Here is an 83,072-nt window from a genome sequence, read left to right as displayed (position 1 = left end):
CGCGGTAGGCATTGGAAAAGTGTGCAGCAGAAGAAAACCCGCAAGCAAGACTGACCTGCACCACCGACTTGCTGGTCCGCTGCAGCTGAGTCCTGGCCTTGAGCAATCTGAGATTGAGGTAATACTTGGAGGGCATCGCCCCGAGATACTGCCGAAAGAGCCGCTCCAACTGTCGGCGCGAAACGCCGACCAGCCCGGCGATCTCGTCGGTAGTCAGAGGATCCTCGATATTGGCCTCCATGAGCAGCAACGCATCGTTGAGCCGAGGATGCCGCTCGCCCGGCGCAGTCACGAAAGGAATCCGCTGCCGCTCCTCGCCGCTGCGCAGCGTGCCGGCGCCAAGCGCATCGGCAATCCGCTCCGCGAGATCGACGCCATGCTCCCGGCCGATCATGGCCAGCATGAAATCGACGGTGGCCTGCCCACCCGCACAGGTCGCCCGATCGCGATCGATCTCGAAGATCTGCTGCGTGACGATCGAGCGCTCGAACTGCTCGGCGAACTGCTGATACGTCTCCCAGTTCACGCTCACGCGATACCCGGAAAGCTGCCCGGCCATCGCGAGCCACCACACGCCATGGTGAATGCCGGTCACGACCGGCGTACGCTGCCCGACCCGCGCAAGACTCGCGAGAAACAACCGGTAATCGGCAAACTGCTGAAACCGCTCCGACACGACGATCAGCCAGTCGCACGCGATCGCATCGTTGAACGCCGCATCGGCATGCCACTGCGCACCGCCGGCGAGCGGCACCGGCCGCCCGTCCCACGAACACACCTGCCAGCGATACAGCAACCGCCCGTCGATCTCGTTCGCGAGATTCAACGCATCGACGATCGGACCCACACCCGACATCGACACGGGCGGCAATGCAACGATCGCCACCTGCGTCGTGCGGGTGGCGCCTGCGGGACGAGACACCGGTACCACGTATGAAACCCGCCCCGCGCGTTACTTGAGACTGCCCGACAGGAACTGCTGCAGACGCTCGCTCTGCGGACGCACCAGCACCTCCTTCGGATCGCCCTCTTCCTCGGTCCGCCCCTGATGCAGGAACATCACGTGGTTCGACACGTTGCGCGCAAAACCCATCTCGTGCGTCACGACGATCATCGTGCGACCTTCCTCGGCAAGCTTCTGCATCACCTTCAGCACTTCGCCGACGAGCTCCGGATCGAGCGCCGACGTCGGCTCGTCGAACAGCATCACATCCGGATGCATCGCAAGCGCACGCGCAATCGCGACACGCTGCTGCTGGCCACCCGACAGATGCGACGGATACTGCTTCTCGACGCGCGGCGCGAGGCCGACCTTCTCGAGATATTCGCGCGCGCGCTCCTCGGCCTCCTTCTTCGGGATGCCGAGCACATGCACCGGCGCTTCCATCACGTTCTCGAGCACGTTCATGTGCGCCCACAGATTGAAGTGCTGGAATACCATCGCAAGCTTCGTGCGGATGCGCTGCAACTGCTTGTGATCGGCAACCTCCAGCGCACCGGCACGGTCGGCCTTCGTGCGCACGGTCTCGCCGTCGACGACGATCTGCCCCGCATTCGGCCGCTCGAGAAAATTGATGCAGCGCAGGAACGTGCTCTTGCCCGACCCGCTCGCGCCGATGATGCTGATGACGTCGCCGGCCTTCGCGTTCAGCGACACGCCCTTGAGCACCTCGTTATCGCCATAGCGCTTGTGAATGTCGACCGCGGCAAGCTTGGTGGAAGCGGACGCGCTCGTTTGAGTGATCTCGGCCAACTGGCTCTCCTCGAAGTGAAATCAATGACGGCCGGCCGCGAGATACGCGAGCCAGTGGCGCTCCGCCCGGCGAAATGCCGCGACGAGTGCGAACGATACCGCAAGATAGATCAGCGCGGCGATCCCGAACGACTGGAACGCCATGTAGGTCGCGGAATTGGCGTCGCGCGCGACCTTCAGAATGTCGGGCACGGTCGCCGTGAACGCGACGGTGGTCGCGTGCAGCATCAGGATCACCTCGTTGCTGTACAGCGGCAGCGCACGGCGCAGCGCCGACGGCAGGATCACGCGGCGATACATCGTGAACGGCGACATCCCGTAGGCACGCGCCGCCTCGACCTCGCCGTGCGGAATCGCACGAATCGCGCCGGCGAAGATCTCGGTCGTGTACGCACAGGTGTTCAGCGCGAACGCGAGAATCGCACAGTTGAAACCGCTGCGGAAAAACGCGTCGAGCAGCGAGTGCGAGCGCACGAACTCGAGGCTGTACATGCCGGTATACATCAGCAGCAACTGCACGTAGAGCGGCGTGCCGCGGAACACGTACGTGTAGAGGCGCACCGGCATCGACACCCACTTCTTCTTCGAGACGCGCGCGACCGCGAGCGGCACCGCACACACGAAGCCGAGCGAAATCGACGCGACGAGCAGCCACAGCGTCACCGCAAGGCCGGAGAGGCGCTGGCCGTCCCAGTAAAGGAACGCCTGGCCGAATTCCTGGAGGATCTCGATCATAGTTCTGCGTGCCGCACGCCCATGGAGTAACGCTTCTCGAGCTGGATCAGCACGAGGTTGGAAACGGTGGTGATCGCAAGGTAGATCAGCGCCGCGATGAGGATGAAGAAGAACATGTTGAACGTGCTCTTGCCGGCATCCTGGGCGGCCTTCACGACGTCCGCGAGACCGATGATCGACACCAGCGCGGTCGCCTTCACGAGTACCTGCCAGTTGTTGCCGATGCCCGGCAGCGCGAAGCGCATCATCTGCGGGAACATGATCCGCACGAATACGCGCAACCCGCTCATCCCGTAAGCGGCGCCCGCCTCGAGCTGGCCGCGCGGCACGGACAGAAACGCGCCGCGGAACGTCTCGGTGAAGTACGCACCGTAGATGAAGCCGAGCGTCAGCACGCCGGCAACGAACGGATCGATGTCGATCTGGTCCCAGCCGACGAAGTCGGTGAACTGGTTCAGCCAGATCTGAATGCTGTAGAACAACAGCAGCATCAGGACGAGGTCGGGTACCGAGCGGATCAGCGTCGTATAGCCGGTCGCGATCGCTCGCAGCACCCGGTTGTGCGACAGCTTCGCCACCGCGCCGATCAGCCCCAGCGCCACCGCAGCGGCGAGCGACAGCACCGACAGCTCGATGGTCTGCACGGTGCCGGCCCATAGGACAGGACCAAAGCCGTAAAGGAACACGCGCGTCTCCAGTGTTGATTGGACACCGGCGCGGATAACCTGTCCCACGCCGGGCTGACGCGGATAGTCGCAAGCGAAATTGATTGCCTCAAATCACCGTGCGCACGATTGCTGCGTCGCAACAATTCGTCCCGTCATTTGCAGGCATCGCCTACATCGCTGTTTCGAAAGGAAAAAAGCCGCTTCCTGACAGTCCGATAACGGGCGGGGAAGCGGGCTTTTTGCAATTTTCCGGTCGCTTTTTCGATATAGCGACGAAGGCGGTATTTACCGCCCCTTCAGGATGTCGGAGCGCGAAGTCGTATAGACAAGTCCATCCGGGCCGAAATGGACATTGAAGAACGCGTCGGTGTTGACGCCGTCCTCGAGCCAGCGCCAGCTCCACACCGTCTCCGGTTTCAGCGGGTACTGCGCGATGTCGCCCGGCTTGCCGAGCAGGCGCCGCACCTCATCCTCGTTCATCCCGGGGCGCACCTTCGCGAAATTCTCGGCGGTCAGCACCTGCGTCGCGCCCGTGTAGCGCCCGTTCGCGTCGAGATCGACAAACCACGTCTGGTTGCCCATCGGGCCGCGCGGATACTCGAGACGCTTCGAGCCATCCGTGAATACGCGCTCGGTCTCGGGCTTGCCCATCGTGCCGCGCACGTCCTCTTCGGTCGATACGCCGACCTTCAGCCCCTTGAGCAGCAGCGGCGCCGGCTTGATCGCGGTGAAAAAATCCCTGATACGTTGCACGTCGAGATGGCCTTGCTTGTCGTCGCACCCGGTCAGCGCCAGCGCGGCGGCCAGCATCGTCACGGAAAACAGCCGGAAACGGAAAATCATCGGAGGAAATGCGCGTCGAGAAAACACGCGGCAAGGATACTCGCGCCACGCCAAAAGCGCGAGACGGGCGCGCGGCCCGTCTCGGTTTCAATGCGTCGTTTCGGTCCGGACCTCGGCCTCGCGGGCCGCCGGCTGCGGGGTGCGCGGCGGTGCCGAGAGCACCCCGATGCTGCGGCGCGTACGCACGAGTTCGGCAAGCTGCCACGAACCGAGCGCGAGGCAGCCGAACAGCACCTCGCGGCCGCGCTTGACCAGCGCGAGCGACAGCGCCGCCTCGCGGTCGACGCCGAACATCTGCGCGAGCAGCACGACGGTCGCCTCCTGCACGCCGAGGCCGCCCGGCACCATGAACGCCGCATGCCGCACGGCCTGCGTCATCGCTTCGATCGCGACGGCGCCGCCGATCGACACCGGATGACCGAGCAGCGCGAGCGCCCAGTAAATTTCGAGCGAGCCGAGCACGTAGCCGGCCAGTTGCCAGAAGAACGCGCTGAACAGCAGGCCCGTGCGCGACATCAGCGCATCGATGTCGCCATCGAGCCGCCGGCCGTCGACGCCCTGCAGCAACCGGTGCGAATCGCCGAGCAGGCGCCCCGCGAACCGCTCGATCGCATGGAACACGCCGCCGCGACGCATCAGCACGACGCCGAGCACCGGCAGCGGCAACGTGAGCAGCAGCGCGAGACCGATCGTGCCGCCGCCCATGTCGTGCGTGGTCGCCAGCAGCAGCACGAGGCCGAGCGAGGCGAACGCATACTGGACGACGATCGTCACCAGCACCTCGACGATCACCGACGCGGTCACGCGGCTCGCGTCGGGCACCTGCCAGCGCGCCATCCGGATTCCGACCAGCTCGCCGCCGATCCCGACCACGGGCAGCAGCCGGTTCACGGCCTCGCGCACGGTCGCGATCCACCACAGGAACGACAGCGACGCGCGACGATCGAGCAACTGATGCCACGCGTACGCATCGAGCAGCAGCGGCAGCGCGTGAAACGGCACGAGCCAGAGCAGCGCGTAACCCGCGCGCTCGAGCATCTGCGACACGTCGCCGATGCCCTCGTGCAGGCCCAGCGCGAGCAGGATCCCGATGCCGATCGGCCAGCCGAGCCATTTGATCCACTTGGTCATGACGGCTGCGCCCCCGGTTCGTGCGACGTACGCGCCCCGCGGTGCGCGGCCCCCTGGCCGAACACATCCGCAAACCCGCCGGTCGCGACGCCGGCCGTCTTCAGCGCGGCCGCGACGCGCGGCGACAGCAGCGCGTCGAGCTCGTCGACCGGACGGTAAGCGGCCATCGTCGGCGTGATCGGGCCGTCGCCGGCCTCGGCCGGATGGCAGTAGATCTCGCCGACACCGGGCGGCAGCGACGCGAGCGCGTCGAGCAGCACGGCCTCGTCCATCGCGCCCGTATGTTCGATCCCGACCACGTAGTCGTTGTGCGCGAGCCCGGCACGGTCGAGCCGCGCGCGCACGAGCGCGATCCACGGCTTGAGCAGCGCAGGCGCGCTCGTTTCGTACGGCAGGCGCACCGCACGCAGCCCGTAGTCGCGGCCGATCTCGACGATCATCGACAGCACGGTCGGATGCAGGTGGAAATGCTTGTGCGCATTCACGTGGTCGAGCGGCAAGCCGCTCGCCGCGAATGCGTCGAACTGCGCGCGGATTTCGCGGCGCAGCTGCGCACGCACGTGCGGCAGGAAGAAGAAGCGACAGCCGTCCTTCGCCATCGCATCGCCGAACCGCCCGTCGGGGCCGACGAGCGCGGGTATTTCATGCGCGGGCAGCGTGGCCGGGCCGTCCGCGAGCACCAGATGCAGGCCGACCGCGAGCGACGGCAGCCGCCGCGCGCGATCGATCGCATCCTGCGCGGCCGGCGCGCCGACCATCAGGCTCGCGGCGTTCAGCACGCCGTCGCGATGCGCGCGCTCGACCGCCGCGTTCACGCGCGGGTGCAGCCCGAAATCGTCCGCGGTGAAGATCAGCGACCGCGCTGCCCGCTGCGTCGTCACGAATCAGGCCTCGTGCGCGCGCAGGAAGCGGAAGAACTCGACACCTTCGCGCAGACGGCGCTTCATCATGTCCCAGCTCGTCAGCATCTCGCGAACGATTTCCCAGATCTTCGACGGACGGAAGTAGAACTGGCGATAGAACTGCTCGAGGTGGTGATAGATCTCGTCGCGCGACAGGTGCGCATAGCCGATCGCCGCGAGCTGCACGCCTTCCTTGCTCACCAGGTTGATGGTCTTGTTCTCTTCCATCCAGCCGTTTTCGACGGCCTGCTTGTACAGCGTCGTGCCCGGATACGGCGCGGCGAGCGACACCTGGATCGTGTGCGGATTGATTTCCTTCGCGTACTCGATCGTCTTCTTGATGGTTTCCTGCGTCTCGCCCGGCAGGCCGAGGATGAAGGTGCCGTGGATCTTGATGCCGAGCTTCTTGCAGTCCGCGCTGAAGCGGCGCGCGAAATCGGTGCGCACGCCCTTCTTGATGTTCACGAGGATCTGGTCGTCGCCGGATTCGAAGCCGACCAGCAGCAGGCGCAGGCCATTTTCCTTCATGACCTTCAGCGTCTTGTACGGCACATTCGCCTTCGCGTTGCACGACCACGTCATGCCGAGCTTGCCCAGGCCGATGGCGATGGCTTCGGCGCGCGGCAGGTCGTCGGTGAAGGTGTCGTCGTCGAACATCAGCTCCTTCACTTCCGGCATGTTGTCGCGGATCCACTTCGCTTCCGCGAGCACGTTCTCGACCGAGCGCGTGCGGTAGCGATGGCCGCTGACCGTCTGCGGCCACAGGCAGAAGGTGCAGCGCGACTTGCAGCCGCGGCCCGTGTAGATCGATACGTACGGATAGTTCAGGTAGCCGATGAAGTAATTGTCGATCTTCAGGTCGCGCTTGTAGACGGGCGCGACGAACGGCAGTTCATCCATGTTCTCGAGGATCGGCCGCGCTTCGTTGTGCTCGATCGAGCCGTCCTTCGCGCGCCAGCTCAAACCCTTGATCTGCGGGAACGGCTTGCCTTCGGCGATTTCCTTGCAGGTGTAGTCGAATTCCTCGCGGCACACGAAGTCGATTGCCTCGCTTGCCGTGAGCGAGTTGTGCGGATCGACCATCACCTTCGCGCCCACCATGCCGACCAGCATCGACGGCTTCATCTTCTTGAGATCCTGCGCGAACATCGCATCGGTCGGGAACGACGGCGTGCTCGTGTGGATGATCACGAGGTCGTAGTCGTTCGCGATCTTCAACGTCTCTTCGACCGACAGGCCGTCAGCCGGCGCGTCGACGACGCGGCTGCCCGGCACGAGCGCGGCCGGCTGCGCAAGCCACGTCGGGTACCAGAAGGAACGGATCTCGCGCTTCGCCTGGTAGCGCGAACCGGCTCCGCCGTCGAAGCCGTCATAAGAAGGGGCCTGCAAGAACAGCGTTTTCATGAATGCTCCGGTAGCCTGCATAGTTCGATTCGTTTCAACGATTCAGTCAATCACCCGCGGGCCGCCCTGCCGGCGCCCGCCTCTCTGTCATGTCGCGTCGCGCGGCGTGGCCGCGCGGCGCGTCTCGGCCTTCGGGCCGGATTCGGTGGGCAGCGGGTTCGCCGCTGCTCCCGGATGTCCTGCGCCGCTGACGTACGTCAGCGGCCGTCGCCGCCTTCCACGGCCGCCGTCGCGCGCTCGCCGCCGACGACCGTCATCCTCGCGCCGCGCCACACCACGTGCGTGCCGAACACGGCCGCGAGCCATTCGAGCGCGAGCAGCGTGTCGCGCACCGCGATGAGCGGCAGGTCGCGCCAGAACGCGCGCCAGCCGTCCTCGCCGCGCGCGTGCAGCACGAGCCGCCCGAACGCGCCCACGACGGCCGCCCCACCGGCCAGGGTGCCGGCGAAGGTGCCATCGAGTCGCAGCGCGAGCGCCGCGCCGATCGCAAGCCAAGGCGCGGTAAACGTGATGAACAGGAACGCGAAGCCGCCCGGGTTCAGCGAACGGATCGTGCGCAGCCAGCGCGTCTCGCGATGCCAGAGCGGCCCGAACGACGGCTCGATCACGTCGGTCGCGACGTCGACCTCCGACAGCACGGTGCGCCGCCCGAGGCGGCGCGGCAGCTCGGCAAGCCAGAAATCGTCGGCCAGCTCGTCCTTCAGTGCGAGAAAACCGCCGACGCGCTCGAGCGTGTCGCGCGTGAGCGCGAGCGTCGCACCGAAACCGAAGCGGCTGGAGCGGCCGAGGTGCGTGATTCGCACCGACGGCGCGAACCACGCGTCGACGAACTGCGCGCCGATGCGCGTCCAGAACCCGCCGACGCTGCGCGCATGATACAGGCACGTGACGACGCCGACCGACGCATCGGCGAGCGGCGCCGTCACGCGCTCGAGGTAGTCCGGCTGCACCGCGATGTCGCTGTCCGCGATCACGATGCGGTCGTATTTCGCGCGCTCGGCGAGATTGATCAGGTTGCTGACCTTCAGGTTCTTGCCGTGCACGCGCGCGTCGATCACGAGCGTGATGTCGCATTCCGGATAGTCCGTCCGTAACCGCTCGACCACCGCGATGGCCGGATCGGCTGCCGACGCGACGCCGAACAGCACCTCATGGCGCGGATGGCGCTGCTCGCAGAACGTCGCGAGGTTCTCGTACAGGTGCGGCTCCGCGCCGCACAGCGGCTTCAGCACGCTGACGGGCTCGAAACCGTCGCGCGCGGCGGTGCGCGGCGTACGCGGCCCCGGCGCGAATGCCGCGAGGAGCGCGTAGCCGGCCGCAGCAAGCGCAAACACGACGAGGAGCCAGTCGAGCAGTGTGACGGTCGGCGTCATGCGCGACGCCCCCCGCCAACCCGGGCGCCATGGCAGTCGATCGAACCTGATTGAACGTGATTGTGTATTCCGGCAGCAACGAACGCGGGCACGACCCGACTCCTTGTTCCAGCAGCGTCAATGTATTGGGGGTGGCACGCCCATTCCCCGAAAGCGGCCATGCCCGGCTTCGCGTGGCGCATCGTCGCGCCATCCGCGAACGGGATACGGGAAGACTCGAATGGCAGCGTCGGCACAACATGGACAGGGGCCGGATTTTAGCAGCCCGAGCCACCCCGCGCTTGGGCACCGCGCGAAACGGACTGGTGCAATTCCAGCAAAGCTGCGCGGCCGGCCGCCCCCTTCGGCACCCCCGCGTTCACATTAGCGTAAGCGCTTTGCAGGCGTATTGCAGCCTTGGAAATCAAACGATTCGTGCAAATTTGTACGTCGATGCGAAGACATGCCCAATCGCCGTAGAGATTGGTAATTATTTGGAGATTGGATCGATTTTTGCAACGATCACATCCATCTGCCTTGCACCCCTGAAAGGCGCATGGGTATCCGCGCATCGCCAGCGCGTTCCGGAACCCTTTGGCAAAATCGTCGGCATCTGTTGCGCACGCGCATCACCGCGCCCCTCCCTTTCGAAGGCCACCCGATGACTCCGTTTTCCGTACTCGATCTTGCCCCCATTCCCGACGGCGCCGATGCCGCGCAGGCTTTCCGCAACACCGTCGATCTCGCGCAGCACGCGGAGCGCCTCGGCTATCGGCGCTACTGGCTGGCCGAGCATCACAACATGCCCGGCATCGCCAGCGCGGCGACCGCCGTCGTGATCGGTCACGTCGCCGGCGCGACGAAGACGATCCGCGTCGGCTCGGGCGGGATCATGCTGCCGAACCACGCGCCGCTCGTGATCGCCGAGCAGTTCGGTACGCTCGCGTCGCTGTATCCGGGGCGCATCGACCTCGGCCTCGGCCGCGCACCCGGCACCGACCAGACGACGTCGCGCGCGCTGCGCCGCGACCTGATCGGCAGCGCCGACTCGTTTCCGGACGACGTCGCCGAGCTGCTGCGCTACTTTGCCGAGCCGGTGCCCGGCCAGCGCGTGCGCGCGGTGCCCGGCGCGGGGCTCGAGGTGCCCGTGTGGCTGCTGGGCTCGAGCCTCTTCAGCGCACAGCTTGCCGCGATGCTGGGGCTGCCGTTCGCGTTCGCGTCGCACTTCGCACCCGACTACCTGATGCGCGCACTCGAACTCTATCGCGCGCAATACCGGCCGTCGGCCGCGTGGCCGAAGCCGCATGCGATGGTCGGGGTCAACGTGTTCGCGGCCGACACCGACGACGAGGCGCGGCGCCTGTTCACGTCGCTGCAGCAGCAGTTCATCAACTTGCGTCGCGGCACACCCGGCAAGCTGCCGCCGCCCGTCGACGTGCTCGAGGCGAGCGAGTTCGAACTCGCGAACGTCGCGCATGCGCTGTCGTTCGCGGCCGTCGGCTCGCGCGACACGGTGCGCGACAAGCTGCGCGACCGGATCGCGCAGACGGGCGCGGACGAGTTGATCATCACCGCGCAGATCTTCGATCACGCCGCCCGCGTGCGTTCGTTCGAGCTGGCCGCGCAGATCCGCGACGAACTCGCGAACGAAACCCGCTGAGCGGCCAGGCGCGCCCGCCGCCGGTTCACTGCGGGTGCACTGCCTCCAGCCCGTCGAGCAGCGCCTTGTGGAACGCGTCCGGATCCTGGATCTGCGGCGCATGTCCGAGCGCCGGGAATTCGACGAGCTGCGCGCCGGGAATCGCCGCCTGCGTGCGCTTCGCGAGTTCCGGGTAGTGGCCGAGCTTCGCGTGCACGTCGGGCGGCGCAACGTCCTTGCCGATCGCGGTCGTGTCCTTGTCGCCGATCAGCAGCAGCGTCGGCACGCGAATCGCGCCGAGTTCGTAGACCACCGGCTGCGTGAAGATCATGTCGTAGATCAGCGCGGAATTCCACGCGACCGCGTCGCGGCCCGGGCCGCGATACATGCCGGCGAGCATCTGCACCCAGCGTTCGTACGCCGGCGACCACTTGCCCGCGTAATAGGTCGACTGCTCGTAGCGGCGGATGCCGTCCGCCGTCGTCTTCTGTTCGCGCGCATACCAGTAATCGACCGACAGCGGCGGCACGCCGAGGGCCTTCCAGTCCTCCAGGCCGATCGGATTCACCAGCACGAGCTGGTCGGTCGCCTTCGGATACATCAGCGCATAGCGAATCGCGAGCATCCCGCCCGTCGAATGGCCGACGATCGTCGCCGATTTCACGCCGATCGACTCGAGCAGCGCATGCGTGTTGCGCGCGAGCTGCTGGAAACTGTACTGGTAGCGGTCAGGCTTCGACGACTTGCAGAAGCCGATCTGGTCCGGCGCGACCACGCGATAGCCGGCGCGGCTCAGCACGCCGATCGTGTCCTGCCAGGTCCCCGCACAGAAGTTCTTCCCGTGCAGCAGCACGACGGTACGGCCGTTCGGATGGGCCGGCTGCACGTCCATGTACATCATCTCGAGGGTTTCGCGCTGCGATACGAACGCGTAGCGGTGCACCGGCTCCGGATACGTGAAGCCTTCCAGGCGCGAGCCGTATACGGGCCCGTCGTTGCCGACGCTCGCCGGGACGGTGGCCGCGACGGCGGTCGCGCATGCGGCGGCGACGCCCGCGCCGAGCGCGGCAGCGCGCCCCAGGGACAACATCTTGCAAATCGAAAGCATGGCGATCACTGTAAGGGGAAATGCACGCGGGCAGCCGGACGGCTCCGCGCCCAGCGATTCTACGCGGTCGGCTGACGACGGCGCGCAACACTCGATGGCCGGGCGACTTCCGCGTGCGCGATGAACTCGGGTATCGTGTGACGTGCCCCCTGAAACGCGTGTAGGCGAATACCCCATGAAAAACGTCCTCAGCATTCAGTCGCACGTCATCTACGGACACGCCGGCAACAGCGCGGCCGTGTTCCCGATGCAGCGCCTCGGCGTCAACGTCTGGCCGCTCAACACTGTCCAGCTGTCGAATCACATGCAGTACGGCCACTGGGCCGGCAGCGCGATCGACGCCGCGAAGATGGAACAGCTCGTCGACGGCGTCGCCGCGATCGGCGCGCTCAAGCGCTGCGACGCGGTGCTGTCCGGCTTCGTCGGCTCACCGGCGCAGGCGCGCGCAACGGTCGAAATCGTGCGCGCGGTGAAGGCGATGAATCCGAATGCGTGGTACTTCTGCGATCCGGCGATGGGCCAGACGGGCGGCATCCGGCCCGAGCCCGGCGTCGAGGAGTTCATCGTCCAGGAAATGCCGGCGCTCGCCGACGGCATGTCGCCCAATCACACCGAGCTGCAGAAGCTCGCCGGGCGGCGCATCGAGACCGTCGCGGAAGCCGTCGACGCGTGCCGCGCACTGATCCGCCGCGGCCCGAAGATCATCCTCGTCAAGCACCTGCACGATCGCAACAGCGCGGCCGACCGCTTCAACATGCTCGCCGTCACCGAAACCGAAGCGTGGATCGGCCAGCGTCCGCTGTATGCGTTTCCGCGGCATCCGGTCGGCGTCGGCGACCTCACCAGCGCGATCTTCGTCGCGCGCCGGCTGCGCGGCGACTCGGTGCGCGCCGCGTTCGAGCACACGCTGGCAGCCGTGCATGCGGTCGTGAAAGCGACCTACGACGCGCGCCGCTACGAGCTCGAACTCGTCGCCGCGCAGGATGAAATCGCGCGCCCGAGCGAATGGTTCGGCGCGTGGGTGACCGACGCCTGACGCGTCCGTTTCGTCCGTTTCACCGGCGTGCGACACGCGCCGCCCCGCCCCCTCACCACCTCCTCTCCCCAAGCAGGCTCGTCGGCGCAACACCGGCCGAAGCTCCTCCGGAACACGCATGCAAACGTTTCCGGGCTTCACATGAATGACACCGAATCCTCGCTATGCTCGCGGCGGCACGACCGGCGCAGCCGCATCCTGCGCCCCGGACGCGCTCACATTCTTCGCATGTCCCGCCAATCGGCTCCCTCCATTACCGCACGATAACGACCATGACCCGATCGAACCGTCGTGACTTCCTGCGCGTCGCCGCCGGCACCGCCGGCGCCGCCGCGCTGAACCTGTTCCCGCCCGTGATCCGCGATGCGCTCGCCATTCCCGCGAACCGCCGTACCGGCACGATCCGCGACATCGAACACATCGTGATCCTGATGCAGGAGAATCGCTCGTTCGACCATTACTTCGGCACGATGCGCGGTGTCCGCGGCTTCGGCGACCCGCGCCCGCTGCGTCTCGCGACCGGCAAGTCGGTGTTCCATCAGCCGGTCGGCCCGGCCGAACTCCTGCCGTTCCACCCGGGCGCGGACAAGCTCGGCCTGCAGTTCCTGCAGGACCTGCCGCACGGCTGGCAGGACATGCACGCCGCCTGGAACAAGGGCCGCTACGACCAGTGGGTGCCGAACAAGGGCACCACGACGATGGCGTACCTGAAGCGCGACGACATCCCGTTCCACTACCAGCTCGCCGACGCGTTCACGATCTGCGACGCGTACCACTGCGCGATCCCGAGCTCGACCGACCCGAACCGCTACTACATGTGGACCGGCTACGTCGGCAACGACGGCACGGGCGGCGGCCCGGTGCTCGGCAACGAGGAAAAGGGCTACGGCTGGACAACCTATCCGGAGGTGCTCGAACAGGCCGGCGTGTCGTGGAAGATCTACCAGGACGTCGGTACCGGGCTCGACGCGAACGGCTCGTGGGGCTGGACGCAAAACCCGTACATCGGCAACTACGGCGACAACTCGCTGCTGTACTTCAACCAGTACCGCAATGCGCTGCCCGGCACGCCGCTGTACGACAAGGCGCGCACCGGCACCAACATCAGCGCCGGCGGCACGCTGTTCGACGTGCTGCAGCAGGACGTGAAGAACGGCACGCTGCCGCAGGTGTCGTGGATCTGCGCGCCGGAGGCGTACTCGGAGCACCCGAACTGGCCGGCAAACTACGGCGCGTGGTACATCGAGCAGGTGCTGCAGGTGCTCGTGTCGAACCCGGACGTGTGGAGCAAGACCGCGCTCTTCATCACCTACGACGAGAACGACGGCTTCTTCGACCACGTGCCGCCGCCGTTCGCGCCGCAATCGCGCGACAACGGGCTGTCAACGGTCGCGACCACCAACGAGGTGTTCGCCGGCGACGCAACGCACATGGCCGGCCCGTACGGGCTCGGGCCGCGCGTACCGATGCTCGTCGTGTCGCCGTGGACCAAGGGCGGCTGGGTCTGCTCGCAGACGTTCGATCACACGTCGCTGCTGCAATTCATCGAGGCACGGTTCGGCGCGCAGTATCCGGTCACGGCCGCGAACGTGGCGCCGTGGCGCCGTGCGGTGTGCGGCGACCTGACGGCGGCATTCGACTTCGCGACGTCCGACGCCGCATGGCCGACGCTGCCCGACACGACCGGCTATGCGCCGCCCGACCGGGCACGCCACCCCGACTACATCCCGGTGCCGCCGGTGCTGCAGAAGCTGCCGAAACAGGAGGCCGGGCTGCGGCCGGCACGCGCGCTGCCGTACGAGTTGTTCGTGCACGGCCGCGTCGAAGCCGCGAACGGCCAGTTCCGGCTGACCTTCGCGAACACGGGCCGCGCGGGCGCGTCATTCCAGGTGCAGTCGCGCAACCGCCTCGACGGCCCGTGGACGTACACCGTCGAAGCCGGCAAGCGGATCGCCGACACGTGGAGCGCGGCCGCATCGCTCGGCCTGTACGACCTCGACGTGTACGGCCCGAACGGCTTCTACTGCCATTTCCGCGGCCCGTTCGCGACCGGCGTCGGCAGCGCGAGCGTGAACCCGGAGGTGATCTACGGCTACGACGTCGCGAACGGGAACGTCACGCTGCGCCTCATGAACCGCGGCCACAAGGCGGTTCGGCTCAAGGTGACGAACGCGTACGGCCACGGCGGCACGCGCACGTTCGACCTGGCGCCGGGCGCGCAGATCGACGACTACTGGGATCTGCGCGGCAGCCACGGCTGGTACGACCTGACGGTCAGCGACGGCCGGCTGCTCGGCTTCGTGCGCCGCTTCGCGGGCCACGTCGAGACCGGCCGCCCGAGCATGAGCGACCCGCTGATCCGCACGAACGCGTCGCACGACCACATCGAGGCAGCGTCGGACGCCCTGTCCGACTGACGACGGCGCGGACGCGGCGCGGCCCGTGGCGAGCCGCGCCGCCCGCACGCACGCCCCTGCCGTCCGTTCGTGACGGGAAACTCCCGATACCGGCCGCCCCCGCACGCGCGGAAGCTATGCGCAAATCCGCAGCGAATGCGCGGTAAATTGCCAAGACCTGCGCATATCGGCGACCTATATATCGAGGCGATCGGGGCTCCTCATGGAGCCTGACGGGAGATTCTTCCGGGAATTCATCATGCCGACCTCCCCGCCCGATTCAGAGAAGCGGTCGAACCGCCCGCCCGTCGCACGCGCCCGGCCCGCCGGATGCGTGCGGTACCCACCCGCTGGTGTAGAACAAGAGGAAAGAACATGAAATTCCGTCATTCCCTGCTGTCGGTGTCGGTCGTATCCGCGCTTACCCTCCTCTCGCAGCAAGTCGCCCAGGCCGCCGACACGACCGACGTGAAGGTCGGTTTCGCCGCGCCGCTCACCGGCGTGAACGCCGGCTACGGCAAGGATCTCCAGAACGGCGTGCAGCTTGCGCTCGACGATGCCGTCGCGCAGAAAGTGGCGATCGCCGGCAAGCCCGCGAAATTCAACCTCGTCGTGCAGGACGACCAGGCCGACCCGCGCATCGGCGTGCAGGCCGCGCAGGCGCTCGTCGACCAGAACGTATCGGTGGTGATCGGCCACTTCAACTCCGGCACGACGATTCCGGCGTCAGTGGTCTACGACAAGGCCGGCATCCCGGTGATCGACCCGGCCGCGACCAACCCGACGCTCACGTCGCGCGGGCTCGCGAACATGTTCATGGTGATCGCGACCGACGGGCAGAACGCGGGCAACGCGGGCAAGTACGCGGTCGACGTGACGAAGGCGAAGCGCATCGCGATCATCGACGACCGTACCGCATTCGGCCAGGGCGAAGCTGACGAGTTCGAAAAGGCCGTGAAGGCGGCGGGCGGCAACATCATCGACCGCGAGTTCACCAGCAACCAGGCGGTGGACTTCCGCGCGCAGATCACGAACCTGAAGGGGAAGAGTCCGGACCTGATCTTCTTCGGCGGCCTCGATTCGCTCGCCGCGAACTTCATCAAGCAGATGCGCCAGCTCGGGCTGAACGCGCAATTCGTCGGCGGCGGCGGCGTGAAGGACAACGAGTTCATCAAGATCGCTGGACCGGCGGCAGAAGGTGCGATGGCGTGGGAATATGGGCGTCCGCTCGACGAACTGCCGCAGGGCAAGGATTTCGAGCAGCGTTTCAGGAAGCGCTTCGGCGTCGACGTGCTGTCGTACGCGCAGTTCGGCTATGACGCGACCTGGGCCGCGATCAAGGCGATGCAGGCGGCAAATTCGACCGATCCGAAGGTCTACCGCCCGGCGCTGAAGAAGGTCGACTTCGAGGGCATCACAGGCCGCATCTCGTTCGCGAACGACGGCTCTCTGAAGAGCGGGATGTCGACGCTGTATCAGGTGAAGAACGGCACGTGGAAGACCATCGTGACGAAGGGGGGCTGATCGGGCCGACCCGGCGCATCGGGTAACCGGGGGCCGGCGGCGAGGAACGCCGGCCGGCCCTCTTCGCATGGGAGTCCCGAACAGACGACACACGTGCGGAACGATCGGTGCACGCGCACCGATCTCATATGACGACTGATGTTTTGGGTACTTGACCGCAGCCTGCCGACCGCGGCCACACGCGCATCGCGGGCCGCGCCGCCGTTGTCGGTCGCCGGTCAGCCGGCCTGCGTGTCGCGTTCCGCCTCGGCCGCTTCGTGCGCGCGGCGCAGCCGTTCGCGGCTGTTGGTCAGGTGCGTGCGCATCGCGGCGCGCGCGGCCTCCGGGTCGTGACGCGCGATCGCCTCGTAGATATCCTCGTGCTCGTGATTGAGCCGGCCGACATAGCGCTCGAGGTCATCGCCGGCGAAGCGCGCCGAATTCACACGCGTGCGCGGAATGATCGATGCGCCGAGCTGCGTCATGATGTCGACGAAATAGCGGTTGCCGGTGGACTGCGCGATCTGCAGATGGAACTGGAAGTCGAGCTGGGCCGTGTCGCGGCCGCCCCCCGCCCCCGATGCGATCGCGTCGAGCGCGCGCCGCAGCGCGGCGAGGTCGGTGTCGTTCGCGCGCTGCGCGGCGAGGCTCGCGCATTCGCTTTCGAGGCTGATGCGCAGCTCCAGCACGGCGAGCACGTCACGCAGCGTCGTGATGGTCGCGGGATCGATGCCGAGCGTCTGGCGACGCGACGGCTCGAGCACGAAGCTGCCGATGCCGTGGCGCGTCTCGATGAGGCAGCTCGCCTGCATCCGCGAGATTGCTTCGCGCACGACCGTGCGGCTGACGCCTTGCGCCGCCATGACTTCGGTCTCGGTCGGCAGCTTGTCACCGGGGCGCAGCGTGCCGTTTTCGATCTGCGCGGTCAGCGCGTCGACGACATCTTGTGCGAGGCTGCGTGCGCGACGGCGCGGCGCTGCGGGAAGCGTGGGCACGGACATGAGGCCGGTTCCTTTGAATATCGTAGTAATGTGAGCCGAGGGTTTACGCGGGGTTTGAGCGAACGCCGATGATTCATTATACTGCGTCACAAGTCATCCGACGACTGATGATCTCGACACGGATCTCCTGTGACCCAGGCCGGCGCAAGCACCAGCCGGATCCCGTGTTCACGATCGGCCAGCGTTCGCGCCCGTGCGCGTCTGCCGGCTCCCGGTGTCGCGGTCGATCGAAGCGCGCATTCGCGCCTGGCTCCGATCCGTCGCGCCGCCGGCATCGAGCGGGTCGCCCTCACCCTTTCGGGTTGCCGTCGACATGCGGGGCTTGCGCGCCGCGCACGTCGGTTGTCGAATGATCGCACCTCCCGCCGCGCGCGGCAAAGATTTTGCCGCACGGCATCGCCCACTCTTTTGCCATCGCCGCCATGAACGCCGTCAACGCCTCGACTTCCCATGACACGCCGCGCATCGTCGACCTGCAAGCCATCCCCGTCGCCGGTCACGACAGCATGCTGCTCAACCTGAGCGGCGCGCACGGCCCGTTCTTCACCCGCAACCTCGTGATCCTGAAGGACAGCGCGGGCCGGACCGGCGTCGGCGAGGTACCGGGCGGCGAAAGCATCCGCCGCACGCTCGATGATGCGCGCGCGCTCGTCGTCGGCCAGCCGGTCGGCAACTACCACGCGGTGCTCAACGAGGTACGGCGCACCTTTGCCGACCGCGACGCGAGCGGCCGCGGCCTGCAGACCTTCGACCTGCGCACCACGATCCACGCGGTCACCGCGCTCGAGGCCGCGCTGCTCGACCTGCTCGGCCAGCACCTCGGCGTGCCCGTCGCGGCGCTGCTCGGCGAGGGGCAACAGCGCGAGCACGTCGAAATGCTCGGCTACCTGTTCTACGTCGGCGACCGCACCAGGACCGCGCTGCCCTACCGCGACGGCCGCGGCGCGACCGACGACTGGACGCGCGTGCGCGACGAAGCCGCGCTCACGCCCGAGGAAGTCGTGCGTCTCGCCGAAGCCGCGCATGCACGCTACGGATTCAACGACTTCAAGCTGAAGGGCGGCGTGTTCGAAGGCGCTCGCGAGGTCGAAGCCGTGACGGCGCTGGCGGAGCGCTTCCCGCAAGCCCGCGTGACACTCGACCCGAACGGCGCATGGTCGCTCGACGAAGCCGTGCGGCTGTGCCGCGACCTGCACCACGTGCTCGCGTACGCGGAAGACCCGTGCGGTGCGGAAAACGGCTACTCGGGCCGCGAAGTGATGGCCGAATTCCGCCGCGCGACCGGACTGCCGACGGCCACCAACATGATCGCGACCGACTGGCGGCAGATGGGCCACGCAGTGCAGCTGCAGGCCGTCGACATCCCGCTCGCCGACCCGCACTTCTGGACGATGCAGGGTTCGGTGCGCGTCGCGCAGATGTGCCGCGACTGGGGTCTCACGTGGGGCTCGCACTCGAACAATCACTTCGACGTGTCGCTCGCGATGTTCACGCACGTCGCCGCCGCGGCGCCCGGTCAGGTCACCGCGATCGACACGCACTGGATCTGGCAGGACGGCGAAGGGCTCACGCGCGAGCCGCTGAAGATCGAGAACGGGCTGGTCGAAGTGCCGAAGCGGCCGGGCCTCGGCGTCGACCTCGACATGGATGCGGTCGCGCGCGCGCACGAGCTGTACAAGCAGCACGGGCTCGGCGCCCGCGACGACGCGGCGGCGATGCAGTATCTGATTCCGGGCTGGACGTTCAACAACAAGCGCCCCTGCCTCGTGCGCTGAGTGCGGGACGAACCGGGCGGCGGGTCCGCCCGGTCACGCATCGATGCGCGAATTCCCGCGCATATCGGCGGGCGTCGAATGAAAATGCCCGGAAAAAACGGAACCGGCAGGCTGCGGCCGACTTCGGATCCGGTCGGCAACGTCTATCCGCTCGGCCCTACCCGCCTGCTCCAATCCCCCGCGCCACCCCCGATGCGGCGAACACGATGATCATGATCAGCACGGCCTGCCAATGGCCGATGCGCACATAGGTCGGCGCGCGGCCGAGATCGGGCATCTGCCGCCGCCGAGCAGCGACGCGCCAGCGAATCAGTCCGAGCATCGGCACGATCTCGAGCAGCAGGATCAGCACGAGCGCGGTCATCTTGATGTGGAAAAGCGGCTCGTGAAGATAGTACGCGGCACCTTTCTCGAAGCCGCCGAATGCGCGCGTGAGCCCCGTCGCGATCAGCACCAGCGCGGACAATCCCCACACGGCATCGGCCTTGAATACGCCCGGCAGGTCGGCCGCCTGCACCGACGCGATGACCCGGCGCAGCGCACGGTTGCGCGCTGCGATCGCGGCGAACGCGACCCCGAACGCCATCAGATGAACGGCTGCCAGCAACCAACGGACGATCATTGCGCCTCCTTGTCGCCCGCGCGCCGCGCAGGCCGTGTCAGACGATCTGCTTGAGCGCCGCGTCGAGCGCGAGCACGGCGACGCGGTCGCCCTCGGTCGCGAGCGGCGTGCGCATCACGATCTGCCGGTTATGGCCGACGGCCGCCGGCGAATCCCACAGCAACTCGACCTTCGGCCGCCGAAACAGGCTGCCGCGACGCGGCGGCACGACCGCCGGCTGCGCCCCCTGCTCACCGGCGGCGGACACGGCCCGACCTGGCCAGCGCACCGACAGTTCGCGCGCGTCGTATTGGCCGACCTTGCGGCTTTCCATCCAGACGATCGCGGTGCGCGTGAGGGTGTCCAGCGAAATCGCATAGCGGCCGACCGCGAAGCGGCGCGCTGCCACGTTGGTACGCCACAGCGGCCGCGGACGGCACATCCACACGATCGCCGCATAGAGCGCCGGCGCGGCGACGAGCCAGCCGTTGGTCGCCGTCACCGCGTGCAGTGCACGCCGCCAGCCAGCCGCCCACGCGAACGCGCCGATCGACCACACGGCAAACAGGAAACCGATCAGCGCGAAGACGCGCAACGCCTGGCGCAGCCACTGCGGCAGCGGATGGAACGGCCGTTCGGCGCGCGCGGCGGCGCCCGGCAGCGCGAGCAGCAGGAAGATCAGCACGAGGTAGACGAACGCCCAGGGCGACGACACCATTGCGGACAGCGACGCACGATAGCCCATCTGGGACATCGAGAACAGCCAGCGCGCGAACAGCACGAGACCGATCGCGCGCAACGCGAAGATCACGCCGGCGCCGGGGGCCGGCGCTGCGCGCGTGGTTTTCGTTCTCGCCAAGACTGCTCTCCTCTCGATGTTCGTGCGGGGGGCCGGATTTCACGGCACGGCCATTATAGGGACATTACCGTCTGGACAGACGGCGGGATGGCGTGCAGGACCGCTTCCGGGGCCGTTCGTGGCGCCGGGCGCGGCGAGAATACAACAGATCCGCGCCGCAGATGTGACAACGCCCCGCCGGAAACCCGGACGGGGCGTCGGTGACGGCCGCGCACCTCCGCGGCCGGCAGTCCGGCATCAGCTTGCGTTGACTTCGCGCAGCACCGTGCGGCGCTTCTGGCGCAGCAGTTCTTCGTAGCCTTTCACGTAGTTCTGCGCCATCACCTTCGACGAGAAACGTGCTTCGAACGCAGCGCGAACCTTCTCGCGCGGCAGCATATCGAGGCGCTTGAGCGCCGCGACGGCCGACAGCTCGTCTTCGACGACGAAGCCCGACACGCCGTTGTCGATCACTTCCGGCACCGAGCCGCGCTTGAACGCGATCACCGGCGTGCCGCATGCCATCGCTTCGATCATCACCAGACCGAAAGGCTCCGGCCAGTCGATCGGGAACAGCAGCGCATGCGCATTTCCCAGGAATTCGGTCTTTTCCGACTCGCTGATTTCGCCGATGTACTCGACGTGCGGCAGCGCGAACAGCGGCTTGATCTTCTCTTCGTAGTACGCGCGGTCAGCCTTGTCGAGCTTCGCGGCGATCTTGATCGGCAGGCCGGCCTGCTCCGCGATGCGGATGGCCGTGTCGACGCGCTTTTCCGGCGAGATGCGGCCGAGGAACGCGAGGTAGCTCGGCTTCACGTTCGGGATCGGCGTCAGCAGGTTTTCCGGCAGGCCGTGATAGACGGTCGACAGCCAGTTCGCCTGCGGCAGCGGGATGCGCTGGTTGTCGGAGATCGACACGACCGGCACGTCGCTGAAAGCGTTGAAGATCGGCTGCAGTTCCGGCAGGTCGAGACGGCCGTGCATCGTCGTCAGATGCGGGACCGGCTGGCGCGAGAACAGCGAGAACGGGTAGTAGTCGATGTGGCAGTGCAGGACGTCGAACTCTTCCGCGCGGCGGCGCACCTGCTCGAGGAGCAGCATGTGCGGTGCCATCACGTCGCGGATCGTCGGGTCGAGGCGCAGTGCCTGCGGCCAGCACGCTTCGAGCTTCGCGGAAGTTTGCGAATCGCCGCTCGCGAAGAGCGTGACGTCATGCCCCATCTCGACAAGTGCTTCGGTCAGATAAGACACCACTCGCTCGGTACCACCGTACAGCTTCGGGGGAACCGCTTCGTGCAACGGAGCGATTTGGGCGATTCGCATGCGTAACTCCTAAAAAATCGGCTAAAAACCAGGTATGGGTCGGCAACCTGCCGGCAGTCCGGGCTGGATGCATTTCGTCCGACCATCAGACGAATCAGCCTGCCGGGAGCGTCGAAACCCGCGCTGCTCAAGGAGCGTCGGCGACGCGACAGGCATAGAACGTTTGAAACGAAGACCCGTTGACAGGGGTTCGTAAAAAACCTGGAATCGAACCCGGAGCCGATTATCTAGGGTTAATCCCGAGACGGCGCACAACATTTCAAACACTTTACTTTGTTACAAAGGTGCAACACTTTGCAACCCGCGGACTTGGGTGTCCGTTCTAGAGTGGAAGGCCCTTTTGGCGCTCCGAGTCATCTCGTCGCTGTCGGCATGCGATTCCGGCGTACACGGCAGGACGGATGCCGGATTTTATCTCAAAATTGATCGCACGCCCCTGACCAAGGCAAGATTCGCGCATGCGCAATGCACGGCCTTGTTTACAATGCCGGATTATTCAGTCCGGGCGATCGCCGGCTGCGATCCAGCCGCCACGCTCAATCACCGAATCACCGCACGCATATTTTGGAATCTCTCACCCCTGCCCAGCGCAACGCCCATAATGCGAAGCTGTCGAGCTACGCGCATCGGCCGATCGCGTTCCTGTTCCGCTACATCCGCCTGCATCCCGTCGCGCACCTCATCGTGCTCTGCAGCGTGCTGGCCGCCGTCGGCTGCGCGCTCGGCTCGCAATACGCGATCAAGCACCTGATCGACGTGCTCGCGGCCGGGCGCCATCATCCGGGCCCGCTGTGGAGCGCCTTCGCGCTGCTCGTCGGGCTGATCGCGGCCGACAATCTGTTGTGGCGCGTCGGCGGCTGGGTCGCCGCGCACACCTTCGTCGCGGTCACCGGCGACCTGCGGCGGGACCTGTTCCAGTACCTGAGCGGCCATTCGCCGACCTACTACTCGGAAAAGCAGCCGGGCACGCTCGCGAGCCGCATCACCGCCACGTCGAACGCCGTCTATACGTCCGAGAACACGATGGCGTGGAACGTGCTGCCACCGTGCATCGCGGTGATGGGAGCGATCCTGATGATCATCGTCGTGAACCCGTTGATGGCCGCCGGCCTGCTCGGCTGCTCGGCCGTGCTCGCCGTCGTGCTGTTCAAGCTCGCCGGGCGCGGCTCCGCACGCCATCACGCATTCGCGTCGAAGGCGGCCGCGGTCGACGGCGAGCTCGTCGACGTGATCGGCAACATGGGCCTCGTCCGCGCGTTCGGGATGACGCTGCGCGAACAGAAGCGTTTCGGCGCGACGGTCAAGGCCGAGATGGACGCGCGCCAGCAAAGCCTGCTCTATCTCGAGAAACTGCGCCTGCTGCACGCGGTGATCACCGCGATGCTGTCGGCCGGCCTGCTCGGCTGGGCGCTGTGGCTGTGGGACCAGGGCCGCGCGACCTCCGGCGACATCGTGCTCGTCAGCTCGCTCGGCTTCACGATCCTGCACGGCACGCGCGATCTCGCGGTCGCGCTGGTCGACGTCACGCAGCACGTGGCACGCCTGTCCGAAGCCGTGAAGACGCTGCTCGAGCCGCACGGAATGCCGGACCGCTCCGACGCGCAGCCGCTGGCGGCCAAGGGCGGGCGCGTCGATTTCGAACGCGTGACGTTCGCGTACCCGCACCGCCGCGCGATCCTCGATCACTTCGACCTGCATATCGAACCGGGCCAGCGCGTCGGCCTGATCGGCAAGTCGGGCGCCGGCAAGTCGACCGTGCTGGCACTGCTGCAACGCTTCTACGACACGCAGGACGGCGCCGTGAAGGTCGACGGGCAGGACGTGAAGGGCATCACGCAGGACAGCCTGCGCCACGCGATCGCGCTCGTGCCGCAGGATATCTCGCTGCTGCACCGGACGATCTACGACAACATCGCGTACGGCCGCCCCGAGGCGACCCGCGAGGAAGTGCTTGCCGCCGCGCGCGACGCGCGCTGCTCGGAGTTCATCGAGGCGATGCCGGAAGGCTACGACACGATCGTCGGCGACCGCGGCGTGAAGCTGTCGGGCGGCCAGCGCCAGCGCATCGCGATCGCGCGCGCGATCCTGAAAGACGCGCCGATCCTGCTGCTCGACGAAGCGACGTCGGCGCTCGACAGCGCGTCGGAAGAAGCGATCCAGGCCGCGCTCGACCGCCTGATGGTCGGCCGCACGGTGATCGCGATCGCGCACCGGCTGTCGACGCTGCGCAATTTCGACCGGATCATCGTCATGAGTAACGGCAAGGTGATCGACGACGGCAACCCCGACGTGCTGCGCAATCGTCCGGGCCTGTACCGCGACCTGCTCGCGAAGCAGCACGGCCGTCATCACGCCCCCGACGGCACCACTCCGACCGGCGAACGCGCGGCCTGACGTCGCGGCGTACATCCGATAAAAAAGCCGCCGTGCTCGACGCACGGCGGCTTTTTTCCTCCCGTCACGCAGCGTGCCGGCTACACGTGCTGCAGGTCGCGCAAGAAGTTGTCGCGCCACACCGACACGTTGTTCTCGCGCAACTGCGCGATCATGTCCGCGTAACGTGCCCGCCGCTCGGTGAGCGGCATCGTCAGCGCCTGCGACAACGCATCGGCCATCCCGCCGATATCGATCGGATTGACGATCAGCGCGCCCGTCAGCTCGCGCGCGGCACCCGCGAAGCGCGACAGCACGAGCACGCCCGGATCGTCCGGATTCTGCGCGGACACATACTCCTTCGCGACGAGGTTCATCCCGTCGCGCAACGGCGTGACGAACCCCACCCGCGCCAGCCGGTACAGCGCGGCAAGCACCTGCCGGTCGTACTGGCGGTGAATGTAGAGGATCGGCGCCCAGTCGAGCTCCGCATAGCGTCCGTTGATGCGGCCCGACTCCGCTTCGAGCTGCAGGCGGATGTCCTGGTACGCGCGCAGGTCGGCGCGCGTCGATGGCGCGATCTGCAGGAACGACACGCGGTTGCGAATCGACGTCTGGTGTTCCAGCAACTTTTCGAACGCGCGGAACCGCTCGACGAGCCCCTTCGAATAGTCGAGCCGGTCGACGCTCATGATCAGCTGGCGCCCGCGCAGCGACGTCGCCAGCGTGCGCACCGCCTTGCCATGCTCGCCCGCCTGCGCAAGCGACGCGATCTCGTCCGGATACACGCCGATCGGATAGGCTGCCGCCCGCAGCGTCTTGCCGAACGCGCTCACGCGCACCGTGCGCCCTTCGCGCGCCACTTCGCCCCCCGCCTCGAACTCGACGTAATCGCAGAATGCGCGCAGGTCGGGCTCGGTCTGAAAGCCGAGCAGGTCGAACGCGCACAGCGATTCGACGAGCTCGCGATGCGGCGGCACGTTGACGAGCACTTGCGCGGCCGGAAACGGGATATGCAGGAAAAAGCCGATGCGGTTCTTCACGCCGGCGGCCCGCAGCGCACGCGCGAACGGGATCAGGTGATAGTCGTGCACCCAGATCACGTCGTCGTCCTGCAGCAGCGGCACGAGCTGCTGCGCAAGCCAGACATTCACGCGGCTGTAGCCGTCGAATTCGTGGCGATCGTACTGGATCAGGTCCGCGCGATAGTGGAAGGCCGGCCACAGCGTCGCGTTCGAGAAGCCGCGGTAATACTGGTCGTAATCGCGGCGAGACAAACCGACGGTCGCGAACGTCACGGGCCCGCGCTCCTCGATGCGGATCTGGGGCGCCCCGGACGCGACCACCTCGCCGCTCCAGCCGAACCACATGCCGCCCGTCTCCTTCAGGGCGTCGTAGACGCCGATCGCGAGGCCGCCCGCCGCCGGTTCGCCTTCCGAAATCGGGGCGACGCGGTTTGAAACGATGATGAGTCGGCTCATGCGCCCGGCTGCTCCGCGTCGAGCCAGCGCGCGATCTGCGCGTGCAGCGCGTCGACCGAGTCGAGCCGCGTCCGGGCCGACGTCTCGCCCGCGCCGATCTTGATCGACAGGCCGCCGCGCGCGTTGACCACCGCGAAGCCTTTCTCGTCGGTCAGGTCGTCGCCCGCGAACAGCGGCACGCGACCCGCGAACGGCGGCTCGTCGAGAAAGGCGGCCAGCGCACGGCCCTTGTCGACGCCTTTCGGCTTGATCTCGAACACCATCTTGCCGGGCTGCAGCACGTACGCATCGGCATATTCGGCAACGAGGCGCTCGGCCGCTTCGCGTGCCACCGGCTCGCGCTCGGGCGCATTGCGGTAGTGCAGCGCGACGGCCGCCCCCTTGATTTCGAGCAGCATGCCCGGGTGACGGTCGACGACGGACGCCAGCTCGCGCTCGATGCGCAGCAGCCGTTCGTCGTTGAAGCCGATGCGCTGCGTGTCGCCGTTCGCGTCGCGCCGCTCGGCGCCGTGCAGGCCAGCGATCGGCAGGCCGGACATGTTCAGGAACGTGTCGAGGTTGTCGATACCGCGACCCGACACGATCGCGACCGCGCCGTGCGAGCGGCGCCGCAGTTCATCGAGCAGCGTCAGCAGTGACGGCGGCACATGGATGCTGTCGGGCGTCGGTGCCAGCTCGACGAGCGTGCCGTCGAAGTCGAAGAAGAACGCGGTATCGGTCAGGGACAGGGAAGCCGGAACGGATTGCATCGATTCGATAGTCTGAGGGACGACCAGCAAACGCCGGGCCGCCGCTGCGCGAATGAAATTGTGCGCATCTTACCGCGCCTGAGTACCGAGATGGGCGAAACCGCTGCACTGCCGGCCTTGCGCCGCTCGCCGCGTCAACTGCGACATATTGCCCCGCTTGCCCGCCCGTATGGGTTTCGAAAGGACGCAGGCGCGGGAATTGCGCTACAGTCGGCAACCGTCGGCCGGTGCGACGCATGGCGCTGCGCCGGCCGACGACCGTTCCATCCGATCGAGCCCCAGGATGTCGTCTGCCCGTTCCGCGCCGCCCCGGCGCTTCAACCGCTTCATCCGCACGGCCGCGGCGCTGGCCACCACCGTCGCGCTCGCCGCATGCACGCATGACGAGCCGAACTGGCACCTGACCAACGTCACCGGCCACCTGCCCGACCTGTCGTTCACGCTGACCGGCGGCGACGGTCGCCCGATCCACGCCGACGCATTTCGCGGCCGCGTCGCGCTCGTGTACTTCGGCTACACGCACTGTCCGGACGTCTGCCCCGAAACGATGGCGCGACTGATGGAAGTGCTCGCGAAACTCGGCCCGCAGGCCAACGACGTGCGCATCCTGTTTGTCTCGGTCGATCCGGCGCGCGACACGCCGCAGGCAATGCAGTCGTACGTCGCCGCATTCGACGCTGCACACGCACGCGGACTGACCGGCACCGACGGCCAGATCGAATCGCTCGCGAAGCGCTATCGCGTCGCATACCAGATGGAAAAGCGCGATCCGTCCGGCGGCTACGAAGTCACGCACAGCTCGGCCGTCTACATCTTCGACGCAAACGGCCGCGCGCGCCTGCTCGCGACCGGCCGCGATTCGCCCGACGCCATCGCCGCCGATGTGCGCCGGATCATCGACACTGCCTCCGCCACCTGAATTTCGACATGAAGACGACCCTCAAGACGTTCGCCCTCCTCGCCGCACTGTGTACCGGCGCGCACGCCTATGCCGCCGGCGGGATCACCGCGCAGAATGCATGGGTGCGCTGGCTGCCGAACCAGTTGCCTGCGGGCGGCTACGTGACGCTCGTCAACACGAGCGACAAGCCGGTCGATCTCGTCGACGTCGACAGCCCCGACTACGGGATGGCGATGCTGCACCAGACCGTGTCGAACGGCTCGACGCAGAAGATGGAAATGGTCGACAAGCTGACGATCCCCGCACGCGGCAAGGTCGACATCGCGCCGGGCGGCTATCACTTCATGCTCGAGGAACCGAAGCACACGATCAAGCCGGGCGACACCGTGCACCTGCGCCTGAAGTTCTCCGATGGCGAGACCGTCGACACGCCGTTCGCCGTGAAGTCGCCGGCCCAGGCGAAGTGATGCGCGCGCGATGAACGTCCTGTACTGGCTCGATCCGTGGGAACCGTCGCCGACCGTGGTCATCGCGGTGCTGACGGCCGCCGTGCTGTTCGCGCGCGGCGTGAAAAAAGCGAAAGTGACGCCGCTGCGGCAATTCTCATTCTGGTTCGGGCTGACGGCGCTCTACATCGCGCTGCATACGCGGCTCGATTATTTCTTCGAGCACGAATTCTTCATGCACCGCGCGCAGCACCTCGTGCTGCACCATCTCGGGCCGTTCTTCATCGCGCTCGCCTACCCTGGCGCGGCGATCCGCGCGGGCATTCCGTTTCGCTGGCGACAGCGCTTCGTGCGTCCCGCCCTCGCGTGGGCGCCCGTGCGCGCGACGCTCGACGTGGTGTTCCATCCGGTCGTAGCGGTCGTGCTGTTCGTCGGGCTGATCTATTTCTGGCTGCTGTCGCCGATCCACTTCGTCGCGATGCTCGACTGGCGTCTGTATCGCGTGATGAACTGGAGCATGGTGATCGACGGGCTGCTGTTCTGGTGGCTCGTCGTGGATCCGCGCCCCGCGCCGCCCGCGCGGCTGTCGCCGGGCCGCCGGATCCTGATCGTCGTCGCGGCCATCCCGCCGCAGATCGCGCTCGGCGCGCTGATCTTCTTCACGCCGCACGAGCTGTATCCGATCTACTCGATCTGCGGACGCGCGTTCACGTGGTTGAGCCCGCTGCGCGACCAGCAGATCGGCGGCCTGCTGCTCTGGATTCCCGGTTCGATGATGAGCGTGATCGGTGCGCTGATCGCGCTGCGACACTGGATGCGGCTGTCGGCACGCGGCCGTTTGATCGACGAGCAGGCTGCCGCGCGCCCGTCGGTGACGCGCACCGCCCACTGACGGCGCGGCGCGTCAGACTCGCGCGCTGGTCATCCACACGTGCGGAATGCCGTCCTCGTCGTGCACGTCCGAGTTCGGCGCAAAGCCGAATGCCCCGTAGAAACGCTGCAAATGGGCCTGCGCATGCAGGCTCACTTGCGTATCCGGCCATTGCGCACGGATGTGCTCGAGCGCGCGCGACAGCAGCGCGTTGCCGAGGCCCGCACCGCGAAACGGCGCGGTCGTCAGCACGCGGCCGATCCGTACGTCGGTGTTCTGCGCATCCGGCACCAGCACGCGCAGGTAGCAGGCAACGCGCCCTTGCGCATCGTACGCAGCCAGATGCCACGCAGCCTGGTCCGCATCGTCGATGTCGCGATACACGCAGTTCTGCTCGACGACGAACACGGCGCTGCGCGCGTCGAGGATCGAATAGACTTCGCGCGCCGTCAGCGCGTCGAAGGATTTCCAGCGCCAGTCGAGATCGATGGCGCGCGGGGATGCGGCAGGTGCGGAAGCGTTCATGGTCGGTCCAGATTCGGGCGCGCCGGCCGGCGCGCGAACAACTCTCGATTATGCCTCGAAGCGCACTCGGCACACGACCGCCGCTTTCATGCATGAAAAGGCCCCGCATTGCGCGGGGCCTGCCCGTCATGCCGGCATCTGGCCGAAGCGACCGCTGTTGAAATCGTCGATTGCGGTCCGGATTTCCTCTTGCGAGTTCATCACGAACGGCCCGTAACCGACGACCGGTTCATCGATCGGCTCGCCGCTCAGGATCAGCAGCTTGGCGTCGCCGTTCGCTTCGAGCTCGACGTCGCGGCCGTCACGGCTCAGTTGCACGAACTGCGCTTCGCGGGCGACCGTCTCGCCGTTCACCAGCAACGTGCCGCTCAGCACGACCACCGCGAGCGTACGCCCTTCAGCGATCGGGAACCGCACGCGACCGCCTGCTGCAAGCCGCACGTCCCACACGTCGATCGGCGTATGCGTGCGAGCCGGCCCGCGCCGCCCCTCGAATTCGCCCGCGATGATCCGCGCGCGACCCGCGCCGTCCGGCAGTTCGACCACAGGAATGTCGGCGTCCAGAATCGTCTGATAGCCGGGCGCATTCATCTTGTCGGCGGCGGGCAGGTTCACCCACAACTGCACCATCTCGAGCGGACCGCCCTGCTTCGTGAACGCTTCGGAGTGGAATTCCTCGTGCAGGATCCCGCTCCCGGCCGTCATCCATTGCACGTCGCCCGGGCCGATCGTGCCGCCCGCGCCGGTCGAGTCGCGGTGTGCGACTTCGCCGTCATAGACGATCGTCACCGTTTCGAAGCCGCGGTGCGGGTGCTGGCCCACCCCGCGCGGTGCCGAAGCCGGCTCGAAGCTCGCCGGACCCGCATAGTCGAGCAGCAGGAACGGGCTCAGGTGCGCACCGTGAGACTGATAGCTGAACATCGAACGCACCGGGAAACCGTCACCGACCCAATGGCCGCGCGGCGCACTGTAGACACCCTGGATCTTCTTCATTTGCCTTCTCCGAATTGCGGCGAAACACGTGTTTCGCATCCTAAGTAGGAATATAGAGATGGAACGATCGATCCGGTAGACTGACAAAATCGCACTCAGCGTTCTATTTCATGAACGATAACGACCGGGATCTGAACGATCTTTATTACTTCGTGCAAGTCGTCGAGCACGGCGGCTTCGCGCCGGCCGGACGTGCGCTGAACATGCCGAAATCGAAACTGAGCCGCCGTATCGCGCTGCTCGAGGCGCGGCTCGGGATGCGGCTGATCCAGCGTTCCACGCGCCGCTTCACGGTCACCGACGTCGGCCAGACCTACTACGCGCATTGTCGCGCGATGCTCGTCGAGGCGGATGCCGCCGACGAAGCCATCGCGCTGCTGCACGAGGAGCCGCGCGGCATCGTCCGCGTCAGTTGCCCGGTCGTGCTGCTCGACTCCCTGGTCGGCACGATGATCGCCGCGTTCATGGTCGCGTGCCCGCGCGTCGAAATTCATCTGGAGGCGACCAACCGGCGCGTCGACGTGGTCGGCGAAGGGATCGACGTCGTGATCCGCGTGCGCCCGCCACCGCTGGAGGACAGCGATCTCGCGCTGCGCGTGCTGGCCGAGCGCGGCCAGTGCCTTGTCGCAAGCCCCGCATTGCTGCGCGAACACGGCGTGCCCGCCGTGCCCGCCGATCTCACTCGCCTGCCCAGCCTCGATCACGGCGTGCCGCAAGCCTCGCACGTATGGCGGCTGCGCGGCCCCGACGGCGCACAGGCCGAAATCCACCACCAGCCGCGCCTCGTGACGGGCGGCATGCTCGCACTGCGCGCGGCCGCCATTGCAGGCGTGGGCGTCGTGCAGTTGCCGACGATGATGGTGCGCGACGAAGTCGCGCGCGGCGAACTGGCGACCGTGCTGCCCGACTGGGCGCCGCGCCGCGAGATCGTGCACGCGGTGTTCGCGTCGCGGCGCGGACTGCTGCCCGCGGTGCGCGCGCTACTTGATTTCCTGGCTGAGCGGTTCGCCGAACTCGAACCCGATTGACAGGCTTCGCGCCGGTCTGCGCCGCGGTTTCTGCCGCACGATGGCGCACCGGACACTGCAGACGAGCCGTGCGTACCGTAGACTGCGGAACGCGCATCGCGCTTTTCACAACCCTTATTGCATTCCCGCCATGTTCACGCTGTCCAACGACCCTCACGCCTCCAAGGCCGAACTCTATGCGACGCTCGTCGAGCAGGCTCGCGCGCTCGTCGAATCGGAACGCGATCTGACCGCAAACGCCGCGAACTTCTCCGCGCTCGTCTATCACTCGCTCGATCGCCTGAACTGGGCCGGCTTCTATTTCTTCGACGGGACGGAGCTCGTGGTCGGGCCGTTCCAGGGCAAGCCAGCGTGCGTGCGGATCGCGCTCGGCAAAGGCGTGTGCGGCACGGCAGCGCAGACCCGCGAAACGCAAGTCGTGCGCGACGTGCATGCATTCCCGGGCCATATCGCATGCGACGCCGCGTCGGAATCGGAAATCGTCGTGCCGCTGGTCGCGGCCGACGGCACGCTGATCGGCGTGTGGGACGTCGACAGCCCCGTCGCCGCGCGTTTCGACGATGAGGACCGCAACGGGATGGAAGCGCTGTGCCGCGTGTTCGTCGAACACGCATGGGGCAAGGCGCGCCGTCAATAAACGTTACGCTGCCGATCGCGACTGTCCGCGCGGAAGGCGCCGCGCGACCGCACATGCAGAAGGGCCCCGTTCGGGGCCTTTTTCGTTGCACCGCCGCTTCACGCGGCCTGCTACGCGTCTCGGGCTGCGTGCGTGCCGGAAAACGCCTCGGACGCTTGCGGCGTCACGTCATCCGTCAACACCTCGAAGCCCTGCTCCGTCACCACGACCATGTGCTCCCATTGCGCGGACAGCGAATGGTCCTTCGTGACGACCGTCCAGCCGTCGGCCAGCACGCGCGTATCGCGCTTGCCCGCATTCAGCATCGGCTCGATCGTGAAGATCATCCCCGGCCGCAGCGGCACGCCGGTGCCCGGGCGGCCGTAGTGCAGCACCTGCGGCTCGTCATGGTACACGTCGCCGATCCCGTGGCCGCAGTACTCGCGGACCACGCTGAACCCTTCGCGATGCGCGACCTGCTGGATCGCGTAGCCGACGTCGCCGAGCGTCGCGCCCGGACGAACCGCGCGAATCCCCGCATGCATCGCCTCATAGGTCGCCGCGACGAGGCGCCGCGCGAGTTCGCCCGGCTCGCCGACGAAGTACATACGGCTCGTATCGCCAAACCAGCCGTCCTTGATCACCGCGATATCGAGGTTCACGATGTCGCCGTCGCGCAGCGGCCGCGACGACGGGATGCCGTGACAGACCACATGGTTGACCGACGTGCAGAGCGTCTTCGGGTAGCCGTGGTAGCCGATGTTCGCGGGAATCGCACCGAGCTCATCGATGATGTATTCGCGGCAGAGTACGTCCAGGTCGTCGGTGGTGACGCCCGGCTTCACGTGCTCGGTGATCATCGTCAGCACCTGGGACGCGAGCTTTGCAGCCTCGCGCGATTTGGCGATTTCCGCAGCGCCGCGGATCGGAATTTCGCGCTTCGCCATTACGCCACCTGCTCGATGCCGTGTACCACCGACTCCGTCGGCCCAGTATCGCCACCGCGAGTTTCGGCCTCGATCAGCATCCGGCAGATGTCGCCGTAAGACAACGACGGATTGAGTTCCGACATCATCCCGACCCGCAGCCAGTGCTCCGCCTGCGCGTTGATCGAGCGGCTCAACGCCGTGCTGGTCGAGCGCAGCCGCTCGTGCATGTGCTCGGATATCTTGATGATTCCCATATATCCCTAATTAAACGAACTGTAGTCGTTTCATATATTACGCTCGACATAACCGCCGGGCAAGCGTCCAGCCACGATGAATCCCGTTGACATCGAATTCCAGCTTGCTGGAAAATAATCCATCATGCGAGAAACGACTGCCTCCACAGCCGACGATACCGGCATCAACGAACGCATCGGCCGCCGCGTGCGCGACCTGCGCACCCTGAGAGGCTACACGCTCGATGCACTCGCCGCGCGCTCCGGCGTCAGTCGTTCGATGATCTCGCTCATCGAGCGCGCGTCGGCCAGCCCGACGGCCGTCGTGCTCGACAAGCTCGCGGCAGGCCTCGGCGTGTCATTGGCCGGACTGTTCGGCGGCGATCGCGACGATACGCCCGCGCAACCGCTGGTGCGGTATGCACAGCAAACGGAATGGCGCGATCCGGCGTCCGGTTATATCCGGCGCAATGTGTCGCCGCCCGGCTGGCCGTCGCCGATTCAACTCGTCGAGGTCGATTTCCCGGCTGGCGCACGCGTCGCATACGACAGCGGCAGACGCGAAAGCGCATTGCATCAACAGGTATGGGTCGTCCACGGGCGCGTCGACGTCACGTTCGGCGACCAGCTTCACGAACTTCACGAAGGCGACTGTCTGGCCATGCGGCTCGATCAGCCGCTGATTTTCAGCAACCCGTCGTCGCAGGCCGCGCGTTATGTCGTTGCGATCTGCGATGTATCCGCCGCCACCGGCGCGCGAAATGTGTAATCCACCATTCGTTGACAGCCGACAGGCCCAGGAGCCCGTATGAATTCCCCGAAACCGCGCGACGACGTGCGCCTGATCGATTGCAGCGAGGCCGAGCATGCAGCCGCCATCCTCGAGATCCTCAACGAGGCGATCGTGAACTCGACCGCGCTGTACGACTACCGGCCGCGCCCGCCGGAAGCCATGGCCACGTGGTTCGCAACGAAGCGGGCAGGCGGTTTTCCGGTCGTGGGCGCTGTGGATGAAGCGGGCACGCTGGTCGGCTTCGCGAGCTGGGGCACGTTCCGCGCGTTCCCCGCGTTCAAGTACACGGTCGAACACAGCGTCTACGTGCATCGCGACCATCGCGGGCGCGGGCTCGGCGAGTTTCTGCTGCGCGAGTTGATCCGGCGTGCGCGCGAAGCCGGCGTGCACGTGCTGGTCGGATGCATCGACGCGACCAACGGCGGCAGTGTCGCGCTGCATACGCGGCTCGGTTTCGCGCACTCGGGCACGATCGCCGAAGCGGGTTTCAAGTTCGGCCGCTGGCTCGATGCGGCGTTTTATCAGCTCAGGCTCGAAACGCCGGCGCAACCGGTGGATGGTTGATCGGCAAGGTCACGACGACGCGGGCGGTACGGCTGCTCCGCACCGCTGTCAGCACTCCGCCCGCAGCGACAACGTGCCATCAATCGAGCCCATCGCAGCGCATTGTTGCATCGCCGCCAGGCGCCAGTATCTACTTGTGATTTACAACGACGACGGCAATAGCACATCGAAGTGCGAGCGGGTGCCGTTGCCGCATCCGAAGGAATAGATGCACTTGTAGAAGCGCAGAAAAAAGAAAAGCCCCGCCGAAGCGGGGCTTTTCTTTTCTTGCTGGAGGCGCGAGCCGGAGTCGAACCGGCCTAAACGGCTTTGCAGGCCGCTGCATAACCGCTTTGCTATCGCGCCAAAAGCGGACTGTCCGGATGCCATGAAGACAACCGACAGATTTTTATTCGAGGACCATCAGTCCATCAAATAAAAAGGGAAGCTTGGCTTCCCCATTACTTGGAGCGGGAGACGAGTCTCGAACTCGCGACCTCAACCTTGGCAAGGTTGCGCTCTACCAACTGAGCTACTCCCGCATTGTCCTGCACATGCAGCGTCTTGCCGTACAACACGCCGCCAGAAAATCTGGAGCGGGAGACGAGTCTCGAACTCGCGACCTCAACCTTGGCAAGGTTGCGCTCTACCAACTGAGCTACTCCCGCATGTGTCCTGCATCTGCAGCGCTTTGCCGTACAACACGCTGCCAGAAAAATCTGGAGCGGGAGACGAGTCTCGAACTCGCGACCTCAACCTTGGCAAGGTTGCGCTCTACCAACTGAGCTACTCCCGCGTATTGCTGCGCTACTGCTTCCCCGTCACACACTTACATCGTCGTGCAGCGGAGAAGCGAGATTATGTCGAAGGCACATTCGTATGTCAAGGGCTTTTCCAGCCCTTTTTCCAAAAACCTGCGCGATCGAACGTATGCACCCTCGTCACGCGCCGCCGCGCTCGCGAATCTGCGGCCATGCGAGCTTCATGTAGTACAGCATCGACCAGATCGTCAGCACCGCCGCGAGATACATCAGCCATTCGCCCCACACGCGCGTGTCGATCGTCGCGATGCCGAGCGGCAGCGGGCCGTAGTAAAGCAGCATCGGGATCGCGACCATCTGGCATGCGGTCTTGAACTTGCCAAGCTGGTTCACCGCGACGCTCTTCGACGCGCCGATCTGTGCCATCCACTCGCGCAACGCGGAGATCGCGATCTCGCGGCCGACGATTACCAACGCAATCGCCGCGTCGACCCGCGAAATCTGCACAAGGATCAGCAGCGCCGCCGTCACCATCAGCTTGTCCGCGACCGGATCGAGGAATGCACCGAACGACGACGTCTGGTTCCACTTGCGGGCGAGATACCCGTCGAACCAGTCGGTCAGCGCAGCGAGAATGAAGATCGCCGCCGCCGCGATATTGCGGTGCGCGCCGCCCATCACCGTGTCCGGCAGATAGAACACGCCGACGACGAGCGGGATCAACACGATCCGTACCCACGTCAGGAAAATCGGGAAATTGAACGGCATGGCATGCGGGTCAGTAAAGGATTCGCAATTGTGCCGTGTCGACCGGCCTGCCACAAGAACGCCAGAACGCGCGCAAGGGCGGCGGCCGCACGGCCTGTCAGTGAAGCTGCTTGTAGATCTGCTCGGCCAGCGCATGCGAGATGCCGTCGACGCTCGCCAGTTCCTCGACGCTGGCCGCAACGACGCCGCGCAGCCCGCCGAACCGCGCGAGCAACCGCTGCCGGCGTTTCGCGCCGACCCCTTCGAGCTCCTCCAGCCGCGAAGTCTGGCGCGCTTTAGCCCGCTTCGCGCGCATCCCGGTGATCGCAAAACGGTGCGCCTCGTCGCGGATCTGCGCGACGAGCATCAGCGCGGCGCTTTCCTTGCCGAGTTCGAGCGGCGAACGACCGTCCGCGAACACGAGCGTCTCGAGGCCAACCTTGCGCCCCTCGCCTTTCGCGACGCCAACCAGCATCGACGTGTCGAGCCCGAGCTCCGTGAACACCTGGCGGGCAATCTCGACCTGCCCCTTCCCGCCGTCGATCAGCACGATGTTCGGCAGCAGGCTCGATGCCTCCGCCTGTCGCGTCGATTCGCCGTCGATGCCGGTCGCATCGTCGGCAGCGGCCGCCTGCGCAGCCTGTTCGACCATCTTCTCATAGCGGCGCGTGAGCACCTGCCGCATCGCCGCGTAATCGTCGCCCGGCGTGATGCCGGTGATGTTGTAGCGACGGTACTCGCCCGACTGCATCTTGTGATGGTGGTAGACGACGCACGACGCCTGCGTCGCCTCGCCCATTGTATGGCTGATGTCGAAACACTCGATCCGCAGCGTCGCGAGATCGTCGCATTCGAAGCTGAGCGTCTCCGCGAGCGCACGCGTACGTGCCTGCTGCGAGCCCTGCTCGGACAGCAGCCGCGCGAGCGCGAGCCGCGCATTCTGCTCGGCCATCGACAGCCACGCGCGCCGCTGCCCCTGCGGCTGCCGCACCATCGACACCTTGTGGCCGGCCTGTTCGGACAGCAGTTCGAGCAGGTCGCGGCTCGCGGGCGCATGGCTGACGACCAGCACGGGCGGCACGCGATTGCCAAGATAGTGTTGCGCGATGAACGCATCGAGCACCTCGGCCTCCACCGACGGGATCGCACCGCGCGTACCGGCCGCCTCTTCCACCGCCTCTTCTGCAGCCTCTACGGTCGCGTCTTCCGCCGCCAGATCAGGCTGCGCCCCGGCCGCAGCCAGCGCGTCGGTGTCGTCACCGAGGCCGCCTTCGGCAAGCGTCAGCGCACTTTCGACGTGCGTCGGGAAATAAGCCTTGTCGCCGAGATGTCGCCCGCCGCGCACCATCGCGAGGTTCACGCACACGCGGCCGCCCAGCGCGACGACCGCCAGGATGTCGACGTCGCTGTCGCTGCCGACCTCGATCGCCTGCTGGTGCAGCACCGTCGCGAGCGAACTCATCTGGTTGCGCACGGCCGCCGCCTGCTCGAACTTCAGCTCGCCCGCGAACGCGTGCATCTTCTGCTCGAGCTCCTTCATCACTTCCGACTGCCGGCCGAGCAGGAAGCGCGCGGCGTTCGACACGTCGATCGCGTAGTCGTCCGCCGAGATCGCACCGACGCACGGCGCCGTGCAGCGCCCGATCTGGTGCAACAGGCACGGCCGCGTGCGGTTGTTGAACACCGAATCCTCGCAGGTGCGCAACTGGAACACACGCTGCAGGATCTGGATGCTCTCGCGTACCGCCCACGCGCTCGGGAACGGCCCGAAATACTGGTTCTGCTTGTCGACCGAGCCGCGGTAGTAGGCCATGCGCGGGAAACGATGCGCGGTGAGCTTCAGGTACGGATACGACTTGTCGTCGCGAAACAGGATGTTGTAGCGCGGCGCGAGCACCTTGATCAGGTTGTTCTCGAGCAGCAGCGCCTCGGCCTCCGAGCGCGTGACGGTCGTCTCGATGCGCGCGATGCGGGTGACCATCATCGCGATGCGCGGCGACAACTGCGTCTTGGTGAAATAGCTCGATACGCGCTTCTTCAGGTCGCGCGCCTTGCCGACGTAGAGCACGGCGCCCGCCGCGTCGTAGTAGCGGTAGACGCCCGGCATGTGCGGCAATTGCGCGAGGATTTTCTTCGGTTCGAACGGGATGTCGGCGGCTTCTGGGGATGTCATGCGTGATCCGGGCACCTTGTGGCGCGGAACGGGTCCATTAGAATCGCCAGTTTAGAGCATTCACCGGCCCGCTTCGATGCCCCGCACCGCCCCCGTCTCTCCTTCGCCGCTCGCGCCCGACGAACCGATCGCGTGCGACCTCTTCTGCACTGTGATCGACAACTTCGGCGACATCGGCGTGTGCTGGCGTCTCGCCCGCCAGCTCGTTCACGAGCACGGCTGGCAGGTTCGCCTCTTCATCGACGACCTGGGCACGTTCGCGCGCCTGCTGCCGGGGGTCGATCCCGATGCCGGGCGCCAGACGCTCGACGGCATCGTCGTCGAACACTGGCATGCGGAAGCCGGCGACGCGCTGGACATCGCCGACGTCGTGATCGAGGCGTTCGCGTGCGAACTGCCCGGCGCGTATCTCGCGGCGATGGCGCGCCGCGCGCGCCGCCCGGTGTGGATCAACCTCGAATACCTGAGCGCCGAGGACTGGGTCGCCGATTTCCATTTGCGCCCGTCGCCGCATCCGCGCTATCCGCTCCTGAAGACGTTCTTCTTTCCAGGACTGTCGGCCGGCACCGGCGGCGTGCTGAAGGAGCGCGATCTCGATGCGCGCCGCGCGGTCTTCGAAGCCGATGCCGCGGCACGCGCCGCATGGTGGCAGCGTACGACCGGCAGCGCGCCGCCCGCGCCCGGCACGACAGTCGTCAGCCTGTTCGCGTACGAGAATCCGGCCGTCGACGCGCTGTTCGCGCAGTGGCGCGACGGCCCGTCGCCCGTGGTCGCGCTGGTGCCGGCCGGTCGCATATCGCCCGCGCTTGCGCGCTTCTTCGGGGTCGAATCGTTCGACGCCGGCGCACGCGCGAGCAGCGGCAACCTGACCGCGTACGGGCTCGCGTTCGTCCCGCAGGCAGACTATGATCCGCTGCTGTGGGCGGCCGACGTGAATTTCGTGCGCGGCGAGGACTCGTTCGTTCGCGCGCAATGGGCCCGCAAGCCGTTCGTATGGCACATCTACCCGCAGGCGGACGATGCGCATCTGCCGAAACTCGACGCTGCGCTCGCGCATGTGTCGGCAGGCCTCGCCGACGCGCCACGCGCGGCGCTGGAACGCTTCTGGCATGCGTGGAACGGCGCCGGCACGCCCGATTGGGCCGATTTACTGCAACATCGCACCGTGCTCGACGCGAATGCAGCCCGCTGGGCCGACGAGTTGGCGAGCGTCGGCGATCTCGCCGGAAAGCTGGCGGAATACGCAAAATCTCAGTTAAAATAAGCGGTTATCCGACGGCTGACCATGCAAGCGCTCGCGTTTGGGCTCCTGGCGCCCACCGGAACGCACCCCCGCTTGCGCCGTCAGCCGTTGCGCAACGCTCAGGCACCTATTTATTTGATTGGATCAGGACAGTTTTTTTATGAAGACCGCACAGGAACTCCGCGTAGGCAACGTCGTGCAGATCGGCAGCGACGCATGGGTCATCGCAAAGACGGAATACAACAAGTCGGGCCGTAACGCCGCCGTCGTCAAGATGAAGATGAAGAACCTGCTGACGAACGCAGGCCAGGAATCGGTCTACAAGGCTGACGACAAGTTCGACGTCGTCGTGCTCGACCGCAAGGAAGTGACGTACTCGTACTTCGCCGACCCGATGTACGTGTTCATGGACGCCGACTACAACCAGTACGAAGTCGAAGCGGAAATGATGGGCGAAGCGCTGAACTACCTCGAAGACGGCATGGCTTGCGAAGTCGTGTTCTACAACGAGAAGGCGATCTCGGTCGAACTGCCGACGATCCTGGTTCGCGAAATCACCTACACGGAACCGGCCGTCAAGGGCGACACGTCGTCGGGCAAGGTGCTGAAGAACGCAAAGCTCGCAACGGGCTTCGAACTGCAAGTGCCGCTGTTCTGCAACACCGGCGACAAGATCGAAATCGATACGCGTACGAACGAATACCGCAGCCGCGCCTAATCGGTCTGCGATTTCCGCATCGAACAAAGCGCCCTTCGGGGCGCTTTTTGTTTGTCCGGCACCAACAGCGGCCGCACGCTGCCGCCATAAGCAGCACAAAAGCCACCGGTAAAGATATTCAATTTGTATCATCGGTAACTGTTTTATAGCGCCGGAGAAATAATGCTCGTTACGCGTTCGGCGGGGCATAAAATCAGTTTTTATTCTGACATGCGGCTGCGGCCGGCTCGATGCCGACAGCCCGCCTCTCTTGACTCGACTCGCGTTCACCATGCCACACGCCCTGATTGTCGAAGACGATCCCAACAGTCTGTCCGGCCTCACCGCGCTGCTCGCCGCAGACGGCTTCTCGGTCGACACGGCCACGTCGCTCGCCGAAGCGCGCACGGCGCTCGGCCGCTCGATTCCCGATGTCGTCCTCGTCGACCTGAACCTGCCGGACGGCAGCGGATTCGACCTGCTCCAGCACCTGCCGCAGCAACAGCCGAACGGCTCGCTGCCGGTGATCGTGCTGACGGGCAACGCGACCGTCGAGAGCGCGATCGAAGGCCTGCGTCACGGCATCTGGGACTACCTGCTGAAGCCGATCAACATCCCGCGCCTGCGCAGCCTGCTCGCCCGGATTCCTCGGCCCTACGAACTGATCGATGAAGTGCAGACGCTGCGCGCGTCGCTGCGCCACCTCGGCCGCTTCGGCGCCCTCGTCGGCCGCAGCGAACCGATACAGCACGTGTACGACATGATCGAGCACAACGCGCGTACCGAAACGGCCGTGCTGTTCGCAGGCGAAGCCGGTACCGGCAAGAAGCTGGCCGCGCGCACGCTGCATGACCTGAGCCGCCGCCGCAAGGGGCCGTTCGTGTCGTTCGACTGCCGCACGATCGCGCAAGCCGGACGTCACGGCGCGTCGCTCGACAGCGTGCTGTTCGGCCATGAGCGCGGCGCGTTCGACGGCGCCGAGCGGCGCGAATCGGGCCTGTTCGAACAGGCCGGCGGCGGCACGCTGTTCCTCGACGAGATCACCGCGCTGCCGCTCGTGCTGCAGGAAGCGCTGCTGCATGCGCTCGATTCGCAGAACTTCATGCGGATCGGCGGCACGAGTTCGATCGCCAGCGACTTCCGGCTGATCGCGACGACGCGCCGCCCCGCGCGCGAAGCGGTCGCGAACGGCACGCTGCGCGAGGATCTGTGGCTGCGTCTCGATGCAGCGTCGATCACGATGCCGCCGCTGCGCGAGCGCGACGGCGATGCGCTCGCGATCGCCGATGCGCTGATCGACGAACTGAATCGCGAAGCACGCGCCACGGGCCGCAGCACGACCGACAAGCGTGCGGCGCCGGGCTTCGTGCGCGAATGCCTGTCCTACGAATGGCCGGGCAACGTGCGCGAACTGCAGGAGCGTGTGCGCTTTGCCTACGACGCCTCGGGCGACTTCATCGAAACGCTGCGGGCGGGCGAGGCCAGCTTCGCGGCCGGTGCCGCGCTGAACGGCAGCAGCGTGCAGATCAAGGTCGGCACCCCGCTGTCCGACGTCGAGGATCTGCTGATCCGCGCAACGCTCGACGCGGTCGGCGGCACGCGCCACCGGGCGGCGACACTGCTCGGCATCAGCCCCAAGACGCTGTACAACAAGCTGCAGCGGATGAAGGTCAACTGACCGGGCGGCGGTTGTCGCGGGCGCTGGCCGGATTTGACGGTTAGTTGCGTGAAAACGGATCGCCCCACTGATCGCCCCGACAAAAAAGCCGCGTATCAGCGCGGCTTTTTGTTTCCAGCAACCGGAACGGTGCGGTGTCTCGTCACCCTTCCCGCTTACGTCAGCGCACTGCTCAACAGCGTCTGCGCCTGCAGATATTCGGGCTGCACGATCAGCTTGTCCCATTTGAGCGCCTTGCCGCGCCCCCGCATCCGCTTGATGCGCCGCACCGACTCGGTCGACGCATTTGCCTTCAGCCCGTTCAGCACGACCTCGGCCGCGTCCGGCTGGTTGCACACGAGCACCATGTCGCAGCCGGCGGAGAGTGCCGCGTCGGCCGCCTGCGTGAGCGTGCCGCCTTCGCGCGCCGCTTCCATCGACAGGTCGTCGCTGAAGATCGCGCCGGTGAAGCCCAGCCGGCCGCGCAGGATGTCCTGCAGCCATACGCGCGAGAAGCCCGCCGGCCGCTTGTCGACTTGCGTGTAGATCACGTGTGCCGGAATCACCGCGGACAGCGACAGGCCGAGCCAGTCGTACGGCGCGACGTCCTGCTTGAGGATCTCGTCGAGCGAACGGTCGTCGGTCGGCAACGCGACGTGCGAATCGGCTTCCGCGAAACCGTGCCCCGGGAAATGTTTGCCGCAGTTCGCCATGCCGGCGAGCGACAGCCCGTGGTTCAGGCTCTTCGCGAGCAGCGTGACGACGCGCGGGTCGCGGTGGAACGCGCGATCGCCGATCACCTTCGAGTGCCCGTAGTCGAGATCGAGCACGGGCGTGAAGCTCATGTCGATTCCGCATGCGCGCAACTCGGCGGCCAGGATGTAGCCGACCGCGGTCGCGACCTTCATCGCGAGCAGCACGTCGCGATCCCACAGTTCGCCGAGGCGGCGCATCGCGGGCAAGACCGTAAAACCATCGGCGCGGAACCGCTGCACGCGGCCGCCTTCGTGATCGACGGCGATCAGGATGTCCTCGCGCACCGCGCGGATCGAATCGGTCAACGCGGTCAGTTGCGCGCGGTTCTGGAAATGCCGCGCGAACAGGATCACGCCGCCGGTGTTCGGATGCGCAAGGCGCCGCGCATCGTCGCGCGACAGGGCCGTGCCGACGACGTCGAGCATGACCGGGCCGGGAGTCGTTTTCATCGAATCGGAAAGTCCGTCAGGGAGTAGTTCGGGAAACAGGTGCAGGCGGGGCGGCGTCCGTCTCGGCGACCACGAACGACACCGCATAGTCGCGTTCGTCGCTGACCGTCACGCGTGCCGTGATGCCACGCGCGGCAAGCCAGTCGGCCAGCTCACCCGACGCGACGACGTACGGCTCGCCGCTGCGTTGATTGAGGGTCTGCAGCGCACGCCACGTCATCGGCCAGTGCATGCCGAGGCCGATCGCCTTCGAGAACGCTTCCTTCGCGGAAAAACGCGTCGCGAGAAACGCGATGCCGCGCGCCTCGGAACGCGCGCGGCGCGCGTGGAACACCTGCAGTTCGTCGGGGCCGAGCACCTTCTCGGCAAACCGGCCCCCCGTGCGCTCAAGCACGGCCGCGATGCGGCTCACCTGGACGATGTCGGTACCGATGCCGTAGATCGCCATGTCAACACCCCTCGGGTTGCATCGACGGCACAGGACGACGAGCGAAGCGCGTGCGCACCGGCGTCATCGTCAGCGCGCGCCGCCGTGCAGTGCGGCGACACGCGCCGCAACCATGATCGCCTTCATCTCGCGCACCGCATTGTCCCAGCCCGCGAAAATCGCGTGCGCGACGAGGGCGTGACCGATGTTCAGCTCGACGATGCCGTCGATCGCGGCGATCTGCTGCACGTTCGTGTAGTGCAGACCGTGACCGGCGTTGACCTTCAGGCCCAGTTGCCCACCGGCCTGCACGCCCGCGACGATGCGCTCGTACTCGCGCTGCTGCTCGGCTTCGTCGTGCGCATCGGCGTAGCGGCCCGTATGCAGCTCGACAACCGGCGCGCCAGCTTCGTGCGCCGCGCGAATCTGCGTCTCGTCCGGGTCGATGAACAGCGACACGCGCACGCCGGCGTCGGCAAGCTGCTTGCACGCCGCGCGCACGGCCTCGAAGCGGCCGGCGACGTCGAGACCGCCTTCGGTCGTCAGTTCCTCGCGCTTCTCGGGCACGAGGCACGCGTCGTGCGGACGCACTTCGCATGCGATGTCGAGCATCTCGGCCGTCACCGCGCACTCGAGGTTCATCCGCGTCTTCAGCAGCGGACGCAGCTTGCGCACGTCCGCGTCGACGATGTGACGGCGATCCTCGCGCAGGTGCAGCGTGATCACGTCCGCGCCGGCCTCTTCGGCGGCCAGGGCTGCGCGAATCGGGTCGGGATAGGTCGTGCCGCGCGCGTTACGCAGCGTCGCGACGTGGTCGATGTTCACGCCGAGGTCGATGGCGGTGGGCGTTGTCAGGAAGAAGCTCATAGATTTTGCAGGTCGATCAGGATCTGACGCGTGGCAAGCGGCGTACCGCCGAGATAGGTGTTCAGCAGGAAGCGCATCAGCGTCTTGCTTTGCGCGACCGTCTGGGCTCGATGGTAATCGTCCTGCTCCATGTCGAGCAACGTCTGTCCTGAAATCACCGGCCAATGCGACGGCACGTCGTCGCCCGCATTGCGCACGCCGCGCTCGGGATCGAACACGTACCGGCCATCGGGCTCGACTGCGCGGCGCGCGACCGTGCGGTTCAGCGCCATTGCATAACCGGTCTCGCGCAGCAGCACGCGCTCGAACGAGCGCAGCACCTGCACCGCGGGTTCGCCGTGCGCGAGGCGCGTGAGCGTCAACACGTAATGATTGAAGAGCGGCGGCTGAGGATCCTCGCGCGCGCAGAATTTTACGAGCAGTTCGTTTGCGTAGAAGCCGCACAGCAGCCCGTCGCCGCCGAGCGGCAGCATGCCGCCCACCCACTCGGCGCCCGTCAGCGTGCGCACTTCGGATTTGCCCGACCACGACAGCAAGAGCGGCTGGAACGTCTGCAGCACGCCGCGCAGTGCGGAATGCGGGCGCTTCGCGCCTTTCGCGACGAGTGCGAGCCGGCCGTGATCACGCGTGAGCACGTCGATGATCAGGCTTGTTTCGCGGTACGGATAGCTGTGCAGCACGAACGCCGGCTGCTCGGCGACGCGGAAATCGGACGTGCGAGACGTCGCACGTCGCGCCTTGCGACGCGGCGGTTCGGGCGGTGTCGGCAGCGGCGCGTCGTTCGCGCCGGCCGTCACCGCGTCTTCGGTCGACGTCAGCGCGTCATTCGTACCCATAGGCGCGCAGCCCCGCCTCGTTGTCGGCCCAGCCGCTCTTCACCTTCACGAAGGTCTCGAGGTACACGGGGCCGTCGAACAGCTTTTCCATGTCCATCCGCGCTTCGGTGCTGATCTGCTTGAGCTTCTCGCCCTTCTTGCCGATCACCATCGCCTTGTGCGAATCGCGTTCGACGAGGATCGTCGCGAAGATGCGTTTCAGGCGCCCCTCTTCCTCGAACTTGTCGATCAGGACGGTGCTCGTGTAAGGCAATTCGTCGCCGGTCCAGCGGAACACCTTCTCGCGCAGGATTTCAGCCGCGAGGAAACGCGAGCTGCGGTCGGTCAACTCGTCCTCGCCGTAGATCGGCTCGCCTTCCGGCAAATACGGCTTGATCGTTTCCAGCAGACGCTTGATGTCTTCCGGCTTCTGCGCGGACAGCGGCACGAGTTCGGCGAATTCGCGCAGCGCGCTCATCTTCTGCATGAACGGGAACAGCGATGCCTTGTCGGTCACGCGGTCGATCTTGTTCGTGATCAGCAGCGTCGGCATGCCGGGCGGGATCAGGTCGAGCACCTTCTGGTCGTCGGGCCCGAAGCGGCCGGCCTCGATCACGAACAGGATCAAGTCGACCGACGTGAGCGTCGACGTGACCGCACGATTCAGCGAGCGGTTCAGCGCGGTGCTGTGACGGGTCTGGAAGCCCGGCGTGTCGACGAACACGAATTGCGCGTCGTCGAAGGTATTGATGCCGGTGATGCGGTGACGGGTCGTCTGCGCCTTGCGCGACGTGATGCTGATCTTCTGGCCGACGAGTGCGTTCATCAACGTCGACTTGCCGACGTTCGGGCGGCCCACGATCGCGATCATGCCGCAACGGAAACCGGTAGGAGCGGGAGTGTTCATATCGTTTGGGAGACAGGTTCGGAACCGGCCGCGCGGCGCGCGGCACGATCGATGGGCAATTCAGTGGTCGGCATCGGCCACGCGCGCCTGCGCGGCAGCGAGGCTTGCGCCGCCCGGCGGCGTATCGGTGTCGGGCGACGCGGAATCGCGGGCGCGCAACGTCGGACGCGAAGCAGGGTCGGAACCGACCGGCTTTTCAGCGGACGGCGACGCGGAATCGGTCGTTTGGCTCACCTGCCCTGCCGGCTTGTCGGCCGCTCTGGAGGCGGCTTCCGCGGGCTTGTCCGCCCCGCGCGATCCGGCTTCGCCGCGCTCGGCCGCCTTGTCCGACGGCTTGTCGGCCGCTGGCTTCGCCGGTCGTTCGGCCTTGTCCGAAGCCGTTTCCACGTGGGATGCGCGAATCGCCGCCATCGGCGCCTGGGCCGGACGCTCGGTCGACTCCGCGCCGGCCTCGGCCGCCACCGCCTTCGCATCGCGCGCGGCCGCGCGCTCCTTGCGCTCCGGGGAACGCAGGTCGAGCGCTTCCTGCACACCCTTCACGCCCGGCACGATTTCGGGCTCGACATGCTTGGAGCCACGCGCGTTCTTCGAACGCTTCGGCTTCGACGCCAGCATCGGCGCGGCCGCCATCACCTCGTCGAGTGCCTTCTTCGCGGCAGCCTGCTCGGCCGCACGCCGGCTCGCACCGGAACCCGACACCTTCACGTCGAGCTTCGGCACCGTGCATTCGACCTCGAATTGCTGATTGTGCGCCGCACCATGCGTGGCGACGACCGTGTAGGTCGGCAGCGCGATCTTGTGCCCCTGCAGGTACTCCTGCAGCAGCGTCTTCGCGTCCTTGCCGAGCGTGCGCGGATCGATGTGGTCGAGAATCGGCACGTAGAGGCGCTTGATGACCCCTTGGGCGGCTTCGAAGCCGCCATCGAGGAATACGGCCCCGATGATGGCTTCGAATGCGTCCGCGAGGATCGACGGGCGGCGGAAGCCGCCGCTGCGCAGTTCGCCCTCGCCCAGCCGCAACCCTTCCGAAATATTCAGGGCCTGAGCAATTTCATACAGCGACTGCTGCTTGACGAGATTGGCGCGCACGCGCGACAGGTCACCTTCGTCCAGCTTGCTGAAACGCTGGAACAAAAGGGCGGCCACCGCGCAATTCAGAACGGAATCGCCGAGAAACTCGAGCCGTTCGTTGTGCGTGGCACTGTGACTGCGATGGGTCAAAGCCTGGCGCAACAATTCCGCATTGCGAAATTCGTAGCGCAGCCGGCTTTCCAACTGGGATAGGGGCATGGCAGGAGTATAACGCGGGCGCCGGTCGGGCCGAAACGGCGCGGCCGGACGCGAAAAGGCGTGACGAGGCGGTGTTACCGCCGGTTCTTAAAGTAGTTCGGCAATACGCGACGCGGCCCGTGCATCGCGTATTGCGTGTGCGTCGCAAAACGCGATCAGTTGAAGGAACCGATGCGCTTCAGATCGCTGAAGTTCATCCAGATGAAGAACGCGCGACCGACGATGTTGTTGTCCGGCACGAAACCCCAGTAGCGGCTGTCCGCGCTGTTGTCGCGGTTGTCGCCCATCATGAAGTAGTGTCCCGGCGGCACCTTGCAGATCACGCCGCGGCTGTTGTACGTGCAGTTGTCGCGATACGGATAATCGTAGGCGCCCATCACGAACGGCGGCACGGCGGGATTGTTCAGGATCGCGTTCTTCTTCGTGCCGATCGTTTCCTCGAACTGCTTCGCGTAATTCTGGCGCTCGTCGTCGAAGAAATCGGGCAGCGGCGTTTCGGGCACCGGCTGGCCGTTGATCGTCAGTTGCTTGTCCTGGTAAGCGACCGTGTCGCCCGGCAGGCCGATCACGCGCTTGATGTAGTCGACCGACTCGTCCTTCGGATAGCGGAACACGACCACGTCGCCACGCGACAGCGGGCTGCCCTGCGTGATCTTCGTGTTCGTGATCGGCAGACGCAGACCGTATTCGAACTTGTTCACGAGGATGAAGTCGCCGACGAGCAGCGTCGGCACCATCGAGCCCGACGGAATCTTGAACGGCTCGACGACAAACGAACGCACGACGAACACCGCGAGGATCACCGGGAAGAAGCTGGCCGTGTACTCGAGCCACCACGGCTGGCGCAGCTTCTCGTCGCGCAGCTTCGAACGCGTCTGCACCGCATTTTCATCCGCGAAACGCTTGTCGATGCGCGACTGCTGACGATCGAACTCCTCGATCGCCACGTCGGCTGCCTTGCGTCGCCGCGGCAGGAACACCAGTTTGTCCAGCACCCACGCTACGCCCGTCACCACGACGAGCACAAAAAGAATCAGCGCAAAATTCATAAAAGGATCAGTCCTGTTATTTGTCTTCGACGCGCAAGATCGCGAGGAACGCTTCCTGCGGGATCTCGACCGAACCCACCTGCTTCATGCGTTTCTTACCTTCTTTCTGCTTCTCGAGCAGTTTCTTCTTTCGCGTGATGTCGCCGCCGTAGCACTTCGCGAGCACGTTCTTGCGCAGCGCCTTGATGTTCTCGCGCGCAACGATATGCGCACCGATCGCGGCCTGGATCGCCACGTCGTACATCTGGCGCGGGATGATCTCGCGCATCTTCGCGGCCACTTCGCGGCCGCGGTACTGCGACTGCGACCGGTGCACGATGATCGACAGCGCATCGACCTTGTCGCCGTTGATCAGCATGTCGACCTTCACGACGTCCGACGAACGGTATTCCTTGAACTCGTAGTCCATCGACGCATAGCCGCGCGACACCGACTTCAGGCGATCGAAGAAGTCGAGCACGATCTCGGCCATCGGGATTTCGTAAGTGAGCTGCACCTGGCGGCCGTGGTACTGCATGTTGATCTGCGAGCCGCGTTTCTGCTCGCACAGCGTGATCACGGAGCCGACGTAGTCCTGCGGCATGTACAGGTTCACGGTGACGATCGGCTCGCGAACCTCGGCAATGCGGCCGGGCTCCGGCATCTTCGCCGGGTTCTCGACCATGATCGTCGAGCCGTCGCTCTGCACCACCTCGTAGACGACCGTCGGTGCGGTCGTGATGAGGTCCATGTCGAACTCGCGCTCGAGCCGCTCCTGCACGATTTCCATGTGCAGCAGCCCGAGGAAGCCGCAACGGAAACCGAAGCCGAGCGCCTGTGACACTTCCGGCTCGTACTGCAGCGATGCGTCGTTGAGCTTCAGCTTCTCGAGCGACTCGCGCAGCGCGTCGTACTGGTTCGCCTCGACCGGATAGAGGCCCGCGAACACCTGCGGCTTCACTTCCTTGAAGCCCGGCAGCGGCTCGGTGGCGGGCTTGGTCGAATGCGTGACCGTATCGCCGACCTTCGCGGCCGTCAGCTCCTTGATGCCGGCGATGATGAAGCCCACTTGCCCGGCCGACAGCGATTCGAGATTGCGCGACTTCGGCGTGAACACGCCGATGTGCTCGACCGGATACTGCGCGCCGGTCGCCATCATCTTGATCTTGTCCTTCGGACGCAGCGTGCCGTTGACGATGCGCACGAGCATCACGACGCCGACGTAGTTGTCGAACCACGAGTCGATGATCAGCGCCTGCAGCGGCGCGGCCGGATCGCCCTTCGGCGCCGGCACCTTCGCGATCAGCGCTTCGAGCACGTCCTCGACGCCGAGACCCGTCTTCGCGCTGCAGCGCGTCGCGTCGGTCGCGTCGATGCCGATCACGTCCTCGATCTCCTCGATCGCGTTCTCGGGGTTGGCGGCCGGCAGGTCGATCTTGTTCAGCACCGGCACGACTTCGACGCCGAGCTCGATCGCCGTGTAGCAGTTTGCGACCGTCTGCGCCTCGACGCCCTGGCTCGCGTCGACCACGAGCAGCGCGCCCTCACACGCGGACAGCGAACGGCTGACCTCGTAGGAGAAGTCGACGTGCCCCGGCGTATCGATCAGGTTGAGGTTGTAGACCTTGCCGTCGCGGGCGCGATACGACAGTGCAGCCGTCTGCGCCTTGATCGTGATGCCGCGCTCGCGCTCGATGTCCATCGAGTCGAGCACCTGCGCTTCCATTTCACGGTCGGCGAGGCCGCCGCATACCTGGATGATGCGATCTGCGAGTGTCGACTTGCCATGGTCGATGTGCGCGATGATCGAGAAATTGCGAATATGATCCATTCAGTGCCGATCAAGCGAAAAAGGCGCGCTCGACGACCGCGGAGCACGCCTTGTAAGTCGGTGAAAAAACGGCTTATTTTAGCCGAAAAGGCCTTTGCCGGGCGGTAATTTGGGCGCCGGGCACCGCGCGCCCGGTAACGGCTTCCCCGCGAGAGGCCAATGCTGCCGCCCCCGAAGCGAAAACGCGCCGCGCGAAGCGGTGCCACACCAGGCGCTCGAGCCAGCTTCAGCGCCGGGCCGCGAGCGCGTCGCGCACCCTCCCCTCGTCGAAGCGATGCCGGCACACTTCCGAGCCGTCGAGCAGCAGCACCGGCACGTCCTCGTCGTAGCGGGCAACGAGTGCCGGATCGGAGTCGATGTCGACATAGTCGACCGCGACACCGAATTCGGCCGCGACCGGCGCCAGCGCATCGCGCATGTCGTCGCACAGGTGGCACCAGCCGCGGCCGTAGAGCGTGAACATCCGCGCGCTACTTCTGCGTCGGGCGCGGCCGCACCGGCACGAACTGCGTGTTGTCGCCGCGTCTCACGAGCACCGCGACAGCCTTCTGCGGATCGAGTTGCGCGGTCACTTCGGCGAACTGCTTCGCACTGGTGATGTCGGTATCGCCGACACGCAGCACGATATCGCCGCGCTGCAGGCCCGCACGGGCTGCCGGGCCGTCGACGCCGTCGATCTGCACGCCGTTCTTCAGCTTCAGCGACTTCATCTGATCCGCCGAAATATCGCTGACCGTCAAGCCGAGCGAGTTGGCCTGGCGCGGCTTCTGCGGCGCGTTTTTACGCTGCTCGGCCTTCGCCGTCGTCTCCGCCGGCGTCTCCGCGATCGTGATCGGCAGATCGCGCGCCTGACCCTTGCGCCACACGCTGACGGTCGCCTTGGTGCCCGGCTTCGTGTCGCCGACCATGCGCGGCAGATCCGATGCCGTATCGACCGGCCGGCCGTTGAACTTCAGGATGATGTCGCCCGGCTGGATACCCGCCTTGTCGGCCGGACCGCCCGGCTCGACGCTGCTGACGAGCGCGCCTTCGGCCTTCGGCAGCCCGATCGAATCGGCCACGTCCTTCGTCACCTCGCCGATCGCCACCGCGATCCGGCCGCGCGTAACCTTGCCGGTCGCCTTCAGCTGGTCGGCCACGCGCATCGCCTCGTCGATCGGGATCGCGAACGAAATGCCCATGAAGCCGCCGGTGCGGCTGTAGATCTGCGAGTTGATGCCGATCACTTCGCCCTGCATGTTGATCAGCGGGCCGCCCGAGTTGCCGGGGTTCACGGCGACATCGGTCTGGATGAACGGCAGGTAGTCGCCGGTGTTCCGGCTCTTCGAGCTGACGATGCCGGCCGTCACGGTATTGTCGAGACCAAACGGCGAACCAATCGCGACGACCCACTCGCCGACGCGCACCTTGTTCGAATCGCCGATCGCGACGATCGGCAGGTTCGACGCCTGGATCTTCACGACGGCAATGTCCGTGCGATCATCCACGCCGATCAGCTTCGCCTTGAACTCGCGCTTGTCGGTCAGCGTCACGTAGATCGTGTCCGCATCGTCGACGACGTGCGCATTGGTCATCACGTAGCCGTCTGCCGACACGATGAAGCCGGAACCGACGCCGCGGTTCTGTTCGGCATCGGGCGGATTGTCGGGCGCCGGGGCATCTTTCGGGTTACCGCTACCGTTGCCGGGCGCCTGCGGCAACGGAATACCGAAGAACCGCCGGAAGAATTCCGACATGTCGCCGTTGTCGAAGCCAGGCGGGAGCGCTCCGCGCGGGCCTGCTATCGGCACGTTCGCGGTGGTCCGGATGTTCACGACAGCCGGCCCGACCTTTTCGACCAGATCGGCGAAGTCCGGGAGGCTGGCGGCGGGAGCCGTAGCCGCCACCGCGGTATGCGGGACGAGCGGCAGGCAGGCGCACAGCGCCGCCGCCGCGAGCCAGTTGCGCAGCGTGAGTTTCGTCATGTCGGAAGCCGAAGCGTTACTTGGAAGCCTTGTATTCTATGGCAGACACGAACTGCTGCAACGTAGCCGGCGGTACTTCGCCGAGCGCGGTGATCCAGTAGTCGCCGCGGCGCTTCACGAGAACGTGCGTCGCGCCGGTGCTTCCCGCGCCTTCCTTGCGCGTATTTTTCTCGGCCGGCTCGATGAAGACGGAGATCGTTGCGAGTCCGTCGGTGAAGACGGCCTGATCCACCGGAATCGGCGGATCGCCGGCGTCGCGCGCAGCCATCGGCCGGCGCACTTCACGGATCTTCTGGAAGCCGGCGACGTTCGGTGCAATCTGCCAGCCTTGTGCTTCCATGTCGATCGTCGCGACCGGCGGACGGACGACCGTCCAGCCGCCCAGGTTACGGATTCCGGCGGCGATCGACGACTTGTCGCCGGCCGTACCGCCCGTCTGCACTTGCGAGAATGCGATCTGCTCGAGCACGTGGTCGCTCGCGTCGAGCGTCTGCGAACGCAGCAACAGCCCGGTGCGGGCATCGGCCCACAGCTTGTACGTGAAGCGATACGCGTCCTTCGGCACGAGCTCGACGACCTGCGCGTCGATTCCTGCCACGCGATCCTTGCCGAGCGGCTTCGCGTCGTAGACGGACATCACGTGCTCGCCGCTCGCGCCGAGCAGCGCGGGGAACGAGTCGCGCGTCTGGCGGCGCTCGACCACGCACAGCTTGCGCTCCGGCACGAACGTGTAGAGCTCGTCGTTATGCCGCAGGACCTTGCGCGGCTTGCCGTCGAGCGTCTCGATGCGCTCGAACTCGCCGTCGCGGGACGAGACGTGCGCGATGCGCGACGACTGCACATATCCGCCGCGCTGGTAGACGAACGTCCCCTCGTAGTTCTGCTGCTGCGCCGCCTGCTGGATGCGGTCGAGCCAGTCCGCCGCACCCTTGCGGGTCGCGACGGGATCGTCCGGTTGCTGGGCGCTGGCAGGAAGGGATTGAACGGACAACAGGGCGGCTGCGCAAAGCAGGAGGGCCGGCAGCCGCTTCCATCCGGAGATGGCTTGATTCAACTGCAATGTCCGCATCGGGTTTATTGGCCTGGCGTGGTGGTCACGGCAGCGCGGATCAGCGGCATCGAGCCCGTGACGACGGGCTGCTGTGCGAATTGCTGATGCGCTTCGAGGTATTGGTCGAGCGTGGCGTCGCGAATGATGTTGACGTCCTGCAGGCCCGGCTGGACCGATGCCTGCGCGACCGTCACGCGCTGCAGGTCACCGCTCTGCGGCGCGCCTGCCGATGCGACCTGGACGGCGCCCGGCGTACCGGCCGTCTGCATCTGCGGGACGACGATCCACGTCAGCGTGGCTGCCGCGGCTGCCACCGCGAACGCGGGCACGACGCGCCGGCGCAGCGACAGCAGCTTGCGGGCGACCGGCGCAGCGGCCGGCGCGAGCAGGTGCGGCTCGCTTTCGAGCGCGGCCGACATGCGCGCGGTGAACGCGACGCTCAGCGCGGGCGACAGCGCGAGCTCATCCGAGCGCAACGCATCGCCGATCAAGTGGTAATGGGCCCACGCTGCGCGGTCCGCGCGGTCGAGCTCAGCCAGAAACTGCCCGTGATCCGGGCCGTCGAACAGTTCTCCGTCGACCAGAGCGGAAAGGCGCTCGCCGCGCGAGCACGCCTGCGACTGCGTATTGACCGACCCCATGATGCTCCCCATCTTGCACACACCCCGTCGTGATTCCACGACTCTATCCGTAACTAGACCCCGACCCGCGTCGATGCACCCATCGCGCTTACCAGCGCTTGCCTTCGGGCGTATCGAGCAGCGGACGCAATTTCGCAGCGATTGCCTCGCGCGCCCGGAAGATGCGCGACCGGACCGTCCCGATCGGACAACCCATCATTTCCGCGATCTCTTCGTAGCTCAGGCCCTCGATCTCGCGCAGCGTAATCGCCTGACGCAGTTCTTCGGGCAGGACGGCCATTGCAGCGTTGACCGTCTCGGCAATCTGCTTGCTCATCAACATCGACTCAGGCGTGTTGATATCCCTTAGTTGGTCTGCGTCGGAGAAAGTTTCCGCTTCCTCTGCATCGGCCTCGGTCGACGTCGGTGCCCGACGGCCTTGCGTCGCAAGGTAGTTCTTCGCCGTATTGACGGCAATCCGGTACAACCACGTGTAAAACGCCGACTCGCCGCGAAATTGCGGCAGCGCACGATACGCCTTGATGAACGCGTCCTGGGCCACATCCTCGACCTCGGCGGGATCCCGCACGAGGCGCGAGATCAGCCGAATGATCTTGCGGTGGTATTTGGAGACCAGGAGTTCGAACGCTGCCTTGTCGCCTTTCTGTACGCGCTCGACCAGAGCCTGATCGATTTCTTTTTCACTCACCTGACAAATCCGTTAACTAGGGATGCAACGCGGAGCGTTATTGTAGCGTTCCGGCGCCGGGCGCTGGTTACGGTCGGTAACTGCGCAGCCATCATGCCCTTCCCGCCGTATCCGCGGTTCGCGCCAGCACGGATAATGCGCTGAACGACGCGGCGTCGAGCGCATCGGCCGGAATCAGCAGCGGCCGTGCACGCCGGGCGCCCTGCCCGATCGACAGCACGAGCAGCAGGCTGCTCCAGTGCGCATGACCCGTCACGCGGCCACGCGCAAGTAGCCGCCCGCTGCGGCCAAAAGCCGCAATCTCCCCGAATGCATCGATCCGCAGCTCGGCCGGCAACCGACGGGCGCAGGCCCGCACAGCGCACATGGCAAGCAGCGCGGCCGTCGCCGCGGACACGCATGCGCCTGCAGCAGCGCCCGCCCGCGGCGCCCAGAACAGGTACACGGACGCGGCAGCCGCCGCGACGAATGCGGCCAGCACGACATACGACACGGCCGAGGCCCGCAGCGCAAAACGCTGCGGACGCCCGGCCGGAGCATCGAATGGACTCGTCAAGCGATTCTGCTTCAGACGCGCTTGAACACCAGCGTGCCGTTGGTACCGCCGAAGCCGAAGTTGTTCTTCACGGCCACGTCGATCTTCATGTCACGCGCGGTGTTCGCGCAGTAATCGAGATCGCACTCCGGGTCCTGGTTGAAGATGTTGATGGTCGGCGGCGACACGCTGTTGTGCAGCGCCAGCACCGTGAACACCGATTCGAGGCCGCCCGCGCCACCCAGCAGGTGACCCGTCATCGACTTCGTCGAGTTCACGACGAGCTTGTACGCGTGCTCGCCGAATGCCGCCTTCACCGCATCGGACTCGTTCTTGTCGCCGAGCGGCGTCGACGTGCCGTGCGCGTTCAGGTACTGGACCTCGTCCGCGTTCACGCCGGCGTCGCGCAGTGCCGCAACCATGCAGCGGCGCGGGCCGTCCATGTTCGGCGCGGTCATGTGGTACGCATCGCCCGTCATGCCGAAGCCCGAGACTTCCGCATAGATCTTCGCGCCGCGCGCCTTCGCCGCCTCGTACTCTTCAAGCACCATCACGCCGGCACCCTCGCCCAACACGAAGCCGTCGCGGTCCTTGTCCCACGGACGCGACGCGCTGGCCGGATCGTCGTTGCGGGTCGACAGCGCACGCGCCGCTGCGAAACCGCCGATGCCGAGCGGCGACACCGTCGATTCGGCGCCGCCTGCGACCATCACGTCGGCGTCGCCGGCCTGGATCAGGCGTGCGGCGAGGCCGATGCTGTGCAGGCCGGTCGTGCAGGCCGTCACGGCCGCGAGGTTCGGGCCCTTCAGGCCGAACATGATGCTCAGGTGACCCGAGATCATGTTGATGATCGAACCCGGCACGAAGAACGGCGAAATCCGGCGTGCGCCGCGGTCGACGTAGGTCTGGTGCGTGTCTTCGATCATCGGCAGACCGCCGATGCCGGAGCCGACCAGCACGCCGATGCGTTCCGCATTGGCTTCGTTCACTTCGAGGCCGCTGTCCCGAATTGCCTGGACGCCGGCTGCGATGCCGTAGTGGATGAACGTATCCATGTTGCGGGCTTCCTTCGCCGGGATGTACTCCTCGGCGCTGAAACCCTTCACCTCGCCCGCAAAGTGCACGGCGAGGTTCGACGGATCGAACTTCGTGACGGTGGCGATGCCGGACTTGCCGGCGACGAGATTGGCCCAGCCGTCGGCAACATTATTGCCAACAGGCGAAATCAGCCCCAGGCCTGTAACGACAACTCGACGGCGGCTCACGGTAACCTCTTTTCCATTGGATGACAAAAACAAAAGCCACAGTGGCCACAGGAACCAGCCCTGCGAGCCCTGTGGCTGTTAGTCCGTCCGGCGCGGTTGCCGGCAGGATGGCGCGTCAAACGCGAAGATCGCGGCGACGTGGCAGACGAGCGCGAAGCGCGCTTACGCCTTGACGTTTGCGCGAGCGTAGTCGATCGCTTGCTGAACCGTCGTGATCTTCTCTGCTTCTTCGTCCGGGATTTCCATGCCGAACTCGTCTTCCAGAGCCATCACCAGTTCGACCGTGTCGAGCGAGTCCGCGCCCAGGTCGTTCACGAACGAAGCTTCGTTCTTGATCTCGGCTTCAGCGACGCCCAGTTGTTCAGCGACGATCTTCTTGACACGTTGTTCGATGTTGTCCATTACCCCTCCGAGGGAAAGTTCAAATTTACAAGTGCGCGCATTTTATCAGGTTTGCTGACGCCAAAACGCGCGTTGGCTTGATGGTCGATCAAGCGCCGGTCCGCCTGAAAAACGGGATACGGCGCGGATGGTAAACGAAAACCGTTACGACATGTACATGCCGCCGTTCACGTGCAGCGTCGTGCCGGTGATGTAACCGGCTTGCGGCGATGCAAGGAACGCGACGGCATGGGCGATGTCTTCCGGGCTGCCGAGGCGGCCGAGCGGAATCTGGGTCTTGAGCGCTGCCTGCTGTTCTTCCGGCAGCGTCTTCGTCATGTCGGTATCGATGAAGCCCGGCGCGACGCAGTTCACAGTGATGCCACGGCTGCCGATTTCGCGCGCAAGCGCGCGGGTCATGCCCGCGACACCGGCCTTCGCGGCCGCGTAGTTGGCCTGGCCCGGGTTGCCGGCCGAGCCGACCACCGACGTGATGTTGATGATGCGGCCGCCGCGCGCCTTCATCATCGGGCGCAGCACCGCGCGCGACAGGCGGAACACCGACTTCAGGTTGGTGTCGATCACCGCGTCCCAGTCCTCGTCCTTCATCCGCATCGCGAGCTGGTCCTGCGTGATCCCGGCGTTGTTGACGAGCACGTGGAGCGCACCGAATTCCTTCACGGTCGCGTCGATCAGCGCCTCGGCTGCCGCCGCGTCGTTGACGTTCAGCACCGCGCCGCGGCCCGTCACGCCCGCTTCCGCAAACCCGGCGGTAATCGCGGCAGCGCCCGATTCGCTCGTCGCCGTGCCGATCACCGTCGCGCCCAGGCGCGCCAGTTCGAGCGCAATCGCCCGGCCGATGCCGCGCGATGCACCGGTCACGATCGCAACCTGTTTATCGAGAGTCTTTTCCATGAATCGAATATCCGTCTCTTGAGGAAAGGCGCCGCGTCAGGCGGTCGCCAGCTTGAGCGCTTCTTCGAGCGACGCCGGATCGAACACCGATGCGCCGACCAGGTTGCCGTCGATGCGTTTGGTCAGGCCTGCCAGCACCTTGCCCGGACCGCATTCGATCACGTGCGTGACGCCCGTGCCCGCGATGTGCTGCACGCACTCGACCCAGCGCACCGGACCCGCTGCCTGGCGCACCAGCGCGTCCTTGATCGCGGACCGATCGCTGACCACCGCGACGTCGATGTTGTTGACGACCGGAATCTGCGGCGCCTTCACGTCGACGTTCGCAAGATAGTCGCGCAGTTGATCGGACGCCGGCTTGAGCAGCGACGAGTGGAACGGTGCCGAGACCGGCAGCGGCAGCGCGCGCTTCGCGCCCTTCGCCTTCGCGATCTCGCACGCTTTCTCGACGGCCGCCTTCGCGCCCGCGATCACGACTTGCGCCGGCGCGTTGAAGTTCACCGCTTCGACGACGCCCGCTTCCGCGGCTTCGGTGCACACGGCGCGTACCGTGTCGTCATCGAGACCGAGGATCGCGGCCATGCCGCCCTGACCAACCGGCACGGCCGTCTGCATTGCCTGCGCACGGAAGCGCACCAGCGGCACCGCGTCCTTGAACGCGATCGCGCCGGCCGCGACGAGCGCCGTGTATTCGCCGAGGCTGTGGCCCGCGACGATCGACGGTGCCGGGCCGCCTGCCTGCTGCCATGCGCGGTAGCACGCGTACGCGGCCGTCAGCATCACGGGCTGCGTGTTGGTGGTCAGATTCAGTTCTTCGGCCGGACCTTCGGCGATCAGCTTGCCGAGATCCTGATTGAGTGCATCGGATGCTTCCTGAAGCGTCTCGCGTACGACGGCCAGATCGGCGAATGCATTGAGCATGCCGACCGACTGCGAGCCCTGCCCCGGAAAAACGAATGCAAATTTCATATCGTCCCCAATTGAATCGATTCGGACGGCGCGCGCGAACGGCGCGCCGGTTCGGGATCCGCGCGCGGCAAACGCGCGCTGCGGATCAGAAGCGGAAGACCGATGCGCCCCAGGTGAAGCCGCCGCCGACACCTTCGATCAGCACGTGCTGACCGCGCTGGATGCGACCGTCGCGCACCGCCGTGTCGAGCGCCAGCGGGATCGATGCAGCCGACGTATTGCCGTGCTGATCGACCGTCACGACCATCCGCTCCTGCGGCAGGCCGAGCTTGCGGCAGGTGCTGGTCATGATGCGGATGTTGGCCTGGTGCGGAATCAGCCAGTCGACTTGCTCGGGTGCGAGATTCGCCTTGGCGAGCGCCTCGATCGCGACCTTCTCGAGCACGTTGACCGCGAGCTTGAACACGGCTTGCCCGTCCATGTACAGGAACGCGCTGCCGTCGATCACGCCGCGATTGACGTTGCCCGGTGTGCAGAGAATGTGCGAATAGCTGCCGTCGGCGTGCAGTGCGCTGCCGAGCACGCCGGGCTCTTCCGATGCGGACAGGATCACCGCGCCCGCGCCGTCGCCGAACAGCACGCAGGTCGTGCGGTCCTTGAAATCGAGAATGCGCGAGAACGTCTCCGCGCCGATCACCAGCGCCGTGCGGTGCTGGCCGCTGCGGATGAAGCTGTCGGCCGTCGCCATCGCATAGGCAAAGCCGGAGCACACCGCCTGCACGTCGAACGCCGCGCCGCCGTTCTTGATCCCGAGCTTGTTCTGCAGCAGGCAAGCCGTGCTGGGGAACACGAAATCGGGGGTCGAAGTCGCGACGATGATCAGGTCGATCGACTGCGGATCGATGTCGGCCGCCTCGATCGCGCGCCGCGACGCTTCGAGCGCGAGATCGCTCGTCGTGACATCCGGTGCGGCGAAATGGCGCGCATGGATGCCCGTGCGCGCAACGATCCACTCATCGCTCGTCTCGATGCCTTCCTTTGCGAGACGCTCGGCGAGCTGCTGGTTCGTGACGCGGTCGGGCGGCAGATAGCTACCCGTGCCGAGCACGCGGGAATAGAGAGTCGATTGGGCCATTTATGCTTTAGAGGATTGCGCAGCGGAAGGTTCAGCGTGATGGCCTGCCGCCGGGCTCGCCTGGCCCGCGCTGCCTGCGTCGTGTTCGCCGTCGCCGAGCGACACCGAATTGTCCGCCATCGCGCGCGTGAGGCGCTCCAGCACGCCGTTTTTGACGGCATCATACCCGCGTTTGATCGCCCACTCAAACGCGTAGGCATCGGCCGAACCGTGGCTTTTGATCACGAGACTCTTCAGTCCCAGGAGCGCCGCGCCATTGTACTGGCGATGGTCGACGCGCTTCTTGAAACGCATCAGCACCGGCAGCGCGAGCAGCGCCATGAACTTAGACATCAGCGAACGGCCGAACTCCTCGCGGATGATGTCCGACAGCATCTGCGCGAGCCCCTCGGACGTCTTCAGCGCGACGTTGCCGACGAAGCCGTCGCAGACGATCACGTCGACCGTACCCTTGTAGATGTCGTTGCCTTCGACGTTGCCGCGGAAATTCAGCGTGCTGGCGCGCAGCAGTTCGCCTGCGCGCTTGATCGTCTCGTTGCCCTTGATGACCTCTTCGCCGATGTTCAAGAGGCCGATCGTCGGACGCTCCTTGCCTTCGAGCGCGGCGACGAGCGCATGCCCCATCTCCGCGAACTGCAGCAGGTGCTGCGGCTCGCAGTCGACGTTCGCGCCGAGGTCCAGCATCATCGTGTAGCCGGTCGGGTTCGGCAAAGCGAACGCGATCGCAGGCCGCTCGATGCCGGGCAGCGTCTTGAGCACATAACGGGAAACGGCCATCAGCGCGCCGGTATTGCCGGCGGAGATGCAGGCCTGGGCCGCGCCTTCCTTGACGTGGTTGAGCGCGACGCGCATCGAAGAATCTTTCTTCTTGCGCAGCGCCACTTCGACAGGGTCGTCCATCGCCACGACTTCTGTGGCGGGCACGACGGTCAGCGCGGGATCGTCGAGGGCTTTCAGCTTTTTCAACTGAGCGCGAATCGCGCTTTCGATGCCGACGAGCATCAGGTGCGCATCAGGATGCGCGCGGACGAACTTGACTGCCGCGGGAACGGTCACGGACGGGCCGTGGTCGCCTCCCATGCAATCGATTGTGAGCTTTACGGTCATGGAATGCGACGAATTTCAGGCACAAAAAAGCGGCAGTTGAATGCCGCCTTTTTGTTGAGCCAGGAAAGTGTCAAGCGAACCAGTTGTCACGCGAACGGCGATCGTAGCGCGCAACGCGTGACTTGACGCTTAGTCGTTCTTCGTCTTGACGACTTTCTTGCCGCGATAGTAGCCGTTCGGGCTGACGTGGTGACGCAGATGCACTTCACCCGTGCTCGGCTCGACTGCCAGCGGCGACGCCGTCAGGAAATCGTGCGAACGATGCATGCCGCGCTTCGACGGCGACTTCTTGTTTTGCTGGACTGCCATGACTAACTCCTAAATAATTTTCCGGATTCTAACACAGCCCGATCCGGCGCTTAACTACCCTGGCCCAAAGCCCTACGCCTTCCCGCGCCACAACTGCTTAGTGTTTCTTGCTGCCGTCCCCGTCCTTCTTCAACGCTTCCAGCGCTGCGAACGGATTCGGCCGTTTGCCTTCGTCCCCGGCTTCCCCGGACTCATCGTCCGCGTCTTCCAAAGGACCGCTCGCGCCCGACACGAGGCTTTCGTGAACTGCCGGGCAAACCTCGTGCTTGGGCACGAGCGGCAACGAAAGCAGCAATTCCTCTTCGATCAAGTCGACGAGATCGAACTGGCGAGAGCCCACGATCACATCGGCTTCATCGTCGTCGAGCGGAAATTCTTCAGCTTCTTCTTCGGTCGCGACGACCCGGTACGTCATGTCGACGTCGAACGTCTGGTCGTACGGAGTCATGCAGCGCTGGCAAGTGAGCCACGCATGGCCGTGCACCGCAAGACGCAGATACGGCTGCTGCCCATCGGCGCCATCGTCCTGCAACTCCTTCTGGGTGAACCCTTCGGCCTGCCACGTGAAGACCGTGTCGCGATCTGGCGCGTCCGCCGGCACTTCGTTTAACATGCGCGGCAGCTGCGAAAGACGCACCGCGCCTGCTGCCTGCCGCCCGCTGCGGGCGAATTCGAACAGGTCGACCGCGTGCGGATCAAGCGATGCCGCAGGCTTGCCAGAAGAAGTGTTCATATGCGCTCCTGCCTACAGGCTGACTTGCGGATCCGGCTTGGCACCGCTCACGTACGCGCTCACCTGGGTGATATACCGCCGCGCACGGTTCGTACTTTACTTCCGAAGACCCGGCAGGCGCCACCACAACGAAAGCCTGCCGACGAAAAGCGGGAAAGCATACCTGTTTTACCTTTTGCGGTCAATCACTTAAGCTTGCGTCCGCGCAACGCCGCGCCACACCTGACGACTCACCGACCCAACCGACCATGCCGGATACCGTTTGCCGCCCGCCGCGGCTGATTCTCGCCTCCAGTTCCCGATACCGCCGCGCGCTCCTCGAGCGCCTCGGCATGCCGTTCGACGTCGTGTCGCCCGATCTCGACGAAACCCCGCTCGCCGGCGAGACGCCGGCCGCGACCGCGCTGCGCCTCGCCGGTGCGAAGGCACGCGCCGTCGCCGCGACGCTCGACGCGCCGGACGGCGTGCTCGTGATCGGGTCGGACCAGGTCGCAACGTTCGACGGACTGCAGATCGGCAAGCCCGGCACGCATGAGCGCGCACTCGCGCAACTGATGTCGATGCAGGGTCGCGATGTCGAGTTCCACAGTGCGCTCAGCCTGTACGACAGCCGCACCGGCGAGACGCAAACCGAGGACGTCGTCACGCACGTGCGCTTTCGCTCGCTGCCCGAGGCCGAACTCGACGCGTATCTCCGCGCGGAAACGCCGTACGACGTCGCCGGCAGCGCAAAATCCGAAGGGCTCGGCATCGCGCTTCTCGACGCGATCGACTCCGACGATCCCACCGCACTTGTCGGCCTGCCGCTGATCGCGCTCACGCGAATGCTGCGCGCTGCAGGCTATCCATTGTTCGCCAACCACGGAGACCGCGCATGACCGCCGGCACGCTCTACCTCGTCCCGAACACCCTTGGCGAAGGCGACGAATCGATGCTCGCCGCGGTGCTGCCCGCCGCCGTGCAGGCCCGTGCCGGCACGCTCGGCTATTACATCGGCGAAAACGCGAAAACGACCCGCGCGTTCCTGAAGAAGATCGGCACGACGCGGCCGATTCAGGAAATCGAGATCCGCGAGCTGAACGTCAACACACCGGGCGGCGAGATCGACCGGCTGCTCGCTCCTGTACTGGCCGGCGCGGACGCGGGGCTCGTGTCCGAGGCCGGCTGCCCTGCCGTGGCCGACCCCGGCGCGCTGCTGGTGCGCCGCGCGCACGAGCGCGGCGTGAAGGTCGTGCCGCTGGTCGGGCCGAGTTCGATCCTGCTCGCGCTGATGGCATCGGGCCTGAACGGCCAGAGTTTCGCGTTCAACGGCTATCTGCCGGTCGATGCGGCGGCGCGCGCGAAACGTCTGCGCGAGCTGGAACAACTGTCACGCAAGGCACGCCAGACGCAGATCTTCATCGAGACGCCGTACCGGAACCACGCGATGCTCGACACGCTGGTCGCGACATGTGCGCCGTCGACGCAGATCTGTGTCGCAGCCGATCTGACCCTCGATACCGAGACGATCGCCAGCCGTTCGGTGGCGGACTGGAAAAAGGCGCCTGCACCGAATCTGCACAAGCGCCCTGCCATCTTCCTGCTGCTCGCAAACTGAGGCGGGAAGCCAGCGGCGGTACGGGTCGTTCCGCCCCGTTCGCCGCTCAGCGCAGGCTGAACGACGTGCCGCCCGCTGTGAGCGCCTTCATCGCAGCGCCGCCGACGGCCGCACCGAACTTGCGTGCGACGCGGTTCGTCAGGCTTTCCTTCACCGTGTAGTCGACGAGGTCGGGTGCCTTCAGCACGTCGCGCGCGACCGTGTCCGTCGTGCCGTAGCCGTCCGCGAGTCCGAGTTCGACGCTCTTCTCGCCGGTCCAGAACAGCCCCGAGAACATGTCGGGCGTTTCATGCAGCCGCTTGCCGCGGCCATCCTTCACGGCCTTGATGAACTGCGCATGGACCTGGTCGAGCAGTTCCTGCGCATGGGCATCCATCTTCGGCGTCTCGGGAGAGAACGGATCGTAGAAGCCCTTGTTTTCGCCCGACGTATGCAGGCGCCGGTCGACGCCAAGCTTGCCCATCAGGCCCGTGAAACCGAAACCGTCCATCAGCACGCCGATCGAACCGACGATGCTCGCCTTGTCGACGAAAATCTTGTCGGCGGCCGACGCAATGTAATAGCCGCCCGATGCGCACATGTCGGTCACGACGACATACAGCGGCTTGTCCGGGTACTTCGCGCGCAGCCGCCGGATCTCGTCGTAGACCATGCCGGCCTGCACCGGGCTTCCGCCGGGGCTGTTGATCCGCAGCACGACGCCGGCCGTGCCGTCGTCGTCGAATGCTGCATCGAGCGCGGTATTGATGTCGTCGGCGTTCGCGTTGGTGCCGGCCGCGATCTCGCCGTCGATCGTCACGAGTGCCGTGTGCCGCCCGCTCGACGAAAACTTCGAGTCGCTCGAGAAATCGATCAGCGCAAACGCGAGCAGCACGAATACACCGAGGAACGCGAAACGGAAGAAGATCTTCCAGCGCCGCGCCGCACGCTGTTCCTTCACGGCCGCGAGCGCGATCCGTTCGAGCGCGGCGCGCTCCCAGTTCGGTTCACGGCTGTCGGGACGGGACGAGGAATCAGGGAAATTCGGTTGGTCGGCCATGCAATGTTGTCGTCAGTCGGTCGTGGCGGGGGGAACCGGCGCGGCGGGATGCAGGTCCGCATCGGGCACCCAGAATACCGCACGCCCGTCGGACGTGTCGCGCTCGTCCACATCTACCGGCCGCAGGCGTCCGCCGCGACACGGGCCGCCGACGCACTTGCCGGTGTCCGGCGCATAGATCGCACCGTGCGTCGCACACATCAGATAGAGGCCGGACGATTCGAAGAACTGCCCTTCGGCCCAGTCGAGCTCCATCGGCACGTGCGCGCAGCGGTTCAGGTAGCCGTACGCGCGACCATCGTAGCGCACGAAGAATACGACGGCCTGCTCGCCGCGCAGCGTCGCATCGACGCGCACGCCGGCTCCGCCGTCCGTCAGCGCGTCGGATGCACATACGCGCACGGCGTCGGGCGCCGCGCTCATGCGTGCTCCCGCAGCCACGCCGTCAGCGCGACGACGTCCGGCGCGACGAAACGCGGCGTCAGCGCAGCCAGCGCGTCGGCCGTGTGTGCGCCGTACGAAACGCCGATGCCCGCGGCCCCCGCGCTTGCGGCCATCTGCAGGTCGTGCGTCGTGTCGCCGATCATTACCGTGCGCGCCAGATCCTGCCCCAGTTCGCGCGACAACTCGTGCAGCATCGCCGGATGCGGCTTCGAGAACGTCTCGTCCGCGCAGCGCGTCGCATCGAACAGGCTCGTCAGCTTCGACTGGTCGAGCACGCGGTTCAGCCCGACCCGACCCTTGCCGGTCGCGACCGCGAGCAGGTAGCCCGTGTCGCGTAACTCGGCGAGCAGTTCGCGCACACCGGCGAACAGCTCGATGCGCTGGTCGTCCAGCAGATAGTGATAGCGATAGCGCTCGGCCAGCCGTGGATAGTCGGACGGATCGAGGGTCGGAGCGGTAATCTGCAGCGCATCGCGCAGGCCGAGACCAATCACGTAACGGGACGCCTCGTCGGAAGGCGTGGGCAGACCGAGATCGCGGCAGGCGGCCTGGATGCTGTGCGCGATGTGCGCAGTCGAATCCATCAGCGTGCCGTCCCAGTCGAAGACGATCAGATCAAATTGCTGTCGGGCCATGCGATTCAGGCGGTATCGCGCAGAGCGCTGAGTTGGTCGAGGAAGCGCCGGCATTCGTCCGGCAGCGGCGCGTCGAACTGCAGCGCCTCGCCGGACAGCGGGTGGGCCAGCCGAAGCCGATGCGCATGCAGGAACATCCGTTTCAGCGACGGCTGCGCATTCGCGCGCGCCAGCGCCTTGTTCAGTGCGAAATCGCCATACTTGGCGTCGCCGGCAATCGGCAGGCCGAGATGCGCGAGGTGCACACGAATCTGATGGGTCCGACCCGTTTTGAGTTCCGCCTCGACCAGCACGTAGTCCGGCCAGCTATCGAGCAGGTTGAATACGGTGTGCGACGGCAGACCGTCGTCCTGGACGCGCACGCGCCGCTCCCCTTCCGGGGTCGAATACTTGAACAGCGGCACCTTCACCGCGCGGCGACGACCCCAGTCGGGCTGCCATTCGCCGTGCGCGCACGCAAAGTAGCGCTTGTCCATCCGGTTTTCGCGGATCTGTTCGTGCAGGCCGACAAGCGCAGTGCGCTTCTTTGCGAGCATCAGGATCCCGGACGTCTCGCGATCGAGCCGGTGCACGAGTTCGAGGAATTTCGCGCGCGGGCGCGCCTGGCGCATCTGCTCGATCACGCCGAACGCGACGCCGCTGCCGCCATGCACTGCGACACCGGCCGGCTTGTTGATGACGAGCATCGCGTCGTCTTCGTACAGCACGTCGAATTGCGCGGGCGGCACGATCGGTGTGTCGGCGCGCGCGAGGTCGGCTGCAGCCACCCGCACGGGCGGCACGCGGACGATGTCGCCGAACGCGAGACGATACTGCGCATCGACCCGCCCCTTGTTTACCCGAACTTCCCCGCTGCGCAGGATTCGGTAAATGTGGCTCTTGGGCACGCCTTTACAGACGCGCAACAGAAAGTTATCGATCCGCTGACCGGCCGAGTTTTCGTCGATCTGGATCATCGATACCTGGCCGCTTGCGACTGAATTCTGGGATATTTTGCCTAACTCATTCATACTGAATATAATTTTGCCCAGCCGGACGTTGAGGGTGGCCTGACAGGCCGGCCCCGACCGAGTCGGGCAAGGCGCAAGCGGAAACCGTTATTTTACTTGCGCCGGGGGTCTGCTGCTCACCCCTGATCAAAGAGATGCAGCAAGTTGCACGCACGGCGCAGCCCGTCGGCAAGGATCGCGCCCACAGGCGGATTCGGTCGGCAACGCGCCGCGGTAACGGAAAGTTGGTTGAAAAGAATTTGATCGGTAGCCCGACGGCGCGAAGTGCGTCCGCAGGCTGCCGGTTGCGAAAATTACGGCGTTGCGCCCGATTTGGCCCCGCGAAGCGTGCGGGGCTTGGCGACGTCAAACCAGGGAAGTACACCCCAGGCGGGAAAGTCGGGCAGGATTCGATACTCCCCGCTGCGGCCCAAGCCGCAGCATCTGCCGCCCGTCGGCGCGCGCGACGCATTGCGCGCGCCCCGTGGCAATGCCGGTCTCAGGCTTAGCGCGCTTTCGCAGCGTGCGGTGTGTGGACGCCGTGCTTTGAAGCCGTGTTCGCAGGTGCCCTATGGCCGCCGGCCCCGTCTTTCGGGCCCAAGCGCCTCTTCAGGCAATTCTCCCCGCCATCCTTCCCGCTCCAGCGTGCTTGTGACAACACAACAAGGTGCGGCCTGCCGCCGTTTCCGTCCTCGCGACAACCGCGAGGCGCCGGCAGCAGAGTCGCCTGGAGTCGTTCATGAAACGCATGCTGTTCAATGCGACGCAGCAGGAGGAGCTGCGCGTCGCCATCGTCGATGGGCAAAAGCTCATCGACATCGACATCGAAACAGCCGGGCGCGAACAGCGCAAAGGCAATATCTACAAGGGTGTCGTGACCCGCATCGAGCCGTCGCTCGAAGCGTGCTTCGTCAACTACGGCGAAGACCGCCACGGCTTCCTGCCGTTCAAGGAAGTCGCCCGCCAGTACTTCAAGGAAGGCATCGACATGCGCTCCGCGCGCATTCAGGATGCCCTGCGCGAAGGCCAGGAGCTGATCGTCCAGGTCGAAAAGGAAGAACGCGGCAACAAGGGCGCCGCCCTTACGACGTTCATCTCGCTCGCCGGCCGTTATCTGGTGCTGATGCCGAACAACCCGCGCGGCGGCGGCGTGTCGCGCCGGATCGAAGGCGACGAGCGCCAGGAACTGCGCGAAACCATGGCGCAGCTGCAGATTCCCGACGGCATGAGCATGATCGCCCGTACCGCGGGCATCGGCCGCAGCGCCGAGGAACTGCAGTGGGACCTGAACTACCTGCTGCAACTGTGGCGCGCGATCGAAGCAGCGTCGCAAAGCGGGAATTCCGGCCAGCCGATGCTGATCTATCTGGAATCGAGCCTCGTGATCCGCGCGATCCGGGACTATTTCCAGCCCGATATCGGCGAAATCCTGATCGACACGACCGAGATCTACGATCAGGCCCGTGCGTTCATGGACATCGTGATGCCGGACAACGTGTCGAAGGTGAAGCGCTACCACGACGACGTGCCGCTCTTCTCGCGCTTCCAGATCGAGCACCAGATCGAAACCGCGTACTCGCGCACGGTACCGCTGCCGTCGGGCGGCGCGATCGTGATCGACCACACCGAAGCGCTCGTCGCGATCGACGTGAACTCGGCGCGTGCGACCAAGGGTGCGGACATCGAGGAAACGGCAACCCGCACGAACCTCGAAGCGGCGGACGAAGTGGCCCGCCAGCTGCGCCTGCGCGACCTCGGCGGCCTGATCGTGATCGACTTCATCGACATGGAGTCGGCCAAGAGCCAGCGCGAAGTCGAGCAACGCCTGAAGGACGCGCTCAAGCACGACCGCGCCCGCGTGCAGATGGGCAAGATCTCGCGCTTCGGCCTGATGGAACTGTCGCGCCAGCGGCTGCGCCCGGCCCTGTCGGAAGGCAGCCACGTGACGTGCCCGCGCTGTAACGGCACCGGCCACATCCGCGACACCGAATCGTCCGCGCTGCAGGTCCTGCGGATCATTCAGGAAGAGGCGATGAAGGAAAACACCGCGGCGATCCACTGCCAGGTGCCGGTCGAGGTGACCGCCTTCCTGCTCAACGAAAAGCGTCAGGAAATCAACAAGATCGAGTCGCGCTTCAAGGTCGGCATCGTGCTGATCCCGAACAAGCACCTCGATACGCCGCACTACAAGCTCGAGCGCCTGCGCCATGACGACGCACGCCTCGACGATCCGCGCGCGTCCTGGAAGATGGCCGAGGAAGCCGCCCGCGAACTGGAGTCGGAAACCGGCTACAGCAAGCGCGCAGCCGACGTGAAGCCGAAGCAGGAAGCGGCGGTCAAGGGCATCACGCCCGAGCGGCCGGCTCCGAGCCCGGCACCCCAGCGCCCGGCCGAGCCGGTTGCTGCACCGGCACCGGTCGCCGCGGCAAGCGGCGGCTTCATCGGCTGGCTGAAGGGTCTGTTCGGCATGTCGCCGGCTCCGGCACCCGCGCCGGTTGCACCGGCACCGGTGAAGGAACAGGCTGCCCGTCCGGCCCGCGAGCGGACCGAGAAATCGGACCAGCGCGGCGGCGATCGCAACCGCAATCGTCGTGGCGGCACCCAGCAGGCTCAGGGTGGTCGCGACCAGGCTGCGGCAGGCCGCGGCCAGCCGCAACGCCTGGAACGCGAAGGCAAGGAAGTGCGCGAGCCGCGTGAACCGCGTGAAGGCCGTGAGGGTCGTGAGCCGCGCGACGCTCGCGAACCGCGTGAAAACCGCGAAGGTCGTGAGGGCCGTGGCCCGCGTGAAGGTCGCGAACCGCGCGAGCCGCGTGAAAACCGCGAACCTCGCGAGCCGCGCGAGAACCGCGAGAACCGCGAGCCGCGCGAACGCGCCGAGCAGCCGGAAGCCGCCGACGCAGCCGGCCGTGGCGAGCGCCAGGAACGTGGCGAGCGTCGCGAACGCGGCGAACGCCGCAAGCCGACGCAGCATGCGGCCACGCTCGAAACCGTCACCCGTGGCGAGAACCATCCGGAGTCGGAAGCCGACGAAGCAGCCGCAACCGCCCTGCCGGGCGCCGATGTGGCTGCCGATGCGGAAGCTGGCGCACGTGACGGCGAGGAACGTCGCCGCCGCCGCCGCGGCCGCCGTGGCGGTCGCCGCGAACGCGAGGACGAAGGCGCAGTCGTCGACCAGGGCATGCACGGCGAAGCCGCCGAGCAGGTCGTGACAACGGAAGCGTCGCCTGCGATCGAGCCGACCCATACGGCCGCACCGGTTGCCGTGGCAGCCGTTGCCGCAGCAGGCGCCGCCGTTGCCGACGCAGCCGTCGAGCAGCGTGCCGAACCGGCCGCGGTCGAGCCGCAACCGGCACCGGTTCGCGTCGAAGCGACGCCGGTTGCTCCGGTCGAGCCCGCCGTGGTCGCCCTGGCCGCCGAACCGGCACCGGTCGCACCGGCTGCCGCCGAGGAAGCCGGCCCGGCTCCGGTCGCGGTTTCGCCTACCGATGCGTTCGAAGTGCCGGCCGCACCGACTGCCGTCGAAGCGCAGCAGCCCGCGCCCGTCGAGCAGCCCGCACCGGCACCGGTCGTTGCAGCCGAAGTCGCTCCGGTAACTGTCGCTCCGGTAACTGTCGAACCGGTTCGTGTCGAAGCCGCACCGGTCGAAGCCGCACCGGCCGAAGCGGTTGCGGCACCGGCACCGGCTCCCTCGCAACCGGCCGCAGCGCCCGCTTCGGCGAGCCTCGATGTCGTGCTGAAACAAGCCGGCCTCGTGTGGGTGAACACGGACGCCGACAAGTTCCGCGCGGCGCAGGAAGCCGCCTCGCGCCTGCCGCGTGCAGCCCGCGTGCCGCGCGAGCGCAAGACACTGCCGCCGGTCGACTCGACCCCGATGCAGCAGGTCGAAACGTCGCACCGCTAAGCGGCGCAGCGCACCGACCAGAAAGAGCCCGCCTCCGGCGGGCTTTTTCATTTCCGCGCTGCGGGTTTCCGCCCACCGGCCCGGCCAGCCGCTTGCGGCTAAAATAGAGGTCTGGCTCGCACTTCTTTCAACATGTCCCGACGCATCATTCCCCTCGCCGACGTCAGCGGGATGCCGGATATCTCCGGCGTCGCGCATACCCCTGACGGCGCCCTGGCCGACACGTTCGCCAGGCCGCTGCGCGATCTGCGCATTTCGGTGACGGACCGCTGCAACTTCCGCTGCGTGTACTGCATGCCGCGCGACGTATTCGACAAGGACTACCCGTTCCTGCCGCACAGCGCGCTGCTCACGCACGAAGAAATCGAGCGCGTGGCGCGGCTCTTCGTCGCACACGGCGTCGAGAAGATCCGTATCACGGGCGGCGAACCGCTGCTGCGCAAGAACCTCGAATTCCTGATCGAGCGCCTCGCGCGCCTGACGACCCACGAAGGTCGCCCGCTCGACCTGACGCTGACGACCAACGGCTCGCTGCTCGCCCGCAAGGCGCGCGCGCTGAAGGACGCCGGGCTCACACGGGTGACGGTCAGCCTCGATGCGCTCGACGACACGCTGTTCAAACGCATGAACGACGCCGACTTCGCGAGCGCCGACGTCCTCGACGGCATCTTCGCCGCGCAGGCCGCGGGCCTCGCACCGGTGAAGGTCAACATGGTCGTGAAGCGCGGCACCAACGACGACGAGATCCTGCCGATGGCCGAGCGCTTCCGCGGCACCGGCGTGATCCTGCGCTTCATCGAATACATGGATGTCGGCACGTCGAACGGCTGGAACATGACCGAAGTGCTGCCGTCCGCGGACGTCATCGCGCGGATCGCCGAACGATTCCCGCTGGTGCCGCTCGAGCCGCACACGGCGGCCGAAACCGCGCAGCGCTGGGGCTACGCGGACGGCGGCGGCGAGATCGGCGTGATCTCGAGCGTCACGCAGGCATTCTGCGGCGACTGCACGCGCGCGCGACTGTCGACCGAAGGCAAGCTGTACCTGTGCCTGTTCGCGTCGGGAGGCCACGATCTGCGCGCGCTGGTGCGCGGCGGTGCAGCGACGCCGAGATCGCGACCGCGATTGCCCGGATCTGGCAGGCCCGCACCGACCGCTATTCGCAGTTGCGCGGCAGCGCGGCCGGCGACGTCGCCCCCAACGGCGACGGCAAGCGTGTCGAAATGTCCTACATCGGCGGCTGACCGCGCCGCCCGCCCCCGATTTTCCCGACGATGCCCGCTTCCGACGCGCCCTCCATCACCGGCCTGCTGCTCGCGGGCGGGCGGGCGACGCGCATGGACGGCGCCGACAAGGGCCTGCAGTTGCTCGACGGTACGCCGCTCGCGCTGCACGTGCTGCGCCGGCTGTCGCCGCAGGTCGACGAGACGCTGATCAGCACCAATCGCAATGCCGATCGCTACGCCGAGCTCGGCGCACCGTTCGACGCGCGCATCGTGCCCGACGAAACACCCGATTTCCCCGGCCCGCTCGCGGGCCTGCTTGCCGGCATGCGGGCGGCACGCACGCCGCTCGTGGCGTGCTCGCCCTGCGATACGCCGTATTTGCCAACCGACCTCGTCGCGCAGTTGCGCGCGGCGCTCGACGCGCAACAAGCCGACATCGCAATGGCAGTGACCGTCGACGCGCTGCAAGCGCGCTCGCCGCAACCGACCTTCGCACTGCTGCGCACGTCGCTCGCCGACGATCTCGCCGTCGGGCTCGCGACCGGCGAGCGCAAGGTGCGTGCGTGGTACGCACGCCACAAGACGGTCGAAGTCGAGTTTCGCGACGAGCGTGCGTTTTACAATGCCAACTCCTGGCAGGAACTCGCCGCGCTCGCCCGCCGCTGACGGCACCGGCATCGTTCCCGCCCGCCGCATGCGCCTGCGCGCTCAGGCGCCCTCTTCGCGCCACCGGCCACGAACCCGATACGCCTTGCGGCGCAGTCCGACTGATGATCAAGCAACCCCCGCCCGTTTCCCGAACCGCACCCGATTCCGCTGCCCCGCTGTCGCTCGCCGACGCGCAGGCACTCGCGTGCCGTTTCGCGGTGCCGGTCGATGCTTGCGACACGGTATCGCTGCACGACGCGCTCGACCGCGTGCTCGCGGCCGACGTGAATGCGCCGTTCGACATTCCCGCGTACGACAACTCGGCGATGGACGGCTATGCGTTCGACGGCAGCGCAAGCGCGCCCGCATCGCCCGGCGACGTCACGCTGACGATCGCCGGTACCGCGTTCGCCGGCCATCCGTTCGACGGCGCCGTGGCAGCCGGCGCATGCATCCGCATCATGACCGGCGCGCCGATGCCGGCCGGATGCGACACGGTCATTCCGCAGGAACGCGTTCGGATCGACGGTGACGTCATCCGCTTCGCCGCGCACGACGCCGCACGCGGCGCAAACTGCCGCAAGGCCGGCGAGGACCTCGCGCGCGGCGCGTGCGCGCTCGCCGCCGGCCGCATCCTGCGTCCGTCCGATCTCGGCCTGCTCGCATCGTTCGGCCTGACCGAAGTCACGGTGCGCCGCCGCGTGCGCGTCGCCGTGTTCTCGACCGGCGACGAACTGCGCGAACCCGGCGAACCGCTCGGCCGCGGCACACTGTACGACAGCAATCGCGGAATGCTGGTCGCGATGCTCGAGCGGCTGCACATCGACGCCGTCGATCTCGGGATCGTCCGCGACGATCCGGCCGCGCTCGAACGCGCGTTGAGCGACGCGGTCGCCGCACAGGCCGACGCGGTGATCACGTCGGGCGGCGTGTCGGTCGGCGAAGCCGACTTCACGCGCGACGTGATGGCGCGCCTCGGCGACGTCACGTTCGCGAGCCTTGCTCTGCGGCCCGGCCGTCCACTCGCGTGCGGCACGCTCGCGCGCGCCGCCGATGGCGCCGGCCACGTGCTGTTCTTCGGGCTGCCCGGCAATCCGGTCGCATCCGCCGTGACGTTCTACGCCATCGTGCGCCCCGCGCTGCTGATGCTGGCCGGTGCGCACGCGCCGCCGACGGCGATGTACACGGCACTCAGCATGCAGGCACTGAAAAAGCGCCCGGGCCGCACTGAGTACCTACGGGCCATCGCGACGCGCGCCGCCGACGGCCAGTGGCACGTCGTGCCGACCGGCTCGCAGAGCTCGGCATCGCTGAGCGGCCTCGCGGCCGCCAACTGTTTCATCGTCCTGGGCCACGATACCGCGGCGGTCGACGCGGGCGCCCCGGTCGACATCCTGCCGCTCGACGGCCTGATCTGAATTCCAATCGGTATATCTCTACGGGGGCAATCCGCACATGAAAAAACAAATCTCGTCGATCGCCGCGGGGCAGACCGCGAAGGCGCTGATCCTCGTCTACCTGACGTTCAGCGTGCCGATCGTGCTGCTCGGCATTCTGGTCGCATACATCCGCTACGGGATGGTCGAGCTGAGCACGATCCTGAGCGCGCTGCTGCTGAACGCGATCCTCGGCTTCGTGCTGCTGTGGATCGCATGCCACGCGTACAACTGGGTCGCATCGCGCTTCGGCGGCATCGAGATCGTGCTGTCCGATCCGCCGGAGGAAGCATGAGCGGCACGCCGCTGATCCGGGCGGCCGACGCCCGTGATGTCGGCGCAATCCTCGCGCTGATGCGCGAACTGGCCGACTTCGAGAAACTTGCACACCTGTTCGTCGCGACCGACGCCGACCTGGCCGACGCGCTATTCGGCGAACGGCCCGCTGCCGAGGCGCTCGTGGCCGAGCGCGACGGCGCGATCGTCGCGTATGCGCTGTTCTTCCACAACTATTCGACGTTCCTCGGCCGTCGCGGCCTCTATCTCGAGGATCTGTACGTGCAGCCGTCGCAGCGCGGCACGGGTCTCGGCACCGCGATGCTGCGGCACCTCGCGGCGCTGGCCGTCGAGCGTCGCTGCGGTCGCTTTGAATGGTCGGTGCTCGACTGGAACCAGCCGGCGATCGACTTCTACGAGAAGATGGGCGCGACCGTGCTGCCGGAATGGCGCATCGTGCGCGTGACGGGCGACGCACTGGACACGCTCGCCGGTAACTGAGCGCGGCCCGGCCATGCCGGGCGCCGCTGCAAAAGAAAACGGGCGCCACGGCGCCCGTTTTCTTTTGCAGCCGGTTTCTGGCCACGTACGTCATGCGTCGTCCGCATCGGCGCCGTCCGCACCCTCCGACCCGAGCAGCCCGGCCGCCGTGTCGCCGGGCAACGCCTCGACCTGCTTCAGCTTGCGGTTCATCACACGGGTGCGCTGCTCGGCCGCCTCGATCGAGCGCGTGACCGTTTCGAGCTGCGCCTTCGTGCGCGCGAGCACATCGCCGAACTTGCCGAACTCGGTCTTCACCGCGCCGAGCACCTGCCACACTTCACTCGAGCGCTGCTCGATCGCGAGCGTGCGGAACCCCATCTGCAGACTGTTCAGCAGCGCGGTCAATGTCGTCGGGCCGGCTACCGTCACGCGATAGTCGCGCTGCAGCAGATCCGTCAGCCCCGGGCGACGCAGGATCTCCGCATAGAGTCCCTCGGTCGGCAGGAACAGCAGCGCGAAATCGGTCGTATGCGGCGGCGCGACGTACTTTTCGGCGATCGTACGCGCCTCCATCCGCACGCGCGCTTCGAGCGCACGGGCAGCTTCCTCGACCGCCGCCGAATCGGCACGCTCCTGCGCATCGATCAGCCGCTCGTAATCCTCGCGCGGAAATTTCGCATCGATCGGCAGCCACACCGGCGGCGCGTCGCGCGTGCCGCCCTCGCGACCCGGCAGCCGGATCGCGAACTCGACACGCTCGCTGCTCTTGGGCACCGTCGCAACGTTCTTCGCGTACTGGTCCGGCGTGAGCATCTGTTCGAGCAGCGCCTCGAGCTGCACCTCGCCCCACGTGCCGCGCGTCTTCACGTTGGTCAGCACCTTCTTCAGGTCGCCGACGCCGGCCGCCAGCGTCTGCATCTCGCCGAGCCCGCGGTGCACCTGCTCGAGCCGGTCCGACACGAGCTTGAACGATTCGCCGAGCCGCTGTTCGAGCGTCGCGTGCAGCTTCTCGTCGACGGTGCGGCGCATCTCCTCGAGCTTCGCCGCGTTGTTCGTCTCGATTTCCTTCAGCCGTTGTTCGAGCGTCGCGCGCACTTCGCCGATCCGGCGGTCGTTTGCTTCGGTCAGCTGCGTGAGCTGGCGGTTCAGCGTGTCGCCGAACAGCCGCAGCGCGACCGTCTGCTCTTCGCGCGCCTGCTGCGCCTGGCGCTGCACGCTTTCGCGCATCGCGTCGAACTGCTGCGCGTTGCCGGCGACGAGCTTGCCGAGTTGCTGCGCGAAGCCCTCGATCTGGTTGTTCTGCACGGTCGCGATGCTCGTTAACTGCGTCGCGAGCGTCTGCTGAAGCTGCGAGAAATTGCCGGCCAGCTCGGTACGCGAGCCGCGCGCGTTCTCGACGATCTCGCCACGCAACTCGCGTTCGAGCCGCTCGACCGCACGCGCCTGCGCATGCGCGGCGTCCTCGATCTGGTCGCCGAGCACGGCTGCATCGTCGTGACCTCCGCCCCCGCGCACGATCACGACGACCGCCACCGCCAGCGCCACGGCCAGCACGACGATCGCCGCCAGCAACAACGTCGTCGTCATGCGCGCGGCTTCCCGATCACATCCGGGTTGATCGGATTCGGCGGCTGGCCCGCGCGCGGCCCTTCGCCCAGTGCGGCAATCAGGTTGTCGGCCGCGAGGTTCGCCATCGCGCGGCGCGTCTTTTCGGTTGCGCTCGCGATGTGCGGCGTCAGCACGACGTTCGGCACATCGAGCAGCGCCGGATGCACGCTCGGCTCGCCTTCATACACGTCCAGGCCTGCCGCGGCGATCGTCCCGTTGCGCAACGCAGCGGCCAGCGCCGCGTCGTCGACGATGCCGCCGCGCGCGATGTTGGTCAGCGTCGCGGTGGGCTTCATCTTCGCGAGTTCGGCCGCGCCGATCGTGTGATGGTTCTCCTTCGTATACGGCAGCACCAGCACGACGTGATCGGCACGCGACAGCAGCGCATCCTTCGACACGTATTCGGCATTCAATTCAGTCTCGATGTCGGGCGCGACCCGCGAGCGGTTGTGATAGATCACCTGCATCCCGAAACCGCGCGCACGGCGCGCGAGCGCCTGGCCGATACGCCCCATCCCGATGACGCCCAGCGTCGACCCGTAAATGTCGCTGCCGAGAAAGCCGTCGTACGCCCACTTCCGCCAGTGCCCGGCCCGCAGCCAGTGCTCGGATTCGGCGATTCGTCGCGCGGCGGCCATCATCAGCGCCCAGCCGAAATCCGCGGTCGACTCGTTCAGCACATCGGGCGTGTTGGTGCCGAGCACGTTCGCCGCGTTGAACGCGGCCATGTCGAAGTTGTTGTAGCCGACTGCCATGTTCGACACGACGCGCAAGCGCGGCGCCGCCGCGAGCACGGCCGCGCCGACCGGATCGCCGGCCGTCAGCGCGCCGTCCTTGTCGGCAAGACGCGCGGCGAGCGCATCGGGGGCGAGCGCGTCGCCGTTATTCCATTCGACTTCGAAATACTGCTTGAGCCGCTCGATCACGTCCGGAAAAATCGGACGTGCGACCAGGATCTTCTGCATCGTCATCTCCACATGCCACAGCCGGAACGCGGCACGCCGTGTGCCGCCGGGACCGCCCGCGCTTGGTTGAAAATCGTCAGTCCTACGCCGCGAAAAAGATCCACGACGTCAGCAGGAACACCGGCATCAGTACGACCAGCGACCAGCCGAGATACGCAAAGAAGCTCGGCATCTTCACACCGCGCGATTCCGCGATCGCCTTCACCATGAAGTTCGGCGCATTGCCGATATAGCTGTTCGCGCCCATGAATACGGCCCCAGCGGAAATCGCGGCGAGCGTCGTCGCGCCAGTCGTCATCAGCGACTGCGCGTCGCCGCCCGCGAGATTGAAGAACACGAGGTAGGTCGGCGCGTTGTCGAGGAACGACGACAGCACGCCCGTCGCCCAGAAGTACATCGCGTCGATCGGCTTGCCGTCGGGGCCCGTGACGAGATGGACGATCTGCGCGAACGCGCCGTCCGCACCCGCGCGCAGGATCACGATCACGGGCGAGATCGTCACGAAGATCCCCGCGAACAGCTTCGCGACCTCTTCGATCGGCGCCCAGTTGAACGCGTTGCCCTCGCGCGCCGAACGCGGCGTCAGCGCGAGCGACGCGAGCGCCACGATGACGAGCGCGACGTCGCGCACGAGGTTCTGCAGCGCGACGTGCGTGCCCCACACGTCGAACGCGACGTCCGGCTTCCAGATCCCGCTCATCAGCACGAGGCCGATCACGGCCGCGAGCAGCACGAAGTTGATCTTGCCGTCGATCGTCAGCCCCACGCTGTCGGGCGTCGGGTCGAGCTCGTCCGGCCGCTCCTCGCCGCCCTTCCGGTAGAAGTACGTGTCGAGCACAAAGAACAGCGTCAACAGCACCGCGCAGATGAACAGCATCGGCAGCGCAAGATGCGTGGTCGTCCAGAAGAAGCTCACGCCGTTCAGGAAACCGAGGAACAGCGGCGGATCGCCTAGCGGCGACAGGGAGCCGCCCGCATTTGCGACAAGGAAGATGAAGAAGAGCACGACGTGCACGACATGCTTGCGGTTGTCGTTCGCACGCAGCAGGGGCCGGATCAGCAGCATCGCGGCGCCCGTCGTGCCCATCACGCTCGCGAGCAGCGTGCCGAGCGCGAGGATCGCCGTGTTCAGCTTCGGCGTGCCGTGCAGGTTGCCGTTCACGCAGATGCCGCCGGCCACCGTGTAAAGCGCGGTCAGCAGCACGATGAACGGGATGTACTCCTCGAGCAGCGCATGCACCAGCGTACCGAACGCGGTGTCCGCGCCGAACGCGAGCGCGAACGGCACCAGGAACGCGACGGCCCACGCGGCGGCGATCTTGCCGAAGTGGTGATGCCAGAACACCGGGGCGACGAGCGGGAACGCCGCGATGGACAGCAGGATCCCGGCGAACGGGATGCCCCAGAGCGCGGACAACGTGGCACCGTCGAGCGTGGCGGCCGATGCGAGCGCGGGAACGGCGCCAAGCGCGGCTCCCGATGCCATGCCTGCCCAGGCGGCATGTCGTTTCATGCAGAACTTCCTCGTATGAATGGCTGTGGATGCAACGGACGCGTCATGCGCCCCGCACGACAATCGCGTGAACGCGGTACGGGCCGTGTGCGCCCAGCACGATGGTCTGCTCGATGTCGCCGGTGCGCGACGGGCCCGATACGAAATTGACCGCGCGCGGCAATTCGCCCCGCTCCGCGCGAATCAGCGCGAATGCGTCTTCATGGCCTGCAACGATCCGCGACGCCGGCACGATCGCGATATGCGTCTCCGGCAGGAGGCCCGCCGATGCGTAGGTGTCGGGGCCGGACAGCAGCACCAGCGAACCCGTTTCGGCGGTTGCGCAGAAGCAACCCGTCAGACCGACGAGATCGCCGTCGCGCGGCTTTCGGCACTCGACCGACAGGCCGGCGCCTGCCCAGTCGAGATCGGACAGCGTGCGCCATGCGACGGCCTGCATCGGCAGGCCGTGGGCGGAAAGATAGCGGCCAGCGGCGGCGGGCGCGTCGGCCAGCGTCGCGACTTCGTCGACCGTCGTCGACAGACGCGCAGCTTCATCGACGAACGCGGCGACGAGGTCGGCCGGCATCGGCGGACGCGGCCCCTCGGGATGACGGGCGAGATAGTCGGCGACGCCTTCGCGCTCCGCTGCATCGGGTTCGCCCGTGCGTCCCTGCGCCGCGCGAATGCGCGCGAGGATCTGGCGACGGGCAGCGGAAGTGTCCATGAACGGTCCTCGTGACGTTGGCGTGCGATACCGTCGGATTATACCGGCGGCCCTCGCCGCCACGCACCTGCCCGTTCGGCCGACGCCTACTTCGACGCGTCGTCGGCCGGCTGCGCGATGCCGAACACCTGGCGCAGGTAGGCGAGATACGCCTTGTCGTCGCACATGCTCTTGCCCGGCGAATCCGACAGCTTGGCGACAGGCTGTCCGTTGCAGCGGACCATTTTGATCACGATCTGAAGCGGCACGTAGCCGAGATCGTTCGTGAGATTGGTGCCGACGCCGAACGCGAGCTTGCAGCGGCCGCGGAACCGTTCGTACAGCTGCATGACCTTCGGGATGTCGAGCGCGTCCGAGAACACGAGCACCTTGGTGCGCGGATCGCAGCGGTTCGCTTCGTAGTGATGCAGCATGCGCTCGCCCCAGTCGAACGGATCGCCCGAATCATGACGCGCACCATCGAACAGCTTGCAGAAGTACATGTCGAAGTCGTTCAGGAACGCATCCATCCCGTAGACGTCCGACAGTGCGATCCCGAGGTCGCCGCGGTATTCCTTCGCCCACATCTCGAAACCGTAGGTCTGCGAATCGCGCAGCCGCGGGCCGAGCGCCTGGCATGCCTGCAGGTATTCGTGCGCCATCGTGCCGAGCGGCGTCAGGTCGTGCTTCATCGCGTAGAACACGTTGCTCGTGCCCGCGAATTGCGGCCCGAGCCCGTCGCGCAGCGTCAGCGCGACCTCCTCGTGCCACACCTTCGAGAAGCGCCGGCGCGTGCCGTAGTCGGCGATCTTGCAGTCGGCGAACTCGGGCTTCGCGCCGAGCAGCTTGACCTTCTCGCGCAGTCGCTCGCGGCCTTCGCGATAGTCGGGCTCGCGCTGCGTGTTGCGGAAATAGACTTCGTTGACGATCGCCAGCACCGGGATCTCGAACAGGATCGTGTGCAGCCACGGCCCCACGATCTCGATGTCGATCTCGCCGTTGCCCTTCGGCGACGGCGTAATCGAGATGTACTTCTCGTTCAGATGGAACAGCGCAAGGAAGTCGACGAAGTCACTTTTGATGAAGCGCATGCGCCGCAGGTAGTCGAGCTCGTCGTCGGTGAAGCGCAGCGAACAGAGGCCGCGCACCTCGTCGCGGATCTCGTCGATATACGGCACGAGATCGACGCCGGGCGTGCGGCACCGAAACCGGTATTCGACGTTTGCGGCAGGAAAGTGATGCAGGACGACCTGCATCATCGTGAACTTGTAGAGATCCGTGTCGAGCAGCGAAGTGATGATCATGATTGCGGTACCGCAAATATCGTGATCGGGCCCCGGCGCACCGCGCGCCGCCCGGTCTGTCGGCCATGTTACCCGAATGCGTGCCCGACCATCGTGAAACCCCGGCCGCCCCGTCGGGCCGACACATCCTGCCGCCGCTCGCCGCCGACGCCATAAACTAATCACGAAACGATATAAGCCGGAAAGCCGACCACGTCATGCGGGTTTTGCGCTTCAGTTACAATGCCGCTTTTGGCGCAAACGCCACCCCATATATACCGCCAAGCAGGAGCGTTTTAATGACTCACGTTGTGACCGAAGGCTGCATCAAGTGCAAATACACGGATTGCGTGGATGTGTGCCCGGTGGATTGCTTCCGTGAAGGTCCCAACTTTCTCGCCATCGATCCGGACGAGTGCATCGACTGCGCCGTGTGCGTCGCCGAATGCCCGACCAATGCGATCTATGCCGAAGAAGACGTTCCGGGCGACCAGCAGCAGTTCACCGAGCTGAACGCCGAGCTGGCGAAGGGCTGGCCGTCGATCACGAAGACCAAGCCGGCACCGGCCGACGCGGACGAGTGGAAGGACGTGCAAGAGAAGCTGCACCTGCTCGAGCGCTGATCGCGCAGCGGCGCCGAAAATTTTTTTGTACGCCGCGGCCCAAAAGGGTTGACAGGTTAGCGAACCCTCCATACAATCTCGTTTCTCTGCTGTTGTTGTTTGTTCCCCGATAGCTCAGTCGGTAGAGCGCCGGACTGTTAATCCGTAGGTCCCTGGTTCGAGCCCAGGTCGGGGAGCCAAAACACTAAGCCCGTTGAAAGTGGACGGGTTTTTTGTTGGAAACCCAACACGCAGATGTACCGATTTATTCCCCGATAGCTCAGTCGGTAGAGCGCCGGACTGTTAATCCGTAGGTCCCTGGTTCGAGCCCAGGTCGGGGAGCCAGAAAATGAAAGGCCCGTCATTCGACGGGCCTTTTGTCTTTTCGGCGCCCGTCGGCCAGCGCCGCGCATGCTAGAGTCGTTGTCCCGCATTCGCATCCGGTTCCGTCGATGAAGCACAGCCTCCTTTCCGCCACGCCGTTCGCCCTTCTCTTTTCCGCCCTTGCCGTCGCCCCGCTCGCGCACGCGGAGGAAGTCGGCAGCGTCAACACCCATTTCCGCGTGACGGGCTCCGATCGCGTGGTCGTCGAAGCGTACGACGATCCGCTCGTGAGCGGCGTGACCTGCTACGTGTCCCGCGCACGCACCGGCGGCATCAAGGGCACGCTCGGTGTCGCGGAAGATCCAAGCGAAGCGTCGATCGCATGCCGGCAGGTCGGCCCGCTCAGCTTCAAGGAGCCGCTCAAGCAGCAGACCGACGTGTTCAGCGAGCGCATGTCGTTCATCTTCAAGACGCTGCACGTCGTGCGCGTGGTCGACAAGAAGCGCAACACGCTCGTCTACCTGACCTACAGCGACCGCATCGTCAGCGGCAGCCCGAAGAACGCCGTCACCGCAGTGCCGATGCCGGCCGGCACGACGATCCCGGTCAAGTAAGCCCGCGCCTGCCAGGCGCGCGAGCGATACACTGTCGATTCGACCGTTCCCGCGCCCGATCATGTCCGCCACCCGCCTTCCGGATTCCGCACGCTACTGGCGCACGCCGCTGCTGCCGAATGCGGACCTGCTCACAGCGACCTATCGCGACCATACGTTCGCGCCGCACTGGCACGACGCGTACACGATTCCGGTGATCCTCGAGGGCGCGGAGCGCTACACCTGCCGCGGCAGCGGCCATGTCGCCGAAACGGGCACCGTGCCGGTGATCAATCCCGGCGAAGTGCACACGGGCTCGCGCGCGACCGACGAGGGCTGGTGCTATCGCGTCAGCTACGTGCCGGTCGACTATATCCGCGCACTCGCGAGCGCGATCGCAGGTCGCCAGCAGGATGCGCCCTGGTTCCCGTCCAGCGTGATCCGCGACCCCGATCTCGCGGCGCGCCTCGCGCTCGCGCACCGGATGATGGAAGCCGGCAGCGAACCCATGCCGCCATCCGGCGCGCACGGGCCAGTGGCAACCGACGATCCCGCACCAGGCACGCCGCGCGTGTACGATCCGCTCGCCGCCGAAACGGCGCTGCTCGACGCGCTGTCGACACTGATCGCGCGCCATGCCGACGCGCGGCTGCAACCGGCGGTGCTCGCGGCAGACGAACCGCGCGTCGACGCGATGCGCGAACGGCTCGCGGCCGATCTCACGTGCACGGTGACGCTCGACGATGTCGCACAGGCAGTCGGCCTGTCGTCGTTCCATGCAGCACGCCTGTTCACCCGTACGACCGGGATGCCGCCGCATGCGTGGCGCAACCAGTTGCGGTTGCAGCGCGCGCTTGCACCGTTGCGCGCAGGCGTACCCGTCGCCGATGTCGCGGCGGCAAGCGGCTTCGTCGACCAGAGCCACTTCACGCGACACTTCAAACGGATGTTCGGCGTGCCGCCCGGGCGCTGGCAGGCGCGCTGACGAACGAATTCGCGCATGCGCCGGCACGGGAAACCGTGCCCGCACGTCGCGCCGCCGACATCGGCGCGCG

General features: G+C 66.3%; 79 protein-coding genes, 6 tRNA genes and 1 pseudogene. 29 read left to right on the top strand and 57 right to left on the bottom strand.

Annotated elements, in window-relative coordinates:
* The 9 genes from J7024_RS17150 to hpnI form a co-directional block, all read right to left on the bottom strand.
* Positions 1–931 (bottom strand): GlxA family transcriptional regulator (locus J7024_RS17150; protein ID WP_234745318.1); only part of this gene is annotated, 931 nt, incomplete at its 3' end.
* A 21-nt stretch (positions 932–952) separates the two neighbouring features.
* Positions 953–1,753 carry an ABC transporter ATP-binding protein gene (locus J7024_RS17145; protein ID WP_124829111.1) on the bottom strand — a complete coding sequence of 267 codons (801 nt, stop codon included), beginning with the start codon at positions 1,751–1,753 and terminating at the stop codon, positions 953–955.
* A 21-nt stretch (positions 1,754–1,774) separates the two neighbouring features.
* Positions 1,775–2,488 carry an ABC transporter permease gene (locus J7024_RS17140; protein ID WP_124829113.1) on the bottom strand — a complete coding sequence of 238 codons (714 nt, stop codon included), beginning with the start codon at positions 2,486–2,488 and terminating at the stop codon, positions 1,775–1,777.
* On the bottom strand, positions 2,485–3,174 hold the full coding sequence (locus tag J7024_RS17135; RefSeq protein ID WP_124829115.1) for an ABC transporter permease: 690 nt from the start codon (positions 3,172–3,174) through the stop codon (positions 2,485–2,487). The genes J7024_RS17140 and J7024_RS17135 overlap by 4 nt, the downstream gene beginning before the upstream one ends.
* A gap of 267 nt (positions 3,175–3,441) precedes the next feature.
* Complete coding sequence (locus tag J7024_RS17130) at positions 3,442–3,999, bottom strand: hypothetical protein (RefSeq protein WP_124829117.1); 558 nt, start codon at positions 3,997–3,999, stop codon at positions 3,442–3,444.
* Between the two features lie 87 nt (positions 4,000–4,086).
* Positions 4,087–5,130, bottom strand: coding sequence for an HpnL family protein (locus J7024_RS17125; protein WP_124829119.1), 1,044 nt, complete (start codon positions 5,128–5,130; stop codon positions 4,087–4,089).
* A complete protein-coding gene (gene hpnK / locus J7024_RS17120) occupies positions 5,127–6,011 on the bottom strand; it encodes a hopanoid biosynthesis-associated protein HpnK (protein WP_124829120.1) in 885 nt (294 codons plus the stop codon). Before hpnK ends, J7024_RS17125 begins: the two co-directional genes overlap by 4 nt.
* A 3-nt stretch (positions 6,012–6,014) precedes the next feature.
* Positions 6,015–7,457 (bottom strand): hopanoid biosynthesis associated radical SAM protein HpnJ, encoded by a 1,443-nt coding sequence (gene hpnJ, locus J7024_RS17115; protein WP_311767805.1) that lies wholly within the window; start codon positions 7,455–7,457, stop codon positions 6,015–6,017.
* A 176-nt stretch (positions 7,458–7,633) separates the two neighbouring features.
* Entirely contained in the window at positions 7,634–8,809 is a 1,176-nt protein-coding gene (gene hpnI, locus J7024_RS17110; protein WP_124829122.1) for a bacteriohopanetetrol glucosamine biosynthesis glycosyltransferase HpnI, read from the bottom strand.
* Between the two features lie 640 nt (positions 8,810–9,449).
* On the opposite strand from hpnI, the gene J7024_RS17105 reads away from it, so the two are divergent.
* Positions 9,450–10,448 carry an LLM class flavin-dependent oxidoreductase gene (locus J7024_RS17105; protein ID WP_124829124.1) on the top strand — a complete coding sequence of 333 codons (999 nt, stop codon included), beginning with the start codon at positions 9,450–9,452 and terminating at the stop codon, positions 10,446–10,448.
* A gap of 25 nt (positions 10,449–10,473) precedes the next feature.
* On the opposite strand, the gene J7024_RS17100 is transcribed toward J7024_RS17105, so the two are convergent.
* Positions 10,474–11,535 carry an alpha/beta fold hydrolase gene (locus J7024_RS17100; protein ID WP_124829126.1) on the bottom strand — a complete coding sequence of 354 codons (1,062 nt, stop codon included), beginning with the start codon at positions 11,533–11,535 and terminating at the stop codon, positions 10,474–10,476.
* Positions 11,536–11,710: 175 nt separating this feature from the next.
* Here J7024_RS17100 and pdxY point away from each other — a divergent pair, with 175 nt between their 5' ends.
* The 3 genes from pdxY (at position 11,711) to J7024_RS17085 (ending at position 16,491) form a co-directional block, all read left to right on the top strand.
* Positions 11,711–12,571 (top strand): pyridoxal kinase PdxY, encoded by an 861-nt coding sequence (pdxY, locus tag J7024_RS17095; RefSeq protein WP_124829128.1) that lies wholly within the window; start codon positions 11,711–11,713, stop codon positions 12,569–12,571.
* A gap of 272 nt (positions 12,572–12,843) precedes the next feature.
* On the top strand, positions 12,844–14,988 hold the full coding sequence (locus tag J7024_RS17090) for a phosphocholine-specific phospholipase C (protein ID WP_124829130.1): 2,145 nt from the start codon (positions 12,844–12,846) through the stop codon (positions 14,986–14,988).
* A gap of 354 nt (positions 14,989–15,342) precedes the next feature.
* On the top strand, positions 15,343–16,491 hold the full coding sequence (locus tag J7024_RS17085; RefSeq protein WP_124829132.1) for a branched-chain amino acid ABC transporter substrate-binding protein: 1,149 nt from the start codon (positions 15,343–15,345) through the stop codon (positions 16,489–16,491).
* A 218-nt stretch (positions 16,492–16,709) separates the two neighbouring features.
* Here the strand turns inward: J7024_RS17085 and J7024_RS17080 are convergent, their stop codons facing one another.
* The gene (locus J7024_RS17080; RefSeq protein ID WP_124829134.1) at positions 16,710–17,471 is read right to left on the bottom strand and encodes a FadR/GntR family transcriptional regulator; all 762 of its coding nucleotides are present in this window, start codon (positions 17,469–17,471) and stop codon (positions 16,710–16,712) included.
* A 422-nt stretch (positions 17,472–17,893) separates the two neighbouring features.
* Here J7024_RS17080 and gudD point away from each other — a divergent pair, with 422 nt between their 5' ends.
* Positions 17,894–19,246: a glucarate dehydratase gene (gene gudD, locus J7024_RS17075; protein WP_124829138.1), complete on the top strand. Its 1,353-nt coding sequence runs from the start codon at positions 17,894–17,896 to the stop codon at positions 19,244–19,246.
* 157 nt (positions 19,247–19,403) lie between these two features.
* On the opposite strand, the gene J7024_RS17070 is transcribed toward gudD, so the two are convergent.
* From J7024_RS17070 to J7024_RS17060, 3 genes are all read right to left on the bottom strand, one after another.
* Entirely contained in the window at positions 19,404–19,868 is a 465-nt protein-coding gene (locus J7024_RS17070) for a DUF2214 family protein (protein ID WP_124829140.1), read from the bottom strand.
* 37 nt (positions 19,869–19,905) lie between these two features.
* Positions 19,906–20,706 carry a hypothetical protein gene (locus J7024_RS17065; RefSeq protein WP_124829142.1) on the bottom strand — a complete coding sequence of 267 codons (801 nt, stop codon included), beginning with the start codon at positions 20,704–20,706 and terminating at the stop codon, positions 19,906–19,908.
* 237 nt (positions 20,707–20,943) lie between these two features.
* Entirely contained in the window at positions 20,944–22,008 is a 1,065-nt protein-coding gene (locus tag J7024_RS17060; RefSeq protein WP_124829144.1) for a glycosyltransferase family 4 protein, read from the bottom strand.
* 564 nt (positions 22,009–22,572) lie between these two features.
* Between J7024_RS17060 and J7024_RS17055 the strand changes: the two genes are divergently transcribed.
* The gene (locus J7024_RS17055) at positions 22,573–24,402 is read left to right on the top strand and encodes an ABC transporter ATP-binding protein (protein WP_124829146.1); all 1,830 of its coding nucleotides are present in this window, start codon (positions 22,573–22,575) and stop codon (positions 24,400–24,402) included.
* A gap of 80 nt (positions 24,403–24,482) precedes the next feature.
* Here the strand turns inward: J7024_RS17055 and otsA are convergent, their stop codons facing one another.
* Together otsA and otsB are read right to left on the bottom strand one after the other, a co-directional pair.
* Positions 24,483–25,862, bottom strand: coding sequence for an alpha,alpha-trehalose-phosphate synthase (UDP-forming) (otsA, locus tag J7024_RS17050; protein ID WP_124829148.1), 1,380 nt, complete (start codon positions 25,860–25,862; stop codon positions 24,483–24,485).
* Positions 25,859–26,611, bottom strand: a complete 753-nt coding sequence (gene otsB / locus J7024_RS17045; RefSeq protein WP_124829150.1) for a trehalose-phosphatase — start codon at positions 26,609–26,611, stop codon at positions 25,859–25,861. The genes otsA and otsB overlap by 4 nt, the downstream gene beginning before the upstream one ends.
* Positions 26,612–26,894: 283 nt before the next feature.
* On the opposite strand from otsB, the gene J7024_RS17040 reads away from it, so the two are divergent.
* The 3 genes from J7024_RS17040 to J7024_RS17030 are packed head-to-tail and all read left to right on the top strand — an operon-like array spanning position 26,895 to position 28,850.
* The gene (locus J7024_RS17040) at positions 26,895–27,530 is read left to right on the top strand and encodes an SCO family protein (RefSeq protein ID WP_124829152.1); all 636 of its coding nucleotides are present in this window, start codon (positions 26,895–26,897) and stop codon (positions 27,528–27,530) included.
* Positions 27,531–27,538: 8 nt separating this feature from the next.
* Positions 27,539–27,979, top strand: coding sequence for a copper chaperone PCu(A)C (locus J7024_RS17035; RefSeq protein ID WP_124829154.1), 441 nt, complete (start codon positions 27,539–27,541; stop codon positions 27,977–27,979).
* 10 nt (positions 27,980–27,989) lie between these two features.
* Positions 27,990–28,850 (top strand): cytochrome c oxidase assembly protein, encoded by an 861-nt coding sequence (locus J7024_RS17030; RefSeq protein ID WP_124829156.1) that lies wholly within the window; start codon positions 27,990–27,992, stop codon positions 28,848–28,850.
* Between the two features lie 12 nt (positions 28,851–28,862).
* Here J7024_RS17030 and J7024_RS17025 read toward each other — a convergent pair whose 3' ends face one another.
* Both J7024_RS17025 and J7024_RS17020 read right to left on the bottom strand, forming a co-directional pair.
* Positions 28,863–29,354, bottom strand: a complete 492-nt coding sequence (locus J7024_RS17025; protein ID WP_124829158.1) for a GNAT family N-acetyltransferase — start codon at positions 29,352–29,354, stop codon at positions 28,863–28,865.
* A gap of 126 nt (positions 29,355–29,480) precedes the next feature.
* Positions 29,481–30,347, bottom strand: coding sequence for a pirin family protein (locus J7024_RS17020; RefSeq protein ID WP_124829160.1), 867 nt, complete (start codon positions 30,345–30,347; stop codon positions 29,481–29,483).
* A gap of 110 nt (positions 30,348–30,457) precedes the next feature.
* Here J7024_RS17020 and J7024_RS17015 point away from each other — a divergent pair, with 110 nt between their 5' ends.
* On the top strand, positions 30,458–31,375 hold the full coding sequence (locus J7024_RS17015) for a LysR family transcriptional regulator (RefSeq protein WP_124829162.1): 918 nt from the start codon (positions 30,458–30,460) through the stop codon (positions 31,373–31,375).
* A 130-nt stretch (positions 31,376–31,505) separates the two neighbouring features.
* Positions 31,506–32,012, top strand: coding sequence for a GAF domain-containing protein (locus J7024_RS17010; RefSeq protein WP_124829163.1), 507 nt, complete (start codon positions 31,506–31,508; stop codon positions 32,010–32,012).
* Positions 32,013–32,122: 110 nt separating this feature from the next.
* Here the strand turns inward: J7024_RS17010 and map are convergent, their stop codons facing one another.
* On the bottom strand, positions 32,123–32,938 hold the full coding sequence (gene map / locus J7024_RS17005; RefSeq protein ID WP_124829165.1) for a type I methionyl aminopeptidase: 816 nt from the start codon (positions 32,936–32,938) through the stop codon (positions 32,123–32,125).
* On the bottom strand, positions 32,938–33,174 hold the full coding sequence (locus J7024_RS17000) for a ParD-like family protein (protein WP_124829167.1): 237 nt from the start codon (positions 33,172–33,174) through the stop codon (positions 32,938–32,940). Before J7024_RS17000 ends, map begins: the two co-directional genes overlap by 1 nt.
* 124 nt (positions 33,175–33,298) lie before the next feature.
* Between J7024_RS17000 and J7024_RS16995 the strand changes: the two genes are divergently transcribed.
* Together J7024_RS16995 and J7024_RS16990 are read left to right on the top strand one after the other, a co-directional pair.
* Positions 33,299–33,922, top strand: a complete 624-nt coding sequence (locus J7024_RS16995; RefSeq protein WP_124829169.1) for a helix-turn-helix domain-containing protein — start codon at positions 33,299–33,301, stop codon at positions 33,920–33,922.
* A gap of 39 nt (positions 33,923–33,961) precedes the next feature.
* On the top strand, positions 33,962–34,510 hold the full coding sequence (locus tag J7024_RS16990) for a GNAT family N-acetyltransferase (RefSeq protein WP_124829171.1): 549 nt from the start codon (positions 33,962–33,964) through the stop codon (positions 34,508–34,510).
* A gap of 271 nt (positions 34,511–34,781) precedes the next feature.
* On the opposite strand, the gene J7024_RS16985 is transcribed toward J7024_RS16990, so the two are convergent.
* From J7024_RS16985 to uvrC, 6 genes are all read right to left on the bottom strand, one after another.
* Positions 34,782–34,855: transfer RNA gene (locus J7024_RS16985), tRNA-Cys, on the bottom strand.
* Positions 34,856–34,955: 100 nt separating this feature from the next.
* Positions 34,956–35,031, bottom strand: a tRNA-Gly gene (locus J7024_RS16980).
* A 50-nt stretch (positions 35,032–35,081) separates the two neighbouring features.
* A tRNA-Gly gene (locus J7024_RS16975) sits at positions 35,082–35,157 on the bottom strand.
* 52 nt (positions 35,158–35,209) lie between these two features.
* Positions 35,210–35,285 (bottom strand) — tRNA-Gly (locus J7024_RS16970).
* 145 nt (positions 35,286–35,430) lie between these two features.
* Positions 35,431–36,018 carry a CDP-diacylglycerol--glycerol-3-phosphate 3-phosphatidyltransferase gene (gene pgsA / locus J7024_RS16965; protein WP_124829242.1) on the bottom strand — a complete coding sequence of 196 codons (588 nt, stop codon included), beginning with the start codon at positions 36,016–36,018 and terminating at the stop codon, positions 35,431–35,433.
* A 97-nt stretch (positions 36,019–36,115) separates the two neighbouring features.
* The gene (uvrC, locus tag J7024_RS16960; RefSeq protein WP_124829244.1) at positions 36,116–38,170 is read right to left on the bottom strand and encodes an excinuclease ABC subunit UvrC; all 2,055 of its coding nucleotides are present in this window, start codon (positions 38,168–38,170) and stop codon (positions 36,116–36,118) included.
* A gap of 76 nt (positions 38,171–38,246) precedes the next feature.
* Between uvrC and earP the strand changes: the two genes are divergently transcribed.
* From earP to J7024_RS16945, 3 genes are all read left to right on the top strand, one after another.
* On the top strand, positions 38,247–39,434 hold the full coding sequence (earP, locus tag J7024_RS16955) for an elongation factor P maturation arginine rhamnosyltransferase EarP (protein WP_124829246.1): 1,188 nt from the start codon (positions 38,247–38,249) through the stop codon (positions 39,432–39,434).
* Positions 39,435–39,573: 139 nt separating this feature from the next.
* On the top strand, positions 39,574–40,131 hold the full coding sequence (gene efp / locus J7024_RS16950) for an elongation factor P (protein ID WP_034206788.1): 558 nt from the start codon (positions 39,574–39,576) through the stop codon (positions 40,129–40,131).
* A 271-nt stretch (positions 40,132–40,402) separates the two neighbouring features.
* Positions 40,403–41,788 (top strand): sigma-54-dependent transcriptional regulator, encoded by a 1,386-nt coding sequence (locus J7024_RS16945; protein ID WP_124829248.1) that lies wholly within the window; start codon positions 40,403–40,405, stop codon positions 41,786–41,788.
* Positions 41,789–41,943: 155 nt separating this feature from the next.
* Here J7024_RS16945 and nagZ read toward each other — a convergent pair whose 3' ends face one another.
* From nagZ to J7024_RS16835, 22 genes are all read right to left on the bottom strand, one after another.
* Entirely contained in the window at positions 41,944–42,972 is a 1,029-nt protein-coding gene (gene nagZ, locus J7024_RS16940; RefSeq protein WP_124829250.1) for a beta-N-acetylhexosaminidase, read from the bottom strand.
* Positions 42,973–42,988: 16 nt separating this feature from the next.
* Positions 42,989–43,420, bottom strand: coding sequence for a holo-ACP synthase (gene acpS, locus J7024_RS16935; RefSeq protein ID WP_124829252.1), 432 nt, complete (start codon positions 43,418–43,420; stop codon positions 42,989–42,991).
* Positions 43,421–43,489: 69 nt separating this feature from the next.
* Positions 43,490–44,266: a pyridoxine 5'-phosphate synthase gene (gene pdxJ, locus J7024_RS16930; RefSeq protein WP_124829254.1), complete on the bottom strand. Its 777-nt coding sequence runs from the start codon at positions 44,264–44,266 to the stop codon at positions 43,490–43,492.
* Positions 44,263–45,102 carry a DNA repair protein RecO gene (gene recO / locus J7024_RS16925; protein ID WP_124829256.1) on the bottom strand — a complete coding sequence of 280 codons (840 nt, stop codon included), beginning with the start codon at positions 45,100–45,102 and terminating at the stop codon, positions 44,263–44,265. The genes pdxJ and recO overlap by 4 nt, the downstream gene beginning before the upstream one ends.
* Entirely contained in the window at positions 45,089–45,988 is a 900-nt protein-coding gene (gene era, locus J7024_RS16920; protein ID WP_096507522.1) for a GTPase Era, read from the bottom strand. The genes recO and era overlap by 14 nt, the downstream gene beginning before the upstream one ends.
* A 60-nt stretch (positions 45,989–46,048) precedes the next feature.
* Positions 46,049–47,278, bottom strand: a complete 1,230-nt coding sequence (gene rnc, locus J7024_RS16915; RefSeq protein ID WP_124829258.1) for a ribonuclease III — start codon at positions 47,276–47,278, stop codon at positions 46,049–46,051.
* Positions 47,279–47,433: 155 nt separating this feature from the next.
* Entirely contained in the window at positions 47,434–48,327 is an 894-nt protein-coding gene (gene lepB, locus J7024_RS16910; protein ID WP_124829260.1) for a signal peptidase I, read from the bottom strand.
* Between the two features lie 16 nt (positions 48,328–48,343).
* On the bottom strand, positions 48,344–50,137 hold the full coding sequence (gene lepA, locus J7024_RS16905; protein WP_124829262.1) for a translation elongation factor 4: 1,794 nt from the start codon (positions 50,135–50,137) through the stop codon (positions 48,344–48,346).
* Between the two features lie 226 nt (positions 50,138–50,363).
* The gene (locus tag J7024_RS16900) at positions 50,364–50,600 is read right to left on the bottom strand and encodes a glutaredoxin family protein (RefSeq protein WP_124829264.1); all 237 of its coding nucleotides are present in this window, start codon (positions 50,598–50,600) and stop codon (positions 50,364–50,366) included.
* 7 nt (positions 50,601–50,607) lie between these two features.
* The gene (locus J7024_RS16895) at positions 50,608–52,101 is read right to left on the bottom strand and encodes a DegQ family serine endoprotease (RefSeq protein ID WP_124829266.1); all 1,494 of its coding nucleotides are present in this window, start codon (positions 52,099–52,101) and stop codon (positions 50,608–50,610) included.
* Positions 52,102–52,117: 16 nt separating this feature from the next.
* Entirely contained in the window at positions 52,118–53,170 is a 1,053-nt protein-coding gene (locus tag J7024_RS16890; protein ID WP_124829268.1) for a MucB/RseB C-terminal domain-containing protein, read from the bottom strand.
* Between the two features lie 5 nt (positions 53,171–53,175).
* A complete protein-coding gene (locus J7024_RS16885) occupies positions 53,176–53,793 on the bottom strand; it encodes a sigma-E factor negative regulatory protein (RefSeq protein ID WP_124829339.1) in 618 nt (205 codons plus the stop codon).
* An 88-nt stretch (positions 53,794–53,881) separates the two neighbouring features.
* Positions 53,882–54,481 carry an RNA polymerase sigma factor RpoE gene (rpoE, locus tag J7024_RS16880; RefSeq protein WP_124829270.1) on the bottom strand — a complete coding sequence of 200 codons (600 nt, stop codon included), beginning with the start codon at positions 54,479–54,481 and terminating at the stop codon, positions 53,882–53,884.
* Between the two features lie 91 nt (positions 54,482–54,572).
* The gene (locus J7024_RS16875; RefSeq protein WP_175761272.1) at positions 54,573–55,037 is read right to left on the bottom strand and encodes a protein YgfX; all 465 of its coding nucleotides are present in this window, start codon (positions 55,035–55,037) and stop codon (positions 54,573–54,575) included.
* Between the two features lie 11 nt (positions 55,038–55,048).
* Complete coding sequence (fabF, locus tag J7024_RS16870; protein WP_124829274.1) at positions 55,049–56,281, bottom strand: beta-ketoacyl-ACP synthase II; 1,233 nt, start codon at positions 56,279–56,281, stop codon at positions 55,049–55,051.
* A gap of 162 nt (positions 56,282–56,443) precedes the next feature.
* Complete coding sequence (gene acpP / locus J7024_RS16865) at positions 56,444–56,683, bottom strand: acyl carrier protein (protein ID WP_004197638.1); 240 nt, start codon at positions 56,681–56,683, stop codon at positions 56,444–56,446.
* A gap of 144 nt (positions 56,684–56,827) precedes the next feature.
* On the bottom strand, positions 56,828–57,577 hold the full coding sequence (fabG, locus tag J7024_RS16860) for a 3-oxoacyl-ACP reductase FabG (protein ID WP_006752487.1): 750 nt from the start codon (positions 57,575–57,577) through the stop codon (positions 56,828–56,830).
* Between the two features lie 36 nt (positions 57,578–57,613).
* Positions 57,614–58,546, bottom strand: a complete 933-nt coding sequence (gene fabD, locus J7024_RS16855; RefSeq protein WP_234745317.1) for an ACP S-malonyltransferase — start codon at positions 58,544–58,546, stop codon at positions 57,614–57,616.
* A gap of 85 nt (positions 58,547–58,631) precedes the next feature.
* On the bottom strand, positions 58,632–59,621 hold the full coding sequence (locus J7024_RS16850) for a beta-ketoacyl-ACP synthase III (RefSeq protein ID WP_124829278.1): 990 nt from the start codon (positions 59,619–59,621) through the stop codon (positions 58,632–58,634).
* On the bottom strand, positions 59,622–60,728 hold the full coding sequence (plsX, locus tag J7024_RS16845) for a phosphate acyltransferase PlsX (protein WP_124829280.1): 1,107 nt from the start codon (positions 60,726–60,728) through the stop codon (positions 59,622–59,624). It abuts the gene before it with no gap.
* Positions 60,729–60,857: 129 nt separating this feature from the next.
* Positions 60,858–61,037, bottom strand: a complete 180-nt coding sequence (rpmF, locus tag J7024_RS16840) for a 50S ribosomal protein L32 (protein WP_047900174.1) — start codon at positions 61,035–61,037, stop codon at positions 60,858–60,860.
* 97 nt (positions 61,038–61,134) lie between these two features.
* Positions 61,135–61,770 (bottom strand): YceD family protein, encoded by a 636-nt coding sequence (locus J7024_RS16835; RefSeq protein ID WP_096507534.1) that lies wholly within the window; start codon positions 61,768–61,770, stop codon positions 61,135–61,137.
* A gap of 248 nt (positions 61,771–62,018) precedes the next feature.
* Here J7024_RS16835 and J7024_RS16830 point away from each other — a divergent pair, with 248 nt between their 5' ends.
* Positions 62,019–62,648: a Maf-like protein gene (locus J7024_RS16830; RefSeq protein WP_124829282.1), complete on the top strand. Its 630-nt coding sequence runs from the start codon at positions 62,019–62,021 to the stop codon at positions 62,646–62,648.
* Positions 62,645–63,367 (top strand): SAM-dependent methyltransferase, encoded by a 723-nt coding sequence (locus tag J7024_RS16825; protein ID WP_124829284.1) that lies wholly within the window; start codon positions 62,645–62,647, stop codon positions 63,365–63,367. Before J7024_RS16830 ends, J7024_RS16825 begins: the two co-directional genes overlap by 4 nt.
* A gap of 46 nt (positions 63,368–63,413) precedes the next feature.
* Here J7024_RS16825 and J7024_RS16820 read toward each other — a convergent pair whose 3' ends face one another.
* Genes J7024_RS16820 through J7024_RS16805 form a run of 4 tightly spaced genes read right to left on the bottom strand, consistent with a single transcriptional unit; the run spans position 63,414 to position 66,495 of the window.
* Complete coding sequence (locus J7024_RS16820) at positions 63,414–64,406, bottom strand: S49 family peptidase (protein ID WP_234745316.1); 993 nt, start codon at positions 64,404–64,406, stop codon at positions 63,414–63,416.
* Positions 64,407–64,418: 12 nt separating this feature from the next.
* On the bottom strand, positions 64,419–64,829 hold the full coding sequence (locus tag J7024_RS16815; RefSeq protein WP_175770317.1) for a Rieske (2Fe-2S) protein: 411 nt from the start codon (positions 64,827–64,829) through the stop codon (positions 64,419–64,421).
* On the bottom strand, positions 64,826–65,485 hold the full coding sequence (locus J7024_RS16810) for an HAD-IA family hydrolase (protein WP_124829290.1): 660 nt from the start codon (positions 65,483–65,485) through the stop codon (positions 64,826–64,828). The genes J7024_RS16815 and J7024_RS16810 overlap by 4 nt, the downstream gene beginning before the upstream one ends.
* 5 nt (positions 65,486–65,490) lie before the next feature.
* On the bottom strand, positions 65,491–66,495 hold the full coding sequence (locus tag J7024_RS16805) for an RluA family pseudouridine synthase (protein ID WP_124829292.1): 1,005 nt from the start codon (positions 66,493–66,495) through the stop codon (positions 65,491–65,493).
* Positions 66,496–67,213: 718 nt separating this feature from the next.
* On the opposite strand from J7024_RS16805, the gene J7024_RS16800 reads away from it, so the two are divergent.
* The 6 genes and pseudogenes from J7024_RS16800 (at position 67,214) to J7024_RS16775 (ending at position 74,462) form a co-directional block, all read left to right on the top strand.
* Positions 67,214–70,375 carry an Rne/Rng family ribonuclease gene (locus J7024_RS16800; RefSeq protein ID WP_234745315.1) on the top strand — a complete coding sequence of 1,054 codons (3,162 nt, stop codon included), beginning with the start codon at positions 67,214–67,216 and terminating at the stop codon, positions 70,373–70,375.
* 132 nt (positions 70,376–70,507) lie between these two features.
* Positions 70,508–71,619 (top strand): annotated as a pseudogene (moaA, locus tag J7024_RS16795) (GTP 3',8-cyclase MoaA).
* 30 nt (positions 71,620–71,649) lie between these two features.
* The gene (gene mobA, locus J7024_RS16790; RefSeq protein WP_124829298.1) at positions 71,650–72,267 is read left to right on the top strand and encodes a molybdenum cofactor guanylyltransferase MobA; all 618 of its coding nucleotides are present in this window, start codon (positions 71,650–71,652) and stop codon (positions 72,265–72,267) included.
* A gap of 104 nt (positions 72,268–72,371) precedes the next feature.
* On the top strand, positions 72,372–73,667 hold the full coding sequence (moeA, locus tag J7024_RS16785) for a molybdopterin molybdotransferase MoeA (protein WP_124829299.1): 1,296 nt from the start codon (positions 72,372–72,374) through the stop codon (positions 73,665–73,667).
* 37 nt (positions 73,668–73,704) lie between these two features.
* The gene (locus tag J7024_RS16780) at positions 73,705–73,980 is read left to right on the top strand and encodes a hypothetical protein (RefSeq protein WP_006476519.1); all 276 of its coding nucleotides are present in this window, start codon (positions 73,705–73,707) and stop codon (positions 73,978–73,980) included.
* Positions 73,977–74,462 (top strand): GNAT family N-acetyltransferase, encoded by a 486-nt coding sequence (locus J7024_RS16775; RefSeq protein ID WP_124829300.1) that lies wholly within the window; start codon positions 73,977–73,979, stop codon positions 74,460–74,462. Before J7024_RS16780 ends, J7024_RS16775 begins: the two co-directional genes overlap by 4 nt.
* A gap of 90 nt (positions 74,463–74,552) precedes the next feature.
* On the opposite strand, the gene J7024_RS16770 is transcribed toward J7024_RS16775, so the two are convergent.
* From J7024_RS16770 to pncB, 5 genes are all read right to left on the bottom strand, one after another.
* Entirely contained in the window at positions 74,553–76,031 is a 1,479-nt protein-coding gene (locus tag J7024_RS16770) for a DNA recombination protein RmuC (protein ID WP_124829301.1), read from the bottom strand.
* Positions 76,028–77,017, bottom strand: coding sequence for a 2-hydroxyacid dehydrogenase (locus tag J7024_RS16765; protein ID WP_124829302.1), 990 nt, complete (start codon positions 77,015–77,017; stop codon positions 76,028–76,030). The genes J7024_RS16770 and J7024_RS16765 overlap by 4 nt, the downstream gene beginning before the upstream one ends.
* Before the next feature lie 82 nt (positions 77,018–77,099).
* Positions 77,100–78,530: a sodium:proton antiporter gene (locus J7024_RS16760; protein ID WP_234745314.1), complete on the bottom strand. Its 1,431-nt coding sequence runs from the start codon at positions 78,528–78,530 to the stop codon at positions 77,100–77,102.
* A 43-nt stretch (positions 78,531–78,573) separates the two neighbouring features.
* Positions 78,574–79,236 carry a LutC/YkgG family protein gene (locus J7024_RS16755; RefSeq protein WP_124829304.1) on the bottom strand — a complete coding sequence of 221 codons (663 nt, stop codon included), beginning with the start codon at positions 79,234–79,236 and terminating at the stop codon, positions 78,574–78,576.
* Between the two features lie 86 nt (positions 79,237–79,322).
* Positions 79,323–80,519 carry a nicotinate phosphoribosyltransferase gene (pncB, locus tag J7024_RS16750; RefSeq protein ID WP_124829305.1) on the bottom strand — a complete coding sequence of 399 codons (1,197 nt, stop codon included), beginning with the start codon at positions 80,517–80,519 and terminating at the stop codon, positions 79,323–79,325.
* A gap of 278 nt (positions 80,520–80,797) precedes the next feature.
* On the opposite strand from pncB, the gene fdxA reads away from it, so the two are divergent.
* The 5 genes from fdxA (at position 80,798) to J7024_RS16725 (ending at position 83,002) form a co-directional block, all read left to right on the top strand.
* Positions 80,798–81,121: a ferredoxin FdxA gene (fdxA, locus tag J7024_RS16745; RefSeq protein WP_059235411.1), complete on the top strand. Its 324-nt coding sequence runs from the start codon at positions 80,798–80,800 to the stop codon at positions 81,119–81,121.
* Positions 81,122–81,224: 103 nt separating this feature from the next.
* A tRNA-Asn gene (locus tag J7024_RS16740) sits at positions 81,225–81,300 on the top strand.
* 69 nt (positions 81,301–81,369) lie between these two features.
* Positions 81,370–81,445, top strand: a tRNA-Asn gene (locus J7024_RS16735).
* Between the two features lie 107 nt (positions 81,446–81,552).
* On the top strand, positions 81,553–82,038 hold the full coding sequence (locus tag J7024_RS16730) for a CreA family protein (RefSeq protein ID WP_175751071.1): 486 nt from the start codon (positions 81,553–81,555) through the stop codon (positions 82,036–82,038).
* Positions 82,039–82,099: 61 nt separating this feature from the next.
* Positions 82,100–83,002, top strand: coding sequence for an AraC family transcriptional regulator (locus J7024_RS16725; RefSeq protein ID WP_175751070.1), 903 nt, complete (start codon positions 82,100–82,102; stop codon positions 83,000–83,002).
* Positions 83,003–83,072 lie beyond the last annotated feature (70 nt).

It is taken from the genome of Burkholderia sp. WTPI3 (genome assembly GCF_021483755.1).
In the GTDB taxonomy this organism is placed as follows: domain Bacteria; phylum Pseudomonadota; class Gammaproteobacteria; order Burkholderiales; family Burkholderiaceae; genus Burkholderia.
This window is presented reverse-complemented; position numbering and strand designations above follow the sequence as displayed.

Coding starts and splice junctions, on each gene's coding strand:
- J7024_RS16895 (WP_124829266.1), bottom strand. CDS start 52,101: ATGACGAAACTCACGCTGCGCAACTGGCTCGCGGCGGCGGCGCTGTGC.
- mobA (WP_124829298.1), top strand. CDS start 71,650: ATGCCCGCTTCCGACGCGCCCTCCATCACCGGCCTGCTGCTCGCGGGC.
- fabG (WP_006752487.1), bottom strand. CDS start 57,577: ATGGAAAAGACTCTCGATAAACAGGTTGCGATCGTGACCGGTGCATCG.
- hpnI (WP_124829122.1), bottom strand. CDS start 8,809: ATGACGCCGACCGTCACACTGCTCGACTGGCTCCTCGTCGTGTTTGCG.
- J7024_RS17010 (WP_124829163.1), top strand. CDS start 31,506: ATGTTCACGCTGTCCAACGACCCTCACGCCTCCAAGGCCGAACTCTAT.
- nagZ (WP_124829250.1), bottom strand. CDS start 42,972: ATGAAAACGACTCCCGGCCCGGTCATGCTCGACGTCGTCGGCACGGCC.
- J7024_RS17080 (WP_124829134.1), bottom strand. CDS start 17,471: ATGTCCGTGCCCACGCTTCCCGCAGCGCCGCGCCGTCGCGCACGCAGC.
- gudD (WP_124829138.1), top strand. CDS start 17,894: ATGAACGCCGTCAACGCCTCGACTTCCCATGACACGCCGCGCATCGTC.
- pdxY (WP_124829128.1), top strand. CDS start 11,711: ATGAAAAACGTCCTCAGCATTCAGTCGCACGTCATCTACGGACACGCC.
- J7024_RS17015 (WP_124829162.1), top strand. CDS start 30,458: ATGAACGATAACGACCGGGATCTGAACGATCTTTATTACTTCGTGCAA.
- rnc (WP_124829258.1), bottom strand. CDS start 47,278: ATGCCCCTATCCCAGTTGGAAAGCCGGCTGCGCTACGAATTTCGCAAT.
- J7024_RS16825 (WP_124829284.1), top strand. CDS start 62,645: ATGACCGCCGGCACGCTCTACCTCGTCCCGAACACCCTTGGCGAAGGC.
- J7024_RS16755 (WP_124829304.1), bottom strand. CDS start 79,236: ATGGACACTTCCGCTGCCCGTCGCCAGATCCTCGCGCGCATTCGCGCG.
- J7024_RS16765 (WP_124829302.1), bottom strand. CDS start 77,017: ATGCAGAAGATCCTGGTCGCACGTCCGATTTTTCCGGACGTGATCGAG.
- J7024_RS17000 (WP_124829167.1), bottom strand. CDS start 33,174: ATGGGAATCATCAAGATATCCGAGCACATGCACGAGCGGCTGCGCTCG.
- J7024_RS16850 (WP_124829278.1), bottom strand. CDS start 59,621: ATGGCCCAATCGACTCTCTATTCCCGCGTGCTCGGCACGGGTAGCTAT.
- J7024_RS17035 (WP_124829154.1), top strand. CDS start 27,539: ATGAAGACGACCCTCAAGACGTTCGCCCTCCTCGCCGCACTGTGTACC.
- J7024_RS17040 (WP_124829152.1), top strand. CDS start 26,895: ATGTCGTCTGCCCGTTCCGCGCCGCCCCGGCGCTTCAACCGCTTCATC.
- efp (WP_034206788.1), top strand. CDS start 39,574: ATGAAGACCGCACAGGAACTCCGCGTAGGCAACGTCGTGCAGATCGGC.
- J7024_RS16835 (WP_096507534.1), bottom strand. CDS start 61,770: ATGAACACTTCTTCTGGCAAGCCTGCGGCATCGCTTGATCCGCACGCG.
- J7024_RS17085 (WP_124829132.1), top strand. CDS start 15,343: ATGAAATTCCGTCATTCCCTGCTGTCGGTGTCGGTCGTATCCGCGCTT.
- recO (WP_124829256.1), bottom strand. CDS start 45,102: ATGGGTACGAATGACGCGCTGACGTCGACCGAAGACGCGGTGACGGCC.
- J7024_RS17130 (WP_124829117.1), bottom strand. CDS start 3,999: ATGATTTTCCGTTTCCGGCTGTTTTCCGTGACGATGCTGGCCGCCGCG.
- J7024_RS16815 (WP_175770317.1), bottom strand. CDS start 64,829: ATGAGCGCGGCGCCCGACGCCGTGCGCGTATGTGCATCCGACGCGCTG.
- lepA (WP_124829262.1), bottom strand. CDS start 50,137: ATGGATCATATTCGCAATTTCTCGATCATCGCGCACATCGACCATGGC.
- J7024_RS16885 (WP_124829339.1), bottom strand. CDS start 53,793: ATGGGGTCGGTCAATACGCAGTCGCAGGCGTGCTCGCGCGGCGAGCGC.
- J7024_RS17060 (WP_124829144.1), bottom strand. CDS start 22,008: ATGCGAATCGCCCAAATCGCTCCGTTGCACGAAGCGGTTCCCCCGAAG.
- J7024_RS16725 (WP_175751070.1), top strand. CDS start 82,100: ATGTCCGCCACCCGCCTTCCGGATTCCGCACGCTACTGGCGCACGCCG.
- hpnJ (WP_311767805.1), bottom strand. CDS start 7,457: ATGCAGGCTACCGGAGCATTCATGAAAACGCTGTTCTTGCAGGCCCCT.
- J7024_RS16990 (WP_124829171.1), top strand. CDS start 33,962: ATGAATTCCCCGAAACCGCGCGACGACGTGCGCCTGATCGATTGCAGC.
- J7024_RS16810 (WP_124829290.1), bottom strand. CDS start 65,485: ATGGCCCGACAGCAATTTGATCTGATCGTCTTCGACTGGGACGGCACG.
- J7024_RS16890 (WP_124829268.1), bottom strand. CDS start 53,170: ATGCGGACATTGCAGTTGAATCAAGCCATCTCCGGATGGAAGCGGCTG.
- J7024_RS17025 (WP_124829158.1), bottom strand. CDS start 29,354: ATGAACGCTTCCGCACCTGCCGCATCCCCGCGCGCCATCGATCTCGAC.
- J7024_RS16780 (WP_006476519.1), top strand. CDS start 73,705: ATGAAAAAACAAATCTCGTCGATCGCCGCGGGGCAGACCGCGAAGGCG.
- J7024_RS16730 (WP_175751071.1), top strand. CDS start 81,553: ATGAAGCACAGCCTCCTTTCCGCCACGCCGTTCGCCCTTCTCTTTTCC.
- lepB (WP_124829260.1), bottom strand. CDS start 48,327: ATGAATTTTGCGCTGATTCTTTTTGTGCTCGTCGTGGTGACGGGCGTA.
- otsB (WP_124829150.1), bottom strand. CDS start 26,611: ATGCAATCCGTTCCGGCTTCCCTGTCCCTGACCGATACCGCGTTCTTC.
- uvrC (WP_124829244.1), bottom strand. CDS start 38,170: ATGACATCCCCAGAAGCCGCCGACATCCCGTTCGAACCGAAGAAAATC.
- J7024_RS16995 (WP_124829169.1), top strand. CDS start 33,299: ATGCGAGAAACGACTGCCTCCACAGCCGACGATACCGGCATCAACGAA.
- J7024_RS17070 (WP_124829140.1), bottom strand. CDS start 19,868: ATGATCGTCCGTTGGTTGCTGGCAGCCGTTCATCTGATGGCGTTCGGG.
- fdxA (WP_059235411.1), top strand. CDS start 80,798: ATGACTCACGTTGTGACCGAAGGCTGCATCAAGTGCAAATACACGGAT.
- J7024_RS17140 (WP_124829113.1), bottom strand. CDS start 2,488: ATGATCGAGATCCTCCAGGAATTCGGCCAGGCGTTCCTTTACTGGGAC.
- J7024_RS16760 (WP_234745314.1), bottom strand. CDS start 78,530: ATGAAACGACATGCCGCCTGGGCAGGCATGGCATCGGGAGCCGCGCTT.
- J7024_RS16770 (WP_124829301.1), bottom strand. CDS start 76,031: ATGACGACGACGTTGTTGCTGGCGGCGATCGTCGTGCTGGCCGTGGCG.
- J7024_RS17090 (WP_124829130.1), top strand. CDS start 12,844: ATGACCCGATCGAACCGTCGTGACTTCCTGCGCGTCGCCGCCGGCACC.
- plsX (WP_124829280.1), bottom strand. CDS start 60,728: ATGACCGTAAAGCTCACAATCGATTGCATGGGAGGCGACCACGGCCCG.
- J7024_RS16830 (WP_124829282.1), top strand. CDS start 62,019: ATGCCGGATACCGTTTGCCGCCCGCCGCGGCTGATTCTCGCCTCCAGT.
- J7024_RS17105 (WP_124829124.1), top strand. CDS start 9,450: ATGACTCCGTTTTCCGTACTCGATCTTGCCCCCATTCCCGACGGCGCC.
- pncB (WP_124829305.1), bottom strand. CDS start 80,519: ATGATCATCACTTCGCTGCTCGACACGGATCTCTACAAGTTCACGATG.
- acpS (WP_124829252.1), bottom strand. CDS start 43,420: ATGGCGATCTACGGCATCGGTACCGACATCGTCCAGGTGAGCCGCATC.
- J7024_RS17100 (WP_124829126.1), bottom strand. CDS start 11,535: ATGCTTTCGATTTGCAAGATGTTGTCCCTGGGGCGCGCTGCCGCGCTC.
- acpP (WP_004197638.1), bottom strand. CDS start 56,683: ATGGACAACATCGAACAACGTGTCAAGAAGATCGTCGCTGAACAACTG.
- era (WP_096507522.1), bottom strand. CDS start 45,988: ATGAACACTCCCGCTCCTACCGGTTTCCGTTGCGGCATGATCGCGATC.
- J7024_RS17030 (WP_124829156.1), top strand. CDS start 27,990: ATGAACGTCCTGTACTGGCTCGATCCGTGGGAACCGTCGCCGACCGTG.
- map (WP_124829165.1), bottom strand. CDS start 32,938: ATGGCGAAGCGCGAAATTCCGATCCGCGGCGCTGCGGAAATCGCCAAA.
- fabD (WP_234745317.1), bottom strand. CDS start 58,546: ATGAAATTTGCATTCGTTTTTCCGGGGCAGGGCTCGCAGTCGGTCGGC.
- pgsA (WP_124829242.1), bottom strand. CDS start 36,018: ATGCCGTTCAATTTCCCGATTTTCCTGACGTGGGTACGGATCGTGTTG.
- J7024_RS16805 (WP_124829292.1), bottom strand. CDS start 66,495: ATGAATGAGTTAGGCAAAATATCCCAGAATTCAGTCGCAAGCGGCCAG.
- J7024_RS16800 (WP_234745315.1), top strand. CDS start 67,214: ATGAAACGCATGCTGTTCAATGCGACGCAGCAGGAGGAGCTGCGCGTC.
- moeA (WP_124829299.1), top strand. CDS start 72,372: ATGATCAAGCAACCCCCGCCCGTTTCCCGAACCGCACCCGATTCCGCT.
- J7024_RS16945 (WP_124829248.1), top strand. CDS start 40,403: ATGCCACACGCCCTGATTGTCGAAGACGATCCCAACAGTCTGTCCGGC.
- pdxJ (WP_124829254.1), bottom strand. CDS start 44,266: ATGAGCTTCTTCCTGACAACGCCCACCGCCATCGACCTCGGCGTGAAC.
- J7024_RS17125 (WP_124829119.1), bottom strand. CDS start 5,130: ATGACCAAGTGGATCAAATGGCTCGGCTGGCCGATCGGCATCGGGATC.
- J7024_RS17020 (WP_124829160.1), bottom strand. CDS start 30,347: ATGAAGAAGATCCAGGGTGTCTACAGTGCGCCGCGCGGCCATTGGGTC.
- rpmF (WP_047900174.1), bottom strand. CDS start 61,037: ATGGCAGTCCAGCAAAACAAGAAGTCGCCGTCGAAGCGCGGCATGCAT.
- J7024_RS16820 (WP_234745316.1), bottom strand. CDS start 64,406: ATGGCCGACCAACCGAATTTCCCTGATTCCTCGTCCCGTCCCGACAGC.
- J7024_RS16900 (WP_124829264.1), bottom strand. CDS start 50,600: ATGTTCACGCTCTACGGCCGCGGCTGGTGCCACCTGTGCGACGACATG.
- earP (WP_124829246.1), top strand. CDS start 38,247: ATGCCCCGCACCGCCCCCGTCTCTCCTTCGCCGCTCGCGCCCGACGAA.
- J7024_RS16775 (WP_124829300.1), top strand. CDS start 73,977: ATGAGCGGCACGCCGCTGATCCGGGCGGCCGACGCCCGTGATGTCGGC.
- otsA (WP_124829148.1), bottom strand. CDS start 25,862: ATGAGCCGACTCATCATCGTTTCAAACCGCGTCGCCCCGATTTCGGAA.